This window comes from Pseudaeromonas sp. HNCC25DJ182 (assembly GCF_055413365.1).
Window position 1 is genome coordinate 1 of the sequence record NZ_JBVAYG010000019.1, and the last position, 87,943, is coordinate 87,943.

Genomic DNA, 87,943 nt, shown 5'->3' on the forward strand with positions numbered 1-87,943 from the left:
AGAAGATGGTGAAATTTATGATATTTTTTATCGGTAATGGTTAAACACAATGAATCCATAACCAGCCCACAGGGTTATCCACAGGCTAGCTCTCTTTGAGGCTTGAATTCCACCTGGAGGCTGATTCCCCCCTTTATTATCCGAGAGAAAACTCGTTTGCAGAATGAATTCGAATCAATTTAACGCAGGAAGCATCTCGGCAAATTCAACTAGGCTAGGATAAACGCCATCCGCCAAAGCAACGCCTTCGTCCGTGAGCGCTTTACCGGTCTTGACCAACACTTTATGCCTCACACCTGCAGCAATTGCCGCCTTCATATCTGAGGTTTTGTCACCCACCATATAAGAAGCCGTCAAATCAATGTCGAGCGCTTTGGCCGCGTCAAGGATCATATCCGGTCCGGGTTTACGGCACGAACAGGCTTGGCGGTAGGGTTCACTGCCTTCGGTTGGATGATGTGGACAGAAATAGATGCCATCCAAATCAACCCCGCGATCCGCCAGCGACCAATCCATCCACTCGGTGAGATTCATGAACTGCGCTTCGGTAAAATAGCCCCGAGCAATACCGGACTGATTGGTTACCACCACCAGCAAATAGCCCTTCTGCTTCAGTTTGAGCATTGCCTCGATAACACCGTCGATAAATTGAAAGTCATCGACGTCATATACATACCCGGTATCAACATTGATGACACCATCACGATCTAAAAACACGGCTACATTCGCCACGGGCCTACCTCTTCTGTCGAATTAATTGCAGCTAGTATACGGTAAGCGCGACAGACTGGCTCCATCTGCCAGCTCATCACGTTAGAATGGTCACCATACGATCGGACACTTTAGGATGACCTGGTGACACCATTCGATGCAGCTCTCCCTACACTTTCCCATTCTGGTGAGCGCCGCTTGCTATTAGTAACTGGCTCGATGGAGTGGACAAGCGCACAGGCGGAAACCTTCTGGCAAACCGACGCATTATGGCTGGGCATGGGCCCCACTGCATGTCAGCCCGTTGCCATTAATAAGGCCCAACAGTTGCTCGGACAGGAATATCGCCACGTCATATTTAATGGTTATAGCGGTCTGCATCCAGACATGTTGGCCGCCTGCGCCGGTATGGTGCGAGCTGGCGGACTACTGATCCTGCTGCTGCCCAGGTTGCAAGATTGGCAACATTTTCGTGACCCAGACCTTCAGCGTTACGTGCCACTTTCCGAACAGGCCGGGCGTTGCCATACCAACTTCCTAGTGCGCATGCGCGGTTTACTGCTGCAGGACCCCCAGCTTTGGCATTGGGATGAACAGGATGGTTATCGGTTTGAAGCGCTTTCTCAGGAATTGGCTTGGCATTTATCAACCGATGATTGGGGTTGCTTGCATCCGGAGCAGCGACAAGCGGTACAACAGATCCTTCACTGCGCTCAAGGGCATTCACACCGCCCGCTCGTCATTACGGCCGATCGCGGTCGAGGGAAGTCATCGGCGCTAGGCGTAGCCGCCGGACGACTACTGAGAGAACATAGGGCTAGGCGCGACTTTCAACTACTGGTCACCGCACCCAGTTTTTCCAGTTGCCGCACGCTGCTACACCATGCCCAGCGCATATCCGCAGCCGCGGAACATGAACATGGACTACAACTTGGCTCAGCCAGCCTGCAATTTTACAGTCCAGAGCGCTTGATCGAACAAGGTCCTCGGGCTGATTTGCTCCTGATTGATGAAGCAGCCGGGATCCCGGTCGCCCTCTTGAGTGCACTGCTGGATCACTATCCACGGATTATTTTCGCGACCACATTGCACGGTTATGAAGGTTCCGGACAGGGATTTGCCGTCCGTATGCAGCAAGTACTGGATAGTAAAACCCCGGACTGGCAGAGTTGCCATCTATCCCGTCCAGTGCGCTGGTCCAGCCGGGACCCGCTAGAGCCATTGATCAATCAGATTTTACTGCTCGCAACCGATCCCCCCTCTCCTTCACCAAGCAGTGACGTCACCCACAGCTGGCTGACACAACAGCAGTTAGCGAGCGATGAGCCACTGTTGCAACAAGTGTTTTCGCTCCTGGTGCTGGCGCATTACCAGACCAGTCCCAGCGATTTGCGCACCCTACTGGATCACCCGGATCTCGCCATCGCCGCCAGCCTGGTCGATCAACAGGTCTGTGGCGTTGTGCTGGTATTACGGGAAGGGGAACTGGATCCGGATCTTGCCGAGCAAATCTGGTTAGGCCGCCGTCGTCCGCGGGGGCATCTGATCCCGCAAACTCTGCTCACCCATGCCGGATTCCACCAGGCTGGACAATTCAGTTACGCTCGCATCATGCGCATTGCCATTCATCCGGCCTGCCAGCGGCGAGGACTGGGGCAACAGCTGATACAGGAGGTCGAACGGTGGGCGCACGCCCAGCATCTCGATTTCATCGGTGCCGCTTTTGCTGCCAGTGAATCCTTGCTGCGTTTCTGGCAACGGCAAGACTATCAAGCGGTCCGCTTGGGGTTATCCCGAGACACGGCCAGTGGCAGTCACTCCATCGTCGTCCTCAAGGCTCTCACCCCTGAGCTCCAACCACAGATCGAACAGTGGCAGCTGGCCCTGGTGTTAAGTTTTCCCTGTTATCTACCCCGACAATGGCGACACCTGTCAGCCGAGCTGGTTGGTCACTTGATCGTCTCGGGTTTGGAGATGACGCCATTGTCACCCCAGGAATGGAGTGATCTCCAGGCGGTGGCTCATGGACTGCGCTCCCCCGATCATGCCTTACCAGCTCTGCAACGCTGGATCATGCTGGCGTCCGAGCAATGGTTACAACTTCCAGCCCCCGATCGCCGCCTGCTAATCCGCTGGTTGTGGCAAGGCTGGAGCTGGTCCGAATTAGCCCGCGAAACTGGATTATCAGGCCAGAAAGCACTCATTGCCCGGTTGCGGCATATTTTACGGCACTGCGGTATTCCTCCCCTTGCTGGACTGGGGATTGATGAGAAGTGTCGAGACGAAATGTTGTAACAAAGAGTGGCAACCGTTGGCGTTGACACAGATTGCCATACTTATCCTGAGCTTGGCCGTCATACTGTGAACATCCAACCGGAGAGAACACTATGAACCTGACCCATCCCCATATTCTGGTGGTCGATGACCATGCCGATATTCGCGATCTGCTGAAACGCTTTCTCGAGCAGCATGGCTATCGCGTTAGCTGTGCCCGCGATGGGCGGGAAATGAAAAAGTTGCTCGAGCACTCCACCATTCAACTGATCGTGCTGGATCTGATGTTGCCCGGTGAAGATGGTCTGACTCTATGCCGTGAGCTGCGTGTTCACTCCGCGATCCCCATCGTCATGCTCACGGCCATGGGCGAAGATATGGATCGGATCGTCGGTCTGGAAATGGGGGCCGATGATTATCTGGCCAAGCCCTTCAATCCTCGCGAACTTCTGGCGCGCATCAAGGCGGTACTACGCCGCAGTCAACCACAGGATGAGCCACCGGCGGAAACCGGGATCGCACACTATTACTTTGCCCACTGGCAACTCGATGTGTTGCGCCGGGAGCTGGTCGACAGCTCAGGGATCGGCATCAGCTTATCGACCGCTGAATTTGACCTGCTGAAGGTTTTTCTCGAGCGCCCCCAACGCGTACTCAGTCGGGACCAATTACTGGATCTGGCGCGCGGTCGGGAAGCGCAAGCCTTTGATCGTGCGATCGATACTCAGGTCAGCCGGTTACGACGCAAGCTGGAAAAAGATGCCAAGAACCCGGAGCTGATCAAAACCGTCTGGGGCGGTGGCTATCTGTTTGCCGCCGAGGTTACTCATGATTAAGCGCTGGCTGCCTCGTTCGTTAACCAGTCAGATCCTGTTGCTGGCGCTGACCGGACTGGTCCTGACACAAATTATCAGCATCCAGATCTATCGCACCGAGCGTAATGAAACCCTGGGACTGGTCAACAGCCGCTTTGCGCTGCTACGGATTGTGTCGGCGGTACGCCTGCTTTCCGATACCCCCGCCGATCTGCACCGGGAGATCCTGCGCGCCAGCCGCAGCGAGAGTCTGATGATGCGTCTGCAGACCGATCCACTGATGCCCCAAGAGCGCAACAGTAGTTATGAATCGAGAATGCGGCAGGCTTTGGACTACCCTGCGGATCTGCACATCTATGTCAGTGCCGAACAACCGGAAGGCATCTCCTCACCGCCCCCCCTTCTTCCGCGACAACGGCTGGCCATGATGCATGGTCACAGACCACCGAAAGATATCCGCCTGTACGGCGCTATTGAGCTCGCCGATGGACAATGGCTCAATTTCAGTTCACTGGCCGATAATGAACTACCGGGCTGGTCGCCCCGTGCGATCATCAGTCTGCTACTGGTCGCCGGTTTACTGTCATTCTTGGTTGCTTGGCTATTACGGCGTGTCACGCGCCCACTGGCCCAATTAGCCCGCCAGGCCGAACAATTTGGTTGCGGTCAGGACATCCCCCCCCTGATTGAAACCGGACCACAAGAAATACAAGACACTCTCGCCGCCTTTAATCGCATGCAGACCCGGCTTAACCGCTTTGTGCAGGATCGCACCCAGATGCTCGCCGCTATCTCTCATGATCTGCGCACCCCGCTCACCAGCTTGCGGCTGCGGAGCGAATTTCTCCCCGATAGCGAAGATAAACTGCGCATGCAGCAGACTCTCGACACCATGGAAGAGATGCTCAAAGCCACTCTGGGATTCGCCCGCGAGGATCAGATTGCCGAGCCGAGTCGGTCGATCGATCTCGTCAGCCTGCTGCAGAGTCTGTGTGATGATTATCAGGATGCTGGGCACCCCGTCAGCGCTCAGCTGGAAGGCCAGCTGATTTACACCTGTCGACCGGCGCTGATCCGCCGGGTCATGCAAAACCTGATTGATAATGCCCTCAACTATGCAGGCAATGCCGAAGTGGCCTTATCCAGCACGGACGCCTGGGTTCAGTTGACGGTATCGGACTCAGGTCCTGGCATCCCGGAGGAGCTACTGGCAGAAGTGTGTAAACCCTTTGTCCGACTGGATAGTGCTCGCAATACGGAGAGAGGGAGCGTGGGGCTGGGGTTGGCCATAGCCCGTACGCTGATCCATCGTCATGGTGGTGAGCTGTTGCTCCAGAATCGGCCAGAGGGCGGGTTGGAGGCTTGTATACGACTCCCCAAATGACACTCAATGCAACAACACTCTAAATGAAAAACGGCCCTTTCGGGCCGTCATTCTGCTTCTCGGTTACTAAATGCAACTATTACTCAGCGCACTTGCTCACCATCATATCGCCACCATCCAACGTTGAGTTGATACGGAAGCTATAGACATATCGACCGGCTTCAGGAATCGTGATTGGCGACTCAGTTCCATTTCCGGATGCGACGGCCATATCCTGTTGTTGCGCAATTTTCACCGAGCTCGAGTTCTTGACCGCAAACTCCTTCTTCCAATCTGATGCTGCAAATTTAAAGCTGAAGGCGGTCGCCTTTGTCTCATTCACAATGACTTGGTAAAGACTATCGCCCTTGTATGCAAACTTGTGATCCGCAGGAGTCGCTGCAAAATTATTGCCGCCATCATAAGTACCACGAATATACATCGCCATATTCAATGGGCCATCGCCTGATACGGTTGCCTTGGTACAATCAGCCAGATCGCCGGTACCAATCAGGCTGCCGCCATTGCCGGTATCCGGTCCGGTAGCTGTTGGTGTTTTGATCTGCAGAAACAGGGCACTCAGCTTAGGCACGGTCAGGTTGTAGCTACCACTGGCAATCGGATAGGTGGTGGTGTTCAGCAGATCAACAAGATCACCATCACTACCAACGGCCGTTCCAGTGAACGACAACGCCTGATCTGTTTCCGATGTATTCAGGATAAACAGAATCACATCATCACCCGACTTCTTGTAGTCGGTATACAGCACTGAGGTATCGCCCAACTCCAGATGAGTTCTGGTTCCTTGGTAAAGTGCAGGATGAGCGGCCCGGAGTGACATCAAGCCAGCCAGGTAAGTGCGAAGCTCTTTTTGGTCACTATCGGCAGCGAAAGCAGCCTGCCCAATGACGCTAGCCTGCCCCTCAACCTTGCCAGGAGAGCGAGAAACGTGATCATCACAGAGGCCCTGAATAGCGCAATTGCTTGTAACCTGGGCAGCAAAGTTAGGAACCTCATCACCAATCTCTTCACCATAGAAGAATGTCAACGGCCCCGAGCTTGCAGCCATGAAGGCATAAGCCGCCTTATGGCGATCCCAGTAATTGCTCTCACTCGGCTCTGCCAACTGACCACGCTGCAAGAGGTCGCCAAAACGCACCACATCATGGTTGGTCAGGAATACATTCGGAACGGCGTGAGACGGGTAAACCACACGGGTGTTAAAACCTGCATCTAAAGTGTCCGCATCCTTCTTACCCACGTTACTTTCATTGACTGCAAGCGTTTCTGTGATGCTATAGCGCAGCGGGAAATCAAAATTGGAACAGAGGCCAGGTTGAGCCGTTGTGCCATAGCCATTTTTGGCGATATCACTCGCGCTATTCCACAACTCACCAAACATATAGCCTAACGGGTGAACACTCTCACCACTACCATTGGTATAACTTACACTCGCGGATGCCTCCTCAACTGCCTTACGAATTTCCCCCCAAGCGCCAACGGGAACTTGGTAGGCCTGATCAAGACGCCAACCATCAATCTTCAGCTCATTGATCCAGTACGTTGCGACCTCTTTGTAGAACTTCAGGGTATCGTCTTCCTGATAGCCGCTATAAACGGCATCCTGATTGCTGGTGCTACCTGTCTGGTATTTACTCTTCGGCTTCAGACCACTGGGTGATGCAACCAAATTGTCCTTGTGGTGACCAAAGACCCCATCGAGGAACACATACATGCCACGTTTGTGAGCTTCCTCGACCAAAGTTTTAGCTTGGTCAAGGGTCCCGAAGTTGGGATCGATCTTGAAATAGTTGCTGGTGAAATATCCGGTCGCATCCAGCTTATCCGCCCACTCATCTTGACCGGACTTTTTCGTGGACTCAAAGATAGGGGTCAACCAAATAGCATTGATACCCAGCCCCTTGATGTAATCCAGGTTATTGGTGATGCCTTGCAAATCACCCTTGTGAGCACTGGTGCCATAACCGGCATCGTAATCAGCGCTACTATCGCCATCGATAAAGGCTTCGACCATGATCTGCATGGTACGCAGCTCTTTGGCTTTGTCGTAAACAGCAGCCGAGCAGGCGTAGGGCTGATAAGCCGTTTTGTCACCATCGCCACCACCGTTATCACCACCACCACTGCTGCCGCCACCGCCACCACCGCAGGCTGCCAGGGCCAGCGCCATCATCATCGCAAGAGACGTGCGTTTAAATACTACTGCGTTCATCATCATTGTCCTTCCGGTTCATCATGACCAGGAGCCATGAATGGCCTGCACTGGTATCGGTGGCTCCATTGCATAGCACTCGGCACACATTTTGAACCTCGTTTTTTCATTCCTGCGATTGACAGCGCTTTCTTGAATCGAGTATTTGCTGCGATCTGGTCTGAGCTTAGCCAAATGACTCGACTCGTCCCCGCATCCGTGCTTTACCAATGAACCACCTTGCTTATCCTGATAACGCATAAGAGGTGGCTTTACATCTAGCCATCCAGGCTCTAGATTCGTCATCCAAGACCAAAAATCAGACAGTGAACAAGGATGCTTTCATGAAAGATGCAACGCTGGCCCTGCACCACGGTTTCCAGAACGATCCGACCACCAAAGCAGTGGCGGTACCGATTTATCAAACCGTGGCCTATGAGTTTGATAATGCCCAGCATGGGGCCGATCTGTTCAATCTGGCGGTGCCTGGCAACATCTATACTCGCATCATGAACCCGACCAACGATGTGCTCGAGCAACGACTGGCCGCGCTGGAAGGCGGTATCGCCGCTCTTGTGGTCTCGGCGGGGAGCGCAGCCATTCACTATGCAATCCTGACCCTGGCGCAGGCAGGGGATAATATTGTCTCAACCCCGCAACTATATGGCGGAACCTACACACTGTTTGCCCATATGCTGCCGAGCCTGGGCATCGAGGTGCGTTTTGCCAGCGATGACTCTCCAGAAGCCATCGCCAAGCTGATCGACGGCAAGACCAAGGCGGTCTATGCCGAGAGCATCGGTAATCCGGCCGGTAATATCATCGACATCGCAGGGTTAGCCGATGTCGCCCATGCCCAGGGCGTGCCCCTGGTCATCGACAATACAGTCGCAACCCCGATCCTGTGTAAGCCTATCGCTTTTGGTGCCGATATCGTGGTGCACTCCATCACCAAATATGTGGGCGGCCATGGCAATTCGCTGGGCGGGGTCATTGTCGACTCGGGCAAGTTCCTCTGGGCCGAGCACAAGGATCGTTTCCCGGTCTTCAACCAACCGGAGCCCTCCTATCATGGCGTGGTTTACACCGACACCTTTGGTCCGGCCGCCTTTATCGCCCGCGCCCGCACAGTGCCGCTGCGCAATACCGGCTCAGCACTCTCCCCGATGAATGCCTTTTTGTTGCTGCAAGGGCTCGAAACTCTGGCCTTGCGGATGGAGCGTCACGTCGAGAATGCGCTGAAAGTGGCTCACTACCTGCAGGATCATCCGCAAGTGGCCTGGGTCAGCTATGCCGGTCTGCCGGATCATCCCCATCACGCCCTGGCGCAGAAGTACATGGACGGCAAACCGTCGGCCATCCTCTCCTTTGGTCTGAAAGCGGGCTACGAAGCGGGTGTACGCTTCTATGATGCACTACAGATTTTCAAGCGCCTGGTAAATATCGGTGATGCCAAGTCGTTGGCTTGCCATCCGGCCTCAACCACCCATCGCCAGATGACCGAAACCGAGCAGGCCAAGGCAGGCGTCAAACCGGAGATGATCCGTCTGTCGGTGGGCATCGAAGCAATCGAGGATCTACTGGCCGATCTGGGACAGGCTCTGAACGCCTAAAACTGGGCCATATCAATACCGAGGGGGCCTTGCGCCCCCTCGTCTTTATCCGGTCCTTGAACACCGGTTATTTGATTTCTATTTCCAGAGCCTTGTCTTCCGGAGGAGAAGACTTGACCATGTGCACAAACAGCATGCCGTCACGGAAATGACCGGTAATATTTTCCGGTCTTACATCCTCCGGCAGATTGAAGCTACGACTGAAATGGCCATAGACCCGTTCCATGCGGTGTTGTTTATCATCCAGATTTTCCAGTTTCCGCTCGCCCGAAATGGTCAACAGACCATTATTGACCGTCAATTTGACGTCCTCCTTGTGGATTTCGGGGATCTCGACCTTGATCTGATACTCTTCGCTGTTTTCCAGGATATCCACCGCCGGCAACCAGTCGCTGCCCGTCACCGTATGCGGTTCACCGAGCTGCCGCAGCATACCGTGGTGATAATCACGGAACCAATCATCGAACTCCCGGAAGGGGTTCCATCGTTGTATTTTCATAGAGGCCTCCTTCGTTGATTCATGGACCAGACTCCTATCTTAAGTGTGGGAAGGGAGGGTCCATTTTCAAGAGGGGCGGCTAAAAAATAACCTACCGTAATGCGGACCAGGCTAAAGAGCTGGCGACGCTCCACATCAACAGGCCAATCAACACATCAATCCCGCGCTGCACGGCAGGGCGGGCCAACCAGGGAGATAACCGGGCGGCCAATAGCGCCAAGCCATAAAACCAGACGGTGGAGGCCAGCACGGCACCCAGCGCGAAACCGGACTGCTCCTGATGGGCCAATTGTGCCGCCACCGAACCCAGGATCATCACGGTATCCAGATAGACATGAGGGTTCAGCAGCGTGACCGCCAGGGTTGTTATTATGATCGCCAACCGCTTTTCCGGACCCGACTCCGCCTGCAGTGAACGCACCTCGCCGCGCCAGGCGGCGCCCAAAGACCGACCACCATAAACCAGCAAGAAGGCCACCCCACCCCACGTCAGCCCGGCCTGTAACCAGGGCATACTGCCCAGCCAGCGTCCGCCGCCGAACACCCCTATCAGGATCAGGATCAGATCGCAAAACAGGCAGAGGCTAGCCACCAGCAGGTGATGTTGGCGACGGATGCCTCGGCTCAAGACATAGGCATTCTGCACCCCGATCGGCATGATGAGACTGGCGCCCACCATGAATCCTTGTACCACTGGCATTAACATCTTATCTCTCCAACTCGCTATTCATCCGAAGTGGCGCCAGCATAGGAGCCGCGTTATCTTCAGTAAAACTAATAGTTTTAATCGATGATTAGGAATATCGATGAACCCAGATACTGTGAACCTATCCCGCTTGCTTCCTCTCGACTACAAACAGCTGCAGGCGCTGGATGTGGTGGTGCAGGAACAAAACTTTGAACGAGCCGCCCGTCGCCTCAACCTGACCCAGTCGGCAATATCCCAACGCATCAAGTTGCTGGAGCAGAGCGTGGCGCAGCCGCTGTTGATCCGCTCCTCCCCCCCGGTCGCCACCGAGCTGGGGCAGCAATTACTGGGGCACTATCGTCTGGTCAGTCAGCTGGAGCGGGAGCTACTGCCCAGTTTGCTACTGGATGCCCCGCGGCAACCACTGAAGGTCAGCATAGCGGTCAACGCCGATAGCTTGGCCACCTGGTTTCTACCCGCCCTGGCACCGCTACTGACCCAACACCCCATCGAGCTGAATCTGCTGATCGAAGATGAAACCCGGACGTTGGAGCGTTTACGCCAGGGCGAAGCCTTTGCCGCCGTCAGCACCCAACCCCGCGCCCTGCCCGGTTGCCATGCTTCTCCACTCGGTCGTATGGAATACTTGCTGGTCTGTTCCCCTGCCTTCAATCGTCAGTATTTTAACGAGGGATTGACGTTGGAGAGCCTGCATCAGGCTCCCGGTGTCGCCTTTGACCAGCGCGATGACATGCACGTCAGCTACATGAGTGAATATTTCGCTCTGCATGCGGGTAGTTATCCCTGCCATACCGTGCGCTCATCCGAAGCTTTTATCGCCCTGGCCTGTGCCGGTGCCGCCTATTGCCTGATCCCGCGCCTGCAGATCGAACGGGAATTGGCCGCCGGCACACTGATAGCATTGCCTGCACCTTCCTTGCACCGGGAGCTCTATTGGCATCGTTGGGTGCTGGAGCGAGGCATCCATTGGCAGATCAGTCAAGCCATCTTGCAGCATGCTGCCGCCTGTCTGCTGCCGTTCATCGATGCCGAACGGTAAACACATCACACATGCCGAGTGGGTGCCGCCCCTGGACCGCGGGACGTCAGCTATATGCATTAATGAGATAAACAAAGCGCTTTTTATTGGTTCTGGTAACTATAGAGCTGGGGCATGCTGACTACATCCACGATTAAGGAGCCGTACCATGAAACATTCCCTGACCACACTCAGCCTGTTAGCCACCCTGAGCCTGGGCTCGGTCCAAGCAGCCGAAGTCGAGTTGTTACACGTCTCCTATGATCCGACCCGCGAGTTGTACCAGGAGTACAACAGTGCCTTCGCCGCATTCTGGAAAGCCAAGAGTGGCGATGATGTGGTGGTCAGCCAGTCCCATGGCGGCTCCGGCAAACAGGCTCGCGCCGTGGCCGATGGCCTGGAAGCCGATGTGGTATCGCTGGCCTTAGCCTATGACGTCAATGCGATTGCTCAAACCGGATTAATCGCCGATGACTGGCAGCAACGTTTGGCCAACAACGCAGCCCCCTTTACTTCCACCGTGGTGTTTCTGGTGCGCAAGGGCAACCCCAAGCAAATCAAGGATTGGGGCGATTTAGTCCGTGATGATGTCTCCATCATCACGCCGAACCCGAAAACCTCGGGCGGGGCACGCTGGAACTACCTGGCAGCCTGGGGTTACGCGCTGAAACAGAGTGGCAGTGAAGAGGGAGCCAAGGCTTATGTAAGCAAACTCTACCAACACGTCAAGGTCCTCGACTCCGGAGCCCGGGGAGCCACCACCAGCTTTGTCGAACGCGGCTTGGGTGATGTATTGCTAGCTTGGGAAAATGAGGCCTATTTGGTGTTGAATCAGCCCGACACTAAGGGTGAATTTGAACTGGTAACCCCTTCGGTCTCGATTCTGGCTGAGCCTCCGGTTGCAGTCGTGGATAAGGTCGCCAAGAAACATGGTACAACCGCCGTGGCTAACGCCTATCTGGAGCATCTCTATTCCGATGAAGGCCAGACCATAGCTGCCAAGCACTTCTATCGGCCAACCAATCCAGCCATCGCCGCCCAATACAGTAATCAGTTCTCGCAACTCAAGCTGTTTACCGTCAAGGAGCTGGAAGGCGATTGGAATAAAGCCCAGAAGAGACACTTTGCCCGAGGTGGTCTGTTTGACCAGATCTACCAACCTGGTCGCTGATCTGAATACGGCCCACAACAATGGGCCGTTTTTCTCCCTGTATATGAGCCACCGCCTATGAGTCATATTCTGATCGTTCCAGGCCTGCATAATAGCGGGCCCCAGCATTGGCAAAGCCTGTGGCACCAGCAGTACCCGCACTGGTTACGAGTGACCGGGCAGACCTGGGAGCGGGCCGATCTGGCTACCTGGAGTCAGCGGGTTGCCGACCTGCTGCTCGCCAGCGATGAGCCACTGCATCTGGTTGCCCACTCCTTTGGCTCACTGGCCAGCATTGCCGCCGCCGCCCGTCATCCGGAGAAGGTAGCGACCCTGTTTCTGGTCGCACCGGCCGATCCGGCCCACTTCGCCATTGCCGATCGGGATCTGCCGCTGCCGCCTCCAGTTCCCGGCATGCTGGTTGCCAGTCAGAATGATCCCTGGATGAGTGAAGAACGCGCCCGGTACTGGAGCGAACGTTGGCAACTCGAGCTGTACGATGCAGGAGCCGCCGGGCATATCAATGCCGAATCGGGTCACGGCCAGTGGCCAGCGGGTCAGCAATTACTGGCGTCCTTGCTACAGCAACATCACTTTGGCACAGCCCCTTCCGTACCACATCAGCGAAGGGCATAAGTCATACCATGAGCTCCACCGAATCAAGGGCATCCCAGCAGCGGGATGCCCTTCGTTTTCCCTCCGCCGCCTGCAATTACTCCGTTAGAACGACGTTTCTTGAGCCAATTGTCCATTTTTAGATTTCTTAGCAAAAAATTGGCATAAGAAAGAGCTTTAACTTATTTGTCGCTTTCCCAAGGAATGCGCACAATCATCCAATCTATTGCTTTTTGTTTATTAGAAAAGGGTTCGTTATGCGATTTCGTTCCTACTCTGTGCTGCCAGGCTTTGGCCCAACACTGGGTTTCAGCCTGCTCTATCTGGGGCTGATGGTGTTGCTGCCGATCTCGGCACTGGTGCTGTATAGCATCACGCATCTGAGTGCAGCCGAGTTCTGGCAGGTCGTCAGCGAGCCCAGAGTCGTCGCCTCATTCAAACTCAGTTTCCTCGCTTCGCTGGCGGCCGCATTAATCAATAGCCTGTTCGGACTGATCCTGGCCTGGATCCTGGTGCGCTATGAATTCCCCGGCCGCCGCCTGATCGATACCCTGATCGACCTGCCCTTTGCCATGCCAACCGCTGTCTCCGGTATCGCCCTGTGCGCCATTTTTGCCAACAACGGCTGGATCGGCAAATTGCTGGCCCCCTGGGGCATCGAGTTGGCCTACAATCCGATCGGAATCGTCATCGCCCTGACCTTTATCGGTTTGCCCTTTGTGGTTCGTACCCTGCAACCCGTGCTCAAAGAGAGTGAACGCGAGCTGGAAGAAGCAGCCGCCAGTCTGGGGGCTAACCGCCTGCAAACCTTTGTCCGCGTCATCTGGCCTGGCCTGGTACCGGCGTTATTGACCGGTTTTGCACTGGCCTTTGCCCGCGCCATCGGTGAGTACGGCTCGGTGATCTTCATTGCCGGGAATCTGCCCATGGTCTCCGAAATCGCCCCCTTGATGATCATGAGCCACCTCGAGGAGTACGACTACGCGGGAGCCTCGGCGATTGCCGTGGTGATGCTCGCCTTCTCGTTCGCCCTGTTATTACTGATTAACAAACTGCAGGCCTGGAGCTGGCAGCGTATCGGAGGAGTCCGCGCATGAGTCAGGAAATTACGGTAACCCCGATCCAGCAAGTCACTCGCGAACCGAGCTGGGTACGCTGGCTACTGATTGGCCTGGGTGTCGGCTGGTTTGTGTTGCTGCTACTGTTGCCGCTGGCCACTATTTTTGTGCAGGCATTCAAACAGGGACTGACGGTGTTTTTTGCCGCCATCAGCGAGCCGGATGCCTTGAAAGCGCTAGGACTGACTGCGCTGGTCACCTTGCTATCGGTGCCTTTGAACCTGGTGTTCGGGGTTTCGGCCGCCTGGGCTATTGCCCGCTTTCGCTTCCCGGGTCGCCAGTTGCTGATCACGCTGATCGACTTACCATTCTCGGTGTCGCCTGTGGTTGCGGGTCTGATGTTCGTACTGCTATTTGGCAGTCGTGGTTGGTTCGGCCCCTGGCTCAACGAACACGATATCAAGATCATCTTCTCGACCCCGGGCATCATACTGGCCACCACCTTCATCACCTTGCCGTTTGTGGTGCGCGAGTTGTTGCCGCAAATGGAAGCCCGCGGTAGTGAAGAGGAAGAGGCCGCCATGGTCCTCGGCGCCAGTGGCTTGCAGATGTTCTGGCGCGTGACCCTGCCCAGCATTCGCTGGAGTCTGATGTATGGTCTGCTGCTCTCCACCGCCCGTGCCGTGGGGGAATTTGGCGCCGTATCGGTGGTTTCCGGCCATATTCGCGGCCAGACCAACACGCTGCCGCTGCATATCGAGATCCTCTACAACGAATATCAAACCAGTGCCGCCTTTGCCGTGGCAACCTTGCTGGCCCTGTTCGGCATCTTCACCCTGTTGGGTGAGACCCTGCTGGCCCGCCTGCGTGGCCCTGCTGGCCATTGATGACCAAGAATTGAATGGAAAGGTGAACAGATGAGTATCCAGGTTCAACAACTCAACAAGCACTTCAATCAGTATGCAGCGCTCGATAACATCAACCTCGACTTCAAGGATGGTGAACTGGTTGCCCTACTGGGTCCCTCCGGCTGCGGCAAGACCACACTGCTGCGCATCATCGCCGGTCTGGAGCAAGCCGATAGCGGCCGTATCGTGATCCGGGGCGAAGATGCTTCCGACCTCCATGTCCGGGAGCGGAATGTCGGCTTCGTATTCCAGCACTACGCCCTGTTCCGCCATATGACAGTATTCGAGAACGTGGCCTTCGGGTTGCGAGTCAAGGCGCGTCGAATTCGCCCGAGCGAGGCCGAGATCCAGCGCCGGGTCAAAGAGTTACTGGATCTGGTACAACTGGGCCATGTCGCCAGCCGCTTCCCGACCCAGCTCTCCGGTGGCCAACGTCAGCGCGTTGCCCTGGCGCGGGCACTGGCGGTGCAGCCCAAGGTGTTGCTGCTGGACGAACCGTTTGGCGCGCTGGATGCCCAGGTGCGTAAAGAGCTGCGTCGCTGGTTACGGGATCTCCATGATGAGCTGCACGTCACCAGTCTGTTTGTGACACACGATCAGGAAGAGGCTCTGGAGGTCGCCGATCGGGTGGTGTTGATGAACGCTGGCCGCGTCGAACAAGTCGGCACACCCGCCGAGGTTTATGACCATCCGGCTACGCCTTTCGTGCACCGTTTCCTCGGCAGCGTCAACCTGTTCCATGGCCGCGTCAGCGAGCAGGGGTTGGGGATTGGCGATCAAACCCTGAATGGTCATATTCCCGCACACCTGCTCCAAGGATCGGCTGCTGTCGCCTATGTGCGCCCCCACGAACTGGAGCTGTCACCAGAAGGTAGCGGTGACGGTCTTAGTGCCAGCGTGGAACGTCTGCTGCCGATGGGCTCACGGATCCGCGTCGAGTTGCGTGGTAATGGCAGTCTGAATGGGGCACTATTTGAAGCCGAACTGCCCAAGGAAGCGGTGCAGTTCCTCAAACCCGGACAAACCGTGCGCCTCTCGGCCCGCCAGGCCCAGGTCTATCCGGACTATGAAATCTAGTACCCCGGGCCGCTACGGCGGCCCGAAGCCGTAGAGCCAAGGAGCCAGGCGTGAACTTTCAGCAACTGCGCATCATCCGTGAATCCGCACGCCGCGATTACAACCTGACCGAAGTCGCCAATGCCCTCTATACCTCGCAATCTGGCGTCAGCCGCCACATTCGCGAGCTGGAGGATGAATTGGGCATCGAACTATTTATCCGCCACGGCAAACGCCTGCTCGGCATGACAGAGCCAGGCAAGGAGCTACTGGTGATCGCCGAACGCATGCTCAGCGATGCCAACAATATCCGCAAGCTGGCCGAAACTTTCGCCAATCGCGAACATGGTCGCCTGCATGTGGCAACCACCCATACCCAGGCACGTTATGCCTTACCCCGGGTGGTCAAGGAGTTCCGCAGTCAGTTTCCGCAAGTGCAGCTGGAGCTCAACCAGGGGGGACCGGAAGAGATAGTGCGTCTGCTGCAAAGTGGCGACACCGATATCGGCATCAGCAGCGAGCGTCTGGATCATGCCGAGGGGATAGTCGCCTTCCCCTACTACCGCTGGCACCACAATATCGTGGTTCCGGAAAACCACCCTCTGACTCTGGAGCCGGAGCTGACGCTGGCACACATTGCCCAGTGGCCCATCATCACCTATCAGGCGGGTTTGACGGGACGGGCGCGTGTGGACGAAGCATTTGCCGCAGCAGGCTTGCAGCCGGAAATTCTGCTCACCGCTCAAGACTCGGATGTCATCAAGACCTATGTCGAACTGGAGATGGGAGTGGGCATTCTGGCCGATATGGCGTTCGATGCCCGCCGCGACACAGGGCTGGTGCAACTGGATGCCAGCCATCTGTTCGCCGCCCATACCGCCTGGATCGGCTTGAAGAAGGGACAATACCAGCACAATTTCGCCTGGCAGTTTATTCAGCTGTGTAATCCGGAGCTGGCCTCGAGCGATATCCAGGCCCGGGTATTCGGCAGCGATCCGGTGCTCGATTACGAAATCTAGGGTTCCCGCAGTAGTTACATTAACCCGACAATGCGACCAGCAAAGCCAACACCAGAGAGCAGACGATATTCAACACCAGCCCCACCCGTAACATCTGCCGCTGGGGCACTCGACCAGTGGCATACACCATGGCATTGGGTGGTGTAGCCACCGGCAACATGAAGGCACAAGAAGCCGCGAGCGCCACCATCACCGCCAGCACAGACGGGGAGAGCCCCAATTCCGCAGCCAGGGGAGCAAACAGCGGGATCAGCAAAGCCGCGACGGCAGTATTGGATGCCAGCTCGGTCAGAAACACCACAAAGCTGGCGATCGCCAGGATCAGAACCCAGGGCGGGGCACCATAGCACCACGCCATAAGCTGGCTTGCCAAAAAGGCACTGGTGCCGCTGCTTTGCAACACGGCAGAAAGGCATAGCCCGCCACCAAATAACAGCAGCACGCCCCACTCGGTCTGCTGCTCTATCTCCGTCCAGCTCGCGACGCCCGACACGCCGACCGCGATCACCGCCAGCAAAGCCACCAGCGAGTCGAATTGATCGAGCCCACCCAGCCAGGACGACAGTGGTCCAGAAAAAATCCATGCCAGTACAGTGCTGGCAAAAATCAGCAGGGTACAGATGCGAGGCGGAGTCCATTGCCAAACCGACGCCATCTCTTCGGCAGCGATAGGATGATCGAGATTGGGCCGCAGCAGCAGGTACAAGACGGCCAACGCCAGCGGCCACAACAACAGCATGACGGGAACGCCGAACTGCATCCAATCCATGAAGCCCAGATGGGCGTAGCCCGCAGCGATGGCATTGGGAGGACTACCGACTAGCGTCCCCATACCGCCGATGCTAGCGCTATAGGCCACACCGAGCAGCACAAAGGTATGGGTATTGAGCTGATGTTCACGGTCGATATTGGCCAACAGCCCCACCGCTAATGGCAACATGATGGCCACAGTCGCGGTATTGCTGATCCACATGGAGAGCAGCAGTGTCGCCATGAATAACAGCAAGACAGCACGCGACAAACGCCCACCCGCCAGATGGATCAGCCAGCGCGCCAGTTCGGTGTCGAGTTGTTGACGATGCAACGCGGCGGCCAGGGCAAATCCGCCAAGAAACAGATACAGCACCGGATTAGCAAAATGACTGAGCGCTTGAGTCAATGGCAGCAGTTGCAGTATCACCGCCAGAACCGGTACCAGCAGAGCGGTCAGCGTAATGTGTACGGCTTCGCTCAGCCACAGCAGAGCGATACACACCAGCAAGGCCACGCCGTGATTGATTGCGGTCGTCCATGGCAGCCAGTGGCTGAACCCCACCAGAGCCAGCAACGCCAGTAACAACCAGAACCCTTTTGCTCTGCTCTGGATGGTCATCATGACCTCCGATGATACGCGTCCCTCTTTGATCCTAGCTCTGGCATCGTGAATTGGCAGCAGACCCACTGCTTAAAATGTGGCTAGTTTTATGCACTGTATTGCATAGCAGGGCAGAGCGACCTCATTGCCCAGACGAGTCATCTCGGAGGTGACCTATGAATACCCACTTCGCCCATCAACAACTCGCTGAAACCTGCCGCTCTATCGGCGCCATCTTTACCTATGAAGAGGCCGAAGGCGAGGCGAGAGCCTGCATCATCAAGGGACATCATTGGTGGAGCCTGATCCTCAGCACCGATGGCGATGACAACCTTTGGCTCAGTCAACTCCAGCAACTGCGTCATCATCATTAAGGTGAAAACAATATAGTTGCGCTTCGCAACCTTAATTCGCTACTATCGGATCCATGACTCCGATAGCCGAGGTAAACCCGATGGATGCTCGCACCCTGCGCGCCCGCTCCCGAGAACTGGTTCGCGAATTGGGCATGTTCGCCCCCCAATGCTGCGCGACCCCACTCACCCCGGTTGAAGCCCACCTACTCATCGAACTCGAATCAGGCCCGCTGACCAATAACCAGTTGGCGGAACGACTGCGGGTGGATAAGTCCAACACCAGCCGCCCCTTGAGCCGCCTGCAGGAACGCGAGCTGGTGATACGACAACCTCACGCCGTTGATGGCCGCAGCCAGGAGCTCGGCCTGACAGCAAATGGCCAACGTTTGTTGCATGAATTGCATCAGGATCTCGACCAGCACAGCGATCAAGTGTTAGCCCAGTTGAGCCCGCAGGAGCAGCAACAATTACAGCAAGGGCTGGAGCTTTACTTGCGTGCCCTGCAGGCTCATCGTCTCCAGCTGGGCTACCAGATCCGAGGCTTACAACCAGAGGATCAATCCGCCATTGCCCAGGTGATCCGTCACGTTTCCGCCGAACATGGGCTAACCGCCGACAAAGGGTATGGTGTCGCCGATCCGACGCTGGATCAGCTCTACCCGCACTACCAAGGTTCCGGCCGTGCTTACTGGGTTATTACCGACACCCGGGGAGCTATCCTGGGGGGCGGCGGTATTGCTCCGTTGCAAGGTGCAAATGGTGCCGTGTGCGAATTGCAAAAAATGTACTTTTTGCCTGAGCTCCGCGGTAAGGGGCTCGGTCGCCGCCTGGTCTTGCACGCGCTGGCATTCGCCCGCCAATCCGGCTACTCCTGTTGCTATCTGGAAACCACCGCGGCCTTGCGCCAGGCGGAACGCCTGTACCAGAGTCTCGGTTTCCGTCACCTGCAGGCCGCCATGGGGAATACGGGACACTGTGATTGCGAAATACGCATGAGCCTGGAACTGACCCTCGAACCGAGCCCGGTTGATAGCCAGACAAGGCCCACCATGACGACCGCCTGCCATTGCGCCGGTGCGGCAGCTCAAAACAACGACGCGTAATAAATCGATGGCCTCGGTCTGATATCAGTCCCGGAAATCGGCCGGAGGCTCTTCGCCATCACTCGAGTAGGCGAAAACCCCGGCAAGATGTGCCGCCCCCATGACGACGCCCATCATCATCAACACCGGCAGAATGCCGCCGAGGTGGTACACCAGCAATAAGACCGCCACAGCAACCACCACCCCATAGGCAATCAAGGATTTAACCAGTGGTTTGTTTTTTATCGACATAGAATTAGGCTCCCTGCGGTTCACTGACCAGCCAGCTACCGCGGCTCAGACATGCAGGCCAAGCTTATGAAGAGTGACAGGAGCGGCGCTTGATTTTTTGCGCCAATGAACAAGGAACAAGCGCCCAATTGGTGGTCTTACGCCCTATTCCTTGAATAATCAGAATTCGGTTTGATGCGAGCCGAACATCCGGACAACAGCCAACGGAAAAAACTTGCCCTCACACCATGACAACGATTGAGCCGACGCAGGCTATCGCTTAGACTTTGCGCAGTTTTGTTACTGGGATCACATGATGGATCTGTTAGCGTTAATTCTCGATTTTATTCTGCACGTCGATGTACATCTGCAGAGTCTGATGAACAACTACGGCCTCTGGGTTTATGCCATTTTATTCCTGATCATCTTCTGCGAAACCGGTCTGGTGGTGACCCCCTTCCTGCCTGGCGACTCGCTGCTATTCGCTGCCGGAGCCCTGACCGTGGGCACTGCCCTGGATGTCAATCTGCTGGCAGGGGCTTTGATTGTTGCCGCCGTGCTCGGCAATATCACCAACTACACCATTGGCCATTTCTTTGGCGAGCGCTTATTCCAGAATCCGAATTCGCGGGTATTCCGTCGGGATCATCTGGACAAGACTCATGCCTTCTTCGCCAAGCATGGCGGCAAAACCATCATCATGACCCGGTTCTTACCGATCGTACGCACCTTTGCCCCCTTCGTCGCCGGTATGGGTGCCATGACCTATAAGCGGTTTATGGCATTTAACTTTATCGGCGGCTTTTTGTGGGTGGTGTCCTTCGTCTATGCCGGTCATTTCTTCGGAAATTTACCGGTGGTACGCAAAAACTTCACCATGCTGATCATCGGTATCATCGTCATCTCGTTGCTGCCGCTGCTGGTTGAAGGCATCCGTCATCGTCTTAAGCGCGCATCGGTCTGAACCTCTCCCCCGAAGCCATAAACAAGGGCGACCGTTTCCGGTCGCCCTTGTTGTATTGTCCATGACGTTCGCAGAGATTTACTCTTCGAAGAAAGTGCCCCAGCCGTCATAATCAACACCGTATTTTTCGCATAGCGGCAGCAGACTCTCGATTTCCGCCACGATGCGATCCGATTCCAGAGAACCATCCTTGCTGGCATCAAAGCAGAAAATCAGCGAGCCATCTTCCAGCTCCAACTCTTCGGCATCGGTCACTTCAAAACCAACCTTGAACAGATCCACCGCCAGCTTTTCCAGACGATCAAAATTCTGACAGGCGAAGTGATGTTCAATGGTGTATTCAGACTCCGGGTTGCTGCCATCCTCCAGCAGTTCGCTGATGATGGCATCCGTCTCTTCGCGCCATTCGTTAATCGTGGTCATTGTGCCTCCTCGGCCGCTAGGTTTACAGACCTGCCAGCTTCTCGTCGGACAGGTTCAGATCATCATTGTGATTGATGCCAATCCCTCGACTCAGCACGGTCTCGGCAATCGCCTTGGCTTCATCCAGAGAGTGCATCACATAAGTGCCACACTGGTACTCATTCAACTCGGGGATCGCCTGCTGATCCATGACCCGGGTGATATCCGCCATCGCATCAGTCCAGGCTTGCGCCACTCGCTCTTCACTCGGTGAGCCAATCAGGCTCATATAAAAACCAGTGCGGCAGCCCATCGGGGAAATGTCGATGATCTCGACCCCATCACCATTCAGGTGATCACGCATGAAACCGGCGAACAAGTGCTCCAGGGTATGAATGCCCTTCTCCGACAGGATTTCCTGATTCGGGCGGCAAAAACGCAGATCAAACACCGTAATGGTATCCTTCCCCGGAGTTTGCATGGTCTTGGCCACCCGAACAGCAGGCGCCAGCATGCGGGTGTGATCGACTTTAAAGCTATCTAACAAAGGCATGACAAGATTCCTCACGGGGTAAAGATTAAAAATCACATTGCCGATATTGCGCAGCATAGCGGCTGGAACGAGCCTCGACCTTACGAGCCGTCGTCATCAGCCAGGCTTTGCTCTTGTAGGTACCACGGCGATATCCGCCCCAGCCCTCATGGTAATTAAGATATTGCCGGTACGCATCCCACTTGGAAACGCCATTGATCTTCTGTGCCTTCCAGGTGTACCAGCCCATAAAATCGATGGCATCGGCAAAATCATCCCGATCCGCCCAACTATTTCCGGTCTCCCGCTGGTAGTCACTCCAGGTCTCATCCTTGACCTGTGCAAAGCCATACGCGGAGCTGGCGCGACCCAAGGGAATAAACAGGAAATAACGCATCGGCGGTTGCGCATCATATTTGAAACTCGACTCCTGATACATCATCGCCATCGGCACCTGGATCGGAGTTCCCCATTTTTCATTCATCTCTTGCGCAGCTTCGTGCCAATCACTCTTCTCACGAAAAATAGCGCACAGATCTTCCGGATTATCCGGACGCGAAGTACTGGTACTACACGCGGTGGCCAACAGGCAAATCATCAGGGTAAACAGACAACGCAAACTGGAGATCCTTTCTTGATATCACGAACAAGGCCGGCATAACCGGCCCGGGATCCGCGCGCTTTATACGGCGTCTTCATTCTCTTCACCCGTTCGGATCCGGATCACCCGCTCCACCGGAGTCACGAAGATTTTACCATCACCAATCTTGCCGGTGTGGGCACTCTTGGTAATCGCCTCGATACAGCGCTCGACATCATCGTCCTGCACCACCAGATCCAATTTCACCTTGGGCAGGAAATCGACCACATATTCGGCACCACGATACAGCTCGGTATGCCCCTTCTGACGACCGAACCCCTTCACCTCAGAGACGGTCATCCCACTGATACCGAGATCCCCCAGCGCCTCACGGACATCATCGAGTTTGAACGGTTTGATAATGGCTTCAATCTTCTTCATGAGAACTCCTTGAACGACTCGGTCGGCGCGCCGGTTCCCCTTGCAATGGTCCAATAATTTTCGACGCGCGAGCAGGAACAGCACTGAAAAAATAACGAATGAACGACGGGAATCATAAAGAAAAGTGCCCAGCGGCACCAGCAATGGTCACGAGCAAATCACCGAACAGCGAGTTCGCCAACACTCTTCATGCAAGTCAGGGTTTCGCTCCATCAAAGCCCAATTCATGAACCGTAGCCTGAGCGTAGGGCGTAACTATGCCTTGCAGTGATAAATGCTGGGAGTTCTGGTTGCCATCATGCCAGATGACGACCACCTCGACCCGCTTATACGCGGGCAGTTGCGACCATTCAGTGGCTGCAGGCCCATCCACCACCTGCCAGTTCAATTGCAAGGCGCCATCATCATAGACACCCGCCAATAAACTCCCGCCCTGATCCTGACGAATGTCCTCATAAGCGGATGCACCAGCGGCTCGATGGTGTAGCGAGATAAAGTCCCGCAACTCCTCCAACTTACTCTGGGCCAGCGTCAACGCTTTGGACTGCTGGGTACTAGTTCGCTGGACGCGGAGCATTTCGACATGCAGTCGGGTCAAGCCTGCCGCACCTATCATCAGGATCGCCAGACAGACCATCACCTCAATCAGGCTCACTCCGCGCGATCTATTCCCTATCATAAAGCCTCCTGAATAGGGCCAGCTTGCAGCCATCCCGTTGCCGCCCTTACCAATCTCGCCAACTCCCGGCAACCCGCACCAGCCGGAAGAAACGGGTCCCCTCCTGCATCCGTCGTAGGATCCTCGGTCGATAGCGAACATCCAAACGATAGGGATCTCCGGCCAGCGGCAGTTGACTGATCAAGGCACCCTCAATCCGGGAGCCATCCGCCAGATGCACAGTGCCCAGAGGAGCACCCTCAGCATCGGCGTCGCCGGATGAGTCAGCTGAAGTGGTCGAGGAGTAGAGGATGACCACGCCAAACAGTACGCTGGAGTCTTGCAGATAAAAGCTGCCATCCCGGATCAACAGGATCACCGGGGCAGCGGCAGAGCCAACACTCCCGGCCGGTACACAACTGCCGACTATCAAAATGAGTCCGCTGGATTCCGGCGTCACTTCCTCACACCCCTGTCGGGTTTCGCTAGCCTGATCTTCCAGCCAGTGAATGCGCGCACCTTGCTCCCCCTGCGCGACAAAAAGTCCATCCAGATAGTGCTGCATGTCGGCCGATGGAATGCTCGGAGCCTGCGGCTCTGCCGCCACAGGCTCGTTGATTGACGCGTCAGGAGGTGGTGCCAGTGGAGCCGGAACCAATTCAGGCGCCAGCACGGCCGTGGGGGGGAGTTCAGGATAAAGCGCCAACCAGGAAAATTGCTGCCGGATCCTGGCGCGTGCATCCCCCGTCGGGCTGCGACCCTGAGCAACCAGCGTCACTAACGGACTGGCATCTGGCGCTGGATAGCCTTTCCACCACAAAACACCATCCGCCAGAGTCTGGGATTCAGGCACAGTCTGTCCCTGGCGGGCCAATTTCGCCATGGCCAGCGCCATTTGGGATTCAGCATCGATTTCGGCCTGACGAAAGGCCTGCTCACTATAGCCAACCTGCAGTTCGGCCTGCATGACATCCACAGTCATCAGCGTCAGCACACCGAGTAACAACAGGGTCACGACCACCAGACTGATGGTGGCAAAACCGGATGCGTTACTGATTCCGTAATCTGAATCTGCGCTCATCATGGACCTCCAACTCGGGATGCTGTGCATCATGGGCGCTCAGACGCATCACATAGAGTCGGGATTGGGCCTCCCCCTCAACGACTGGCAATAACTGAAAATTGGATACCTGAATCTCCCCATCGGCCATATCTTGCCAACCAACATCACGGCAGTAGTTGGTCGGTTGTGCTTTCGCTCGCAGCCAGCTGTTGACCTCCAACCGTTTCTCTAGCCTGTTGAAGCGATAGCCGCGGATCTCCTGCTCACCTCTATGGACGCCATCGGCATCGATATCCATCAACACCACCAAACAGTTAGGTGCCAGATAAAGACTGGGGGCTGCCGTCACGGGTTTCATCCCGGGGCGAAAGGCACGGTAACCCGCCCGGCGCAAATCCCGCTCCAGAACATCCAGTAACACCTGCACGCCTTGCTGTAAGCGAATGCGACTGATCACCCGGATATCTATCTGCAATAGCGACTGATGGAGACTGGATAAACACAAGGCCACACTCATGCCAACGACCAATGCCAGCATCAGTTCAATCAGCGAAAACCCCGATGACCGGTGTCTCAACATGGCTCACTCCCGGTTCCAGGTTCACAGATCCGGACTCGACCATAGCCGCTGCTCTTCACCATCAGTTGCTGTGAATCGACCTGAAACAGAACATGGCCTGCCGCCATACCCGAGCGCTGTCGCAGGATCCCCAGTTCACTCCCCGGATAGGTCACCTCCGCCAGCTTCACCAGCGGCAGATCCTGACGACTCATCCCTCGGCTTCGCCCATCGCCCGCCACATCACACAGCGCATGGCAACCCGAGCATTCCGAATCCGAGCGATCGGTAATCCGATAGCACCAGTCCGGTTGAACGAAGAAATAGATATTCAGCTCATCCGTACCACGGCGGATCGCCTCGGCACGGGTCTGATAAATATCGCTATAGAGTCGACTAGCAGCGGCGCTCAGCTGGGATCGCTGCTGTTGCTGGTGATAACTGGGCACCGCCACCATCAACAAGATGGTGGCCACCGCCATGGCTGTCAGCAACTCCAGCAGGGTGAATCCGTTCTCTATATTTCGCACTATGCCTCCCGAACCCGAGTTTGCGGGTGAAACGAGACATAGGAATAAGGTTCAACAGGAGTGGCAGCAATGGCTATATCTAGCAGCGGTAGCAGCTTGTTCGAAGTGATGATAACCCTGGTGATCGTCGCCATCCTGGCAACTGTCGGCTATCCCAGCTTTCACTCATACCTGCTCCAGGCGCGGAGAGGCGAAGCCCAGAATCACTTAATGGCCCTACAACTGCGGCAAGAGGAGTACCGATTGGTTCATGGTCACTACACTGCCGATATGCAGCAATTGCGGCCTGATCCGGAGAGCGATTACGACTTCCAGTTACGCCTGAATGACCTCGGTTATGTTTTGACCGCGAGCGCCCGAGCCGATAGTCGCCAATCTCAGGACACCGGCTGCCATTTACTGAGCCTGAATCAAGATCGGCAATCGGAACCGACTGCCTGTTGGTAAACATACCGTTTTTTAACATTAAATTATCATATTGATAATCATAGGAAAAAAATCGAATGGTTATTGCCTGTACAACAAAAATCTTTCATTAAAAAGTCACGTTTTACCCCGTGAAGATTCCGTATGATGTCGATATAAGAACCATTTCTGATACTAATGACAGTATCGCAAGACTCGGCATGACGTTTTCCAGGGGAAGGATATGAATTCGACCGCCCATTCCACAGGCCGTGAACGCGAGTTTTCCCGGCAGCATAATCTGATCTCCACCACCGATGCTCAAAGCCGGATCCTCTACGCCAACGAACACTTTTGTAGTATTGCCGGTTATCAGGCGGAAGAATTGGAGGGCGAGAATCACAACATAGTCCGTCATCCAGACATGCCCAAAGCGGCATTTGCCGACATGTGGCTGCACCTCAAGGCCAAAAAGAGCTGGATGGGGCTGGTCAAGAACCGGGCTCGCAATGGCGATCACTACTGGGTCAATGCCTATGTAACGCCGATCCTGGATGCTCAGGGTAACCTGATCGAGTATCAATCGGTGCGAACAGCCCCGGAGCGCGACGATATCCAACGCGCCGAGCGGTTTTACCAAACCCTGAATCGTGGCAAGTTACCACGCGCTCTGCGCCGCAACTTGCCCGGTATCAGCGTCCAGACCAAACTCCTACAGCTGTTGACCCTCACCCTGCTGCTGGCGGGGCTGTTCGTTCCCTCCCCTCTGCTGGCTTACTCGGCGCTCGGCGGCCTGCTGTTGCAATGGGCCCATACCAGTTGGTGGAGCCGCCGTCTGCAACGGCTGGCCAATATGGCTCGGGAACAGATGATCAGCGATGTCACGCGCGTTCTATACACCGAAAAAAATGATGAACTGGCCGCCATCGAACTGATGTTGCGCATGCGCAAGGCTGAACTCAGAGCCATCGTGGGTCGTTCAGGGGATACCAGCGATACCATCTTGCAGGCCGCGGAAGAAGACGTCGCCAATATCCAGTCCATCACGCAAAACCTGGAACAGCAACAGGCCGAAACCGAACAGCTCGCCACCGCCATCGATGAGATGAGCCGCTCCATTCATGAAGTCGCCAGCAATGCGGCTGCGACGTCCGATCTGGTTGCCACCGTGATGGATAACGCCAATAGCGGACGCCGAAGCGTCGAACAGACCATCTCTGCGGTCAATGGTCTGCATGACGAGCTCACCGAAACCACCCGGATCATCGGTGAGTTGACCAAGAGCAGCTTGCAGATTGAGCAGATCCTGGATGTCATCACCTCTATCGCCGACCAAACCAACTTGCTGGCGCTGAACGCCGCCATCGAGGCCGCCCGCGCCGGCGAACAGGGACGGGGCTTTGCCGTAGTGGCCGATGAAATCCGCTCTCTGGCGCTGAAAACTCGCAGCTCGACGGCCGAGATCCAGAGCATGATCCACGAATTGCAAGGCACAGCCGAAGACGCATCACGCACCATGGAGGCTGGACGTGCCGGTTCGGCCATGTGCCGTGAACGCGTAGCGGTCACGGGAGAGCAGCTGCAGACCATGCAGCAGATGCTGGAACGCGTCACCGATGCCAGTCACCAGATCGCGGTCGCCGTGGAAGAGCAGGCTTGCGTGACCGATGAAGTGAATCGCAACATTCATAACATCAAGAGCTTTGCCGAAAACAATACCGAGAAGAGCCATCACGCGGTGGATCGTATTGGCCAACTGGTTGAGCGACTGCAGGCATTGAGTCGATTGATCCAGCAATTCCAGCGTTGAGCAGACATAGCGGATAGTGGCACGGCCTTTGCTTTAGTTGAGTCCTGTACTCGCAACATCAAAGGCCATCCACATGAAATATTGGAATACTCACTTCAGCCAGTTTCAGGCATTCAACTGGTTGATGGTCTGGCTCCTCATGTGCAGTAGTGCCATTCTGCTGTTTCCAGCAGAAAAATTAGGGCCTGCTGCCGCTGAGTGGCTACACGCCTGCAGCCTCTATCTCTGGCTCGGGATCCTGGTTGCAGGCTCCTACTTCCTCAGTCAGCTGATCCTGATCCTGCTCGATTTAGCCCGCCACCACTACAGCAACTATCAGCAGCGGGAAAAGCTGGAGCAGATGGTCCGTTGCCTGGACTTTAGTGAGCGCGCGGTGCTGCGAGAGTTCATCTTACAGCGCAAGAGCGTCATCAAATTGCCGGTCACCGAGCCTGCCGTCAAAAATCTGTTGGATGCAGGGGTTCTGACCTATGCCTATGGCCAACCCTTCTCCGAGGATGACATCATGATCAAGGCGTTGATGATCGCCCTGCCAGCTCGACCACTGATTACCTACAAGGCGCTGGGTCTGAGCAAGGGGAAGATGAGCGAAGAGCAGATTGAGCAGATCATGAGTGCCCGTCCGAAATTCGCGAGCAAGGGATTCGGGCGCTAAGCCAGTTACTCCAGAGTCACAACAACAGGCCGGGAATTCCCGGCCTGTTGTTTTTATTCGGTGCGGTTTTTCAGATAGCCGGCATAGTCCGGGATCTCTACCGAGATTTTTTGATTCATGTGCGGACAATCCATCAAGAAGTCCGCCGTCGCCTCGTTGGTGGCCATCGGAATATTCCACACCGCCGCCAAGCGCAGTAACGCCTTGACGTCCGGGTCATGGGGCACCGCATTGAGCGGATCCCAGAAGAAGATCAACACATCGATTTTGCCTTCGGCAATCATAGCGCCCAGCTGTTGATCCCCGCCCATAGGGCCGGAAAACAGACAGGTGATCGGTAGACCTGCCTCACGGCTTAACACGGTTCCGGTGGTCCCGGTAGCATAGAGATGATGCAGCTTGAGCTGCTCGCCCCGTACCTTGACCCAACGCACCAGATCCATCTTCTTGTTATCGTGGGCAACCAGAGCGACGCGCTTATGCGCAGCCATCTCGCGGCGAATTGTTGCTTGCATGAAACACTCCTTATGAAAACGCTGACCACTAGTTACCAGATCCGACCGACAAAACCAATCCGCAACGGAAAAGAAAAGGGCGACCGACGTCGCCCTTTGCACCAGGAAGCATGAAAGCAATGTTATTCAGCTGACAGCGGGTTCAGCTTGGACGCCATGCGCCAACACAGACACAGCCCCATTGCCAGCAGCGTGGGCAGCAGCCAGGCCAGCCCCAGATCAAACAACGGCAGGAAGTTAAACTGTTGCAAATCAACTCCGGCGGTCTTCAGACCATCCAGCGCCCCGAACAGCATGGACACCAGCAAAACCAGACGGAATGCCAGGCGCGGATGAGTGAAATGCTCCTTGAGGAAGGTCATCACCACCAGGGCCACGGCGACTGGGTAGATGGCCACCAGCACAGGGATCGACAGACTAATCAGCGCCGAGAGACCAACGTTGGCAATCAGAGCACAGAGCAGACTCATGCCAATCACCAACCCTTTGTAACTCAAGCGCGGCCACAGAGTATGGAAAAAATCGGCACAGGCCGAGGTCAACCCCACCGCCGTCGTCAGACAGGCCAGTGAAACGATCCCCGCCAGAATAAATTGTCCGGCCGGACCAAACAGCTTGGCGACATACAAAGCCACGATCTCGCCGCCGTTGTTAGGCGCGCTCAGCAAGCCACCAGCAGTGGCCCCCAACTGGAACAAAGAGACATAGACAAAGGCCAGACCTGCGGCCGCGATCAAACCCGCGCGCACCAGATATCGGGTCTGCAAACGGCTATCGCTGATTCCCTTTTGCTTGAGTACATCAATAATCAGCATACCGAACATTAAGGCGCCGAATGTATCCATGGTGTTATAGCCCTCCAGCAATCCCTTGACGCCAGGATTGGCCAGATACTCACCGGAGGCGGCAGGGACCGAGCCCTGTGGGGCGACCAGCACTCCGATCGCCAGCACCACCAGCAGTAGTACCAGCACTGGAGTCAGCACCTTGCCGATGGCATCCAGCAGGCGTCCTTGATTCAGCGAGAGCACTAACGACAAGCCAAAATAGCCGACGATAAACAGTGTCAGACTCATTTGCCCAGCCTCGGCGCCCAGAAAGGGTTTCAGCCCCATCTCATAGGCCACCAATCCAGTCCGCGGAGTAGCAAACGCAGGCCCGATAATAAGATAAGCAGCTACAGCAATGGCGATGCCAATCCCTTTGGGCAGCAACTCGGTCATGGTCAACAGACCACCACCGGCACGCGCCACGGCGATGATGGTGGCTAGCGGTAGACCCACACCGGTGACCAGAAAACCGAGCATGGCCCAGCTCATCTGCTCACCAGCCAGGAATCCAGCCATCGGGGGGAAGATAATATTGCCTGCGCCCAGGAAAAAGGCGAAGGTCATAAAGCCCAAGCCGAAAATATCGGCGGTTTTCATGGTTTGACTCACAATGAACTCCAACTCTACATCGTTCGATTTTTTATAGATTCTAAGATCGTGATTGGGGCCTGAGGCCACAGAGCAAGCCACCATCCTTGGTCATCAGAGCGGAATAATTGTCTGATGAAATGGCTCGCGAAAAGAAGGCAAAAGGATAAAGCAATCATTATTGAACACAAGATGGAGTTTAAAGCTTCAGATAGAAGTCGCGCACCATATCGCCATATATATCGGAATATGAACCATCACCAGAACATATGACAATGTCATCGCCAAATAATTGGCCATTACATCTACTTAATAGCAGCAAAAAACGATTAGGCTCTTTTTGCGGTGTCGGAATTAAGCGCTGGGCGAGCTCGACTCCGAGCCCAAATTGCTCTGCCAGCAGCATAACCCGTTCTGCTGCCGCAATCGGCAACACCAGAGCGATGCGCCCATTCGGCGCCAATAGCCGCAATCCATGTTCGAGCAATTCCTCATGACTCAGGCTCGAGGTATGCCGCGCCTGTTGACGTGCGGCAGAGCTAAATATCTGACCATGCACAAAGTAAGGGGGATTGGAGACGATCAAATCAAATGGCTCGGTATCGAGCTGCTGTAGCGCGGCTGTCACTACCTCGATTCTCTCGGACCAGGGTGAGGAGGCAACATTTTCTGCCGCCTGCGCGGCGGCCTCCGGATCCAGCTCTACTGCCACGATCTGACAATCTGCGGCGGAACGTTGTGCTAGCATCAATGCGATAAGCCCGGTACCGGTACCTATGTCCAGGATCCGCGTCACCCCCGTCACCGGAGCCCAGGCGCCCAATGCCACGCCATCAGTGCCCACCTTCATGGCGCAGCGATCCTGAGCAATCGAGAATTGCTTGAATGAAAACTGACCTTTGCCCATCGCGATGGCTTTTCCCCCTGATTTCGGTGCGAGAAGCGGATTTTATCATGCCACTGCCCTATAATGACGGCCCGAATATGTAAGCGAGTATCACCGTCCATGTCCTTCGACAACCTCGATCTTGACTCTTCACTGCTGCGGGCCGTCGCCGAGCAAGGCTTTGTCCGCCCCACCACCATCCAGCAACAGGTCATTCCGGTCGCCATGGACGGGCGAGATATTCTGGCATCGGCGCCAACAGGCACCGGCAAAACAGCCGCTTTTTTACTGCCGACGATGCAGCATTTACTCGACTTCCCCCGTCGACGGGCCGGCTCAGCCCGCGTGCTGATCCTGACACCGACCCGTGAGCTAGCACTGCAGATCACCGAACACGCCAAAGCTCTGGCCGCACATACCCATCTGGTCATTGCCTCCATCATCGGTGGCGTCGGTCACGACAAACAGCTACCCGCGCTGACCGAGACCACCGACATCATAGTCGCCACCCCTGGGCGATTGATGGAATACATCGAAGCCGAAAGCTTCGATAGCCGAGCCATCGAAATCCTGATCATCGATGAAGCCGATCGCATGCTGGATATGGGCTTCATCGGTGAAGTTGATCGTATCGTCGGTGAAGCACGCTGGCGCAAACAGACCATGCTGTTCTCCGCCACGCTGGAAGGTACAGGCCTGGTCAAATTTGCCAACGAAGTGCTCACCGAACCGGCAGAACTGAATGCTGAATCCCCACGCAGCGAGCGGCGCAAGATCCAGCAGCTGATGTATCTGGCGGACTCGCCGGAGCATAAATTTGCCCTGCTCTGCCATCTGCTGCGCAGTGAAGAGGTCAAGCGCAGCATACTGTTCGTCAAGACCCGGGAACGTCTGGCCGAGCTCTCGGCACAACTGCAGGCCAGTGGCATCAACTGTGCCTGGATCCGCGGCGAGATGGAGCAGGAGAAGCGGGTCGAGGCCATTCGCCGTTTCCGCAATGAAGAGGTCAACGTGCTGGTGGCCACCGACGTCGCCGCCCGAGGGATCGACTTGCCGGATGTCAGCCATGTCATCAATGTCGACCTGCCTCGCACCGCCGATGTCTATGTCCACCGCATTGGCCGTACCGGTCGAGCTGGCAAGCGCGGTGTCGCCATCAGCCTAGTCGAGGCCCACGACATGCCGATGCTGGGTCGCATCGAGCGCTACACCGAAGAGGAGTTGCGCCGCCGAGTGATCGACGAACTGCGTCCCCAGCACAAGACCGCCAAGGTCAGCGGCAAGAAAAAGCCGGATGCCAAGAAAGAGAAGCGCAAGGAGCAGGACAAGCGCAAGGCGGCCGAAGCGGAAGAACCACGTAAGAAGGAGCGCCTGCGCGACAAGAAGAATAAGGGCAAGCCGGATTGGGCCAAGAAAAAGGCCGCCAAGGAAGCCGCTGCTGCCGCCAAAGAGAAAAAGCAGAACGGCGAATAACGAAACGCTGCATCCAGCAGCACCGAGGCATGAGCGCCATCAGCGAACAAGATGGCGCTCAGCCCGTTGAATAGTCATCACCACCCGTGCTCGCTCTCCATCCATAATCCCAATCCCGAGCAACTTCTGGCGGCACTCCAGGCCACTGCCGGGCTGTCATCACAAGCCACCATCGTTTACACGCAAGGCAACCTCTTGATGCGGCTGGTGATAGGAATGTGCAGACTCTGTGATAACCGACGCTCTTTCCGGCAAAGTGCATTCCCAGCTCGCCCGCTCTGCTTTACAGTCACCCTGCATTCGTTGTTTTATGCCTTCAGGGTCTGCCGATGTTCAATTTGATTCGTCTCAAGGACAGCAAGTTATCTACCCGTGCCAGTTGGCTGTTTGCCAGTGGTTTGCTCCTCATCATGGGCGGCAGTCTCTGCGTCTTGAGTCTGTTTTTCCTGCAGTCGATCGGCCAGATTGAACATGAATTTATTGCCCGCAGTAACCAGCAAGCCCGGGAAACTATTTTCCTCAAACTCAACGAGATGGCGACCCGCTCCATGGACTGGGCTTACTGGGATGAGACCTACCAATTGCTCCGCCAAGGAGATAGTGAGTTTGCCGCACGCAACCTGAGTGCCGAGTCACTAAAAACCAATGATGTAGACCTGATGGTGTTTCTGAGTCGACAGGGCCAAGTGCGCGAAGCCGTCGAGTTATCCCCTACCGCTCCTGGAATCTTGCAACCGTTAACTCCTTCGCGCTGGCAAGCGCTGAGTTCCAGTGAAGCCATCGGCAGTCGACTGTCGTTCCTGTTACAACGACCGGATCAGGAGCGAAAACCAGTTTCCGGCATCATAGCGCTGCAAGGCGAGCCCTATCTGATTGCGGTAACGCCCGTGTTAACCAGTTTGTACCAGGGACCGATTGCCGGCTGGATGATTTGGGGCAAACGCATCAAGTCATTCTTCCCGGCACAGTACCAGCGCATTCTGGCAACCGATGCTAAGTTACTCTCGCTGCAGCAGTACCCCATGTCGGTGGATAACACCGTCGAGTCGGACGCCAATCTGGAGATCCGCGAGCAGAGTGATCGGATTCTGGCGTTGAGCAAACTGCAGGATTTGAATCATCATGTGGTCGGCTTCATCCAGGTTTCTACCGCCCGCACCTTGCACCACGGCGGTCAGCTCTCCTTAGTGATCCTGTTTGCCCTGAATCTGCTCGGCGGCACAGTACTGCTCCTCCTGTTCCTGCGCTTGTTCCGCAAGCATGTGACCGAACGCTTCAATTTACTGGAGAATGGCCTCAAACAACTGGTTCACGCTAACTGGACAACCCAGCTACATATCGAAGGACAGGATGAAATATCCCAAGCCAGCAAGATCATCAATCAGTTAGTGGAGTCCAAACAGCTATCGCGCTTGGCCTTAGACGAGGTCGAACAAAAATTCGCGGCCCTGTATGAAAATGCCAGCGTCGGCATCCTGATGATCCATGACAACCAGATCCTGAGCTTGAATGAAACGGCGCGCCACATGCTCGGTTACGAGCAGCAAGACAGCCTGTTGAATAGACCCCTCTCCCAACTTTTTCCTGCACCTGCGCCAACAGAGCGCTATAGCCAGACCCGCTTTAACCAGATGCTGGCCCTGGGTCACCGGATGGTCGAGTGGGAGCTGATTGGCAACTCTGGATGGCGCTTGCCCTGCGAAATCAACCTCACACCGCTGACTCACACCGGGGATCAGGGATGGCTTATCACCATCCGGGATATCACCGAGCGCCGCAATAGTGAGAGTAAGATCAAGCGGCTGAGCCTGTATGACAACCTGACCGGCCTGCTCAACCGCCATCAATTGCAGGCCTTACTACAAGGCGATCTGGAGCGGCGAACCAGTGATGTCGCCTACTTCGCCCTGTTGTATATCGACATCGCCCATTTCAAGAACATCAACGATACCTTCGGCCACAGCACTGGCGATGAGGTGCTGCGCGAAATTGCCGCACGCCTGACCCGCCAGATGGGTGAACAGATACTCGCCCGCATCGCGGGGGATGAGTTCGTGCTGTATTTGCCCAACATCAGCACCTTCTTCCAACCGATGCGGCTGGCCAATCACATCCGCTCCTGGATCGCTGAACCCATAGCCGTGGATGATAACGAACTCAGCGTCACCGCCTGCGTCGGTGTTGTCATTGGCGGCAGCGAATTTACCTCGGCCGAAGATGTTCTCCGCTGTGCCGACTATGCACTCAGCCGTGCCAAGCATCATCCACAGCAACTCAAGCTCTTCACCCGTCATCTCTACCGGGAAGCCCTTGAATCAACACTGATCAAGCGCGATTTGCCTCATGCCATCCGCAATGACCATTTGCTCGCCTATTTCCAGCCGATTGTCGACGCACAACATGGCCGCATGGTGGGCATTGAAGCGTTGGCACGCTGGAACCATCCGGAGCAGGGATTTATCTCACCGGCTAAATTTATACCTATCGCGGAAGAGGGCACTCTGATACTGGAACTCGGGGAAAAAATCCTGTTTCAGGCCTGCCATATCGGTCATCAACTCAATCAAAGCCGTCAGACTGCGGGTCTGGCGCCGCTGCTGATCCATGTCAACCTGTCGGCGCGTCACTTCGCCAGTCATACACTGCTGCCCACGCTGGAAGAAACATTGCGGATCACGCAGCTGCCCCCCGAGCAGTTGGCCATCGAAATCACCGAGACCATGCTGCTAGAATCGCCGCGCGAGTCGATCCGGCGGATGCAGCGCATCAAGCAACTGGGCGTTCATTTAGCTCTCGATGACTTCGGCACTGGGTATTCGGCCCTCAACACTCTCTGCCAGTACCCCATTGATGTGGTGAAGCTCGATCGCAGTTTCGTGCTGCGATTGATGGAAGGAAAACAAGGCGAATTGCTGGTGCGGGCCATCATCAACATGGCGCGGGATCTGGGGTTGGACGTGATTGCCGAGGGCGTGGAGACACAAGCCCAGCAGCAACGCCTGTGTGCCTTGGGGATCCGGGAGATCCAGGGGTTCTTCTACTATCGCCCCATGTCGGCGGATGAGCTGATGGCGCTACAACAAAGCTGATGCCAGAAGTGAGAAACAAAAAGGGCCATCTGGCCCTTTTGTCTTTTCAGCCCTTGGTAGATGTCAGCTATCCGCTTCGGCACGACGGAACAGCGGGCGCTCTAGGGTCGAACCCTCCGGGCAGTAGTGGTAGCCCTGCTCGGCAAAGTCCAGCACCCCTTCCGGGCGATCAATCCGTTGCTTGATGAGAAACCGCGCCATCATGCCGCGCGCCTTCTTGGCATAGAAACTGATGATCTTGTACTTGCCGTTCTTCTCATCCTCAAACACCGGCGAAATCAGCCGCCCTGATAGTTCTTTGGGTTTCACCGCCTTGAAGTACTCTTCCGAGGCGAGGTTCAGCACCACGGGAGTCGGCTGTTCGGCAAGCGCCAGATTGAGATGTTCGGTGATACGAGAACCCCAGAAGGCATAGAGATCCTTACCCCGTTCGTTGGCAAGACGGGTCCCCATCTCCAAACGATAGGCCCGCATCAGATCCAGCGGGCGCAACACTCCATACAGTCCGGATAGGATCCGCAGGTGCTGCTGGGCAAATTCAAAATCCTCGTCACTGAAATCATCGACCGCGAGACCCGTATAGACATCCCCCTTGAAGGCTAAAATCGCCTGCCGGGCATTCTCCAGATCAAACTCCGGATGCCACTCGGCAAAGCGCGCGGCATTCAAGCCCGCCAGTTTGTCACTGATACTCATCAATGACGCCAGCTGAGCTGGCGTCAAGGTGCGGCAATAGGCGATCAGACATGCCGACTCCGATAACAATTCCGGCTGACTGAAACGCTCGGTGATCCGCGATGATTCATAGTCCAACGTCTTGGCCGGGGATAACAGCACTAACATGCGCAACACACTCCTAATCAATCGTCACGTTATTCAGCATACCCGCGTCCGGCGACACACCACCATCCAGTTTGATCATCAGGCGCACATCATTGGCCGAATCGGCATAGGCCAACGCCTCGTTGTAGCCAATCACCCCTTGGCGATAGAGATCGAACAGCGACTGATCGAAGGTCATCATGCCCTGCTCCCGCGACTTGGCCATTACCTCCTTGAGACGGTGCATTTCCCCCTTCAGCAGTATGTCTTTTACCAATGGCGTACTGATCAATAACTCGAAGGCGGCGCGCCGTCCCTGTCCATCCCGGGTTGGAATCAATTGCTGTGCCACAATCGCCTTCAAATTGAAGGAGAGATCGTACAGCAGTTGCCGGTGCTTCTCGACCGGGACCAGATGCAGGATCCGCTCGATGGCCTGGTTCGCATTATTAGCATGCAGGGTTGCCATGCACAGATGACCGGTTTCGGCAAATGAGAGCGCAAACTCCATGGTTTCCTGAGAGCGGATTTCCCCGAGCAGGATCACATCAGGAGCCTGACGCAGCGCCGACTTGAGTGCGGCATCGAAAGACTCTGTATCGGTCCCCACCTCGCGCTGGGTGATGAGTGAGCGGCCATGGCGATGCACAAACTCCACCGGATCTTCGATGGTCAGAATATGGCCATCCGTGGTCCGGTTCCGGTAGCCAATCATGGCCGCCTGAGTCGTCGATTTACCCGCCCCGGTCGCCCCGACAAACAGCAGCAAGCCGCGCTTGGCAACCCCGATCTCACGCAGGATCCCCGGCAGAAACAGTTCTTCGATGGTCGGAATCTCGGTGACAATACGCCGCAGCACCATGCCCGGACACCCCATCTGCCAGAAACAACTGACCCGGAAACGACCAAGCTCCGGCCGTTGAATGGCAAGATTAGCTTCATGGCACTGACAGTAACGCTCATAGGCGGCCGGGGTCATCACCTCGCGAATAAATTCCGAGACCATCTCGTCATCCAGGCGCACAGTACCCAACGCAACCAGCTTGCCGTTGACCTTCAGACAGGGCTCGATCCCCACCGACAGGAAGAGATCCGAACCCTTTTGATCCACCAGCAGCCGTAACAGGCTATCGATTTTCATCGTCTATTCCTTAGATGCTATTCGGATCCATGGCCTTGGTCTTGGCATCGGCCTGAGTCACCAGCCCTCGGGCGACCAACTGCTTAAGGCACTGATCCATCGTTTGCATACCGTGAATCATCCCGGTCTGGATCACCGAATACATCTGGGCAATCTTGTCTTCCCGGATCAGGTTCCGGATAGCCGGGATACCAATCATGATTTCGTGAGCGGCGACGCGACCACCACCCACTCGCTTGAGCAGCGTCTGGGAGATAACGGCCCGCAGCGATTCGGACAACATGGAGCGCACCATATCCTTCTCGGCACCGGGGAATACGTCGATGATCCGGTCGATGGTCTTGGCCGCCGAACTGGTGTGCAGGGTACCAAATACCAGATGGCCGGTTTCCGCCGCTGTCAGCGCCAGCCGGATGGTTTCCAGATCCCGCATTTCCCCGACCAGCACGATATCCGGATCTTCCCGCAGAGCCGAACGCAAGGCGTTGCTGAAGCCGAGAGTATCGCGATGAACTTCCCGCTGGTTAATCAGGCAGCGTTTGTTTTCGTGGACGAATTCGATAGGGTCTTCGATGGTCAGAATATGGTGGTGGAATGACTCATTGATATAGTCGACCATGGCCGCCAGCGTCGTGGATTTACCGGAGCCGGTTGGCCCGGTTACCAGCACCAGGCCACGCGGATATTCGGATATCTGGCGGAAAATTTCCGGAGCACCCAGTTCGTCCAGGCTCAACACCAGGCTGGGAATGGTCCGGAATACCGCCGCGACCCCGCGGTTCTGATGAAAGGCGTTCACCCGGAAACGCGCCAGATTCGGCACCTCGAACGAGAAGTCGACTTCCAGATTCTCTTCCAGCTCTTTGCGCTGATGATCGTTCATGATGTCGTACACCAGGCTATGCACCTGGCGATGCTCCAGCGCTGGTAAGTTGATCTTGCGAACATCGCCATCCACCCGGATCATCGGCGGGACCCCGGCAGAAAGGTGTAGATCCGATGCTTTATGTTTTACACTAAACGCCAATAATTCTGTGATATCCATGTGTTACCCACTCTTCGTCAATCCAGGCACTTGTAAAACTACTATGAGCGATATTGCCCAACACTTACTACAGGTTCAGACACGAATTGCCGAAGCCGCTGCCCTGGTGGGCCGTTCGGCTGCGGAAATCCAGCTCTTGGCGGTCAGCAAGACCAAACCGCTGGCGGCGGTGCAGGCGGCTTATCAGGCCGGCCAACGCCGCTTTGGTGAATCCTATGCACAAGAAGCAGTCCTGAAGGTTCAAGCTTTGCGTGACGCAGGCGTGAGCGATATTGAATGGCACTTCATCGGACCGCTGCAGTCGAACAAAACTCGCCCCATTGCCGAACATTTTGACTGGGTCGATAGCGTAGACCGGCTAAAAATTGCCGAACGCCTGAATGCACAACGCCCCGATGCACTACCGCCGCTGAACATCTGTATCCAAGTCAATATTAGCGGAGAAAGTCAGAAATCGGGTACGACCGAGGCCCAAGTTTTGGATCTGGCTAGCCGGATCCAGCAATTTCCGCGCTTAAAATTGCGCGGTTTGATGGCGATTGCAGAAAATACCGAGGACGATGCGGTGCTCAAAGAGAGCTTTTTGCGTCTGCAGCAGCTTTTTGGCACATTACAGCAACAGTTTCCGTCCATGGACACCTTGTCCATGGGCATGACCCACGACCTTGAGGTGGCCGTTGCCTGTGGCAGCAGTCAGGTGCGAATTGGCACCGCCATCTTCGGGGCACGAGACGACAGGCAGGACTAATGGAACAGCGCAAGATTGCTTTTATTGGCGGCGGCAACATGGCCCGCAGCCTGATCAGTGGGCTGATCAATGCCGGTCATCCGGCTCACCTCATCCATGTCACCGACCTGGATCAGGACAAACTCACTGAACTGAGCGAACAGTTCGGGATCCAGACTGGAATGGACAATGCCCTCGCCGCACAACAAGCCGATGTGCTGGTGCTGGCAGTTAAACCTCAGTATATGGCCGAAATGCTCACCGCCCTGACCGCGACCCTGGGGGATTACCAGCATAAGCTGGTGATCTCGATTGCCGCCGGGATTTCGGTCGCCCGTCTGAAAGAATTGCTGGGTGGTCATGGCAACATAGTTCGCACCATGCCCAATACTCCCGCCTTGATTGGCTTAGGGATGACCGGACTGTTTGCCGCCCCGAATGTCAGCTTGGCCGATTGTGATTTCGCCGAACAGATGCTGCAAGCCGTTGGCAAAACGGTCTGGGTCGGAGACGAAGCAGGCATCAATAGCGTGATCGCCGCCTCCGGCTCCGCCCCCGCTTATTTCTTTCTGTTCATGCAATTCATCGCCGAAGAAGCCGAACGCATGGGCTTTTCCGCCGAACAGGCACGACTGCTGGTGCAGCAAACGGCACTCGGCTCCGCGCAGATGGTAGTCGATAATCCACACCTTGATTTGGAAACGCTCCGCGCTCAGGTTACATCCAAAGGCGGTACCACAGCCGAAGCGATCCGCTCGTTTGAAGAGCAAGGATTGGGACGGCTGGTGAGTCAGGCCATGCAGGCGGCGGTGCAACGCGCCGAAGAAATGGAACAACTGTTTTAAGGGATCCCATGGCAACTCTTTATTTTCTCATCAATACCCTGTTCGACATCTATCTGATGATCGTGCTGTTACGCATCTGGTTGCAGTGGGCGCGCGCCGATTTTTATAATCCCTTGAGTCAGTTTATTGTCAAGGCGACCCACCCGATCCTCGCCCCCATGCGCCGCGTCATTCCGAGCATCGGCAGTCTGGATCTAGCCGCCGTGCTGCTGGCCTTGCTGGTGGCGCTGTTGAAATTTGTCGCCTTTACCCTGCTGGCCTCAGCCCCCTTCCAGCCTTTGCCGCTGTTGATGTTCAGTCTACTGCTGGTCCTCAAACAGGCAGGCTCCTTGCTGTTCTGGATGCTGGTGCTACGCGCCATCCTCAGTTGGGTAAGTCAGGGCCGTAGCCCGGTCGATTACGTCCTGCTGCAACTGACCGAGCCTTTGCTCGCTCCAATCCGCCGGATCATTCCCCCCATGGGCGGGCTCGATCTGTCGGTGCTGGTGCTGTTTCTAATCCTGCAGGCCGTGAATATCTTCCTCTCGACCACAGGTTGGATTGCCCCCATCTGGAATCAGCTGTAGTGGCGGCAGTACGCCAGGACGGGGATGATTTGTGGCTGGATCTCCTGATCCAGCCCAAAGCCAGCCGGGATCAGATCCAGGGATTACATGGTGACGAGCTGAAAGTAGCCATCACGGCGCCACCGGTCGATGGCCAGGCCAACAGTCACCTCATCAAATATCTGGCCAAGCAGTTCAAGGTGGCCAAGGGACAAATCCAGATCGTGCGTGGCGAACTCGGGCGCCATAAAACGGTGACCATCCATGCGCCCAAACAACTTCCGGACGAAATAGCTCTGTTGCTGGCGTCAACGTCAGGCTAATACCGGCAACAACGGCCAAGAATGAATATAAGACGATGAAAAAGGGCGCCACTTGAGGGCGCCCTATTCGTTGCGAATTCCACTCACTCTGGGCGGCGCACCTTGGCATCGAGTTCTATCAGTTTGTTCTGCATAACTGTGCGTACGAATTCGGAACATTCACGCACCTGCTCCCGCTGCCACTGGGCCGAGTCAATCGGTGGCAACATCTCGATTAAAATTTCACCATTGTCCCAGCGATTCAAATCGATTTGGGTAGCGTAGCTAGTCGCCACAATCGGCACAATGGGTACTCCAGCCTGCATGGCGGTATGGAAGGCACCGGTCTTGAAGGGCAACAAACCACGGCCGCGGGAGCGGGTGCCTTCCGGAAACATCCAGATCGACAAGCGACTGTCGCGAATTTTATCTACCACCTGGCGAATGGTATCGATGGCCCGGGAACGGTTAGAACGGTCAATCAATATGTTGCCGGAGAGATAAAACAGCAGGCCAAACAACGGCAACCACACCAGGCTCTTCTTGCCCACCGCGACCACACCGGGTTGTACCGCACCAGTCAGGACCATGATGTCCCAGTTCGTCTGATGGTTGGCCACGTAGACAGCAGGTCCCAGATCTCGACACTCTTGCGGAATCGAGATCCGTACCTTGATGCCCAGCAACGGACAAGCCCGATGCATCATGCGGTTGGATAGCCAGTACACATTGGTGCGATGGCGTGGCCGCAATAGACAAATCAGCAATCCGAAGACAAACCAGACCACCATCAGAATTCCCAGCAGGCCCAGCCGTAACATTTTCAGCATAACGATCCCTCTTTTTGAAGGGCGACAGTATAGCATCGCCTCCGAGAGCTCACAGCATCCGCGCCTCACATGAAGCATGTTTGCTGCCGTTTTCATCGAAGAAGTAACTGATCACGCGGTGAGCATCCACCACTGGAGCTTGCCGTGTACGCCAGTTAGACTGCCGTTATCACCATGGAATTGGAGTCATTCATGTCAATAGGGTCCTACGCCTATGCCAGAGGCATCCGGTTATCGTTCTTGCTGGTTTTGCTCGTTGCGAGTGGTTGTGCGTCGGTGATGCAAGAGCCAACGCCAACCCTGAGTCTGGATGCCAGCAGCGGTCATGCCCGCTTCATCGGCCCGATCAGCTGGGACTCAGTTCATCGCTTTCAAGCCTTGGTCAAAGGCAAATCGGTACGCGTACTCGAGGTCGATTCCCGGGGTGGAAGTACCGAAGCCGCAATTGCTCTGGGCTACTGGATCCATCAACAACAGCTGACGTTGGAAGTCAGCAGACTCTGTCTGGGAAGCTGCGCCAATTACTGGTTCCCGGCGGCGCGCAAAAAGCTGATCCAGCCCGGAGCCATAGTCGCCTGGCAAGGCAACCTGCATTATCAACTGCTGCAACATGAGCAACCGGAACTGTTCGAACAGAAGGCCGTCACCCTGTCCAGTGATGACGTGCGGTTGCTACGCCAGCAGGTATCGCTGGAGCAGTTATTTTTCAAACAGATCGGTGTCGACGAACGCGTGTGCTGGATTGGCAAACTGCCCCCCTACAAGGCCGACGGCTATTTCGTATTGCCACCGGAGGATCTACGCCGTTTTGCCATTCGCGAGGTTCGTACCGAAATCGATTATTCGGCGCGCAGCGTGGAGCGCTGGCAGCCACAGTTTCCGGTCCAAAAAGTGGTTCTACCCTTTGGCGGAGCTTTATGAGACCAGTAACCACCCACTACGTCACAAGAGCATGAAGCTGAAAACGTATTCAAAATCTGATAGATAGACCCATGACGCAAATCAGCACGGAAGTCGTGGGCAAAAAATCAACGATTGCTATGATGGCGCTGTCTTCCCCTGTTCCTCAGGATCCGTCATGCGCTCCTACCGTCACTACTGGTTGGCTTATGCCCTCTTCATCCTGATCCCGGTGGTCATCTTGACTCTGGTCAGCGGCTACGTGGCCGACTGGCAGGTCCGCAACCGAACTCATGAGTTATCCAGCGATCTGACCAACCACGTCAACAATACTCTGGATGAAGCAGAGAGCCTGCTGTTGCTGCTGGCTGATCGGTCGCAGGGGATTTGTACCAAGGAGAGTCTGAAACTGATGCGCTCGCTGGCCTATGACTACGCCTATATTCGTGAGGCGGCGGTCATCAATAAGGGGCTGATGCGCTGTTCATCCTGGGGGATGCATTCACCCGCCATCAAGATGGATCCCATTGATTCGGTGTTTATCCCCGGCCGCTGGCGGCTGACCAATATTCATGGTTCCGAATTCGGCGATCTGAATAACTATTCGAACATTCTGGCGCTAGGCATAGAAGCCGATAAAGGCGTCAATCTACTACTCAACCAGCAAGAGTTCTTCCGCCCACTGCTGTCGGCAGGAGAAGTTCCGGTTGCGGCCTTGATCACCATCCGCGCCAATCATCAGCCCTTAGGGATGCTGCTACCCAATAAAAACCTGCTGATGTATGACGAAACCGCGATCAAGGACGGTCTGCCCGGCTCACGCTATACGATATCGACAGAGTCACGGGACGGCCTGCTGCGCATTACCACCGAAGTATCGCCCCACTACTTTCTCGCCACTTGGGGGCTATTGGCACCCATTTTCGTTGGCAGTGCCCTGTTCTTTACCGCGTTAATGTGGGGACTATGGCATTACATGAAATCTGGACGCGGATTCAGCCGTGAGATCAGCAGCGAATTGGGGCGAGCCATCCGCAATCAGGAGTTTGTCATTCATTATCTGCCCACCATGGACAACCAGAGTGGCCTCTGCATCGGCGCCGAAGCACTGATCCGCTGGAATCATCCCCGACAAGGGCTGGTGATGCCGGATATCTTTATTCCGATCGCCGAACGGACCGGCATGATAGTGCCCATGACTCAGTGGCTGATCGAACAGCTCTCCATCGAGATGGGTGAGTGGTTGAAAGCCAACCCGACCTGTTATCTATCGATCAATATCAGCGCCTCCCATTTCGAGTCCCCCTTCTTTCTGAAGCGCGCGTATCAGACCCTGCACCGCCATGGTATTCATCCCAGCCAATTGACCCTGGAGATCACGGAGCGCGAACTGATCGATAACTCCTGCAGTACAACTCGCAAAGTACTGCAGTTGGCCAACCAGTACGGTTTCAAACTGGCGATCGATGACTTTGGCACCGGCTATAACAACCTGGCCCGACTCTATGAATTCGGTTTTGAACTCATCAAGATCGACCGTAGCCTGGTGCGGATGGCGGTGGATAAAGAAGGGGGCGATCGAATTTTTGATGCCGTGCTGACCGTCGCGAACGGCTACGGTGCCCCAGTGCTGGTGGAAGGCGTTGAACTCGCCGCCGATGTGGCCTTTGTCGCTCGGCGTCATATCCACAGTCTACAGGGCTGGCATTTCTCCAAGCCGATCAATAGCATCGAGTTCAAGAAGTTCCATCTGGCCCATCAGACAGCCAACGGCAACCAACCAGCGCCCGAAACCGGCTACTGCCGACCCCGGATGGCAAGCTCCTTGGCAAACTGAGCCAGAGCGCCAGCACTGTGCTTGATTTCCGACGCGATACTGCCATAGCTACAAAAACTAGTGGCTAGGTCGCATCATCCCATGGCATCTCTGGCAAGCAGGCCAAGAAGCCGGCGTAGCGCTGCTCATTGAATGGAACCTGCTGCTCCTCCATCACCATAATTTCCGCCGCCAGTGCACAGGCGATAAACTCCAGCGCCTCCTGATGGCTGAAACCGGTCATGCGCAAACGCAGCATGGTTTCCTTGACCGCCAGAGGATTGCCATCCGCAAGCTGGTTTTCCACCGCGGCAAACAACGCCGATTCATCAAAGAACTCGTCTTGTTCTGTCATCTCATCATTCTCGTCATCACCAATAGATAAAAAAGCCCGACACCAGGAAACCTGGGTATCGGGCATTGAAGACTGTAACTATCAAGCAGGATCGACACTCTCCAGCTCGACCTTGTCGACCCGTTGCAGACCACGCGGTAACTTGGCACCGCGCCGTCCGCGCTCGCCGCGGTACAGATCCAGATCTGACGGCTTCAAGGTCAGCTTGCGTTTACCGGCATGCAGGGTCACCGGCTGTCCAGCCGGGATCACCGCCACCTGGGTCACAAACTCTTCACGGCTGGCCACCCGGCTACCCGGAATGCCAATCAGTTTGTTGCCCTTGCCCTTGGCCAGTTCAGGCAACTCTGACAGCGGGAACAGCAGCATGCGTCCCTCATTGCTGATCACTAGGCACAGGCTCTGGGCCACATCCTGGATGCGCTGGGGAGCCATCACCTCACCCCCTTCCGGCACCGTGAGTAATGCCTTGCCGTTTTTGTTCTTCGACACCAAATCACTGTAGCTGCAGATAAAACCATAACCGGCATCGGAGCAGATCAGATATCGCTCCTCATCATTCCCCAACAGGGCAAATCGGGCCTGCTCGCCCGGATTCAGACTGCAACGTCCGGTGAGCGGCTCACCCTGGGAGCGGGCTGACGGCAGAGTATGCGCCTCCAGCGCATAGGTGCGCCCCTGATTGGTGAGAAACACCGCCTGCTGATTGCTGCGACCGGTTGCGGCCGCGAGGAACTGATCACCGGCCTTGTAAGCCAGCCCGGCGACATCCACTTCATGTCCCTTGCCTGCCCGTACCCAGCCCATCTCGGAGAGGATCACAGTCACCGGCTCGCTAGGGGTCAACTCTTTTTCGGTCAGAGCCTTGGCCTCTTCCCGCTCGACCAGGGGTGAGCGGCGTTCATCACCATACTTCTCGGCATCCGCTTGCAGCTCTTTTTTCAACAAGCTGTTCATGCGACGCTCGGAACCCAGCAGTTGTTGTAATTGGTCCCGCTCTTTGGCCAGTTCATCTTGCTCGCCGCGGATCTTCATCTCCTCCAAACGAGCCAACTGCCGCAACTTGGTGTCGAGAATGTAGTCCGCCTGCTCTTCACTCAGCTCGAAGCGGGCCATCAGTACCGCTTTGGGATCTTCCTCGGTACGAATGATGTGGATCACTTCGTCCAGATTCAGATAGGCAATGAGCAAACCTTCCAACAGGTGCAAACGCCGCTCGACCTTGTCCAGTCGATGTTGCAACCGACGGCGCACGGTTTCCCGGCGGAATACAATCCACTCGGCCAGCAGGGTCTTCAGATCCTTGACCTGGGGCAGGTTGTTCAGGCCAAGAATGTTGAGGTTGACGCGGTAACTCTTCTCCAGATCGGTACTGGCAAACAGGTGTTGCATCAGTTGATCCACGTCCACACGATTCGAGCGCGGCACTATCACGATCCGGGTTGGATTCTCGTGATCGGCCTCATCCCGCAGGTCGGTGACCATGGGCAACTTTTTAGCCTGCATCTGGGCGGCGATCTGTTCGAGGATCTTGGCACCCGAAGCCTGATGCGGCAGCGCCATGATGACGATCTCGCCATCCTCGACCCGATACACGGCACGCATGCGGATGGAGCCCTTACCCGTTTCATAGATCTTGCGGATGTCGCTACGTGGCGTGATGATTTCGGCACTGGTCGGATAATCCGGGCCCTGGATATGATTCATCAGCTCACCGAGGCTGGCGGCCGGGTTATCCAGTAACGCGATACAGGCATTGGCGACTTCCCGCGCATTGTGCGGCGGAATGTCGGTGGCCATACCAACCGCAATCCCCGTCACGCCATTGAGCAGGATATGAGGTAAACGGGCTGGCAGAAACGCGGGCTCTTTCAAGGTACCGTCAAAGTTTGGTACCCACTCCACGGTGCCTTGCTCCAGCTCGGCCAACAACACCTCGGAGAATTTCGACAGCCGGGCCTCGGTGTATCGCATGGCAGCAAAGGATTTTGGATCATCTGGAGCCCCCCAGTTCCCCTGCCCATCCACCAGTGGATAGCGATAGGAGAAGGGTTGTGCCATCAACACCATGGCCTCATAACAGGCAGAATCACCATGGGGATGATATTTACCCAACACATCCCCGACGGTGCGGGCCGACTTCTTGTGTTTCGCCAGCGCCGAGAGCCCCAGCTCGCTCATGGCATAGATGATGCGTCGCTGCACCGGTTTCAAACCGTCGCTGATATGGGGTAAGGCGCGATCCATGATCACGTACATGGAATAGTTGAGGTAGGCCTGTTCGGTAAAAGTGCGTAGCGGCAGGCGCTCCACCCCTTCGAGGCTCAGTTCGGCATCACTCATGTGTGTTCTTCAATCCCGTTGACCACCCGCACTCGGGCAAGTGGCCATAATGATGACATGCAAGCCGCCTAGACTACCATCGGATGAGCAAAAACTTGAGCGCTAACGCTGGATTGCCCCATCCAAGGTCCAGACGCAATCAAGCGGTGCATGCCAAGACAAATACCCGATCCAGCTTTAGCTCAATCACATCCACATAGCGTCGGCGTACCACGCCAGAACAATAATCTTCGTTTGAATCGCTATCGGGAACTCAGCATAATTGCTAGCCGCAGCGTGTTGTCTGCAGCCAATTGAATAATCAGGGATAAATGGAATGAAATTAAAATGGAATTTGCGCACTCCCATCCTGGCTACCGCCGTGATGGCGACATGGATTTGTCCTAACGCTGCTGCGGCAGGAGTCGAGAGCTTGCATAGCCGTAACGGGCAACAGCTGGGTATAACCCTGAGCCACTACAAATATGAAGAGCCGGATTTTATGTCGCTGGAGGCGGTCAAGTTAGGTGTGGATTATAGCAGCACCCTGATGCTCGACAGCGCCTGGTTTATGCGCCTGGATGGCCGTTATGCCACCGGCGACGCCGACTACGAGAGCGCGGGCACTGGCACCGCAGATAACATCCCCGACTGGTATGCCGAGGTCCGCACCCTGTTCGGTAAAGATATTGAACTGACCAATTCGGTACTTGCCCCCTACTCCGGCTTTGGCTATCGCTACCTGTTCAACGATCTGCGTGGCGACAGTAGCACCGGATCTGTCGGCTATCGTCGTGAGAGCCAGTACTTTTATCTACCGGTAGGCGCCATTCATCGTATGGCACTGGGCGAGACGGCAAAACTGGAGACCATCCTGGAGCTGGATTATCTACTGCAGGGCAAGCAAAGCTCCCATTTTGAGGATCTGGCGGGCCACGGTAACTTTACCTATGGTCAGGAAATTAAGAACAAGCAGAATCAAGGATACGGTATCCGGATCAGTAGCCAATATCAGCAAGGCAGTTGGGGAGCTGGCCCCTATCTGATGTACTGGAATATCGAAGACTCGGATCAGGTCAATACCATCATCGCCGATGACCAATACTACTACTCGATGTCGGGAATGGAGCCTGCCAACAACACCCTGGAATTTGGCCTTAAGGGGTCCTATCTGTTCTAGACGGGCAGCATATTCCCATTCTGGCGCGTACGATCGTATTCATACGCGCCATATCAGGCTGACAGAAGCGCACTTCAGCGGATGTCAGCCACATAAAGCCATATTAAATTTACGTCATTATCACTCTTGGCTTGCACCCATCACCGATTTCCTAAACTCTAGGAGCAACACGGCCTTCGGGCCACTCGGCAGGGAGCCTTCGACGTGAATCAGGATCGGTTATCCAACAGACGACAGCGTAAGAACCTGATTCGGTGCTGCCGGGGAGGCTGGCTACCCGCAATCTGGCTCCTGACCGGCGGACCAGGGGCCTGGGCGGGAGACAGCAGTATGCAGGTGAACACGCAAACCACACCGCCTCTCGTTCATTGCTTCTTGCCGCCCTCCGATTTTCTGATTCTCTACTCCGTGCTGCTTACAGTTGCGGGTCTACTGCTGCTGTATCTGATCCGCAAGTTACGTCAAGAACGTAGCGCGCAACTCACCCTGCGCAATGAAGTTGCGGAAAATGAACGGCACTTCCGTTTTATTGCCGAGAACAGCGCCGATGTCATCTGGACCATGGAGCTGGCTACTCGACGTCTGACCTATATCAGCCCATCCGTGCTGGCACTGCGTGGCTTTACGGCGGCAGAAGTGATGCAGCAAGACTTGTCCGAGTGGATGACGGCAGAGTCTGCAGAACGAGTTCTAGCCACGCTGGAGGACGCGATTGTTCGCTGGAATGCAGGCGATCGGCGAGATACCAAACGCATCCTGGCGATTGAACAACCCCACAAAGATGGCCATCTGATCCATACCGAAGTAGTGACGACCCTGCATGCCAACGATGCCGGCGAGCTGGTTTCGGTCCTTGGCGTCACCCGCGACATCAGCGAACGCAAAGCCAGTGAAGAGATGATGCACAATCTGGCGTTCTATGATGCCCTGACCAAATTACCGAATCGTCGTCTGTTACAAGACCGGTTGCAGCAGGCGATGATCACCGCCCATCGAGAACAGCAAAAAATGGCGCTGCTGTTTATCGATCTCGACCATTTCAAACCGGTGAATGATCAATACGGTCATCATACTGGCGATTGGCTGCTGAAGATGGTGGCCCGCCGCATGCTCAACTGTGTCCGCGAATCCGATACGGTCGCCCGGCTGGGCGGGGATGAATTTGTGGTGTTACTGCCTGGCCCCATCGAAAAAGAGCAGGTGCTACCCATCGCGGAGAAAATTCATGCGCGGTTGAATCAAAGTTTCGAAATGAGCGATGGGACTCCATTGTCGATTGCTTGCTGCATCGGCATTGCGCTTTACCCAGAACATGGCAAAACCCAGAAACAGTTGCTCAAACATGGCGATCAGGCCATGTATCAAGCCAAAGAGAGTGGCCGCAATCAGATCCAGTTTTTCACCCCGGTCCTTGCCCATCCCGAGCTGGAGCAACCCGATGACCAGCGCCATCAACTGGTACGCCTGCACTGGAAGGATAGCTACGAGTGTGGCTCAGCAGCTATTGACCAAGAGCATCGCCAGCTGTTCGAACTGGCCAACGCGCTGCTCAATGCGGCGCTGGAACAACAGCATGCAACCGACAGTATTCAGGACAATCTCGCAGCCTTGCTGGCCCATACCGCCGAACATTTTCACCACGAGGAAGAGTTGATGACCGCTCTCGACTATCCGGAGCTGCAATCCCACCGCCTCGAGCATCAACGGTTGCTCGAGCAAGCGGCGGCCCTGAGTGAAGCAGCCGTATCCGAGGAGTTACCCTTGAGCAGCTTGCTGAATTTTGTGGTGCAAGACGTAATCCTGAACCACATGTTCAAATATGACCGTAAATACTACCCGTTTCTGCGCCCGGATCAGCAACCCGCCCAAAGGGACTCGCCATCGGCTACGGATGAGGCATCATGAAATGCGGCAAGCTGCCGCATCCACGCTCAAGGCAAATCAAATAACAGGATTTCAGCATCCAGATCCAGCGATGCAATCTGGATCGCCGACTCATCCCAAATCGCCAAGCCATCGCCTGCCGCCAGCAACTGACCATCAACCATAACCTCTCCGCGGACGCCCTGTAACCAAAGATGCCGTCCTTGTACCAGGGGAAATAGCTGCTCCTGCTCCCGAGGCTCAAATGCCCAGCGCCATAACCGCATATCCTGGTACACCCGTAGCGAGCCCGCTTCGGCATCTGGAGACAGAATCAACTGTCGACCCCGAGGGGCATCGAAGCGTTGCTGGGCATAGCGTGGTGTCACCTTGGCCATACCCGGCAAGATCCAGATCTGATACAGATGCAATGCCTGCTCCGGCAACGGGTTAAACTCCGAATGAGTGATGCCGGTGCCCGCACTCATGATCTGGAATTCGCCAGCGCTCACAGTCGCCACATTGCCCATACTGTCCTTATGCGCCACGGCGCCATCCAGCACATAGGTCAGGATCTCCATTTCCCGGTGGGGGTGAGTCGGGAAACCGGCACCCGCCGCGATACGATCCTCATTGATCACCCGCAGAGCCGAAAATCCCATGTACTGCGGATCGTAGTAGTCCGCAAACGAGAAGCTGTGATAGCTGTCGAGCCACCCATGGTTGGCATGGCCGCGCTCGGCGGCGGGACGAAAGTGACGCATAAAAACTCCTGCAAATCGGGGAAGGTCTCGATCATAGTGGAGTCCTGATGGATGAATAGCGCAAATATCCGGCGCTATCATTGCAAGAAATCGTAGCGATCAGCTGGCGTGACGGGATCAAGCAGCGCACCATGAGGACGACTGATCCGGATGGCCGCCAACTCCGTATCTAGGTGCTGATGCCGACCAGGAGTTTCATTGTGTCTTTGATGTTCACCTCGCACTGGGCCACCGAGTTGCCCGACACCTACACCGAATTGGCGCCTTCTCCCTTACAAGGCGCTCGTTTGCTGTACTGGAATCAAGCTCTGGCCGATGAACTCGAGTTACCCCACCGCTTATTTTTGCCGCCATTTGCCAACCGAGTCTGGAGCGGACAACATCTGTTGCCCGGCATGCGTCCACTCGCCCAGGTCTACAGTGGTCATCAGTTCGGTATCTGGGCCGGTCAGTTAGGTGACGGACGCGGAATACTGCTTGGCGAGCAGCAACTGAGCAACGGGAGGCGCGTGGAATGGCACCTCAAGGGCGCCGGGCTAACCCCCTACTCCAGAATGGGCGATGGTCGTGCCGTCTTGCGCTCCTCGGTTCGCGAATTTCTGGCCAGCGAAGCCTTGCATCATCTGGGGATCCCCACCTCGCGCGCCCTGACATTGGTCACCAGCCAAGAACCCGTGTACCGGGAGCAGGAAGAGCGAGGTGCCATGCTGCTGCGGATCAGTGACAGTCATTTGCGTTTCGGTCATTTCGAACACTTCTATCAGCGCGGCGATTTCCAGCAACTCAAAAACTTGGCGGATTTTGCCATTCGTCATCATTGGCCGGAGTTGCTGACCATTGCCGAAGAGCAACCCCGCTACCAGGCATGGTTTGGCGACATAGTCGGGCGGACCGCCCGACTCATAGCCCAATGGCAGAGCGTCGGCTTTGCCCACGGTGTCATGAATACCGACAATATGAGTCTGTTAGGTCTCACTCTGGACTATGGTCCCTATGGTTTCATGGAGGCGTTTGATCCGAGCTATATCTGCAACCATTCGGATCACCAGGGGCGCTACAGTTTCGACAATCAGCCCAGTATCGGGCTGTGGAACCTCAACCGTCTGGCGCAATCACTAACCCCTCTACTGAACACTGACATCTTGCAGCAACAGCTAGCCGAGTATGAAGGCGTACTCATGGATGAATACTCCCGCCTGATGCGCGCCAAGCTGGGTTTACAGCAGCAGGAAGCAAGGGATAACGATCTGCTGCTGGGACTCATGGAGCTCATGCAGCATCAGGGATTGGACTTCACCCGAACGTTTCGTCTGCTCAGTGAGGTGCGGCGCGAAATCGCGCCATGTCAGCTTCAGGATGAGATCCTCGATCGCCCAGCGCTGGATCACTGGCTACAGAGTTACCGGCAACGCTTACAGCGGGAAATGGCCAGTGACGCCCAGCGCCGGGCCGCGATGGATCAGGTGAATCCCAAATATATACTTCGCAACTATCTGGCCCAGATGGCGATTGCGGCGGCAGAACAGGATGATCCGGCGCCCTTGGCGCGGCTGCATCACTGCTTGCAACAGCCGTTTGCAGAACAACCCGAGTATGAAGATCTGGCTGGGCTGCCCCCGGATTGGGGACGGCATCTGGAAATATCCTGTTCCAGTTAGCCCCTCGACTCAACAGGATACGGTTTACACCCACGCGCGCTTTCGCTATTGCCGGGCTCGTTGCCGCATAAAGGTTGCCAGTTGCAGATCTTCTTCCAGAATATGCCGGACGGCCCAACCATGGAGCTTCTCCGGCAATGCCTCACCCAAGCGCAACTGGCCATGCCGATATTGCTCCATCAAGCGTTCGCCATTGAGCAGAATTTTAGTGTGTTCAGCGCGATGAGCCGCCAGTTGCGGAAATCCCTGCTCCTGCATCAAACGCTCTTCACAACGGAAGTGCTCCCGGGTCAACTCATGCAACCGCAGTAATCGCACCCAAAGCGCTTCTTCACTGGCGCCTTGGGCCAAGGACTGATCCAGCTCATTCATCAGGGTAAACAGTGATTGATGTTGATGATCGATCAGTGGATGCCCGGTCGCGAAGACTTCGCTCCATTCGATAATGCTCATAGCCGACTCCTGTGCTCTACTCTGTCATCAAGGGTAGTGTCTGGACTCAACTGTTACATAATTATTCTGCTGACAGTTTCGATGCGGTCACTGTTCTGCTGCCGATGCTTCGGCATGACCCCTGCTAAAATCCATGCTCTAATAATGGCTGGATTCACCGACCATGAGAAAACTATGGAATCACCACAACTGCTGAGCGTCGACGAACTACTGGATCACGCCTATGAGATTTTTCTGGAGCTGGCGGCCGATAACCTGAGCGCCGAGCAGATCGAATGTTTCAACGCCGAGTTCGAGGAACGTGGTGCTCTGGGTGACAGCACCCCGGAGGACGACTGGCAGGAATATGTCGATTTTGATATCGATCCGGAACGTCACGTCGAGATCTGCATCGGCCTGCTGAATGAGGACGAAGAGTTTGACCGCTTGTTCGCCCGCATGCTGCTATCCCGTCATCCCGACGAGCGTCACTGTCAGGTGCAGTGGCAACAACGATAACCTCGTCGCGTGATACTGCCGGTCAGGGCAATGGCTGTTGCCACTCTTCAGCCAGAGCCCTGGCCGCTAATAACACCCGCTCCTTGGCATCATGCCATCGTTTTCCGCTACGGTAGGCCATCATCACTTGCCAGCTAGCCGCCGGTAAATCGACCAACGGCAAGCGCACCAATCGACCGGCCAGCAGATCCCGTCGAACCACCAACTCAGGCATGATGGTGATAAAACCATGCTCCAGCGCCAGCTCACGAGCCGCACTCCCCGGCTGAATGGCGTGCAATGGCTGAACCTGAGTGCGTAAACGCCGGATCTGCTGCATCAAGCCATCACACTCTTCGCCCCAATATTGAGGCGCTATGCGTTGATCGGCGATATCCGCCAATTGCAACGAACGAGCACCAGCCAGAGGATGGGGCGCCGCCGCGACCGCGATGATCGGCGAGTGGCACATCAACTCCATCTGGATGCCGGCAATCGCCGGACACTTCAGCACAAAGCCCACATCCACGGCTCCCGTCAGCAACCACTCCATGACAATGCTGGAGTGGTCGGTCTCGCAGCGGATCTCCATCGGTGCCTCGGCCAACACCACTAGCAATGAGCCCATCACCACGGCCGACAGGGACGGCAAACTCGCCAGCGTCACCCGGGGTAATGCTGGAGCGCCCTGCAGTGCCAGACGCCCTTCATCCAGTAGATGCAGTGCCTGCCGGGCCGCAGGCAGATAATGCTCGCAGGCCGCTGTCGCCTTGGCTCCGCGTCTATGGCGGGCAAACAGCGTCACCCCCAGCGCCGCTTCCAGAGCGGCGATACGCTGACTGACTTGAGGTTGTGACCAGCCGAGCCGTGCCGCCGCTTGGCTGAAGCTGCCCGTGGTACTCACCTCCAGTAACAGACGCAGATCATCCAGGGTCACAGACATAAGTATTTCCAATAATAACTATCACTAGATCATGGCTATCAATATATCTAAAGCCAATGGAAAATAATCCCCTGCCGAAGAAGATTTCCATGGAAGAGGTACGCGGTCATAACCGGCATTCTGACAAGGATCCGCTCATTTTGGCCTTCCGCTCCTCATTTTTGACTCATCAGAACCAGGTTACCTTCGCAAACCTGGCATCGGCATTGTTTATCGAGGTGTTGCATGGCGTCCGTCTCTCATGCCCGGCGCATGGGCAAATATTTTCTGTTGCTGGATAACCTGCTGGTCATCCTCGGTTTCTTCGTGGTCATGCCGCTCATCAGCATCCGCTTCGTCGATGAGCTGGGCTGGGCCGCCAGCATCGTCGGACTGGCACTGGGATTGCGGCAACTGACCCAGCAGGGGCTGGGTCTGTTCGGCGGCTCCCTGGCCGACCGCTTCGGCGCCAAACCGCTCATCGTCATCGGTATGCTGCTGCGCGCCCTGGGCTTTGCCAGCCTGGCCTTGGCCGACAGCCCCTGGATCCTGATCGCCTCCTGCGTGCTCTCCGGTTTGGGAGGGATGTTGTTTGATCCGCCGCGCTCGGCACTGATCATCAAATTCACCACACCGCAGGAGCGGGGCCGCTTCATCTCTCTGATGATGGTGCAAGACAGCGCCGGTGCCGTGCTCGGAGCCCTGCTGGGCAGTTGGTTGCTCAGTTACAACTTCCAGTGGGTCTGCTGGACGGCGGCCGCACTCTTCTGTCTGGCTGCGCTGTGTAACGCTCTGCTGCTGCCAGCCTATCGTTTATCGCTGCGCCGCTTGCCGATGCGGGTCGGTATGCATGAAGTACTGCAGGATCGCCGCTTCGTGTGGTTTGTTCTGACGTTGAGCGGCTATTTTGTGCTCGGCGTGCAGGTAATGCTGATGCTGCCCATCCTGGCCAAGGAGATGGCGGGTAACGCTCAGGCGGTCGGCTGGATGTATATGCTCGATAGTGTCATCGCCCTGAGTTTGCTCTACCCACTAGCCCGCTGGAGCGAAAAACGCTTCTCCCTGCCCGCGCGACTCATGGCCGGTTTAAGTCTGATGACTCTCGCCTTGGTGCTGGTGCCGCTGGCGCACCATCTGTTGGCGTTATTTATTTTGATAGGGGTGTTCTATCTGGGCTGCAGCATCGCCGAACCGGCCCGTGAAACCCTGATTACTTCGCTGGCCAATCCGAATGCCCGCGGCAGCTACATGGGTCTCAGCCGTATTGGTTTGGCACTGGGTGGCATGGCCGGTTACCTGGGGGGCGGTTGGTTGTTTGACCTTGGCCGACATAGCGACTGGCCGGCCTTACCCTGGTTAATCCTGGGGCTGGTCGGTGTCCTCACCCTGTTGGCACTGGCCTGGCAATTCCGGCGCCCACGCCCCAGTAAGCTCGCCGAGCTTGACGCCTATCCGGTAACTTGAGCTACGGATAGTGAAATCTGAGGATTTCGCGCAACATCTGGCTATCCATCCCGGGAACAGCCGGAGTATGCTGCGCACCTGAACACTGGTTGTTGGTTGTCCATGCCCATGTACCATATCGTCTTTGTCGAGGATGACCCGGAATTGGGTCAATTGATTGCCGAGTTTCTTTCCCGTCACGACATGTCGGTGCATATCGAACCGCGGGGTGATCGCGCGCTGGCATGCATAGCGGCGCAACAGCCCGATCTGGTACTGCTGGATATCCTGCTACCCGGGGTTGATGGCCTGACTCTGTGTCGGGATCTGCGTCCGACCTTCGAGGGGCCGATTATCATGCTGACCGCACTGGACAGCGATATGAACCAGATCCTCGGGCTCGAGCTGGGGGCTAACGATTACATCCTGAAAACCACGCCCCCCTCGGTACTGCTGGCCCGTTTGCGCGTCCAGCTACGGCAACGGCCGACAGCACCCATCGTCGACAGTAACAGTCGACTGCTCAGTCAACGCCAGCTGAGCTTTGGCGAGTTGCGTATCGACCCCCAAAGCCGGGATGTGCGCTTAGCCAATCACTCGATTGCTTTATCGACCGCCGACTTTGATCTGCTGTGGGAGCTAGCCTGTCATGCCGGTCAGGTGGTGAGTCGGGAACATCTGTTCAAACTGCTCCGCGGCGTTGATTATGATGGTCTGGATCGCAGTATGGATGTGGCCATCTCCCGTCTGCGACGCAAGCTGGGGGATGATCCCAGCGCTCCGCATCGCATCAAGACGGTGCGTCATCGTGGCTACCTATTTGCTCCCAATGCTTGGGAGCCGTCCCCCTCATCACACTGAGTCTTCACAGCATGCGCAAACTCTTTATCCAGTTTTACCTGCTGCTCATGGTCTGCTTCTTGGTGATGGCACTCCTTATCGGCGGCGTCTATCGGCTGACCGCCGAACGAGCGATGGACAAGTCGCTGGATGATCTGATGCAAGGAGCCCTCTCCTTGCTGCGCGGTGAGTTGCGACACACGCCCCCGGAACAATGGGCCGCCAAGCTGGAGCAGATTGATTCCCCCCTCTCGTTCGATATTCGGGTGCAGCCGCTGCAGGAGGCTGAAGCCAGTGTCGAGTCCTCGGCCCGAACTGCGCTGCTGGATGGCGATATCATCATGCTCGAAGAGCAGGATCGGTTCCTGCAGCGTCTGCCGCAAAGCGATTATGTGATGGTGGTCGGCCCCATTCCCTATCTCTCCTTCCTGCGCGAACTGCGCCTATTGGATTATCTGCTGATCGCCGTTCTCGGCCTCTCGCTGGCCATTCCGGTATTCCTGTGGATGCGGCCACACTGGCGGGACCTGTTACGCCTAGAGCAAACCGCCCACCAGTTGGGTGAAGGAAATCTATCCATTCGCAGCCAACTCGCGGCGGACTCCGGGCTCCTCCGTCTCGGCACCGCCTTCGATCACATGGCTGGCAAGTTACAAACCCTGATCGCTAGTCGCAAACAGCTCACCGATGGCATAGCCCATGAATTACGAACCCCCCTGGTACGACTGCGTTATCGGCTGGAGCTGCTGGAGTCGTTACCCGACACTATTCGCGAGGGTATAACCCGAGATCTATCGAGTCTGGACGGCCTGATTGATGAAATGCTGGTCTATGCCCGTCTGGATCGCCCGGAGCCCAACTTGCAGTTGACTACACTCGCTGTCGAACCCTGGTTGCGACAGAGGCAACAGGAATGGCAACCCCTGATGGAGAACCTGCGACTCGAGTTGGATCTGCCTGCGCCCCCCAAGCACTGGCAGGGTGATGCACTCCTGCTGACCCGAGCCGTCGATAACCTGATTGGCAATGCACGGCGCTATGCCAGGCAACGGATCCGGATCCGCGTCTTGGCGGATGACCAGCTCGCCCGACTGTGTATCGAAGATGATGGTCCGGGCATAGAGCCAACTCATTATGAACAGGTTTTTGAACCCTTTATGCGTCTGGATCCCAGTCGGGATCGTCACACGGGAGGCTGCGGCTTGGGCTTGGCCATAGTCGCAGGCGTGATGCGAGCTCATGGCGGCGAGGTGGTCCTAGGGCCTAGCCCGTTAGGTGGTGCCAGCTTCACCCTCTCCTGGCCACAACACAGCTGACAAGCCGGAACCTACGCCCCTAGCGCCTCGTACATTTGGTTACAACTGGATACCCATGAACCACTGAATAGCAAGCGCCAACCACATAGCATCTCTTTCAAGGCAGCCAGCAACCATCCCTGCCCCATCACCACCCTGTGTTTCCTTGGAGATATATGCCATGAAAAAACTGCTCACTCTTGCTATCGCTACTCTGTTCGGGCTCGCCTCCACCGTCAGTATGGCCGCCACCTCCACACAATCGGCGGCCGCGCAGACGGCCCCGGCTAAAGTAGCCCCGATCCCCAAAACCACCCAGCACAAGCAGCATGCCAGCGCTAACCCGGTGACACACAAGAAACATGTTGCGGCCAAGCCTGTCGCCCAGAAGACTCAGGCTGCCAAGAAGGCTCCGAAGCACAAGCAACATGTAGCCGCTAAACCAGCAACTCAGAAGACTCAAGCGGCCAAGGAGGCTCCGAAGCACAAGAAGCATGTCGCCGCTAAACCAGCCGCACAGAAGACTCAAACGGCCAAGAAGGCTCCGAAGCACAAGAAACATGTAGCCGCCAAGCCAGCCGCCAAAGCAAAGGCTGCTTAAGTCAGTCGCAACACCCTAGCCTTGCGGTCGGAGCAAGTCTCCCCCGCAAGGTTTTACTATTTGGCCTCCTATTTATTGGCATCGAGTACATGGAGATTCCGCATGTCTGACCGATCCAGGATCCTGCGGTGGTTGACGCTAACAGCCTTAGTCTCATTCCCGACATTCGGAGCATCGGCACAAGACGCCGAGAAGAATACGCTGCTGTTTGGCCATGATGATCGTCAAGCGGTCGCCACCGACGCCTCCCCCTGGAGCGCCGTCGCCCAGATTGAAACCGCCGAACAGAACCTCTGCAGCGGCCTCCTTATCGCACCGCAATGGGTGCTGAGTGCAGGTCACTGCTTTATCTCCGCCAACCGCCACCAACAAGCGGCGCTGAGTGTGCGCCTGGCGGGAGACCCCCACCAGAGCCAGCAACCTGATCGTCTGCTGCTACCGCAAGAGCTGGCGAAGGGACTGACCGCCGATGGTGATGGTTTCATCATTAGTCCTGAAGCCAGTCGCTATGATTTTGCTCTGCTGCATCTTCCCGCGCCTGTGCACGCCATTACGCCGATCCCCTTATGGTCCGGGGATCGGCACAGTCTGCAGATCGCACTCAACCAGCAGGGAAATCAGGTGAGTCAGGGGGGTTACCCACAAGACAGTCTGGATACCCTGTTGGTGCATTCTCGTTGCCGGATCCGCAAGTTCAATGCGCAGGGGATACTGGAACATCGCTGTGACACCCTGCCCGGCGATAGTGGCTCGCCGCTGTTATTGCCAACCCATCAAGGCTGGCGCGTCATCGGCATTCAGAGTTCAGCGCCCAATGCCAGCGACCGCTGGCGAGCCGATAACCTGGCGTTGGCGATACCAACCATCAAGTCGCAACTGGATCGCTGGATGGCGTCATAAATGGCACAAAAAACGAAAGACTATTGTTGGTGGTAGAGGCCCAACTGTTGCCATACTAGGGACAGACCGATACGCCAAGGGAGTGTGCACATGCCTGTTATCCTTGAATGGAGTAACCAATTAGCGACAGAACACCCGCTCATCGATGAACAGCATCAAGTCATGATCGCCATGATCAACCAGTTGCACACCTGTATTACGGAGCCCATGCAGCGGCCGGAGTTTTCCGCCCGACTGGAGCTGTTGTGTAATTACGCCATGGAGCACTTCGCCACCGAAGAGCAGTTGATGCAGCAGCAAAACTATCCGCATCTGGCGCGCCACCAAGCCCAACATGTACGGCTGACCCAACAGGCCTACGTCCTGAATCAGCGCTTTCTCGGCGGAGACCTGCCGCTGGACAGCACGGTGAGCGAATCACTGCGCGAATGGTTTATGGATCATATTCAGGGAGAGGATCGTGAACTGGGGTTGTTTTTATTGCAGCAACGGACGCCACCCGATTAAGTGCCCATAGAAAAGGCCCGCGCAATGCGGGCCTTCATGGTCAGAGATGGCGCTATTCAGCGTCAGTGGTTGGTGTTGCCATCATCTTGATGCTTTTATGCATCCCGGCTCGTAACTCCTCCTGACTCAACTGGCCGTTTTTATCGGTATCCAGCGTTTTGAAATCCGGCGTAGCCGCATTCATTCGAGCTTGACGCTCCTGACGCAGTTTCAGCAACTGCTGGTATTCGCTCTCGCTCAGGGTGCCATTCTTGTCGGCATCCGCCTGACTTAACATCCCATGCCGTGGCTCTCCGCCACATTGACCACCTCGGCCACCATGGCGTCCTCCGCGATGGGCTTGCATGCCAGCTCGCATCTCATCCTGGCTCACCAGGCCGTCACCATCCTTGTCGAGAGTGGCAAAATCTGGACGCGCCGCCTGGCGTTTGGCCATCTCGGCATCGTGTAATGTCTGTAACTCGGCAAATTCACTGCTAGTGAGTTTGCCATCGCCATCTTTGTCGGCTTGGGCAAACAGGGCCTTGGGGTGCACGGAGCTCTGAGCGGTCGCGGTATCTTCGGCAGCATAAGCCCAGGTCGCCAACGTCAGCAAAGAAGAGAGGATCAGTGTTTTGGTCATCAGTGTGTTCATGGTAGGCAACTCCTTAGTGGGTACGCCTGAAAGCATATCCGTCAGGTGTCGCATAACTTTGTCGATAACCGGGTGATTTGTGACAAATCGTGACCGCAGGACTCAGGGCTGTAAGTTGATATGCCGCAACAACAACTCAGCCAGCAGAGAGTAATCGTCATCGAAATGATGCCCACCCGGCACACTGATACCAGTGACGTTTGCTTGGTGCAATCGAGGACAAAGTTGGTCCTCGGCAGTGTCATCCTGACCATAGAGACAGATCATGGGAACATCTCGGATCTTCAGCACCTCGGGTTCCGTCAGATAACTACCCTTGCTATTGCTGCTCACCATTTCACTGACATGCACTTCGAAATCGGAAGAAGTCGAGGGAGAAAGCATGGCCGCTCCCACTAACTGCTGACGGTAGCGAGCAGGCAACCCATTGATGACAAAAGGGACGATTTCAGCACCAAAAGAGTAACCCACCAGCACCCACTGCCGTCGATGCCAACGCGGTAGATAAACATCGAGGATACGTTCGACGTCAGTAGTGACCTGTTGTGGTGTCTTGCGTTTCCAGTAATAAGAGAGCGAACTCCAACCGACGACCGGTACCCCCTGACTCTGCAACAAGGCTCCCACTGACTTGTCCAATTTGACCCAGCCGCCATCACCGCTCAGGAATAGGACCAGAGGTGCTTGGTTACCAGCCACCGCCAAGGGGGTCAGTCCGAGCTGCTCCTCCATGGTTCCAGCCTGCAGGGGTAACGCCAGCCAGCAACAGCATAATCCAATCAGGAATCGCATCTTGCCACCTATTTATGCAGAACACCCAAAGAGCCTCGGCTGATAAGACTGACGAGGTTGGTGAGAACGCGAGGGACCGCCATTCCTCCCGGACAGAGCAAGTAACGAGGCTGCCAGTCCGGATTGAACTTCTCTTTATAGCGGCGCAATCCCTGAAAGTTATAGAAACGATTGCCCCGCACATACAACACCTTACCCAACTTGCCCCAAAACGGCGCTAGTGGATGGTTAGCAAAGCCGGACATCGGCGCCATTCCCAGATTGAATTGCTGGTATCCCTGCGCCTGCCCCCAGGACAGGAGTTCGGTAAACAGAAAATCCATCACTCCGCCAGAAGTCAGTGCCGGGTGATAACGCATCAGATCGACCGACAGCTCATGCAAGCTCTGGCTGGTCCATAGGTTAGCAAACCCAACCAGCGTCTGCTCATGACGGACAAGCGCCAACGGACCACAACCGAGGTATCGAGCATCAAAATTACCCACCGAAAATCCTTTTTCGCGGCCTTGTTTGCCCTCCAACCAGGCATCGGAGATGACTCGCAGCTGAGGTAGCCAACTGGTAACCTCCTCGGCGGGGATCACCTCGAAGGAGAGGCCATCGCGCTGTGCCTTGGCATGGCTCTGCCGCAAACTTCGCCATTTGCTGCCACTCAGATTGAATTGCCGCAAATCAACGATGGCCTCCTCCCCCAACTTGAACGGTGTCAATCCCAACTCGAGATAATCCGGCAAGTGCTTGGGTGGTACCTGATAGAAGACCGGGTTGCCATCGTGATAGTCGCACAGCTCACGGAACTGCCATAACAGCTCGTCAAAACAGGACTCCTTACCGATGGGATCACCCATTACCACCCAGCTTGCCCCTTCGATGGCATACATCAGGAATGCTTCACCCGAGGGGTGAAATAATAACGACTTGTCACGTAATTGGGCCAGATGTCCATGGGTGCTGGGAGCCTGGACTACCAGATCTTGCGCCTTGCGGAGCTCATCATCAGACGGCATGCCGGCCGAGATACGCATCGGGCGCAACAGATAAGCAAACCCCGAGGCCGCCACAATCCCCACCACGCTGCCCAGAGCCCGTAATCCGCGCGAAGCCATGGCCTCGGGCGAAAACAGCCACCAGAGCTCATGGCTGTAATCCACATGACGATAGGAGAAGAGCAATAGCCAGAAGGCCCCGAGCAGAACGGCACCAAAGGCTAACGACCATCCGAGAGTAAATGGCGCATGGATCAGTGAGCCGCGACGATAAAATAACGATTGGCAGGGGCACATCGCCACAAACAAGGTTCCCAGCAGCAACGCCTCTTCCCAATCCAGCCCCTTGAGCAGAGAAAACAGGATCCCCGCCAGCAACAACGACTGAGTGATGCGGAAGGCGGAGTCGTAGCGGCGATAAAGGCTGCGCGCCAGCAGCAACAGCAGTACACCACTGATGCTGCCCATCAGATGGGACATCTCCAGCAGCGACAAAGGCAATACCTGCAATAACCAGGTCAGGCGGCTATCAATGCCCGGAGTCACCCCGGAGAACAACAACAGAGTCCCGGCCGCAAAGGCTCCTAGGCTAATCAGGGCAGGCAATAATTGACGGGCACTGTGCAACAGTTGCTGCAGCTGACCCAAACGCTGACGGTGTTGCAACAATTCCAGGCTGGTGAACAGCACCAGAGCCATGAAGAAGGGCAGCACATAGTAGAGAAGACGATAAAAAATCAGGGCACCAAGCACCTGAGCCGCAGGCAGCAAAGGAGCCAGCAACAGCGTCACCACCGACTCGAAGACGCCGATCCCGCCAGGAACATGAGCCAGAACGCCCAATAGATTCGCCACCACAAAGATACTGAGCACATGCCAATAACTCAGCCCATCAACCGCAGGGAGCAGGACATAGCACACCGCAGCGGCCGCCATCCAGTCGCCAATCGCAACCAACATCTGGGCGGCGCTTTCTCGCCAACGTGGCAACGGCAAGACATAACCACGAAACCTCAGCGGTTCAGAACGCAGCAACGGCAAAATCAGATAAGCCCCTGCCAACCCCACCGCCGACAGGCCCAAACCATGCAACAGTGGATACAACCAGCCAGGCAGTTGCACTGCCGCGGGCAAAGTCGCCATCCCCAAACTCAGCGCCAGCCCCCCCACCAGAAACAGACCGAGGAAAAAGGTCACCGAGCAGTAAAATACCACTTGGGCAATTTGCCCGGTCGTAAGTCCCAGAGCCGAATAGAAGCGATAACGAATGGACGTTCCGGTCAACAGGGCGAAGCCGAGGGTATTTGAAAAGGTGTAAGCAATGAAGGATGTCAAAGCTACCTTAGGATAGGGGACCTGGCCCCCCACCTGTCGCACCGCTAGGGTATCGTACAGGGTCAGCAACAAGTAGCTCACTACGGTAAACAACAATGCCAGGACGATACGACTCCATGGTAATTGTCGAATTTCAGCACTGACATCACGCCAGTGATATTCATCACCGATGTGATAAAGCAGACTCAAAGCCAGAGTGAGAATCAGCAGACTAAACGCCGTTCCCACCCAGAAACGCCAAGGCTTCCTCACCCATGAAACTCCTGCCATGATGGCACCAGATATCGAACGATATGCATAATGGAATCGAGCAAGGAGGCTCAATCAGATCCATTGCTGTCAGGTTAGGGATGGATCTCGATTGGAGTGCCTGGGTCTACCAGCTCCCACAGCTCGGCCATATCCTGATTCAACAGGGCAATACAGCCGTTGGTCCAGTTGGAGTTCTGCACGGCGGCCTGCTCTTCGGTAGCATAGTTCGGCTGACCATGGATCATCACCATATTACCAGGCTCGACCCCCAGCGCCTTGGCGCGCTGCAAATCAGTCAGATTGGGATAGGAGATATGAATCGCCTTGTAAAAGCCCGATTCGTCCTTCTTGTAATCCAGCAAATAGCGGCCTTCCGGCGTCCGCTTATCACCACGACGGATCTTGGGCCCCTTGGGATTGGAACCCAACGCGATCCAGTAACGCTTGATCGGCTTGCCACCTTTCATCAGGGTCAGGCTGTATTGGGACTTCTTGACCACCACCAAATCAGCCTTCATATCCGCCTTGGACAAGGAGGCTGACGCATCACCGGACGAGAGCAAAAGCCCCAGAATCACCGGCACGTAACACAACACTTTCATTCGTTCCCTCGGATACTCACCAGTTCCTGATAGTGACGCCAATGGGCTCACCATCAGTATTTATTATTGTCGACCGTTTCGGCTGCCATCTTATGGATTTCTCTGCGGCATACAACAGGAGCATTCGTGATCGACGGCTATTTTTTATCAGCAGACTCGCGATGCACCACTTCATGCTGACGCGCCAATTGATAGGCCTCGTCAGCATGCAAAAACAGCAGGCCCACCAGCTCAGGATCCAACTTGCCACGAGCCACCAGCTGCGTCATGACTTCGATGGCCTGCGGAAGTGGCATTGGCTGACGATAGGGACGATTTTGTACCAGGGCTTGAAACACATCAGCCACTGCAATCAAGCGTGCCGTTCTCGGCACTTCGGCACCGCTCAACCCCCGGGGATAACCCTGACCATCCAGGGTTTCATGATGCATGGCGGCAATGCGGGCTATCTCTTCAAATCCACTGATCCGCTTCAATAGCTGCCAGGTGTCGAAACAGTGACGGTGCATCAACAGCCGCTCCTGAGCATCAAAAGGGCCCGGTTTTTCCAACACCGCATCTTCGACCCTGAGTTTGCCCAGATCGTGAAGCAAAGCCGCCAGGACGACCGCTTCCCGCTCGGATGGCGGCAGGTGCAGGGTATCAGCCAGGAGAGCAGCGACCGCCTTGACACCGAGGGAGTGACGATAGGTAAATTCACTCTTGCTATCGACAATATTGGCAAACATGAAGGCCAGCTCCAGCAAGGACTCATACTCCACGGCCATGGATTCGCCGTAATGCGCCCACGAGCTGAAATAGTCATCCAGTGCTTCCTCATCCTGCTGCATCCAGAAGGCTTCGTTACCCGAGGTGCGGATAAACAGCTGGCAAAGTGCGGGGTCAAATTCGATCTCGCTATGTCGGCTGATCAGCGCGCCCCAGTGACTGGCTCCGACCAAGCCCCCTCCGGCGCTCTGGTGTTGCGCACGCAGGGCATCCACCCGATCCACCAAATAAATCAGATTGGCGTGCCGACGCGTCAGTTCCGGCAACGCCATGTCACGGAGTTGCTGCCAATGCATGTGGTGATAACGGACTTCTTCGGCATAGGGCTGGAGCAAGCGGGTAGCGGCTAGCAGCTCAGCCCCCCGCTTGGCATGCTCAAGGCTGCCCTCCCAATCCCACTCTTCGACCAGATGCTGATGCACATGGCTACTGGAAACTCCGCAGTCGTGTAACAATCCCAACACCAGCAGATGTTCTATCTCGTGTTGCGGCCAACCCGCACAACGTGCACATTCCGCCGCCATAAAAGCCACCCGCTTGCCATGGCTGATGTCTTCAATGCCGACATAATCCAGCGCCGAACTCAATGCCAGGATCACCTCCCGCAGACACAGGTTATAGCTGCCCATCACCACTCCTTCTGTTTTTGTGCAGCAAGCAGAAGGGCGCTACGGCCCATGGTTCCCGCCGCAAGGCCCATAGCGTTGAGTATAGTCAGCGGCAGAGGATCGGCTGGCAGCAATCGGTTGCGTGCAGCGGGAATTGATGCAAGATTCCATGAGAGACATCCATCACAAGGAATCTAGATGCTACAGAATTTTCATTGGCACTCCGGAGACATCATTCCCCACCGTCCGGGCAAGGTGGTATGCGTGGGACGAAATTATGTGGCGCATGCCGCTGAACTGGGTAACGAGGTGCCAGAGGAGCCATTACTCTTCATCAAACCCGCGACTGCGCTGACAGCACTGGAGACGGGTTTTGCCATTCCAGTGGATCGGGGAGAGGTCCACCACGAAACCGAATTGGCGTTATTGGTAGGACAACCGCTGACTCGAGCCAACACCGAACAGGCGACGGCAGCCATTATTGGGATTGGCATCGCCCTGGACCTGACCCTGCGTGACCTGCAGAATCAGCTCAAAGCACTACGCCAGCCCTGGGAAAAAGCCAAAGCCTTCGACGATAGCTGTCCGGTCTCACGCTGGGTACCGATCACTGCATTCCCCTCTTGGGGTGACATCGATTTTTCCCTGCAGGTCAATGGCGAGCCACGTCAATCTGGGCATAGCAGCTTGATGATCTGGTCGATGCTGGAGCTGACAGCCGCGATCAGTCAGCACTTCACCTTGCTGCCAGGTGACCTGATCCTGACCGGAACACCAGCGGGTGTCGGCCCACTGCACCCAGGTGATCAACTGACGCTGGAATTGGCGCAGCAGTTGCGCATCCATTGTCAGGTCAGCCGATAAAAACCAGAAAAGCCTGCCACCGCGTCCATAAAACCACCCATTTGCCGACTATGCTCAATAGCAGACCTTGCTGTTGCCAGTTCTTGTCGTAAGGGGGTGCAGGTCATGACTCGATGGTTGCTGCTGGTGTGGATCCTGCTATTCAGTCATGTCCCCCAACTGCTAGCGTTCGACAGCATCACCGTCAGTGGCGGCCGGGGGAATGCCAGTGCGAGATCCGCACGGCTGGCTCTGGTGCAAGACCTGGATCCACTAGGCTTCAATCAGTTCTTTTCCAATCTCGGTCTACAACTGGAGTACAGCGCCAGTCGGTTGCGCTCGCTGGGAGAACATCATGATGCCTTTGGCATATTGCCGGTCGTACGCTGGAGCTGGCATCCACAACGAAGTTGGCACTGGTTTGTCGATTTCGGGATCGGCGCCAGCTACCACGAGAAGACGCAAGTTGCCGATCATCAACTCGGTAGCCATCTGCTGTTCGAGGACCGCGTCGGATTGGGCGTCCGCCATGAGCGCTGGATCCTGGCTCTAAGGGGCTACCACTATTCCAATGGCGGGCTGCAGACGCCGAATGATGGCCTGAATCTGTTGACTCTGGAATTAAACTGGGAATTACCCTGAGTCACCCGATCGACTGTTTTTATTGGAGGACGATCATGCACCCGTTGGACGATTCAACCCTGCAAACCTGTTTGCTGCATCTACCCGATTGGGAGCCGCAGGATGGCGTATTGAGCCGCCAGTTCCAGTTCGCCAATTTTATCGAGGCGTTTGGCTTCATGACCCGGGTCGCTCTGGTCGCCGAGCACATGCAGCATTATCCCGACTGGCAGCACCATGAGCGTCAACTGACCATTCGCCTGACAACACCTCAACAGGCCGCCATTACCGAGCTGGATGTGGATCTGGCCCGCGCCATTGATAAGCTCTGGGCCTCGACACACGCCCATTGAGGCGGCGACGCGATCCCGGATCCTGCGTTTGACACTGCCCATTGTTTCTCCCTTATGCCACAATCGCCGTCCGATATTGGCTCAGGAAGCGAGTGGGATGCAAAACAGGAAAATCGAGGTTTCAGCCGAAGTCGTCGCCGAATCATTGCGCCTGGCCCGAGCGAATCAAGTCCCGGGTCAGAGCAAAGAACAGACCCAGTTGATCGCACAAGGTATTCAAAAAGGGATTGCCGAGTACAAACGCGCCCAGAAAGCCCGCCAACGACTTGCCGAGAAAGCGAAAAAGCAACTACGTCGCCAAACGAACACTCTGGTGACCGATGCGACCAACGACGAACCCACAGAACCACTCGTTGCCATTCCCAAATCATCGCGATCGCTGATCACCTGGCTACCATGGGCGTTGCTGGTATTGACCTGGAGTGGGATCGCCGTGAACTGGCTCAGATAGAACCGAAGATTGGAACAGGCAGGAGCAGCAGCCTGGCCGAAGGCATAAGACTGTCAGGTTCAACAGCAGAAGGAACGCCGAAGATCACCTAGATCTTGACCGTGTTGGCTCGCTTTTCAGGCGACATTTCAGAACCTGCCGACTCACGCTGCAAGCTCTTTGCTTTAGTCCACAAACGGACTAAGCCCCGTAGACTCTCGTCAGCGGGGCTTTTTTTCATTCCAACTGCAGTGGATCAGGCCTCGACGAGAAAGGATTCCGCTTCGACGCGAGCCTGGGCCAGACCCTGTTCCCGGGCCGCATCACCCATCCCCAGACCTTGGGCATAGGCAATATGAATGTCGGTCAAGCCGAGGAAATTCAGTACGGTACGGATATGAGCCAGCGCCAGATCGGTCGCGGCGTCACGATGCACGCCACCCGTGGTCAAGACCAGCAGCACCGGTTTGTTGGTCAGCAAACCCACCGGACCTTGCTCGGTGTATTTGAAGGTCACACCCGCACGGCAGATGTAGTCGAACCAGGTTTTGAGCTGGGTCGGCACCCCAAAGTTATACATGGGCACCCCGATGATCAGGCGATCGGCCTGTTCAATCTCGGCAATCAGTTGCTCGGAAAGAGCCACTGCTTGCTGCTGACGCTCGTTACGACCTTCAGCATTGGCAAAACCGCCAAGGATCTCGCCATCAAGCTGAGCCAGTGGCGCGGCCCCCAGATCCCGGACAACCACCTGTTGGGCCGGATCTTGCTTGCTACCTTGAGCTAACAGCTCATCGATCAGCAGTCCTGAGCTGGAATAATCACCCAGAATGCTGGATTTGATTGCCAATACCTGTGCCATGTTCACCTCGAGTGGATTGTTATCCGAAATGTCGCTTCGTGGAGTCACTGTACCCAGTAGGCAATCGAACATAAAGCGCAATAAAACGCTTTGTTTATTCTAAAAAATAGAAAGGTTTGCGGCAGGCATCTGAGCGCAGCAAACGCAACAAGATGACGACGTCGCTGCAGGGAAGCCGACAAGCGAAGAGGATAATTGATGCAACAGCCACAAGACCGCAGTCGGGGAGCCTTGCTCGGACTCGCCATTGGTGACGCTATTGGCACCACACTGGAGTTCCGCCCACCGGGCTCATTTGCCCCCCTCACCGATATGGTGGGCGGCGGCCATTTTTGTCTGAAAAAAGGTTACTGGACGGACGATACCTCGATGGCACTCTGTCTTGGGCACAGCCTGGTGGCTTGCCAGCGTTTCGATGCCACCGATCAGATGCAACGTTACTGCGACTGGCTGGATAACGGCTACATGAGCAGCATAGGGACCTGTTTCGACGTCGGAGTCACGGTCTCATCCGCGTTGCGTCGCTTTCAGAAAACCGGCAACCCCTATGCAGGTGCCAAATCACGCTGGAGTTCCGGCAATGGATCCATCATGCGACTGGCGCCGATCGCCATTGCGTGCGCACATGATGTGGCGGCCGCACAACGCCTGGCTGCGGCCAGCTCTCGCACCACCCACGCCGCCCCCTTGTGCCTGGATAGCTGCGGACTGTTGGCTACGGTACTGATCCAGCTACTGCGCGGCTACGGAAAATCCGGCTTGCAGGCCAGCGACTATACTGCCAGCAGTCACGAAGTCGAGCAGTTGCAACGCGGTCACTGGCAACAGAAGAGTTATCAGCAGCTCAAGGGAACCGGCTACGTCATCGACAGCCTGGAAGCGGCACTCTGGTGTTTCTATCACACCGACAACTATGCCGACTGCGTACTGGCCGCCGCCAATCTGGGCAACGATGCCGACACCACAGCCGCCGTCGCGGGTCAGCTTGCCGGTGCCTGCTATGGGTACGCGGCAATCCGTCCCGCGTGGCGCGAAGCGCTGCATCGGGAGGCCGAGATCTGCCAACTGGCCGACCAGTTATTTGCCCTGGATCAGCAACAGAGTCTGAGCCTGAACGCTCCGCATCCCGAGTTCACGCCATGACCCGGGATCTGGCTCAGACAAGCGAATGGAACAGCCAGAGTCCGCCGTTTAGTCGGATCTGTCTACCCATCAACCGCTGCAACCTGCCCGCGGTCGTGCTGGCCAGCCTGACGTTTCAGCGTCATCCCGTGCCATTGGAGCTGGATGGCATTCAGCCCCATTACCAGGACTTGTTCGAACAACTGTCCGCGCTGACCGATAGCCGAAGTCGCTGCCAACACTTTGCGGACTATATGGCGGTGCACTTTCGCCTGCCAGGGCATCCATTAGAGCCCTGGCCGGAAGCCGAACCCATACCACGCCCCCAAGCCAACTACCGCCGTTTGCTACTGGGTTGGTTATTTGACTCCGATTCTGACGCCGGCGCCGCCTGGCGGCTCTGGGTCGAGTCGCGCTTCGGCCTCTGCACCCGCTATCACAAGGAGCCCATCCTCGATCAGGACGCAGGCCCCTACTACCGCTTCATGCAAGCCTGTGTCCGAGCCACCTATAACACCAACGATCTGGCCGGGCAGTTCGATCTGCTCTACAGCTTCTGCCAATTCGAGTTGCGCCATCGCTATCCTGACACACTGCATCTGGAGCTATTCCGGGGCGGCGATGAATGGCCAGCCCCTGGGCCAGACGGTGAGCCGGTGGTGCTGTACAACAACCTGAGCTCTTTCACTCGCGAGGTCGACGAGGCTTATCGCTTCGGGCCGCGAGTCCATGCTGTCCAGGTGCCGCTGAGCAAGATCATCTGTTTTGAGTCGTTGCTACCCGGCGCACTGGATGGGGAAAATGAGTTCATGGTTCTCGGTGGTTATTATCGCGTTACCCGAGTGCGCTGAAGGACGGAGCAAGCGGCAGAGCGGTCTCAATGGTCGGCAAATGTCCGGCAATCCACCCAGCGCACCGGGCTGGTCTGCAGCGCCAGAAATAGCTCCGGTAAGGCTGCCGCCGCCTTGGGGCCATTGTCGTGCCAACGAATGATCCCCTTGCGCCACAACAACATCAGAGTGGTCACCCGATCCGCGACTTGCTGGGTACTCAACCCCGGGCTCATATCCTGGCTGTCGATATTCCATAGCACGATCCGTTCGAAAACCTGGCCGCTCATCTCGGCAGTGCGCTGCCCCTGGGGAGGGCGAAACCAGGAGAGTTGGGTCACTTCGGGAATGGCATGCAGCAAACGCCGCGACTGACGCAAGGAATCACGCCAGTTTTCGAGCTCCGGATAAAGCTCCTCGCTCATCCCGTTCGAGGCGACACAGTTCTCGCCGAGCTCCTGGGCTAACGCTTCCGGGGAGGAAGATAACCGCTGTGCCAGTGGCTCCCCCTGCAAGAAAAACACCGCATTCTGTCCGGCCTTGCTCAACACCCGGGTGGTCCGCCAAGTACTGCCCCCCGCCATCGTCGGCCCGGCATCAAAGCTGAGCAAGAATTCACCATCCATCAATTCATAACCCGTGAACTCATCGCTCGTCAGGGTGGCGATTTCACTGCTGGGATGGGGAAACTGCGCCGCCAGGGTTAGTTGCTCCTGCAAATAGCGGGCATGAAACAGCCGGGACTCGGCTAACCAATGTTGCAGCCGGGCGGGCACGGCAGGAGGCGAGAGCACCAATTGCCGCAGCTCGGCCACGGTTTTCAGCTGTGGGCAGCCACGACACTCACGGCTGGCGGCCTGAAACGCGGCCAGCAATCGCAACCAGCTCTGGGCACGATAATGGTCAATTGCCAGCATATCGACCTGCGGCAGCCCGAGACGCTGTGGCCACTCGTCGGGAGTCACCAACTCGCTGCCCATCAGCTCGCTGGCGAAATTGAGGATTTCCAGACGCGAGGCAGCATTGAACCCGGGATGGCTGGCCAGTGAATCGGGCCACAGGGTGCGATCAAGCGTGGCGATCGGCTCGGCGCCGACCGTAACGAGCAAACTCCCCAGCAACAACAAAATCCGAACCATCATGGTGCTGCCCATCCCTGAATCACCACTGCCTGGCACCGCAGCCCCATAGTGTGGTGCAAGCGGCCGTTGCCGAGCATAGTACATGGCGCCGATGCAGGGCGCCATGGTGCTACCGTTGCGGCTCAAGAACCCATGGCAACCAGAACCTATACTCAAGGTATCGGCGAGAATGAACGGGAGGGCATCATGAGTGATAACTGGCTCATGCCCAAAGGCAGCGATCTGATTGCAGCAGTGCGCTGGCTCAGCGAACAACAACGCCATGATCGTCAGGCCATCGAAGAGGCGAGCCTGCGGTTTGATCTCTCGCCATTGGATGAGGAATTTTTACTGCAGCACTGCCGCGCCCATAACGCAGGCCTGCCATCATCAGTCGTCGAGAAGTAAACCGCTCAGGAGGGTATGAGTACCGTCCGCAGATACAAGGGCTCGGGGCACGGGATCTGCTGGCACTCCAAAAACGCCATAGCCCCCGCCACATCACTAAAGTAGTGGCGCCTCACCGGGCTTGAGTCCTCCCACCCCAGCTCAATGAAGGCTTTTTTCAGGCGCATACCGGCAGTGACATAGACACAATCCCGCACTGCGGTTTCACTCGCCAGCCAGCGATGAAACAATTGAAACTCCGGTGGCGCATCATGGGTCGAATATTCCCAGCGCTCCATCAAGGCCAACAGCACCCGGTACTGCTGAGGAGCGGCACTCAGCAGTGCCATGATCTCATCGACCTGCTGAATGGCCCCTTCCTTGTTAATCGATCCTGTGATGTCGACCAACAGCACCGGGGGACAAGCCCAACATTGCCAGGCGCCATGACTCTCGACCATCTTGCCTCCCTGCCTCTTGCCACCATTCAAATGACCGACGCCGAATGCGCGATACCTGGTTCAGATAACGGCGTCAATCCGCACCGCTTGACGAACAAATGCAAAAACTGTGCGCGCAGCCGCATATGACAAAGCCTGTCAGCTTCCACACAATCGCAGCGGAATTGTGCGTTTCTTTCCTGCCCCTGATGCCTGATTGCCGCAGGGAAACGGTAATCGAGAATGGCGCACATCTTGCTGCCCGTTCTTCATACCCTCATTTCATCACGCGTTATGAGTCTTGCGCCACGACTCTCTGCACCAATGGAGGAAATCTGCATGGGAAACTGTAGCTGTAAATCTGCGCCACCCGATCGGTATGTCAGCTTCAAGGAAATTGATTGTGATGGCAATGCCCGGGCCGTGATGGCGATGATCCGCAAGCACATCGATGATCCGGCCCGCAGCAATGCCTTTTGGGAATATTTCAAAACCAAGGCTGCAGGCGGCTCAGGGCCCCGCCCCGATGAATTGTTTCTGATCCACAGCAATCTGAACCAGATCCGTGAGCTATTTGAAACCTGGGAAGACACAGAAGCGCTGGCTGCACTCGACCTGCTGGAGGTCGAGTGTTGCTAAACATCAGGTTCCGCTAACCCCGTGATCCTAGCCCCAACGTGGCCAGCAGCAAGGACGCCAGATGATAGGGCTGGCGTCCAGTTAACCGGCTAATCTGTTGTCGGCAAGCCATACCGGTGCACAGGATCTGCGCCTCCGGCTCGGCGGCTAGAGCGGGCAGCAACGCCAGCTCGGCCATGGCCACTGAATCAGCCAGATGCTCACGCTCCAGGCCGAAGGTACCCGCCATGCCACAGCAGGAAGCCTCGATAAAGGAAAAATCCAGCGCCGGGATCAGGCGCAGTACCCGCCGCAGCGACTTCATGGCCCCGCTGGCTTTCTGATGACAATGACCATGCACCAAAACACGTATCGGCATATTCCGGGGCTGATAGTGAACGCGCCCGGCCTGCAGTTCATGGGCCAGAAACTCCTCCAGTAACACCGCCTGCTGCTGTGCCAGATCGGCCACCGGCCCTAACGATAACTGGCGGTACTCATCCCGTAGCATCAATAGCGCCGAGGGCTCCAAGCCAATGACCGGCAGGCCGCGACGCAGACTGGGCTCCAGCATTGCCAGTAATTCCTGCGCCTGGGCTCGTGCCGCCTCGACATAACCTTGAGATAACAACATACGGCCACTATCCAGCATGGCGCCAGAACCTGAACCGGGATGGATCACTCGCACCCGATAACCCAAAGCCCGCAATAGCAGCAAGGCATCATGAGCCTGCTCCGGAGCAAATTGACTGCTGAGACTGTCAACCCAGAGGACTACCTCCCGTAGCGCCGGCTGTCCGATCAACGGATCAAACCAGCGCTCGAGCGGCGCAAACGGTGTATCGCTGGGCACCGGCAGCGGGAACGCGGCGGAGATGCCCAGCCATAGCTCCATCTGCCGCGCCAGCCAGGGTGAGCGATTTCGCCAACTCAGAGCGGTTGAGAGCCAAGGCGCATGATGCAGCAATTGCGGGAAGTGGCCGAACAGCCAGGCCCGGGGTGAAAAACGGCGCCGCCGACGCTGCTGGGCCAGATATTCCAACTTGATGGCGGCCATATCCAGGTTGTTCTCGCATTCCCGCTGACATCCCTTGCAGGAGACACAACTATCCAGTAGTCGAGCGACCTCCGGATCATCCAGCCAATACTCGGGATCGGGATGATTCAGCGCCTGCTTGAGCTGGACCACCCGACCACCGGGGGACATGGCAGGATCACGATGCAGGTGATAACTCGGACACATGACTCCATGTCCCGGCTGCTGGCACAGGCCACTGCGAATACAGACCGCGACCGCCTTGGCAAAATCTCCGCCGTGACGGGGAATATCGGCATAAGCATCCCCCATCCCCTGATCCTGATAAGCCGACCACTGCAGTTCATGCTTCATTGTCTCATCCTGAAACTTGGTGATTTCAGCTGAGAGATACAAGAGTGATGCCTAAAATAAGGCCATATAGATCAACAAGATAAGAGGTTGTGATCCCCCAATTGTCCGACAATGCACACACAGTAAGTGGCGCGAGGAACCTGGTTCTGCCGAGGTTGCAGCCGGGCCTGGAGCTAAATAGGTCAGAAAAACTCAGGGGCCGCAGCCCCTGATATCTTCCAACATTCCGTGTGGCCGCACCCAGCGGCCAGAAACTCTAGTGTGTTTTCTGGACGGCGCTTTTTGTGCGGCTACGCTGCGTCTTGGTCACTTTCTTCTTTTTGCTGAGCTGAGATTTTTTCTTGGTCGCCACTTTTTTCTTGGCCGTCGCCTTTTTCGTGACCCCAGACTTCGGCTTGGTCTTACTGGTGGCCGCAGATTTGCGAGCCCCCAGCATGGGGTCATAGCCTACCCGCTGCGCCGTCAGGCTGACGATGCCATCATCACTGCTTGAGGCCAGCGAGCGGGGGCTGGCGAGAGTCGAAGCACTGGCTGGCACCCGAGCCCGCGCACTGGTTGCAGGCACAGGGCTCTTCCTGGTCACGACGCCTGCTTTCGGAGCCACCGCCTTACGTTTGCTTGCCGTCGCGGTCTGGTTCGAACCTGCCAGCTGGCGCGCCTTGGGGGATGAAGAGTTTGCCGCCGCCAACGCACCGGCCGACATCAGGGCCGGGGCCGCATTGGCATAGAAGCTTGAAGAGCGGGCCGCGCCATCCAGATAATCCACCGTCGGCAGATCCAGCAGACGATCGAACAACATCGGCATCAACACTTCCGGCCGCGACTCATTGGCGTTCCATAACATCACCAGGCCAATATCCTTTTCCGGCAAGAATCCAAGACGCGCACGCACCCCGGAGAGACCGCCGGCGTGGAAAATCATCTTGTGGTTACCGTTGTACTGGAAAATGCGCCAGCCCATACCGTACATCGGCATTTTGACTCGCGTCTGCCGCCATTTCGAGGTCGCGCCCTCCTTGGGCGAGCGGATCAGGGGCTTGGTCAGCTCCTGCATCACTTTCGGCGGGATCACGTCCGGTCTGTGCCCCATCACGGCGGCCAGATAGCGCCCCATATCGGTGATGGACGCATTCACCCCGGCAGCCGGCAGCACGTTGTAATAGGGTTGAGTAATCGCCTTGGGCACCCAACCGCCCCCGCCTTTGACATGCGGCGTCGCAATGTTGCGGTTGTTCAGCATGCTCCAGCGACTGGCGCTCGCATCCTGCATTCCCAGCGGCCGGAACAACCGGTTTTCCAGCAAATCCGCATAGGAGTGCTTGAGCTGACGACTGAGGACATCGCCGATGGTGGAATAAAGAATGTTCTGATAACCAAAGCAGCGCCCAATCGGGCAAGCTGCACCCAGCCGCTGAGTTTTGGTCAGCAGTGCAGGGTAGGAGACTCCCGCTTCCAGCAGGTTATCGTTGGCGTTGTGTGGCAGACCACTGGTGTGGGAGAGCACGTTGCGCACCGTCAGACGATTGGCTGTATCGTACTTCAATCGGAAACCGGGCAAATAGCGACTCAGGGGCGCACTCAGATTGATCTCCCCGGCGTAGGCGGCTTGACCCGCCAGTACGGCGGCAAAGGTCTTGGAGACCGAAGCCAGGCGAAACACGGTATGGGGATTCACCGGATTACGGGTTTTGGTGCTGCCGACGCCGAGCGTCTTGACGTAGACCACGCGGCCATTCTGGACTATCGCTACTGCGGCCCCCGGTATCCGGTAGGCACCAAAGATGCGTTCCACATCCCGATCAAATTGCGGTAATACCGCATTCAGGGGTTGGGCGGCAACGGGTCCCACCCCGCACAACAAGGCAACAGGAAGCAGGCGACGCAAGAATAGTCGGCCCAAGGAGGCAATCGCGGACATGATGAAGGCACCCAACACAACAAGGGGCGCTATTGTTACAAACCCCCCGCTCCACGCCAAGCTCTGACAGCGTTTGCAGCCGCCTTTGTCGGCGAAAATCCGCTCCGCCTATCTCCACAGTCTGGACATGGCCATTTAATCTCCGTACACTCGCGCCGTCATTGGGGAGTAGTCTCCTGTGGCTTGTCGCCGCCCGGCAGCAAGCCAACAGGGTTTACGTCAACATACTTGGCCCTCACGGCCATGGCGTAAACGACCTATACGGTTTGACAAGACCTTTGACCACCCAACTACCGGATTAGGCCGGGGTAGTCGTGTGGTCATTGGAATTTTCTAAACCGGCCTTGAGGACCTCACATGGAAGCATTTCTTGTCTCCTCGGGCATTGTCGCTCTGGCCGAGATGGGTGACAAAACTCAACTGCTCGCGCTGATACTTGCCGCCCGATTCCAACGCCCTCTGCCCATCATTCTGGGCATTCTGGTCGCCACCTTATTGAATCACGCCGGTGCCGGTGCCGTTGGTCATGCCGTCACCCAATTGATTGGGCCCGATTGGCTGCGCTGGATCCTGGGGCTCTCCTTCCTGCTGATGGCGGGCTGGATCCTGATCCCCGACGAAATTGATGATGAAGAGACCAAGGTGACCGGCCGCTACGGGGTGTTTGGCGCCACCCTGATTGCCTTCTTCCTGGCCGAAATGGGTGACAAGACCCAAATCGCCACTGTGGCCCTGGCGGCTCACTATTCGGCATTTTATAGCGTAGTGGCCGGCACCACGGTCGGCATGCTGATTGCCAACGTCCCGGCGGTATTTCTCGGTGACAAAATGGCCCGCAAGGTGCCGCTCAAGTTGGTGCACGGCATCGCCGCGGCCCTGTTTGCTGTCCTGGGTCTACTGACCCTGTTCAATGTCGGCGATCTGCTGTCACTCTAAACAAGCAGGGGCTCAACACTGAGCCCCTGACTTCCTGGTGCTGAAGTCGCCATCAAGCCAGCCGAACCAGCAAACGCCGCAATTTTTCCAGCAACAACTCGATGTCGGCCGCACTGACATCCAGAGGCGGGCGGAAACGAATGCTCTGGGTACCCGCCCCCAGCAACAGCAGATCCTCCTCATCCAGCGCCATCTGGATGAGCCGACCTTTATCGTCACCCCGACGCAAACTGAAGCCCTGATACAGCCCCCAGCCGCGAACGTTATACATCAGTTGCGGCCACTCCCGTGCCAGTTGCTCGAGGCCCCTCACCAGTTGCTGCGCCTTGTCAGGGACTGCGGCCAGCAACTGCTCGTCACGCACAATGTTCCACTCCTGGACAAAACGCACCATATCGGCCAAGGTTCCGCCCCAGGTTGAATCAAGCACGCCGACATCCTGCATCGAACGCTGCATGTACAGCACCCCATTCCCAAACTTCTTGGCACTGGCAATCGCCTGAGGCGGATAGGGCAAGTCAAACAGATCGATCGCGAACACCTTACCGCACTGTCCACCCGAAGTTTGCACCTCATCCAGCCCCCAATTGATCTGGTAGCGATGACATAGCCGCGACAGCTCCTGATAGAAACGTGGCCCGGCGATCCGGTGCCCTCCGGCGCCTTGCATCGGTTCGAGGATCACGCCAGCGATCTCATCCGGATACTGTTGCATCAGGGATTCGATCTCTAGCAGGCAGGCATCCAGCTCCTGTTCATTTTCGGCGTCAGATCGACTGTGGTCCCAGGCCGGGAACGGCACCTGCAGATTGCCGGGAATGATGCCCTGGTAATCCCGGGTCGCCAGCGGATCATTGGCCAGTTGGGTGATATTCAGAGTAAAGACAGTCCGACCATGAAACGCCTGGTCAAAATAGATGAAACGCTTACTGCGCGGTGTTCTGCCCAACTCCTGCATTCGTTGCTGATGCAAGTTGATGAAGTATTTGAGCATGTTCTCCACCGCTTCGGCGCCGGAATTGACCACATACACCTCGACCGGTTGTCCGGCCATGCACTCCGGAGCCAACTGGTGCAGTAGCTGGTAATACGCCAGACATTCGGCGGTGAGAAAGTCCGGATTGGCCATCTTGTTATTGGCCGCCAGTGCCAGGCGCGAAACATAGTCAGGCTCGTATAGCCGTGGGTGGTTATAACCAATCAGACGTGCACCATACAGACCACACCAGTCCATGATGCGATCCCCATCCACAGTGGCCAGCCAGACTCCGCGGCAATTGGCCAGATCGACAACAAAGGGTTTGGGTTCGGCAATCACATACCGGGATAATTCGGCCAGCATGGCCTGACTCTGGGGTTTGGGATAACTCATAGCGACATCCTGGAAAACAGTATATTGCGCCATCTCTGGCGATATTTTTCGCCGATTACCATACCAAGTAACGACATCGGCACTACAGACGCCTACCGCTTGATGTGATGAACAGCACAGGCTGTCAGGCAAAAACTGCGCCAGTATTCGGTATTGCCTGATGGTCAATCTTTCAACGATGGTTTAGCCTTTTTAACACAAGGGGAGTAACTTCAATGCCGACGCGTCGTCAATACAGTGCCATGCACTCGGCCGTCGGGCAGCAGGATCTGCTGTAAGTGAGACCTTGCCGCAACAGGCAAGGAGTCTTCACCGGATACCCCGAAAGAGCCTGTGCCGTTGCGGTCACAGGCTTTTTTATGAGGAGAAAGGGACGATGGAATTACTGGGAACCTGGTGGATGTGGAGCGGCTTTGCCGTCATTGTCATCGCACTACTACTGGTCGACTTGTTACTGGTCGGCGGTGGCAAACAGCATAAGGTCAGCCTGAAAGAGGCGGCCATCTGGTCACTGGTGTGGATTGGCGTCGCGCTGGCGTTCAATGGCGCCATCTGGTGGTATCTGGATGCCCAAGCCGGGCGGGAACTGGCCAACCAGAAGGCGCTGGAGTTCTTCACCGGTTATCTGATCGAAAAAGCCCTGGCAGTGGATAACGTCTTTGTCTGGCTGATGCTGTTCGGCTATTTTGCCGTACCGGCCGAGTTGCAACGGCGTGTGCTACTGTACGGCGTACTGGGCGCCATCCTCATGCGTACCGGCATGATCTTCGGCGGCAGCTGGCTCATCAGCCAATTCCATTGGGTGCTCTATCTGTTTGGCGCCTTCCTGGTGCTGACCGGTGGCAAGATGTTGTGGATGGCCGATAAAGAGCCGGATCTGGCGAATAACCCGCTGTTGAAATGGTTGCGACGCCACCTCAAGGTCACGGAGCACCTGGAAGAAGAGAAGTTCTTCGTCATCAAGCAGGGGGTTCGCTACGCCACCCCGCTGTTCCTGGTACTGATCCTGGTGGAAATCAGCGATGTCATCTTCGCGGTCGACAGCATACCGGCGATCTTCGCCATCACCACGGACCCCTTTATCGTGCTGACTTCGAACATCTTCGCCATCATGGGCTTGCGGGCCATGTATTTCCTGCTGGCTGATTTTGCCGACCGGTTCGTGCTGTTGAAGTATGGTCTGGCGCTGATCCTGCTGTTCATCGGTACCAAGATGTTGCTGATCGACATCTACAAGATCCCGATAGCAGTTTCGCTGGGCGTGGTGACCGTGATCCTGATCGGCAGCATGTTGCTCAGCCTGCGCTATAGCCGCAAATCGCCAAGCGCCTGAGCATCACCATCCGCGCACGAGACATCTGGCGTGAGGCAAGTGGAATAAACAAAACCCGGCAACTGCCGGGTTTTTTCATCTTCGTGCTCCTATAAGAGAGCGCATCACTAGTCGTCCAGTGCCGCCATCAACGCCGCTTCCAGCTTACCATTGGAAACACAGCTCGGAACTATGGAGGGTGCCGGAACATGGCTACCGTCCGCTTCCAGGAAGGAGACGGTAGTGGTGCCCTTGATATTTACCGTCGCCACGGTTTTGCCCAGACTTTCTGTCAGGATCAGATTGACGTGTAGCGACGGATTTTCAATCGCCACCTTGTTGCCGCCACTACCGCAATCCAAATAATCCAGCCCCTCGGCATAATTCTCTTGCTGCGCCGCCAGCAACCCGGAGGTACGGGCCTGGCTCTGCAGCGGCAACTGCTGATCGGCGAACCAGCGCTCGGCGCGCGACCAGACCAGATCGAATGGCTTGTCGAATTCCGCGGTATTGTTGGTGGCCACCGCGGTCGGCGGCGTATAGCGGTACTGTTCCGAGAGGCCGTTATCGCTGGAGCACGCGGTCATCAGCAACGGGATCAGCGCCAGCGCAACACGATATTTCATAGTCCATCCTTCCATCCATCAAATCAGGGGCAAGCCACATGACGCTCAACTACAGCCGATGTCAGTGGCATATCGACCGCCATTCTACCCGTCACCCCGCCGAGTGTCAGTCCTGGCGCCCGATCTTCTCTCAGAAGCCTTCCAGTTTGCGCTGATAGGGATAACTGATGCGGTATCCCGGCTCCAGTTGCATTTCACCCTTCGAGGGCAGTGTCAGATCCCAGGCCAGCACACCCGGTTTACCCGCCACCTGTTGCCGGGTCGGAGCCGGGCTGCCAGCCAGTGGTGAAACCTTGATCAGCTCATGCCGCGGCACAGGCCAGATATCCAGCACAGTCAACGGCATCGGCTGCTGGTGGCCACTGACAAACTCATAGCGCCAACGCCGGGTCACGACCTGTTCCTTGTTCAACACCCCGGTTTCCCCCTGCTCATCCTGCAACAGGTTGACGCTGACCTTGACCGCATCATCGACACCAAAGGCCAACGCCAGTTGGCCGCCCGCCTCGACTTGAGGCTGTGAGCTGGCGCCAAGATAGGTGCCATCCCGCGAGAGTCGCCATTCACCCGCCAACCAAGGCGCCTGCAGGCTGTTGGTCAGATCGGCATACAGATAGGCGTGGGGATCGAGTCGGGGTAGCACCTGCAACCGTTGTGACACCGGCTGCTGCTCCTGCCCCAGAACCACCCGTTGCTGATCCTGATTCGAGGCAATCGTCACGGCTCCGGCAATCTGGTATTCGGCGACGAACTCGCCAGCCTCCAGCGTCGCCAGACTCAGCCGTGCCTCTTCGGCTGGAGCGGGGGCTGCCGCGAGCATCACGGTTTCATCTTGCAGCTTGCTGCGTTCGGCCATGGCACCGGCTTGCGCCGCTTTTTGCAGATCCCGACTCTCATCATGTAAATCAATCCACCAGCTCTCGGCCTCCGGCGCCTGGGTGGCTTGCTGCGGACGACTGGTGGCCAGACGCAGGGCAACCCGATCCCAATTCTCACCCGTTACCTGCTGGACCAGAGCGGCACGGGTCAGGCTCAGCTGCCCCCGGCGAGTATCCAGCCCGGCCTCATACACCGGCTGCCATCCGGCTCCCGCCACCTGATAGGTCACTTGAAGTTCGGCATCCCCCCCCGCGCTGTGCAGATTGATGGCCAGCGTCCGGCTTTCCCGTGCCTGACTCTGCAAACGCTGCAACTCCCGACCGACCTTTTCCAGCTCCGCTTGCAAACCGCGTTGCTGCTGATTGAGTTTGACCCGCGCCAAGCCTATGGTGCGCATCCCCTCGCCCAACGCGGTCACTCCCGCTTGCCACTCGCTGGCAGGCAATGGTTTAGTCTGCTCACCGGGTTTGCCGGGGGCTTGTGCCAGGGCTTGCAAGAAGGACTCCTGAGTGGTCAGGGCCAGGGCCTCGGCTTGCAGGTTCGCTTGTTGATCCTGCAGGATCTGCTGCCGCGCAAGCCACTGCTGCGCCTCGGGCTGCACCAGCTCACTGGCTTGAATATGGCGGATCTCGACAGTACCAATCTGTAATCCAGCGCCCTGTCCGCGCAAGCGCAACGAGTTCTCATCCAGTCCGGCAGGGAATCCGGTGAGTTGTAACTGGTGATCGCCTGCCGGCAAGGGTAAACGAACATGTCGAGTCACAGTCGCCAACCCGGGATGGACGGTGACCGCCTGGATCTGGCTGGTGCGAATGAAGGTTTCTGCCTGAGCGATGGACATGCCGGAACATGTCAGAGCCAGAACACTCAAAGACAAAGGTAGGATTCGGATCATGGCGGCCTCCTGGAAATGAGACCTTACGCTAGCTCCTTTCGAGCCTTAAATCATGGAGCCAGCGCACAGGGTCCGATCAGACGAAGCAACGCTCTGCCCAGCGGGCCAAACCAGCGATGACGCTGCCGAAGTGATCCCCCATCACGATGCGGCTGGCACCATAACGCTGCTGCAACCAGCGGTGGATCACCGGCGAGCGGGCCGTACCTCCGGTGACAAAGATCACATCCGGCACCAGAGCCGCCTGCCGCAAGGCCTCATCCGCCAACTCGCCGATCTTCTCCAACAGGGGGTTGGAGACTTCCGCAAAACGCGTCTGGCTAAAGGGGACGCTGAACTGCTCATCCAGTAGGCAGACAAAGCGCGAGAACTGGTCCGCATCCGTCATCAGGATCTTGGCCTGTTCGGCTTCCCAGACCAGATGATGGGTCTGCTTCTGTTCCCGTACCCAGCCCAGACGGGCCAGCAATCCAGGCTCGCTGGCATCCAGCATCAGTTGCCGAAGCAGTCGTGCGGTGTCCGGCGCATAGAAACGTCCCTGGGCTTGAACATCGTTGATCGCCATCGCATCCCAGAACAACTTGCTCGGCATCGGCAGCCCTCGCTTGTTGCTCGAGCTCATGCCGCACAGCGGCATCAATTCCGCCACGGCGAGCCGGATATCGAAGTCATTACCGCCGATCCGCTGACCGGTATGACCGAGCAAGTCCTGCTCACGGCTACTGGCCCGCGCCCGCTCCGGCCCCATCCGCAGCACAGAGCAATCCGTAGTGCCACCGCCGATATCCAGGACCAACACGTTCTGTGGCTGCTGCAGACTGGCTTCGTATTCCAGGCCAGCCGCCACAGGTTCAAACTGGAACTCCACCTGCCGAAACCCGGCCAGATGCGCCGCATCCGTCAGGATCGTCCGCGCCTGGCGATTGCTCTCCTCACCGCCCAAGCCTTGAAAATTCACCGGCTGACCAATCACCGCATCCTGAATGTCTGCGCCGAGAGCCTGTTCGGCACGCTGCTTGATGGTGACCATCATGGCGGCCACTATGTCGCGGAAGAGCTGGATTTGCCCCTCCGACAAGCCTGTGGCGCCAAGAAATGACTTGGGTGACTTGAGATAATATCCCTCTTCCGGGGCAGCCAGATAGCGCTCAGTCGCCGCTCGACCGACCAGCAACTGATACTCCAGTCCTTCATCTTCCAGACTGTCTCGCAAACGCCGTCCCTTGGTGATCGCCTGCTGACGCTCTTGAGCAAAACTGGCCTGCCGATGCGAAGGCAACTGTTGCAACAGCAGATCGGCGATGGCTTCACGGTGAGGAGCAAATAGGGTTGAGGGCAGATAGCACTCATCCCCTTCGAGTGCGACTCGCCGAACCTGTCCCTCGGCCATCACCGCGACGGCACAATTCGAGGTGCCATAGTCAAAACCAATGCGCATAATCATCCCCAGGTTTCACCCTCGACATCAGCATGCCGAGCATTGAAAAGGGGGCGATCCTAACGGAAAGCGCCCCCCTTGCACAGGTCTGTGCGATATCAATAGCGCCAACGGAATTCGAGGCGTACCGCCTCAGGTTTCAGGGTGAATTGCAGTTGTTGAGTCTGATCGGGATTCTGCAAACGCAGGCGCAAACGATGACCATCCAGCCGCATCATGCCGGAGCCCCACTCTCCCTGCCATTTGAATTCAGGACGGGCTCGATGCAACATCCATCGCGACGGCTCAAGACGCAGGCTCAACGCTGCCGGGGTCGTCTGCAAAGCGGGTGTGGTCACCCAGGGTGAGGAAGAGGAACGATATAACTCGAGCGGCAACGACAGTCCAGCTTGTGGACTACCAGAAAGCTGTACACCGGACAGCCGCAACTCATCGACGCAATCAAAACCGCACCCCAGGCGCTCGACCGCATCAGCCGAGAGGCTCGACACTATCAATACCACCGGAAGCAGGGCACGCATCACTTCGATCCTGAAGAAGGCTCCATACTATGGGTTTAGCAGCTGACGAGCGGAAACGGCAGGGTCTGGACAGAATATCTTTGCGACTTAAGAATCCATTTGCACACCAACCAACAAACAGCCCCGATTAACTCCCTTTTGGTAATTCTGGCCCCCCGGATCTTCACTGGGATCGCATGAGGATTTGGACCAAAAAATCTGAAAACGCAACCATTTGAACCGACATCACAAATCAGGCAACTGCAAACAACCTTGGAGAGCGACACTCCCTAGAATAGGTGCCAATTCACATCACCTCAGGGATTGTTCTATGTTCAAGCCGCGCCAACTGGCCTTGCTGACTCTTTCCACTCTGCTGGCCTCCTCCGCCCAGGCAGCGCCCATCACGGCGCCCTTATATTTGTCGATCAACAACCAGACTCCTGACGAACAATTGCAACTCAAGGCCCAAGGGAAAGACCTCTACCAAGTCACCACCAGCCTGAAAAAAGGCAGTTACCAGATCCAGGTGGCAGATAAGGGCAAGAGTTGTGGGACCACCTTTGGTCCTGCCAGTAACGCGCCTCTTCCCTTTGGCAAAGCTAACACTCTGAATAATTGCGCCAAGGATCAGCAGTTCCAGCTCAAGGTGCTCCTGGCCGGTAACTACGATTTCACGCTGGACAACAGCAACCCGGACGCACCGACTCTGAAGGTGCTGCGCGCCACCAAAGCTGGCAGCTTCAAACGCCAGCCACCCGCGGTGGACTGTATCGCTTGGGACGGAGGTCCTGTGACCGTCAAGGTCGGCAAAACCTGGCCCAACGGTACCACGCTACGCGATGCGTACTCCGGCCAAACCGCAACCGTCAAGGCAGGCAAGATCACCATGACTCCTGCTGCGGAAAGCGAAGGCATGCTGCTGCTGGAGCCGGTCAAACAAACCGTGCACTCTTTTACCTGGGACAACGCTACCGTCTACTTCATGCTCACCGACCGCTTCAAGAATGGTGACACCAGCAATGACAACTCCTTCGGCCGCAAGAAGGATGGTAAAGATGAAATCGGCACCTGGCATGGTGGCGACTTCAAGGGCATCACCGAGAAGCTGGATTACATCAAATCTCTGGGCGTCAACGCCATCTGGATCACCCCCATGGTGGAGCAGGTCCATGGTTTCATCGGCGGTGGCGAGAATGGAACCTTCCCCTTCTATGCCTATCACGGCTACTGGGCACTGGATTTCACCAAGATCGATCCGAACTATGGTGACGAAGCGGCCCTGCAATCCATGGTGGATGAAGCCCACAAGCGTGGCATCCGCGTGCTGCTGGATGTGGTCATGAACCATGCCGGTTATGCGACACTCGCCGATCTGCAGGATGTCGGCCCGCAAGGCGTCGTCACCAACCAACAGGAGCTGCCTGCTCGCTGGTCCGACTGGACACCGAAGGGCCTGTACGGCAACTGGCATGGCTCCTCGCAAAATGTGAATTACATGTCCACCGAGTGGTCCAAGTGGTGGGGGCCGGATTGGGTGCGCGCCACCATGCCTGGCTACCAGACCCCGGGGAACGACGATGTCACTGGCGCGGTTGGCGGCCTGCCCGATTTTCTGACGGAATCCACCAAAGCGGTGGATCTACCGCAATTCCTCAAGGACAAGAAAGATACCAACGCCAAACCATTGCCCAACGCCACTGTGGTCGATTATCTGGTCAAATGGCACACCGATTGGGTACGCAAATTCGGTATTGATGGCTTCCGAGGCGACACCGTCAAACATCTGGAACCGGCCGCTTGGCAAAAGCTGAAAGTCGAAGCGACAGCAGCACTCAAGGAGTGGAAAGCCAACAACCCGAGCAAGAAGCTGGATGACCTGCCCTTCTTCATGGTTGGTGAGGTCTGGGATCATGGGATGAACAAGGATCTCTGGTTCGATAATGGCTTCGACTCCATCATCAACTTCGACTATCAACGTGACGCCCTCAATAATGCCCAGTGCATGACGACGGCAGAGCCGACCTATGTGAAGTATGCCAAGACCATCAATACCGATCCGAACTTCAACGTATTGAGCTACATCTCGTCTCACGATACCAAGCTGTTCTTCGGGGATTATGAAGATGCCGCCTTGCAACGCCGGGTCGCCAACAGCTTTATGTTGCTGCCGGGTGGCGTGCAAATCTACTACGGCGATGAATCCGGCCGTGGTCTGATGAAAAGCGATGGCGTCTTTGACCAGGCAGTACGCTCCGATATGAACTGGAGTGAACTGGCGAGCGGAGAAAAGGCGGATCTGGTGAAACACTGGCAAAAGCTGGGTGAATTCCGCAACAACCATCCGGCTGTTGCAGCTGGCAGCCATAAGAAGCTCAGCGACAAGCCTTACACCTTTGTCCGGCAAAAAGGCGATGACAAGGTGATGGTGGTGTTTGCAGGCCGCAAGAGCTAAGCCACTACCTGAATCAGGCAGCAAAAAAGCCAGTCTATCGAC

Annotated in this window: 87 protein-coding genes and 1 riboswitch; of the genes, 46 read left to right on the forward strand and 41 right to left on the reverse strand. The window is 56.3% G+C overall.

Features of this window, described 5'->3' with window-relative positions:
• Window positions 1-174: 174 nt before the first annotated feature.
• Window positions 175-732 carry a D-glycero-beta-D-manno-heptose 1,7-bisphosphate 7-phosphatase gene (gmhB, locus tag ACZYUB_RS14255; RefSeq protein WP_463948899.1) on the reverse strand — a complete coding sequence of 186 codons (558 nt, stop codon included), beginning with the start codon at window positions 730-732 and terminating at the stop codon, window positions 175-177.
• Window positions 733-855: 123 nt separating this feature from the next.
• Between gmhB and ACZYUB_RS14260 the strand changes: the two genes are divergently transcribed.
• From ACZYUB_RS14260 to ACZYUB_RS14270, 3 genes are all read left to right on the forward strand, one after another.
• On the forward strand, window positions 856-3,006 hold the full coding sequence (locus tag ACZYUB_RS14260) for a tRNA(Met) cytidine acetyltransferase TmcA (RefSeq protein WP_463948900.1): 2,151 nt from the start codon (window positions 856-858) through the stop codon (window positions 3,004-3,006).
• Between the two features lie 92 nt (window positions 3,007-3,098).
• Window positions 3,099-3,821: a response regulator gene (locus tag ACZYUB_RS14265; RefSeq protein ID WP_463948901.1), complete on the forward strand. Its 723-nt coding sequence runs from the start codon at window positions 3,099-3,101 to the stop codon at window positions 3,819-3,821.
• A complete protein-coding gene (locus ACZYUB_RS14270; protein ID WP_463948902.1) occupies window positions 3,814-5,184 on the forward strand; it encodes an ATP-binding protein in 1,371 nt (456 codons plus the stop codon). The genes ACZYUB_RS14265 and ACZYUB_RS14270 overlap by 8 nt, the downstream gene beginning before the upstream one ends.
• Before the next feature lie 79 nt (window positions 5,185-5,263).
• On the opposite strand, the gene ACZYUB_RS14275 is transcribed toward ACZYUB_RS14270, so the two are convergent.
• Complete coding sequence (locus tag ACZYUB_RS14275; protein WP_463948904.1) at window positions 5,264-7,396, reverse strand: alpha-amylase family glycosyl hydrolase; 2,133 nt, start codon at window positions 7,394-7,396, stop codon at window positions 5,264-5,266.
• Window positions 7,397-7,719: 323 nt separating this feature from the next.
• On the opposite strand from ACZYUB_RS14275, the gene ACZYUB_RS14280 reads away from it, so the two are divergent.
• Window positions 7,720-8,988 (forward strand): O-acetylhomoserine aminocarboxypropyltransferase/cysteine synthase family protein, encoded by a 1,269-nt coding sequence (locus tag ACZYUB_RS14280; protein WP_463948906.1) that lies wholly within the window; start codon window positions 7,720-7,722, stop codon window positions 8,986-8,988.
• Window positions 8,989-9,055: 67 nt separating this feature from the next.
• On the opposite strand, the gene ACZYUB_RS14285 is transcribed toward ACZYUB_RS14280, so the two are convergent.
• Window positions 9,056-9,487 (reverse strand): Hsp20/alpha crystallin family protein, encoded by a 432-nt coding sequence (locus ACZYUB_RS14285; RefSeq protein WP_463948908.1) that lies wholly within the window; start codon window positions 9,485-9,487, stop codon window positions 9,056-9,058.
• Window positions 9,488-9,578: 91 nt separating this feature from the next.
• A complete protein-coding gene (locus tag ACZYUB_RS14290) occupies window positions 9,579-10,193 on the reverse strand; it encodes a LysE/ArgO family amino acid transporter (RefSeq protein WP_463948910.1) in 615 nt (204 codons plus the stop codon).
• 100 nt (window positions 10,194-10,293) lie between these two features.
• Between ACZYUB_RS14290 and ACZYUB_RS14295 the strand changes: the two genes are divergently transcribed.
• From ACZYUB_RS14295 to cbl, 7 genes are all read left to right on the forward strand, one after another.
• A complete protein-coding gene (locus ACZYUB_RS14295; protein WP_463948912.1) occupies window positions 10,294-11,235 on the forward strand; it encodes a LysR family transcriptional regulator ArgP in 942 nt (313 codons plus the stop codon).
• Window positions 11,236-11,383: 148 nt separating this feature from the next.
• Window positions 11,384-12,385 carry a sulfate ABC transporter substrate-binding protein gene (locus tag ACZYUB_RS14300; RefSeq protein WP_463948914.1) on the forward strand — a complete coding sequence of 334 codons (1,002 nt, stop codon included), beginning with the start codon at window positions 11,384-11,386 and terminating at the stop codon, window positions 12,383-12,385.
• A gap of 57 nt (window positions 12,386-12,442) precedes the next feature.
• Window positions 12,443-13,000: an RBBP9/YdeN family alpha/beta hydrolase gene (locus ACZYUB_RS14305; RefSeq protein WP_463948915.1), complete on the forward strand. Its 558-nt coding sequence runs from the start codon at window positions 12,443-12,445 to the stop codon at window positions 12,998-13,000.
• A 236-nt stretch (window positions 13,001-13,236) separates the two neighbouring features.
• On the forward strand, window positions 13,237-14,076 hold the full coding sequence (gene cysT, locus ACZYUB_RS14310; RefSeq protein WP_460882234.1) for a sulfate ABC transporter permease subunit CysT: 840 nt from the start codon (window positions 13,237-13,239) through the stop codon (window positions 14,074-14,076).
• On the forward strand, window positions 14,073-14,924 hold the full coding sequence (cysW, locus tag ACZYUB_RS14315; protein ID WP_463948916.1) for a sulfate ABC transporter permease subunit CysW: 852 nt from the start codon (window positions 14,073-14,075) through the stop codon (window positions 14,922-14,924). The genes cysT and cysW overlap by 4 nt, the downstream gene beginning before the upstream one ends.
• Window positions 14,925-14,954: 30 nt before the next feature.
• The gene (locus ACZYUB_RS14320; RefSeq protein ID WP_463948917.1) at window positions 14,955-16,022 is read left to right on the forward strand and encodes a sulfate/molybdate ABC transporter ATP-binding protein; all 1,068 of its coding nucleotides are present in this window, start codon (window positions 14,955-14,957) and stop codon (window positions 16,020-16,022) included.
• A gap of 50 nt (window positions 16,023-16,072) precedes the next feature.
• Window positions 16,073-17,020 carry an HTH-type transcriptional regulator Cbl gene (gene cbl / locus ACZYUB_RS14325; protein WP_463948918.1) on the forward strand — a complete coding sequence of 316 codons (948 nt, stop codon included), beginning with the start codon at window positions 16,073-16,075 and terminating at the stop codon, window positions 17,018-17,020.
• A gap of 19 nt (window positions 17,021-17,039) precedes the next feature.
• On the opposite strand, the gene ACZYUB_RS14330 is transcribed toward cbl, so the two are convergent.
• Window positions 17,040-18,395: an SLC13 family permease gene (locus ACZYUB_RS14330; protein ID WP_463948919.1), complete on the reverse strand. Its 1,356-nt coding sequence runs from the start codon at window positions 18,393-18,395 to the stop codon at window positions 17,040-17,042.
• A 155-nt stretch (window positions 18,396-18,550) separates the two neighbouring features.
• Between ACZYUB_RS14330 and ACZYUB_RS14335 the strand changes: the two genes are divergently transcribed.
• Both ACZYUB_RS14335 and ACZYUB_RS14340 read left to right on the forward strand, forming a co-directional pair.
• Entirely contained in the window at window positions 18,551-18,748 is a 198-nt protein-coding gene (locus tag ACZYUB_RS14335; RefSeq protein WP_463948920.1) for a hypothetical protein, read from the forward strand.
• Between the two features lie 80 nt (window positions 18,749-18,828).
• The gene (locus tag ACZYUB_RS14340; RefSeq protein WP_463948922.1) at window positions 18,829-19,833 is read left to right on the forward strand and encodes a GNAT family N-acetyltransferase; all 1,005 of its coding nucleotides are present in this window, start codon (window positions 18,829-18,831) and stop codon (window positions 19,831-19,833) included.
• Window positions 19,834-19,857: 24 nt separating this feature from the next.
• On the opposite strand, the gene ACZYUB_RS14345 is transcribed toward ACZYUB_RS14340, so the two are convergent.
• Window positions 19,858-20,064 carry a hypothetical protein gene (locus ACZYUB_RS14345; protein ID WP_463948923.1) on the reverse strand — a complete coding sequence of 69 codons (207 nt, stop codon included), beginning with the start codon at window positions 20,062-20,064 and terminating at the stop codon, window positions 19,858-19,860.
• 295 nt (window positions 20,065-20,359) lie between these two features.
• Between ACZYUB_RS14345 and ACZYUB_RS14350 the strand changes: the two genes are divergently transcribed.
• Window positions 20,360-21,007, forward strand: a complete 648-nt coding sequence (locus ACZYUB_RS14350; RefSeq protein ID WP_463948998.1) for a DedA family protein — start codon at window positions 20,360-20,362, stop codon at window positions 21,005-21,007.
• A gap of 78 nt (window positions 21,008-21,085) precedes the next feature.
• On the opposite strand, the gene rraB is transcribed toward ACZYUB_RS14350, so the two are convergent.
• The 8 genes from rraB to ACZYUB_RS14390 form a co-directional block, all read right to left on the reverse strand.
• Window positions 21,086-21,421 (reverse strand): ribonuclease E inhibitor RraB, encoded by a 336-nt coding sequence (gene rraB / locus ACZYUB_RS14355; RefSeq protein ID WP_463948999.1) that lies wholly within the window; start codon window positions 21,419-21,421, stop codon window positions 21,086-21,088.
• Between the two features lie 31 nt (window positions 21,422-21,452).
• Complete coding sequence (gene luxS / locus ACZYUB_RS14360; protein WP_463948924.1) at window positions 21,453-21,962, reverse strand: S-ribosylhomocysteine lyase; 510 nt, start codon at window positions 21,960-21,962, stop codon at window positions 21,453-21,455.
• 25 nt (window positions 21,963-21,987) lie between these two features.
• Window positions 21,988-22,539 carry a transglycosylase SLT domain-containing protein gene (locus tag ACZYUB_RS14365; protein WP_463949000.1) on the reverse strand — a complete coding sequence of 184 codons (552 nt, stop codon included), beginning with the start codon at window positions 22,537-22,539 and terminating at the stop codon, window positions 21,988-21,990.
• Between the two features lie 84 nt (window positions 22,540-22,623).
• Window positions 22,624-22,962 carry a P-II family nitrogen regulator gene (locus tag ACZYUB_RS14370; RefSeq protein WP_463948925.1) on the reverse strand — a complete coding sequence of 113 codons (339 nt, stop codon included), beginning with the start codon at window positions 22,960-22,962 and terminating at the stop codon, window positions 22,624-22,626.
• Between the two features lie 196 nt (window positions 22,963-23,158).
• The gene (locus tag ACZYUB_RS14375) at window positions 23,159-23,641 is read right to left on the reverse strand and encodes a type IV pilus modification PilV family protein (protein WP_463948926.1); all 483 of its coding nucleotides are present in this window, start codon (window positions 23,639-23,641) and stop codon (window positions 23,159-23,161) included.
• A gap of 46 nt (window positions 23,642-23,687) precedes the next feature.
• Entirely contained in the window at window positions 23,688-24,701 is a 1,014-nt protein-coding gene (locus tag ACZYUB_RS14380; protein ID WP_463948928.1) for a hypothetical protein, read from the reverse strand.
• Entirely contained in the window at window positions 24,670-25,263 is a 594-nt protein-coding gene (locus ACZYUB_RS14385; protein WP_463948930.1) for a prepilin-type N-terminal cleavage/methylation domain-containing protein, read from the reverse strand. Before ACZYUB_RS14385 ends, ACZYUB_RS14380 begins: the two co-directional genes overlap by 32 nt.
• On the reverse strand, window positions 25,257-25,772 hold the full coding sequence (locus ACZYUB_RS14390; protein WP_463948932.1) for a prepilin-type N-terminal cleavage/methylation domain-containing protein: 516 nt from the start codon (window positions 25,770-25,772) through the stop codon (window positions 25,257-25,259). The genes ACZYUB_RS14385 and ACZYUB_RS14390 overlap by 7 nt, the downstream gene beginning before the upstream one ends.
• A 69-nt stretch (window positions 25,773-25,841) precedes the next feature.
• Here ACZYUB_RS14390 and ACZYUB_RS14395 point away from each other — a divergent pair, with 69 nt between their 5' ends.
• From ACZYUB_RS14395 to ACZYUB_RS14405, 3 genes are all read left to right on the forward strand, one after another.
• On the forward strand, window positions 25,842-26,219 hold the full coding sequence (locus ACZYUB_RS14395) for a type IV pilin protein (RefSeq protein WP_463948934.1): 378 nt from the start codon (window positions 25,842-25,844) through the stop codon (window positions 26,217-26,219).
• A 202-nt stretch (window positions 26,220-26,421) separates the two neighbouring features.
• Window positions 26,422-27,987: a methyl-accepting chemotaxis protein gene (locus ACZYUB_RS14400; RefSeq protein ID WP_463948936.1), complete on the forward strand. Its 1,566-nt coding sequence runs from the start codon at window positions 26,422-26,424 to the stop codon at window positions 27,985-27,987.
• 73 nt (window positions 27,988-28,060) lie between these two features.
• The gene (locus tag ACZYUB_RS14405; RefSeq protein ID WP_463948939.1) at window positions 28,061-28,642 is read left to right on the forward strand and encodes a superinfection exclusion B family protein; all 582 of its coding nucleotides are present in this window, start codon (window positions 28,061-28,063) and stop codon (window positions 28,640-28,642) included.
• 53 nt (window positions 28,643-28,695) lie between these two features.
• Here ACZYUB_RS14405 and ACZYUB_RS14410 read toward each other — a convergent pair whose 3' ends face one another.
• From ACZYUB_RS14410 to ACZYUB_RS14420, 3 genes are all read right to left on the reverse strand, one after another.
• Window positions 28,696-29,157 carry a methylglyoxal synthase gene (locus tag ACZYUB_RS14410; RefSeq protein ID WP_460882218.1) on the reverse strand — a complete coding sequence of 154 codons (462 nt, stop codon included), beginning with the start codon at window positions 29,155-29,157 and terminating at the stop codon, window positions 28,696-28,698.
• Between the two features lie 122 nt (window positions 29,158-29,279).
• Window positions 29,280-30,584, reverse strand: a complete 1,305-nt coding sequence (gene brnQ, locus ACZYUB_RS14415) for a branched-chain amino acid transport system II carrier protein (protein ID WP_463949001.1) — start codon at window positions 30,582-30,584, stop codon at window positions 29,280-29,282.
• Between the two features lie 190 nt (window positions 30,585-30,774).
• Window positions 30,775-31,482, reverse strand: coding sequence for a tRNA1(Val) (adenine(37)-N6)-methyltransferase (locus tag ACZYUB_RS14420; protein WP_463948941.1), 708 nt, complete (start codon window positions 31,480-31,482; stop codon window positions 30,775-30,777).
• Between the two features lie 99 nt (window positions 31,483-31,581).
• Between ACZYUB_RS14420 and srmB the strand changes: the two genes are divergently transcribed.
• Both srmB and ACZYUB_RS14430 read left to right on the forward strand, forming a co-directional pair.
• A complete protein-coding gene (srmB, locus tag ACZYUB_RS14425) occupies window positions 31,582-32,934 on the forward strand; it encodes an ATP-dependent RNA helicase SrmB (RefSeq protein WP_463948943.1) in 1,353 nt (450 codons plus the stop codon).
• A 329-nt stretch (window positions 32,935-33,263) separates the two neighbouring features.
• Window positions 33,264-36,023 carry a bifunctional diguanylate cyclase/phosphodiesterase gene (locus ACZYUB_RS14430; RefSeq protein ID WP_463948945.1) on the forward strand — a complete coding sequence of 920 codons (2,760 nt, stop codon included), beginning with the start codon at window positions 33,264-33,266 and terminating at the stop codon, window positions 36,021-36,023.
• Between the two features lie 63 nt (window positions 36,024-36,086).
• Here the strand turns inward: ACZYUB_RS14430 and yaaA are convergent, their stop codons facing one another.
• The 3 genes from yaaA to tapT are packed head-to-tail and all read right to left on the reverse strand — an operon-like array spanning window position 36,087 to window position 39,031.
• Window positions 36,087-36,866 carry a peroxide stress protein YaaA gene (yaaA, locus tag ACZYUB_RS14435; protein ID WP_463948946.1) on the reverse strand — a complete coding sequence of 260 codons (780 nt, stop codon included), beginning with the start codon at window positions 36,864-36,866 and terminating at the stop codon, window positions 36,087-36,089.
• A 13-nt stretch (window positions 36,867-36,879) separates the two neighbouring features.
• Window positions 36,880-37,986 carry a PilT/PilU family type 4a pilus ATPase gene (locus tag ACZYUB_RS14440; protein ID WP_463948948.1) on the reverse strand — a complete coding sequence of 369 codons (1,107 nt, stop codon included), beginning with the start codon at window positions 37,984-37,986 and terminating at the stop codon, window positions 36,880-36,882.
• A 10-nt stretch (window positions 37,987-37,996) separates the two neighbouring features.
• Window positions 37,997-39,031, reverse strand: a complete 1,035-nt coding sequence (gene tapT, locus ACZYUB_RS14445; RefSeq protein WP_463948950.1) for a type IVa pilus ATPase TapT — start codon at window positions 39,029-39,031, stop codon at window positions 37,997-37,999.
• Between the two features lie 43 nt (window positions 39,032-39,074).
• On the opposite strand from tapT, the gene ACZYUB_RS14450 reads away from it, so the two are divergent.
• The 4 genes from ACZYUB_RS14450 to yggU are packed head-to-tail and all read left to right on the forward strand — an operon-like array spanning window position 39,075 to window position 41,471.
• Entirely contained in the window at window positions 39,075-39,779 is a 705-nt protein-coding gene (locus tag ACZYUB_RS14450) for a YggS family pyridoxal phosphate-dependent enzyme (protein ID WP_463948952.1), read from the forward strand.
• The gene (proC, locus tag ACZYUB_RS14455) at window positions 39,779-40,603 is read left to right on the forward strand and encodes a pyrroline-5-carboxylate reductase (RefSeq protein WP_463948954.1); all 825 of its coding nucleotides are present in this window, start codon (window positions 39,779-39,781) and stop codon (window positions 40,601-40,603) included. Before ACZYUB_RS14450 ends, proC begins: the two co-directional genes overlap by 1 nt.
• Window positions 40,604-40,611: 8 nt before the next feature.
• Window positions 40,612-41,169, forward strand: a complete 558-nt coding sequence (locus tag ACZYUB_RS14460; protein WP_463948955.1) for a YggT family protein — start codon at window positions 40,612-40,614, stop codon at window positions 41,167-41,169.
• Window positions 41,169-41,471: a DUF167 family protein YggU gene (gene yggU, locus ACZYUB_RS14465; protein WP_463948957.1), complete on the forward strand. Its 303-nt coding sequence runs from the start codon at window positions 41,169-41,171 to the stop codon at window positions 41,469-41,471. Before ACZYUB_RS14460 ends, yggU begins: the two co-directional genes overlap by 1 nt.
• An 83-nt stretch (window positions 41,472-41,554) precedes the next feature.
• On the opposite strand, the gene ACZYUB_RS14470 is transcribed toward yggU, so the two are convergent.
• Window positions 41,555-42,280 carry a 1-acylglycerol-3-phosphate O-acyltransferase gene (locus tag ACZYUB_RS14470; protein ID WP_463948959.1) on the reverse strand — a complete coding sequence of 242 codons (726 nt, stop codon included), beginning with the start codon at window positions 42,278-42,280 and terminating at the stop codon, window positions 41,555-41,557.
• A 192-nt stretch (window positions 42,281-42,472) separates the two neighbouring features.
• Here ACZYUB_RS14470 and ACZYUB_RS14475 point away from each other — a divergent pair, with 192 nt between their 5' ends.
• Both ACZYUB_RS14475 and ACZYUB_RS14480 read left to right on the forward strand, forming a co-directional pair.
• Entirely contained in the window at window positions 42,473-43,201 is a 729-nt protein-coding gene (locus ACZYUB_RS14475; RefSeq protein WP_463948960.1) for a hypothetical protein, read from the forward strand.
• Between the two features lie 157 nt (window positions 43,202-43,358).
• Window positions 43,359-45,017, forward strand: coding sequence for an EAL domain-containing protein (locus tag ACZYUB_RS14480; protein ID WP_463948961.1), 1,659 nt, complete (start codon window positions 43,359-43,361; stop codon window positions 45,015-45,017).
• Window positions 45,018-45,081: 64 nt separating this feature from the next.
• On the opposite strand, the gene ACZYUB_RS14485 is transcribed toward ACZYUB_RS14480, so the two are convergent.
• Together ACZYUB_RS14485 and parC are read right to left on the reverse strand one after the other, a co-directional pair.
• Window positions 45,082-45,351, reverse strand: coding sequence for a hypothetical protein (locus ACZYUB_RS14485; protein WP_463948962.1), 270 nt, complete (start codon window positions 45,349-45,351; stop codon window positions 45,082-45,084).
• 81 nt (window positions 45,352-45,432) lie between these two features.
• A complete protein-coding gene (gene parC / locus ACZYUB_RS14490) occupies window positions 45,433-47,694 on the reverse strand; it encodes a DNA topoisomerase IV subunit A (RefSeq protein WP_463948963.1) in 2,262 nt (753 codons plus the stop codon).
• Window positions 47,695-48,010: 316 nt separating this feature from the next.
• Between parC and ACZYUB_RS14495 the strand changes: the two genes are divergently transcribed.
• Both ACZYUB_RS14495 and ACZYUB_RS14500 read left to right on the forward strand, forming a co-directional pair.
• Entirely contained in the window at window positions 48,011-48,853 is an 843-nt protein-coding gene (locus ACZYUB_RS14495) for a hypothetical protein (protein ID WP_463948964.1), read from the forward strand.
• Between the two features lie 330 nt (window positions 48,854-49,183).
• Window positions 49,184-50,758: a bacteriohemerythrin gene (locus ACZYUB_RS14500; protein WP_463948965.1), complete on the forward strand. Its 1,575-nt coding sequence runs from the start codon at window positions 49,184-49,186 to the stop codon at window positions 50,756-50,758.
• Window positions 50,759-50,784: 26 nt separating this feature from the next.
• On the opposite strand, the gene ACZYUB_RS14505 is transcribed toward ACZYUB_RS14500, so the two are convergent.
• Window positions 50,785-51,480, reverse strand: coding sequence for a pirin family protein (locus ACZYUB_RS14505; protein ID WP_463948966.1), 696 nt, complete (start codon window positions 51,478-51,480; stop codon window positions 50,785-50,787).
• 206 nt (window positions 51,481-51,686) lie between these two features.
• Between ACZYUB_RS14505 and ACZYUB_RS14510 the strand changes: the two genes are divergently transcribed.
• Entirely contained in the window at window positions 51,687-53,138 is a 1,452-nt protein-coding gene (locus ACZYUB_RS14510) for a protein adenylyltransferase SelO (protein ID WP_463949002.1), read from the forward strand.
• A gap of 45 nt (window positions 53,139-53,183) precedes the next feature.
• On the opposite strand, the gene ACZYUB_RS14515 is transcribed toward ACZYUB_RS14510, so the two are convergent.
• Window positions 53,184-53,591: a bacteriohemerythrin gene (locus ACZYUB_RS14515; RefSeq protein ID WP_463948967.1), complete on the reverse strand. Its 408-nt coding sequence runs from the start codon at window positions 53,589-53,591 to the stop codon at window positions 53,184-53,186.
• Window positions 53,592-53,765: 174 nt separating this feature from the next.
• Between ACZYUB_RS14515 and ACZYUB_RS14520 the strand changes: the two genes are divergently transcribed.
• Complete coding sequence (locus ACZYUB_RS14520; protein ID WP_460882200.1) at window positions 53,766-54,089, forward strand: HI1450 family dsDNA-mimic protein; 324 nt, start codon at window positions 53,766-53,768, stop codon at window positions 54,087-54,089.
• A 22-nt stretch (window positions 54,090-54,111) separates the two neighbouring features.
• Here the strand turns inward: ACZYUB_RS14520 and ACZYUB_RS14525 are convergent, their stop codons facing one another.
• Window positions 54,112-55,011 (reverse strand): LysR family transcriptional regulator, encoded by a 900-nt coding sequence (locus ACZYUB_RS14525; protein WP_463948968.1) that lies wholly within the window; start codon window positions 55,009-55,011, stop codon window positions 54,112-54,114.
• Window positions 55,012-55,236: 225 nt separating this feature from the next.
• Here ACZYUB_RS14525 and mdtH point away from each other — a divergent pair, with 225 nt between their 5' ends.
• The 6 genes from mdtH (at window position 55,237) to ACZYUB_RS14555 (ending at window position 60,576) form a co-directional block, all read left to right on the forward strand.
• Window positions 55,237-56,454, forward strand: coding sequence for a multidrug efflux MFS transporter MdtH (gene mdtH, locus ACZYUB_RS14530; protein ID WP_463948969.1), 1,218 nt, complete (start codon window positions 55,237-55,239; stop codon window positions 56,452-56,454).
• Between the two features lie 108 nt (window positions 56,455-56,562).
• Complete coding sequence (rstA, locus tag ACZYUB_RS14535) at window positions 56,563-57,294, forward strand: two-component system response regulator RstA (RefSeq protein WP_463948970.1); 732 nt, start codon at window positions 56,563-56,565, stop codon at window positions 57,292-57,294.
• An 11-nt stretch (window positions 57,295-57,305) separates the two neighbouring features.
• Complete coding sequence (rstB, locus tag ACZYUB_RS14540) at window positions 57,306-58,589, forward strand: two-component system sensor histidine kinase RstB (RefSeq protein ID WP_463948971.1); 1,284 nt, start codon at window positions 57,306-57,308, stop codon at window positions 58,587-58,589.
• Between the two features lie 160 nt (window positions 58,590-58,749).
• On the forward strand, window positions 58,750-59,169 hold the full coding sequence (locus ACZYUB_RS14545) for a hypothetical protein (RefSeq protein WP_463948972.1): 420 nt from the start codon (window positions 58,750-58,752) through the stop codon (window positions 59,167-59,169).
• 102 nt (window positions 59,170-59,271) lie between these two features.
• On the forward strand, window positions 59,272-60,069 hold the full coding sequence (locus ACZYUB_RS14550; RefSeq protein WP_463948973.1) for a trypsin-like serine peptidase: 798 nt from the start codon (window positions 59,272-59,274) through the stop codon (window positions 60,067-60,069).
• 90 nt (window positions 60,070-60,159) lie between these two features.
• The gene (locus ACZYUB_RS14555) at window positions 60,160-60,576 is read left to right on the forward strand and encodes a bacteriohemerythrin (protein WP_463948974.1); all 417 of its coding nucleotides are present in this window, start codon (window positions 60,160-60,162) and stop codon (window positions 60,574-60,576) included.
• A 52-nt stretch (window positions 60,577-60,628) separates the two neighbouring features.
• Here ACZYUB_RS14555 and ACZYUB_RS14560 read toward each other — a convergent pair whose 3' ends face one another.
• From ACZYUB_RS14560 to ACZYUB_RS14580, 5 genes are all read right to left on the reverse strand, one after another.
• Complete coding sequence (locus ACZYUB_RS14560; protein ID WP_463948975.1) at window positions 60,629-61,210, reverse strand: EF-hand domain-containing protein; 582 nt, start codon at window positions 61,208-61,210, stop codon at window positions 60,629-60,631.
• 102 nt (window positions 61,211-61,312) lie between these two features.
• Entirely contained in the window at window positions 61,313-62,002 is a 690-nt protein-coding gene (locus tag ACZYUB_RS14565; RefSeq protein WP_463948976.1) for an AcvB/VirJ family lysyl-phosphatidylglycerol hydrolase, read from the reverse strand.
• Between the two features lie 8 nt (window positions 62,003-62,010).
• The gene (gene mprF, locus ACZYUB_RS14570; RefSeq protein ID WP_463948977.1) at window positions 62,011-64,575 is read right to left on the reverse strand and encodes a bifunctional lysylphosphatidylglycerol flippase/synthetase MprF; all 2,565 of its coding nucleotides are present in this window, start codon (window positions 64,573-64,575) and stop codon (window positions 62,011-62,013) included.
• 92 nt (window positions 64,576-64,667) lie between these two features.
• On the reverse strand, window positions 64,668-65,093 hold the full coding sequence (locus tag ACZYUB_RS14575; protein WP_463949003.1) for a L,D-transpeptidase family protein: 426 nt from the start codon (window positions 65,091-65,093) through the stop codon (window positions 64,668-64,670).
• 221 nt (window positions 65,094-65,314) lie between these two features.
• Window positions 65,315-66,574 (reverse strand): HD-GYP domain-containing protein, encoded by a 1,260-nt coding sequence (locus tag ACZYUB_RS14580; protein WP_463948978.1) that lies wholly within the window; start codon window positions 66,572-66,574, stop codon window positions 65,315-65,317.
• Between the two features lie 177 nt (window positions 66,575-66,751).
• On the opposite strand from ACZYUB_RS14580, the gene ACZYUB_RS14585 reads away from it, so the two are divergent.
• From ACZYUB_RS14585 to ACZYUB_RS14600, 4 genes are all read left to right on the forward strand, one after another.
• On the forward strand, window positions 66,752-67,417 hold the full coding sequence (locus ACZYUB_RS14585; RefSeq protein WP_463948979.1) for a fumarylacetoacetate hydrolase family protein: 666 nt from the start codon (window positions 66,752-66,754) through the stop codon (window positions 67,415-67,417).
• Between the two features lie 105 nt (window positions 67,418-67,522).
• Complete coding sequence (locus tag ACZYUB_RS14590; RefSeq protein WP_463948980.1) at window positions 67,523-68,038, forward strand: acyloxyacyl hydrolase; 516 nt, start codon at window positions 67,523-67,525, stop codon at window positions 68,036-68,038.
• A 35-nt stretch (window positions 68,039-68,073) separates the two neighbouring features.
• Window positions 68,074-68,370 carry a 4a-hydroxytetrahydrobiopterin dehydratase gene (locus ACZYUB_RS14595; protein WP_463948981.1) on the forward strand — a complete coding sequence of 99 codons (297 nt, stop codon included), beginning with the start codon at window positions 68,074-68,076 and terminating at the stop codon, window positions 68,368-68,370.
• 97 nt (window positions 68,371-68,467) lie between these two features.
• A complete protein-coding gene (locus ACZYUB_RS14600) occupies window positions 68,468-68,821 on the forward strand; it encodes a DUF2956 domain-containing protein (RefSeq protein WP_463948982.1) in 354 nt (117 codons plus the stop codon).
• A gap of 235 nt (window positions 68,822-69,056) precedes the next feature.
• On the opposite strand, the gene ACZYUB_RS14605 is transcribed toward ACZYUB_RS14600, so the two are convergent.
• Entirely contained in the window at window positions 69,057-69,662 is a 606-nt protein-coding gene (locus tag ACZYUB_RS14605) for an FMN-dependent NADH-azoreductase (protein WP_460882190.1), read from the reverse strand.
• A 198-nt stretch (window positions 69,663-69,860) separates the two neighbouring features.
• On the opposite strand from ACZYUB_RS14605, the gene ACZYUB_RS14610 reads away from it, so the two are divergent.
• Window positions 69,861-70,805, forward strand: coding sequence for an ADP-ribosylglycohydrolase family protein (locus ACZYUB_RS14610; protein ID WP_463948983.1), 945 nt, complete (start codon window positions 69,861-69,863; stop codon window positions 70,803-70,805).
• Window positions 70,802-71,635: an NAD(+)--dinitrogen-reductase ADP-D-ribosyltransferase gene (locus tag ACZYUB_RS14615; protein WP_463948984.1), complete on the forward strand. Its 834-nt coding sequence runs from the start codon at window positions 70,802-70,804 to the stop codon at window positions 71,633-71,635. The genes ACZYUB_RS14610 and ACZYUB_RS14615 overlap by 4 nt, the downstream gene beginning before the upstream one ends.
• Before the next feature lie 26 nt (window positions 71,636-71,661).
• On the opposite strand, the gene ACZYUB_RS14620 is transcribed toward ACZYUB_RS14615, so the two are convergent.
• Entirely contained in the window at window positions 71,662-72,861 is a 1,200-nt protein-coding gene (locus ACZYUB_RS14620; protein ID WP_463948985.1) for a polysaccharide deacetylase family protein, read from the reverse strand.
• 81 nt (window positions 72,862-72,942) lie between these two features.
• Between ACZYUB_RS14620 and ACZYUB_RS14625 the strand changes: the two genes are divergently transcribed.
• Window positions 72,943-73,143: a hypothetical protein gene (locus ACZYUB_RS14625; RefSeq protein ID WP_463948986.1), complete on the forward strand. Its 201-nt coding sequence runs from the start codon at window positions 72,943-72,945 to the stop codon at window positions 73,141-73,143.
• A gap of 5 nt (window positions 73,144-73,148) precedes the next feature.
• Here the strand turns inward: ACZYUB_RS14625 and ACZYUB_RS14630 are convergent, their stop codons facing one another.
• Window positions 73,149-73,583, reverse strand: a complete 435-nt coding sequence (locus ACZYUB_RS14630) for a hypothetical protein (RefSeq protein ID WP_463948987.1) — start codon at window positions 73,581-73,583, stop codon at window positions 73,149-73,151.
• A 318-nt stretch (window positions 73,584-73,901) separates the two neighbouring features.
• Between ACZYUB_RS14630 and cowN the strand changes: the two genes are divergently transcribed.
• Entirely contained in the window at window positions 73,902-74,201 is a 300-nt protein-coding gene (gene cowN / locus ACZYUB_RS14635; RefSeq protein ID WP_463948988.1) for a N(2)-fixation sustaining protein CowN, read from the forward strand.
• Between the two features lie 13 nt (window positions 74,202-74,214).
• Here cowN and ACZYUB_RS14640 read toward each other — a convergent pair whose 3' ends face one another.
• Both ACZYUB_RS14640 and ACZYUB_RS14645 read right to left on the reverse strand, forming a co-directional pair.
• Window positions 74,215-75,570, reverse strand: coding sequence for a (Fe-S)-binding protein (locus tag ACZYUB_RS14640; protein WP_463948989.1), 1,356 nt, complete (start codon window positions 75,568-75,570; stop codon window positions 74,215-74,217).
• Window positions 75,571-75,826: 256 nt separating this feature from the next.
• A complete protein-coding gene (locus ACZYUB_RS14645; RefSeq protein ID WP_463948990.1) occupies window positions 75,827-77,488 on the reverse strand; it encodes a serine hydrolase domain-containing protein in 1,662 nt (553 codons plus the stop codon).
• A gap of 151 nt (window positions 77,489-77,639) precedes the next feature.
• Window positions 77,640-77,838, forward strand: a riboswitch (yybP-ykoY riboswitch).
• 7 nt (window positions 77,839-77,845) lie between these two features.
• Here ACZYUB_RS14645 and ACZYUB_RS14650 point away from each other — a divergent pair.
• On the forward strand, window positions 77,846-78,424 hold the full coding sequence (locus tag ACZYUB_RS14650) for a TMEM165/GDT1 family protein (protein WP_463948991.1): 579 nt from the start codon (window positions 77,846-77,848) through the stop codon (window positions 78,422-78,424).
• Window positions 78,425-78,476: 52 nt separating this feature from the next.
• Here ACZYUB_RS14650 and ACZYUB_RS14655 read toward each other — a convergent pair whose 3' ends face one another.
• Complete coding sequence (locus ACZYUB_RS14655) at window positions 78,477-79,796, reverse strand: aminotransferase class III-fold pyridoxal phosphate-dependent enzyme (RefSeq protein WP_463948992.1); 1,320 nt, start codon at window positions 79,794-79,796, stop codon at window positions 78,477-78,479.
• A 385-nt stretch (window positions 79,797-80,181) separates the two neighbouring features.
• Here ACZYUB_RS14655 and ACZYUB_RS14660 point away from each other — a divergent pair, with 385 nt between their 5' ends.
• Entirely contained in the window at window positions 80,182-81,129 is a 948-nt protein-coding gene (locus ACZYUB_RS14660) for a TerC family protein (protein ID WP_463949004.1), read from the forward strand.
• A 107-nt stretch (window positions 81,130-81,236) separates the two neighbouring features.
• Here ACZYUB_RS14660 and ACZYUB_RS14665 read toward each other — a convergent pair whose 3' ends face one another.
• From ACZYUB_RS14665 to ACZYUB_RS14680, 4 genes are all read right to left on the reverse strand, one after another.
• The gene (locus tag ACZYUB_RS14665; RefSeq protein WP_463948993.1) at window positions 81,237-81,734 is read right to left on the reverse strand and encodes a hypothetical protein; all 498 of its coding nucleotides are present in this window, start codon (window positions 81,732-81,734) and stop codon (window positions 81,237-81,239) included.
• Between the two features lie 130 nt (window positions 81,735-81,864).
• Window positions 81,865-83,508 (reverse strand): DUF4139 domain-containing protein, encoded by a 1,644-nt coding sequence (locus tag ACZYUB_RS14670; RefSeq protein WP_463948994.1) that lies wholly within the window; start codon window positions 83,506-83,508, stop codon window positions 81,865-81,867.
• 76 nt (window positions 83,509-83,584) lie between these two features.
• A complete protein-coding gene (yegD, locus tag ACZYUB_RS14675) occupies window positions 83,585-84,946 on the reverse strand; it encodes a molecular chaperone (RefSeq protein ID WP_463948995.1) in 1,362 nt (453 codons plus the stop codon).
• Between the two features lie 98 nt (window positions 84,947-85,044).
• Window positions 85,045-85,467, reverse strand: a complete 423-nt coding sequence (locus tag ACZYUB_RS14680) for a hypothetical protein (protein ID WP_463948996.1) — start codon at window positions 85,465-85,467, stop codon at window positions 85,045-85,047.
• Between the two features lie 310 nt (window positions 85,468-85,777).
• Between ACZYUB_RS14680 and ACZYUB_RS14685 the strand changes: the two genes are divergently transcribed.
• Complete coding sequence (locus ACZYUB_RS14685) at window positions 85,778-87,901, forward strand: alpha-amylase (protein ID WP_463948997.1); 2,124 nt, start codon at window positions 85,778-85,780, stop codon at window positions 87,899-87,901.
• Window positions 87,902-87,943: the final 42 nt, after the last annotated feature.

Excerpts from the sequence above, each read along its gene's own strand:
- ACZYUB_RS14265 (WP_463948901.1), top strand. The coding sequence starts at position 3,099 with ATGAACCTGACCCATCCCCATATTCTGGTGGTCGATGACCATGCCGAT.
- ACZYUB_RS14270 (WP_463948902.1), top strand. The coding sequence starts at position 3,814 with ATGATTAAGCGCTGGCTGCCTCGTTCGTTAACCAGTCAGATCCTGTTG.
- ACZYUB_RS14275 (WP_463948904.1), bottom strand. The coding sequence starts at position 7,396 with ATGAACGCAGTAGTATTTAAACGCACGTCTCTTGCGATGATGATGGCG.
- ACZYUB_RS14280 (WP_463948906.1), top strand. The coding sequence starts at position 7,720 with ATGAAAGATGCAACGCTGGCCCTGCACCACGGTTTCCAGAACGATCCG.
- ACZYUB_RS14285 (WP_463948908.1), bottom strand. The coding sequence starts at position 9,487 with ATGAAAATACAACGATGGAACCCCTTCCGGGAGTTCGATGATTGGTTC.
- ACZYUB_RS14290 (WP_463948910.1), bottom strand. The coding sequence starts at position 10,193 with ATGTTAATGCCAGTGGTACAAGGATTCATGGTGGGCGCCAGTCTCATC.
- ACZYUB_RS14295 (WP_463948912.1), top strand. The coding sequence starts at position 10,294 with ATGAACCCAGATACTGTGAACCTATCCCGCTTGCTTCCTCTCGACTAC.
- ACZYUB_RS14300 (WP_463948914.1), top strand. The coding sequence starts at position 11,384 with ATGAAACATTCCCTGACCACACTCAGCCTGTTAGCCACCCTGAGCCTG.
- ACZYUB_RS14305 (WP_463948915.1), top strand. The coding sequence starts at position 12,443 with ATGAGTCATATTCTGATCGTTCCAGGCCTGCATAATAGCGGGCCCCAG.
- cysT (WP_460882234.1), top strand. The coding sequence starts at position 13,237 with ATGCGATTTCGTTCCTACTCTGTGCTGCCAGGCTTTGGCCCAACACTG.
- cysW (WP_463948916.1), top strand. The coding sequence starts at position 14,073 with ATGAGTCAGGAAATTACGGTAACCCCGATCCAGCAAGTCACTCGCGAA.
- ACZYUB_RS14320 (WP_463948917.1), top strand. The coding sequence starts at position 14,955 with ATGAGTATCCAGGTTCAACAACTCAACAAGCACTTCAATCAGTATGCA.
- ACZYUB_RS14330 (WP_463948919.1), bottom strand. The coding sequence starts at position 18,395 with ATGATGACCATCCAGAGCAGAGCAAAAGGGTTCTGGTTGTTACTGGCG.
- ACZYUB_RS14335 (WP_463948920.1), top strand. The coding sequence starts at position 18,551 with ATGAATACCCACTTCGCCCATCAACAACTCGCTGAAACCTGCCGCTCT.
- ACZYUB_RS14340 (WP_463948922.1), top strand. The coding sequence starts at position 18,829 with ATGGATGCTCGCACCCTGCGCGCCCGCTCCCGAGAACTGGTTCGCGAA.
- ACZYUB_RS14345 (WP_463948923.1), bottom strand. The coding sequence starts at position 20,064 with ATGTCGATAAAAAACAAACCACTGGTTAAATCCTTGATTGCCTATGGG.
- ACZYUB_RS14350 (WP_463948998.1), top strand. The coding sequence starts at position 20,360 with ATGGATCTGTTAGCGTTAATTCTCGATTTTATTCTGCACGTCGATGTA.
- luxS (WP_463948924.1), bottom strand. The coding sequence starts at position 21,962 with ATGCCTTTGTTAGATAGCTTTAAAGTCGATCACACCCGCATGCTGGCG.
- ACZYUB_RS14365 (WP_463949000.1), bottom strand. The coding sequence starts at position 22,539 with ATGATTTGCCTGTTGGCCACCGCGTGTAGTACCAGTACTTCGCGTCCG.
- ACZYUB_RS14370 (WP_463948925.1), bottom strand. The coding sequence starts at position 22,962 with ATGAAGAAGATTGAAGCCATTATCAAACCGTTCAAACTCGATGATGTC.
- ACZYUB_RS14375 (WP_463948926.1), bottom strand. The coding sequence starts at position 23,641 with ATGATAGGGAATAGATCGCGCGGAGTGAGCCTGATTGAGGTGATGGTC.
- ACZYUB_RS14380 (WP_463948928.1), bottom strand. The coding sequence starts at position 24,701 with ATGAGCGCAGATTCAGATTACGGAATCAGTAACGCATCCGGTTTTGCC.
- ACZYUB_RS14385 (WP_463948930.1), bottom strand. The coding sequence starts at position 25,263 with ATGTTGAGACACCGGTCATCGGGGTTTTCGCTGATTGAACTGATGCTG.
- ACZYUB_RS14395 (WP_463948934.1), top strand. The coding sequence starts at position 25,842 with ATGGCTATATCTAGCAGCGGTAGCAGCTTGTTCGAAGTGATGATAACC.
- ACZYUB_RS14400 (WP_463948936.1), top strand. The coding sequence starts at position 26,422 with ATGAATTCGACCGCCCATTCCACAGGCCGTGAACGCGAGTTTTCCCGG.
- ACZYUB_RS14405 (WP_463948939.1), top strand. The coding sequence starts at position 28,061 with ATGAAATATTGGAATACTCACTTCAGCCAGTTTCAGGCATTCAACTGG.
- ACZYUB_RS14410 (WP_460882218.1), bottom strand. The coding sequence starts at position 29,157 with ATGCAAGCAACAATTCGCCGCGAGATGGCTGCGCATAAGCGCGTCGCT.
- brnQ (WP_463949001.1), bottom strand. The coding sequence starts at position 30,584 with ATGAAAACCGCCGATATTTTCGGCTTGGGCTTTATGACCTTCGCCTTT.
- ACZYUB_RS14420 (WP_463948941.1), bottom strand. The coding sequence starts at position 31,482 with ATGGGCAAAGGTCAGTTTTCATTCAAGCAATTCTCGATTGCTCAGGAT.
- srmB (WP_463948943.1), top strand. The coding sequence starts at position 31,582 with ATGTCCTTCGACAACCTCGATCTTGACTCTTCACTGCTGCGGGCCGTC.
- ACZYUB_RS14430 (WP_463948945.1), top strand. The coding sequence starts at position 33,264 with ATGTTCAATTTGATTCGTCTCAAGGACAGCAAGTTATCTACCCGTGCC.
- yaaA (WP_463948946.1), bottom strand. The coding sequence starts at position 36,866 with ATGTTAGTGCTGTTATCCCCGGCCAAGACGTTGGACTATGAATCATCG.
- ACZYUB_RS14440 (WP_463948948.1), bottom strand. The coding sequence starts at position 37,986 with ATGAAAATCGATAGCCTGTTACGGCTGCTGGTGGATCAAAAGGGTTCG.
- tapT (WP_463948950.1), bottom strand. The coding sequence starts at position 39,031 with ATGGATATCACAGAATTATTGGCGTTTAGTGTAAAACATAAAGCATCG.
- ACZYUB_RS14450 (WP_463948952.1), top strand. The coding sequence starts at position 39,075 with ATGAGCGATATTGCCCAACACTTACTACAGGTTCAGACACGAATTGCC.
- proC (WP_463948954.1), top strand. The coding sequence starts at position 39,779 with ATGGAACAGCGCAAGATTGCTTTTATTGGCGGCGGCAACATGGCCCGC.
- ACZYUB_RS14460 (WP_463948955.1), top strand. The coding sequence starts at position 40,612 with ATGGCAACTCTTTATTTTCTCATCAATACCCTGTTCGACATCTATCTG.
- ACZYUB_RS14470 (WP_463948959.1), bottom strand. The coding sequence starts at position 42,280 with ATGCTGAAAATGTTACGGCTGGGCCTGCTGGGAATTCTGATGGTGGTC.
- ACZYUB_RS14475 (WP_463948960.1), top strand. The coding sequence starts at position 42,473 with ATGTCAATAGGGTCCTACGCCTATGCCAGAGGCATCCGGTTATCGTTC.
- ACZYUB_RS14480 (WP_463948961.1), top strand. The coding sequence starts at position 43,359 with ATGCGCTCCTACCGTCACTACTGGTTGGCTTATGCCCTCTTCATCCTG.
- ACZYUB_RS14485 (WP_463948962.1), bottom strand. The coding sequence starts at position 45,351 with ATGACAGAACAAGACGAGTTCTTTGATGAATCGGCGTTGTTTGCCGCG.
- parC (WP_463948963.1), bottom strand. The coding sequence starts at position 47,694 with ATGAGTGATGCCGAACTGAGCCTCGAAGGGGTGGAGCGCCTGCCGCTA.
- ACZYUB_RS14495 (WP_463948964.1), top strand. The coding sequence starts at position 48,011 with ATGAAATTAAAATGGAATTTGCGCACTCCCATCCTGGCTACCGCCGTG.
- ACZYUB_RS14500 (WP_463948965.1), top strand. The coding sequence starts at position 49,184 with ATGCAGGTGAACACGCAAACCACACCGCCTCTCGTTCATTGCTTCTTG.
- ACZYUB_RS14505 (WP_463948966.1), bottom strand. The coding sequence starts at position 51,480 with ATGCGTCACTTTCGTCCCGCCGCCGAGCGCGGCCATGCCAACCATGGG.
- ACZYUB_RS14515 (WP_463948967.1), bottom strand. The coding sequence starts at position 53,591 with ATGAGCATTATCGAATGGAGCGAAGTCTTCGCGACCGGGCATCCACTG.
- ACZYUB_RS14520 (WP_460882200.1), top strand. The coding sequence starts at position 53,766 with ATGGAATCACCACAACTGCTGAGCGTCGACGAACTACTGGATCACGCC.
- ACZYUB_RS14525 (WP_463948968.1), bottom strand. The coding sequence starts at position 55,011 with ATGTCTGTGACCCTGGATGATCTGCGTCTGTTACTGGAGGTGAGTACC.
- mdtH (WP_463948969.1), top strand. The coding sequence starts at position 55,237 with ATGGCGTCCGTCTCTCATGCCCGGCGCATGGGCAAATATTTTCTGTTG.
- rstA (WP_463948970.1), top strand. The coding sequence starts at position 56,563 with ATGTACCATATCGTCTTTGTCGAGGATGACCCGGAATTGGGTCAATTG.
- rstB (WP_463948971.1), top strand. The coding sequence starts at position 57,306 with ATGCGCAAACTCTTTATCCAGTTTTACCTGCTGCTCATGGTCTGCTTC.
- ACZYUB_RS14545 (WP_463948972.1), top strand. The coding sequence starts at position 58,750 with ATGAAAAAACTGCTCACTCTTGCTATCGCTACTCTGTTCGGGCTCGCC.
- ACZYUB_RS14550 (WP_463948973.1), top strand. The coding sequence starts at position 59,272 with ATGTCTGACCGATCCAGGATCCTGCGGTGGTTGACGCTAACAGCCTTA.
- ACZYUB_RS14555 (WP_463948974.1), top strand. The coding sequence starts at position 60,160 with ATGCCTGTTATCCTTGAATGGAGTAACCAATTAGCGACAGAACACCCG.
- ACZYUB_RS14560 (WP_463948975.1), bottom strand. The coding sequence starts at position 61,210 with ATGAACACACTGATGACCAAAACACTGATCCTCTCTTCTTTGCTGACG.
- ACZYUB_RS14565 (WP_463948976.1), bottom strand. The coding sequence starts at position 62,002 with ATGCGATTCCTGATTGGATTATGCTGTTGCTGGCTGGCGTTACCCCTG.
- ACZYUB_RS14575 (WP_463949003.1), bottom strand. The coding sequence starts at position 65,093 with ATGAAGGCTGATTTGGTGGTGGTCAAGAAGTCCCAATACAGCCTGACC.
- ACZYUB_RS14580 (WP_463948978.1), bottom strand. The coding sequence starts at position 66,574 with ATGGGCAGCTATAACCTGTGTCTGCGGGAGGTGATCCTGGCATTGAGT.
- ACZYUB_RS14585 (WP_463948979.1), top strand. The coding sequence starts at position 66,752 with ATGCTACAGAATTTTCATTGGCACTCCGGAGACATCATTCCCCACCGT.
- ACZYUB_RS14590 (WP_463948980.1), top strand. The coding sequence starts at position 67,523 with ATGACTCGATGGTTGCTGCTGGTGTGGATCCTGCTATTCAGTCATGTC.
- ACZYUB_RS14595 (WP_463948981.1), top strand. The coding sequence starts at position 68,074 with ATGCACCCGTTGGACGATTCAACCCTGCAAACCTGTTTGCTGCATCTA.
- ACZYUB_RS14600 (WP_463948982.1), top strand. The coding sequence starts at position 68,468 with ATGCAAAACAGGAAAATCGAGGTTTCAGCCGAAGTCGTCGCCGAATCA.
- ACZYUB_RS14605 (WP_460882190.1), bottom strand. The coding sequence starts at position 69,662 with ATGGCACAGGTATTGGCAATCAAATCCAGCATTCTGGGTGATTATTCC.
- ACZYUB_RS14610 (WP_463948983.1), top strand. The coding sequence starts at position 69,861 with ATGCAACAGCCACAAGACCGCAGTCGGGGAGCCTTGCTCGGACTCGCC.
- ACZYUB_RS14615 (WP_463948984.1), top strand. The coding sequence starts at position 70,802 with ATGACCCGGGATCTGGCTCAGACAAGCGAATGGAACAGCCAGAGTCCG.
- ACZYUB_RS14620 (WP_463948985.1), bottom strand. The coding sequence starts at position 72,861 with ATGGCGCCCTGCATCGGCGCCATGTACTATGCTCGGCAACGGCCGCTT.
- ACZYUB_RS14625 (WP_463948986.1), top strand. The coding sequence starts at position 72,943 with ATGAGTGATAACTGGCTCATGCCCAAAGGCAGCGATCTGATTGCAGCA.
- ACZYUB_RS14630 (WP_463948987.1), bottom strand. The coding sequence starts at position 73,583 with ATGGTCGAGAGTCATGGCGCCTGGCAATGTTGGGCTTGTCCCCCGGTG.
- cowN (WP_463948988.1), top strand. The coding sequence starts at position 73,902 with ATGGGAAACTGTAGCTGTAAATCTGCGCCACCCGATCGGTATGTCAGC.
- ACZYUB_RS14640 (WP_463948989.1), bottom strand. The coding sequence starts at position 75,570 with ATGAAGCATGAACTGCAGTGGTCGGCTTATCAGGATCAGGGGATGGGG.
- ACZYUB_RS14645 (WP_463948990.1), bottom strand. The coding sequence starts at position 77,488 with ATGTCCGCGATTGCCTCCTTGGGCCGACTATTCTTGCGTCGCCTGCTT.
- ACZYUB_RS14650 (WP_463948991.1), top strand. The coding sequence starts at position 77,846 with ATGGAAGCATTTCTTGTCTCCTCGGGCATTGTCGCTCTGGCCGAGATG.
- ACZYUB_RS14655 (WP_463948992.1), bottom strand. The coding sequence starts at position 79,796 with ATGAGTTATCCCAAACCCCAGAGTCAGGCCATGCTGGCCGAATTATCC.
- ACZYUB_RS14665 (WP_463948993.1), bottom strand. The coding sequence starts at position 81,734 with ATGAAATATCGTGTTGCGCTGGCGCTGATCCCGTTGCTGATGACCGCG.
- ACZYUB_RS14670 (WP_463948994.1), bottom strand. The coding sequence starts at position 83,508 with ATGATCCGAATCCTACCTTTGTCTTTGAGTGTTCTGGCTCTGACATGT.
- yegD (WP_463948995.1), bottom strand. The coding sequence starts at position 84,946 with ATGCGCATTGGTTTTGACTATGGCACCTCGAATTGTGCCGTCGCGGTG.
- ACZYUB_RS14680 (WP_463948996.1), bottom strand. The coding sequence starts at position 85,467 with ATGCGTGCCCTGCTTCCGGTGGTATTGATAGTGTCGAGCCTCTCGGCT.
- ACZYUB_RS14685 (WP_463948997.1), top strand. The coding sequence starts at position 85,778 with ATGTTCAAGCCGCGCCAACTGGCCTTGCTGACTCTTTCCACTCTGCTG.